A 114,401-nucleotide genomic window follows, 5' to 3' on the forward strand; every position below is an offset into this window, starting at 1 on the left:
TTGCTTCATTAGCTCAATCACACGAGGTTTAGCCGGCCCGCTGCTGGCCTTTAAATGGTTGCCTGATATACGGTCCAGCTTAAACAAGGTATTGGTGACATATTGATCATCACGAAGATCCACCACCTCCGTAATCTCTGCCACGCAGCGACGGCCATTTGGCAACCGGGTGAGCTGCACAACAATATCCACCGCCGACACAATGATGGCGCGCAACGTCGCCTCAGAAATCTTTTGGCCGGACAAGCCCACCAAGGTCTCCATACGCAAGAGCGCATCGGCAGCGCTGTTAGCATGCAGGGTCGACATGGAGCCTTCATGGCCGGTGTTCATGGCCTGCAACATGTCCATGACTTCATAGCTACGAACTTCGCCCACGATGATGCGATCCGGACGCATACGCAGCGCGTTACGAATCAAGTCACGGGCACTCACTTCGCCAAAGCCTTCGGCATTAGGCGGACGCGTTTCCAAACGCACCACATGATCGTTGCTTAACTGAAGCTCAGCCGTATCTTCAATGGTCACGATACGCTCGTGATGATTAATAAAGCTGGACAGCACATTAAGAAACGTCGTTTTACCCGTACCCGTACCGCCACTGACGAGAATATTGGCGCGCTGACCCACTGCTTTCCTAATGAACTGCAGCATTTCTTCGCTGACCGAGCGATAGGTCACCAAGTCGTTCGCACGCAACAGATCACGGCGAAACTTACGAATGGAAATGCTCGGGCCGTCTAAGGCAATGGGCGGAATAATGGCATTTACACGGCTGCCATCAGGCATGCGCGCATCCACCATCGGGCTAGATTCGTCGAGGCGGCGGCCAATGGGCGCAAGAATTCGCTGAATCACTCGCGAGACATGATTGTCATCCACAAAGCGCAAATCGCTGCGTTGAATGACCCCGTCACGCTCAAAGAAAATTCGCTGGGCGCCATTGACCATGATTTCTGTGACCGACGAATCTTTCAGCAGGGACTCTAAGGGGCCGAAACCCACCAGCTCATCCACCAGCTCTTCAGCCAAACGATCGGCTTCGTATCGCGACAAGGGTAGCGCGTTGTCATTCACGTACACCGTGAGCTTAATCTGGACATAGTCCATGATGGCTTGGCGCGTGTTTTCCAGAATATTGAAGTGATCGTCGTCAACTCGCTCAATCAAATAACGATGAAAGCGAAATTTGATCTGAGCGATATCTTGCTCAATTTTCTTTGGCGACATCCGCCCGCCGGGAATATAACCGGCCATGTCAGTTGCCCTTCAAGCTGGATTTAAGCTTGCCCAGGAAGCCACCCGAACTGCCGGCCTGTTTGGCCCGTGCCTTGGCAATGGCCGGCACATAAATCATGTCGGCCAAATCGCGATATCGCTTCGCCAACGGATCTTGAGGCGCCAACTCAAACACCAATTGGCCGATATTCATCGCCCGCAGACGTACTTCAGCTGCGGCTGGCAACTCCACATGACGCTCAATGGCAAACGAACGCGCAATGGCTTTAGCGTCCGGAGATATCTTGGGTAAGTAGTGATCGACCAACAGCAGAGCATCCGCAATGGGCACACCGAGTTGCTTCAAGTTGGACTGGAAATCCAGCCCAGCACGGCAACTGGTAATGGACTGATCCACAACAAAAATAATGTGGTTGGCATTACCAATAAGTAGCTCGGTCATATCCACCGTGGGGAGGCCACAGATGTTGACCACCACATGGGTAAAGAGACTACGGAGCGTGCCCACCAGCAGGAACATTTCGGACGTCGTGACCTCATCCATGTCCATGCCTTCTCGGGGTGCAGACAACACCCGTACGCCGGACTTATGGCGCGGAAAGGCGGTATCTACGAGTGTTTGGTCGAGACGGCGTAAATTCCTTAAGGTGTCCATAAAGCTGAACTGGCCTTCCAATCCAAAGAGCAGTTGCGCTTCGGCAAATGGCTGCCCCACATCCACTAAGAGCACCCGCGCATCCGGATTTTGGGTTTGCAGCGAAGCGGCCAAATGTAGGGCATGAAAGGCTGATTGCAACACCGGTCGTTCACTGGCCATAACAACCATCGTGCCCTGGCGCATGGGGTTTTCGATAACCTCAGGCACGCGCTCACCTAGGCGCCGAACCAAACCAGCCAACTCACTGGGGCGGGTGGCAAAGGTCACGAAGTCTTTTGCCCCGGCGCGCATGGCACCCAGTAATCGATCTTGGTCCAACACTTCCGAAACTGCGACACAGGCCAGCGTTGGACTAGCCGCTACCAAGCCCTCAATAAACTGCACATCCTCAATCCAGGCATCCCGGCGAACGGGCACAAAAATGATGGAGGCCGTGGCCATATTGATTAACTGAAGCACATCATTGAGATCACGCTGCTGCGACATAACCACATCGGCATTGCTCTCCAGCGCCGACTGCAGCCACGTAAATTGGTCTCGATCCTGAGTAACAATCACAACCGATGGCAAAGAGTTATTCATCATAAATTACCGTGAAAAGCCAATGGGTGCGCGGCGATATGGAGACTCTGAGCCTTTGAAAAATAACCGTCCAGCACTCGGGTCGTAGGTTCTTAAGCCGTCGCCAGGCAATTCCGGCAACTCCGCTTTCACCGAAATAGGCCTTACAAGGCGCGGCGTTACGATCATCAGCAACTCTCTATCTTCGCTTTCAAATCGATTAGATTTGAAAAATGCACCGAGGATAGGAATGTCTCCCAAGCCGGGAAATTTGCTGGCATTGTTATTGGTACTGCGAGACACCAAGCCACTGATAATGAAGCTCTCACCATCCGCTAACGATATGGTGGTATCGGTTCGACGGATGCGCAGAGCTGGAATGACTGAGCCTTGCAAGGTCACCGCATTGTTAAAGTCTAAGTCACTCACTTCAGGCGCTACTTTCAGCAAAATTTGCTGATTACTCAGCACCGTGGGAGTCAGACTCAGCCGCACACCAAACTCCTTGTACTCAATCGCTACCGTGCCGTTAGTTCCTTGTGGCACCGGAATAGGAACCTCCCCGCCCGCCAAGAAGTTCGCTGATTGGCCACTCATGGCCACCAAGGAGGGTCTGGACAAGGTGTAGGCGTAACCGGTTTGCTCGAGCAAATTAATTGCCGCTAAAAACCGATTAGAGCTACCGCCCCACAAGATATTGAACGCACCAGAATCAAGCAGAAAGGTCGGGAACGAAAAGGCACCGGCTGCATTTCTTACGACACTTCCAGTTGAGTTTGGCGGTGATATCACTCCTTTACCGCCACTGGCACCGATTCGTGCACCGACCTCACTTAATCGGGACCGACTCAGCTCAACAAATCGAATGTCCGCTTGCACTTGAGAAGGCAGTGTTGCCAACGCCTCGGGCGCCGCTGCTTGAGCGACTTGCTGAGCCGCACTCATGGCAATGGGCACATTAATAATGACGCGAGCAGGTTGTTTGCCACACTGCGTCCAAATCAGCAGGCTGGTCTCCCCCGCTTTTTTGGCTTGAACCAGAAGATTTCGCGAGTCGGTTAATGCCACATCTGCTGTCGCGGGGTCGCCTATGGAGAGGCGCGTGACGGCGCCGGGCAGAGTTAAGGTGTCTTGCAAGCCGGCCTTAATGCTTAACACCTTGGGGTAAACAAAATCCGGATCTTCGCAAGCTGCGGCTAACGCCACACTACTAGCCATCGAAGTAAGTAGTATGACTAGGCCTTTTGACCAAACGATACGACTCATGGTGTAACCCTCTGGGCGTCCAACCCGCGATAAATCAAAATAGTTGGCTCACTGGGCTTTGGTTTGGCTGCCGGCTTAGCTTGTGGCGCTTTAGCAGCGGCTCGCGGCGCACTCGCAACACCATCGGCTCTTAGGGCAGCAGATGTCAGCAATTGCCGTTGTGTTGGGGTGGGCACACTACTTTGTGGCTTACAGACCGGTTCGGTAACGGGTTGGGCGGCATTGGGCTTCGTGGGTCCCGGCTGGGCGACATCACTCGCTGCCACTAACTCAGCCGCAGGCCGGGTGGCCATGCGCAGGGTGCCCAAACTGCTGGCCAACATAATGCGCGTCACATCCTTTTCTGCAATTGCCAGTACCGCTGAACGCGCACGAGCACGCTCACTTTTACGACCGGCCTTCTGCTCTGGCGTCTCTACGCCGCCATCAGGATTGATAATATCGGCACCGAAGCCGAGCACGCGAAGCGACTGCATCACGACTTGCGCAGAATCTTTGGCGCCATTTTCACCGCGAAGAAACAGCAGCAAATCAACGGTATCTCCTGGTTGCACAAAGCCACCACCACCGATGATTTCATCTACAGGAATTGCCACCGCACGCTCACCCGGCTTTAACAGCCTAGCCACCTCACTACCCGGCTGCAAATCACCTAGCTCCAGAATATCGCCTGCCACTAGCTCTACCTGAACCGGCTGGCCGATGACTTCTTCTATTGTGCGATAGGTTCTGGGGGGCGCAATTTTCAGATAGTCCAGCGCGAGGTCTTCTGCTGTTAGCACTTTATAGGCTGGAACATTCTGCTTCACGACCACCACAGCGACTTTGCCGGGCACACCAATTTCAGCCACTTTTTGCGCCGCAATCGCTTTTTGCTCGGCCTGAATGGCGGCCTCTTTAGCTTCAGTGGTTGTTTTATAGCCCAGATAGCCTGCAACCGAGGCTCCCAGAATTAGCAATATCGCGAGCAATATCATGACCCGACTGTTCATGCCTTTAGCTTCCGTGTTGAAAAGTGCCGTTGCACATTTACCAAGTGACTATTGATCCTAGCAAGTAAGCCATCACATAACAGTGCCTAATCAACAAACACCTACAAGGTCTTACAAATAAACGACAAAATGCAGTTCAAGCGGGTAGCACACAAACTGAAATTACATACACTAGGGCTGTAACACTAATCCGAGTTAATTTGAGGTGGTAAAAAATGAAAATTAAAACCGCGCTACTTTCAAAGGTTCAGGGTCGTGAAAAAGGCGCAACTGTCATTGAGTACGCATTGATTGCCGCACTGATTTCTGTTGCTGCCATTGCTGCGTTTAGCTTTATTGGCACGTCAGTTAAGTCGACCATGAGTGGTATCGGTAGTGCCATGTCTTCGGCAACACCGACCTAAGCCTAGCGTTGAAAAAAGGGCCGCTTGGCCCTTTTTTTCATAAGCAACACTTGAGCTTAACCACCCGGCAAACTTTACATAAAGCCAATATTTCATTCTTTTCACTCTCACCCGATTGCATGCACTTACAAAGCCACGACAATTCCACGTCGGTAGCCCTAGCCAATACGAAGTTTTTCCGTAAACTGTAATTGTCCGGCACAGACCGACGACAACCATCTGGAGATTAAAATGCAAAAATTCCAAGCGCTCGTCGCAAAAATGCGCCGCAAAGAAAAAGGCGCCACAGTTATTGAGTACGCATTGATTGCTGCACTCATTTCTGTTGCTGCTATTGCTGCCTTTAGTTTCATCGGCACATCGGTCAAATCGACTATGAGCGGCATCGGAAGCGCAATGAAGTCGGCTACACCTACCTGATGTTTGCTTAATTGGAAATGGGCTCTCGGGCCCATTTTTAATTTTGACTGACTGTTGAGGCTACTCAATGTGAAAGCATCTCACGCCATCAAACACCGACGAGAGCATGGCGCAACCATAATTGAGTACGCCTTAATCGCCGGGCTAATTGCGCTGGTCGCCGTCATTGCTATGCCTTTTATTGGCAACAATACCTATACCGCTATTCGTGAAGTCAGCTCCAACCTCGATGAAGCCGGTGCCGACCTTCATACCCCATAGTTAACTCAGTACGCTGAGTGCCGCTTCGCGGTTATTACAGATCAACACCACATCACACCCTGCCTCTAACGCTAAGTCGTAACGCTCACGCATCGTTCCTACACCCGCCGCACCTTCCATACACAGATCATCTGAAAACACTAAGCCCGCAAAGCCTAACTGCTCACGCAACACCGTTTTTAGCCAGAACGAAGAGAAACCGGCAGGTAAGGAATCAACTTGGGGATAGACCACGTGCGCCGGCATGATGCCGTCTAACTCTTTCGCTAAGGCACGAAAAGGCTGCAGGTCATACGCATTGATTTCATCCCACGAACGATCGTCTACCGGCAAGGCAAAGTGAGAGTCTGCCGCCACCGAGCCATGTCCGGGGAAATGCTTGCCGATGGTCATCATGCCCGCCGCTTTCATGCCTTGCATAAAGGCGCGCACGAGCGCGGTGGCGGCCGCTGGCTCGGTATGAAATGCACGATCACCAATGACTCCGCTCACGCCTACATCGAGATCCAGCACGGGAGCAAAACTAAAGTCGACACCAACTGCTTTAACTTCTTTAGCCATGAGCTCTCCACAGCTTCGCGCAGCGGCTAGGGCAGACATAGGGTCAACATCATATTGATGCCCAAACGAGCGCATGGCTGGCAGGCGCGTGAATCCTTCACGAAACCGCTGCACTCGCCCACCCTCTTGATCGACCGCAATCCAAAGCTCTGGACGCACGGCGCGCATGGCCGTTGTCAGCGCCAGAATCTGTTCGGGCGTATCGACATTTCGACTAAACAAAATAACGCTGCCTACTTGAGGATGTGCCAGCAATTCCTTGTCTTCGGCCGTTAAGGTTAAGCCACCCACGTCTACCATCAACGGTCCGCGCACCATGCAAAATCTCCTAGCAAAAACATCAAATGAAGAGTGAGAAGTAAGCCGCTCATGAACATAATTGTCAAAGCCTGAATCGCGCCCTGAACGCTAAGGCAGTGTTATTATCGAGCAAGATTGCACCCCAGATGCGGTGCCAAGGAATACAAAGATCGCCATGCTTAGATCGTCGTTTTTCACCCGTGGACTTCTGCTGACTACCGTATTTTCTCTGGCTCTGCCCTTAGCGGCGGCAGAACTTGTCCCAACGGAGCAGCAAAGTAAAGTCGCCAGAACGGTGGCAAGGCAACTCTCCGTCTTGCATTACACGCGCCCCCCGCTCGACGATGCCTTATCTCTAGTGATTTGGAATCGCTATCTGAGCGACCTGGATGGTCAGCGCTTGTTTTTTCTTGCCTCAGATATCGAGGGCTTTACACGCTGGCAACTCCAGATGGACGATCACCTGAAAACAGGTGTGCTCACACCCGGGTTCACGATCTACAATCGTTTTCAAAATCGCCTGCGCGAGCGCCTTCAATTTGTTCTGAGCGAGCTAGATAACAATAAGAAACTCCTTGATTTCTCGGGCAATGAAACTTTAGTCATTGATCGCAAAAATGCGGCCTGGGTCAAATCAACGGCGGAGCTGGATCAGCTCTGGCGACTGCGCATTAAGTCAGCCGCGCTCAGTTTGAAATTGGCTGGTAAAAGCAATGAAGACATTTTGAGCACCCTCAAACGGCGCTATAAATCGCAATTAAGCGCCGTTGCTCAAACCAAAAAAGAAGATGCATTCCAAACCTATATGAATGCATTTACTGAAACCTATGATCCGCATACCGAGTACTTCTCACCGCGAAGTTCAGAGAACTTCAATATCAACATGAGCCTGCAGCTCGAAGGTATTGGCGCCGTTCTTCAAACCGATGACGAGTACACCAAGGTGGTTCGTTTAGTGCCTGGTGGGCCGGCCGATAAATCACGACAGCTCAAGCCGAACGATCGCTTAATCGCGGTGGCAGAAGGCGATAAAGAGTTTGTTGATGTGGTGGGCTGGCGCATTGATGAAGTCGTTCAACTAATTCGCGGCGCCAAGGGCACGACCGTACGATTACAGGTACTGCCTGCAGGCTCGACGGACACCGCCAATAGCAAAGAAGTCAGCTTGGTGCGAAATACGGTTGCGCTGGAAGACCAGGCAGCCACGAAAAAAATTGTTGATATCAAACGCGATGGCGTGGTTCGTCGAATCGGTGTCATTAAACTGCCGACGTTTTATGCCGACTTCCAAGGCATGCAAGCGGGCGATCCGAACTACCGTAGCACCACGCGTGATGTGCATCGCCTGTTAACCGAACTTAAGCAGGAACGCATCCAAGGCATTATTCTGGATTTACGCAATAATGGCGGCGGCTCACTCTCTGAAGTGAATGACCTCATTGGTGAGTTCATTAGCACAGGACCCACCGTGCAAGTCCGTGATGCCCGCGGCAAAGTTGAAGTCTTGGGTGATGGCAATCCCGAAGTGGCTTACTCAGGCCCACTCGTGGTGATGACCAACCGATTATCAGCCTCAGCGTCCGAAATTTTTGCCGGTGCCATTCAGGATTACGGTCGCGGCTTGGTCGTGGGCGGCACAACCTTCGGTAAAGGCACCGTGCAATCACTGCGGGAGCTGGGCTCAGGGCAACTCAAAATCACCGAGGCGAAGTTTTACCGTATCTCAGGGGCCAGCACACAAAACAAAGGCGTCGTGCCGGATATTGTCTTTCCTGAATTATCCATGGCCAGCGAAATGGGTGAGTCAGTGCTGCCTCGTGCCCTACCGTGGGACACCATTCCTCCAGCCCGCTACCAACGCCAAGGCCAGGGCAATTGGCGCATGACCAGCCTACGCAGTGCTTCCGCGCAACGGCAAGCTCGCAATCCAGATTTCCGCTATCTGCTCGATGAGCAGAAGCTAATTGCCGACCTCAATGACATTAAGACTCAGTCATTGAACGAAAAAGCGCGACGCCTAGAAAAGCAACAACTCGATTCACGACGTTTAGCTATTGAAAATCGTCGTCGGGCGGCTAAAGGCTTAAGTGCGCTTAAATCGTGGGAAGACTTTGAGGCTCAACAGGAAAAGTTAAACCCTAACTCAGACCCCAACTTTGAGCGCTCGGAAGAAGCGGCCTTAACGGTGGAGGCTGCTGAAATTTTGCTGGATACCCTGCCGCCTGTTCGCAATCTGCCGACGCTGCCCACACTAAAGACCGCTGGCTCCACAAACTCAGCGGCCAAAGCACAACCCGCTAACGTTAGCGAACGTTAAGTATGCAACCCCAGCCGACGTCAGAACGTGAGCTTCTCGATCACCTGCTGACTCGGCTGGTGGGAAGAGCCAGCAGCGCAGGCAACGCCATAACCCTGCTGCGAGATAGCCCCGAACATGAGCAGGCTACCCTTACGCTCATTAACAACGCGCAACAGCAAATTGCCCTAGAAAACTACCTAATAGCCGATGACGACTGGGGTCAGCAGTTGCTGTTGGCGCTGTGTGGTGCCGCAAAGCGCGGCGTCAAAGTAGCCGTTTTGTGCGACTGGCTGGGCAGCTGGAGCTTAAGTCGTCGCTGGCGACAAGAGCTGATTGATGCTGGGGGTGAGTGCCGCCGATTTAATGTACCCGGCCTTGGTGAACCACTGGCCTGGATCATTCGAAACCATCGCAAACTGCTGGTGGTAGACAGTCAATTCAGCCTAATCACTGGCTGGTGCCATAGCGCGCGCTGGCGAGGCCAGGTGGCAGGCAGTGCCAATGCAACCACACATCCCTGGCGAGACACTGGGGTTCTGATTAACGGTGTTATCTCTGCAGAAGCCGAAATGGCATTTGCTCAGACCTGGCAAATGGCTGGAGGCGCTGCGTGGAGTGTGGCTACAAACGCCAACCTCGCCCAACCTCGCGTCACCGACTCACGGGTAAGACTGATTGTAGGCCAGCCACAAAGCAGCCCCCTATTTCGTCTGGATCAGTTGATGATCAGTCAGGCCAAACAGCAACTGTGGCTGACTGATGCCTACCCGATAGGCACACCGGCATACTTAGATGGCCTCCGTCGTGCCGCACAAGCCGGCGTTGATGTGCGCTTACTGGTGCCGGGCAGCACGGACCTGCCCTGGCTTGGCCTGCTGGCACGCAGTGGTTATCGCGCACTATTGGAAGCCGGTGTTCGTGTTTACGAATGGAACGGAACCATGCTCCATGCTAAGACAGCCGTCATTGATGGGCACTGGTCCCGCGTAGGCTCAAGCAACCTGAATCCGGCATCCTGGCTGGGAAACTATGAGCTGGATGTGGCGATTGAATGCCCGGACTTTGGCGCACAAATGATGGCGCAATTCTTAACTGACCTCGAGTCGGCCACGGAGATTGTGCTGCGCCCCGACCAAACGGTTCGCCTCGCCCAGCCTCGCCGCAAGCAGCGACGGCAGATGCAACATCAACAAACAGCCGTTTCTACTATCCGCGTCTCCCGCGCCATGGCGATGGCTGTACGTGAATCTCGCCGACTAGGCCCTGCGGATGCAACTGCACTCATGCTGTTAGCGCTATTCGGACTTGGAATTGCCATCATAGGATTTTGGCGTCCGGCTTGGATCGCCTGGCCCTTAGCCGCCATCAGCGCATGGGTCAGCATTAACTTACTGCGAATTGCGAGAAGGCGTTACTTACACCATCGCCGTGGGGGCGAGCAAAAATCTGCAAAAAATGACGAAGTTGCTTGACCCAAACCATAGCTTCGGTATCCTGCTCGCCGGTTCGGAGGCGTGGCAGAGTGGTTGAATGCACCGGTCTTGAAAACCGGCGTGCCGAAAGGCATCGTGAGTTCGAATCTCACCGCCTCCGCCAATAAATTACAATAAATTCAAAAGCTTCCGCAGCAAATCAAACCTTTCTTACATACTTAGATCACTAAGCTCCACCGCGCTAAATAACGCTTCGTGCTATGCAAAATCTGGTTTTTACTTCGTCTGAAACAAAAATCTAAGTACCGAGTTGAGTTTCAGAACTTTTGCGTCTTTCATCGTTAGCACGAAAGATTACTGGCGAAAAAACTGGCATCCGCCACTATTGAAATGTGGCTTGAGACAGCCAAGCTCAGTTGAACAGATTCCTATCTATCCTCAACCGGAGATCATTATGGTCATATTCGCCAGTACGATAACCATAGGCATGTTGCTTCACGGCGCCTGGGCCTTGCTCACTCGCCCCTATGCAGAACCCCATCCCGCCAACTCCTAAATAGAGGCTTTCACACTCTCCATCGATCGAATTCATCCGCGAACGAACTCATAGGAGGTGGCCGTATTCTAAAATTGCCGTTTTGCACTCTCCCTATCACACGCCAAATCTGCTTAACTCCAGTGTAATTTTTAAAACGCATTGGAGTTAAGCACATGGCAACAGTCACTCTGCACGGCAACCCCGTCACGCTAGATGGCACCTTGCCCCAAACTGGGCACGCAGCACCCGCTTTTACCTTGGTGAACGGCAAACTGGAAGATGTCACCCTCGCCAGCTTTGCTGGTCAGCGCAAAGTGCTGAATATTTTCCCTAGCGTAGATACACCGACCTGCGCCACGTCTGTGCGCAAATTCAACGCCGAACTAAATTCACTGAGTAATACCGTTGTGCTGTGTATCTCAGCAGACCTACCTTTCGCGCAGGCACGTTTCTGCGGTTCCGAAGGTTTGGACAAGGTCGTTAATCTTTCAAGCTTCCGTCACCCTGAGTTCTTGAAGGACTATGGCATCGCCATCGCAACAGGCCCACTGCGTGGTTTAGCCGCTCGCGCTGTGGTGGTCTTAGACGCTAATAATCAAGTGCTGCACAGCGAGTTAGTCGCCGAAATCGGTGACGAACCCAACTATGCGGCGGCCATTGCTGCGCTCAACTAATCTCACTCAGCTTGAGTACGGTAACCTCTGAGCCATGAATTCATTGCACACGTTACCGTTTGTTCTTCGTGCCGGATCCGCGGCCCGAACACAAATCCAAAACCTAGGCTTTAACGCCAATAGTTTGGCTGCGTTGGGTGCGCCTGCGGGTGGCCCCAAGTTCATCATCCAAAGCTATTTGGATCGTTTTTTGTTTGGCGAATGGTTACCGCAACGAGTAGCGGCTCTCCCGGCCTTTGGTTCCTCGATTGGTGCATTCCGGCTATTAGCGGGAGCGCATCCCGATCCGGCGGCGGCGGCTGAGCGGCTTTATGTCGCGTATTGCCAGCAACATTACGCCAGCAAACCTACTGCACAGGAGATTACGCGTGAGGTAGGTCACATCCTGAATGCATTGCTGCAAAAAGAGCACATTCCTACAATTTTGCAGCACCCGTGGTTGCAACTGAATTTATTGACGACTCGCTGCCTGGGCTTAGCCGCCGCTAAACAACCGGCGTGGCAAGCGCTGGGGTTCGCTCTGGCTTTTGGCAGCAATTTACGCTCGCGGCAGCATCTTGCCCGACGCTTTGAGCGCTGCGTTTTTCAGAACCAAACCAAAGCGCCTGGTGTGCTCGCGAAAGATAGCTTTCGGACACATTACCATGCGCTTACACCAGAAAACCTCGCTACCGTGACGCTGGCCAGTGGCAGCATTCCTTTAGTGATGGAGACCGTGAGGGATATTCCAAACTCGCCAGAAGGTGCTCATATCGATGGCGGCATGCTGGATTACCACATGGATCTTCCGCTGCAAAATATCCAGCCCACGGCTGGCATCTTGTTTATCCCGCATTACGAACAACGCATTGTAAGCGGCTGGTTTGATAAGCACCTGAAACGAAGGCAGCCCTCGCACCATGAGCGCATGCTGGTGTTATCTCCCTCACCGGAGGTAGTGGCTAAATTGCCTGGCGGCAAGATTCCCTGCCGAAAGGATTTCACGATTTATCATGGCCGTGACCGGCAGCGTCTAGCTGCGTGGCAGGCTGCACTTACCGTCAGTGAAGACATCAGTGGAAGCTTCCAACACCTGCTCAAGCAAGGCACGATCGGGGATCATTTGCAGGCGCTTTAATCCCGCAGAAATCGACTGCGCAGGCAAGCAAGCGTCGTACAAATCGCCATCACTGTGCATAGGATTTTGGCATCCTGACCTTGCAATACACTCACCGTGCTCGCAGCAATCGCACCAGAGATTGAACCGATAGTGCCGTATAACGCGGATGCGGTACCGGCATGTGCTTTATAGGGCTCCATGGCCAGAATGGTGGCATTAGGCAAAATAAAGCCCAAACACCCCGTGTAGAGGAACATCGGCGGCAGCAGCAACCAGAGACCGCCAATATCCGTCCAACCCACCGCGAGCAACATAACGCCCGCGCCTACCTGCACAAGCAGGCTGGCCTTTAGTAACGGCAAAGGCTTAAAACGACGCACGAGGCGACCATTAAATTGCGAGGCCAGAATCAGCCAAAATGCATTGCCACCAAATATCCATCCAAATTGTGAGGGGGAGACTTGGAAGTGCTCAATAAAGACAAAGGGCGAGACCGCAATAAACGCGTACAACCCCGCCATGCTCACGCTGCTGGTAATAGCAAAGCCCCGAAAGCGATGCTGCATCAGTAAATCGCCATAGGCGCGGACGGTGGTGGAAAACACCAAAGGGCGGCGATAGGCATCGTCTAAGGTTTCTGGCAAATAGTTGTGCAGTGCCCAGAGACACAAGCTGCCATAGACCACCAGCGCGAGAAAAATAGACTGCCAGCCCCAGTATTGCAGCAACTGGCCACCCAAGATGGGGGCAACCATGGGCGCAACACCCATGACCAACATCATGGCAGCATACATTCGTGCCGCTTCCGCGCTATCGAAACTATCTCGCACAATAGCCCGCGCAATGACCACACCCGCACAGGCACCAAAGGCTTGTAAGAACCGAAGGGCAATCAGTGCTTCGACCGACGTGGCAAAGGCGCAGCCCAGTGAAGCCAAAATAAAAAGACTTAAGCTGGCATACAGGGGCGGCTTACGTCCGAAGCGATCCGCTAATGGCCCGTAGAACAACTGACCCACGGCAAACGCCGCAAAAAAAGCCGCCAAGGTCAGCTGCATCTGACTAGCATTTGTTGCTAGCGCAATTTGCATTGCCGGTAATGCCGGCAAATACATGTCGATAGACATGGGGGCAAACGCGGTCAGGCTACCGAGCAGAAACACCAATAAGGGCGTGCGTTGAGCAGCAGGCATTAATCCGAGCTCTCGAGGGCATTATCCAACAGGCCTTCGCCTAATCGCTTCGTGGGCTTCACGCCGAGCTCACGCAACATTTCCGCTTGGCGAACCAAGCTACCGCGGCCACTGCTGAGCTTTTTATGCGTGTCATCAAAAGCCTTTTGCGCTTGGTTCAGGCGCGTACCGACCAGCTCTAAACCTTCAACAAAGCCAACAAACTTGTCGTAGAGCTCGGCCCCGCGCTGGGCAATATCCTTTGCGTTTCGCGTCTGCTGTTCCTGTCGCCACAAATGCGCCACCGTGCGCACCACAAACAACAGCGTGCTTGGACTAACGAGTAATACATTGCGCTTCCAAGCATCTTGCCAAAGTTCGGCATCGTGGCTGGTCGCCAACATAAAGGCAGGCTCTACCGGAATAAACATCAGTACAAAGTCTAAAGATTTTAGGCCGTAGAGCTCTTGGTAGTTTTTATCTGATAAGCCTTTGATGTGCGTGCGCACCGAGTCCAAATGGCGCTTCACCGATGCTTCGCGCACCGTTTCATCATCACTGTTGGCATAGTCTAAGTACGCATTGAGGGACATTTTTGCGTCGATGATAAGGTGCTTACCTTCGGGCAAATGGATCACCACATCGGGTTGAGCCCGAGTACCATCCTCACGCGTATGACTTTCCTGAACCTCATATTCCTGACCTTTACGCAAGCCTGAAGCTTCAAGCACACGCTCAAGCACCAGCTCGCCCCAATTACCTTGCGACTTATTCTGGCTGGTCAAGGCACGGGTTAAATCACTGGCACGCTGATTGAGTTGTTGGTTCAAGCCCATGAGCTGCTTTACCTGCTCAGCTAACGCAGAGCGATCCTTGCTCTCGCTGACATAGGCCGTTTCCACCTTGCCCTGAAACTCCTGTAAGCGAGATTTCAATGGCTCAAGTAACTGCCCCAGAGCCGACTGGTTTTGCTCGCTAAAACGCTTGGATTTTTCTTCGAGTATTTCTTGTGCGAGCACCTGGAACTGTTGTGTGAGCTGGCCACGCGCATCTTGCAGTAGCGCGAGTTTTTCGCTGGACTGCTCGCGCTCACTCTGCAATTCACGAGTCAACGCGGCCAAGCGTTCACGCGCCTCGCCTAAAGCAGCACGCAGGGATTGCAGCTCCTCATCTTTAATCATCTGGCCGTGGCTTAACCCAGCAATGCGCTCTTCTAATCGTGCTACGTCGGCTTGGCTTTCAGCCCGAATTCGCGTTTCAGCGGTCACTACATCGGTCTCTTGTCGACGCAGTCGCGCAGCCAGCAAGACATAGGTTACTAACGCGGCAAACACAGCCGCCAATACCGGAATTAACGCACTCATCACTTCCATTTGCTCATACCCTCATTACACTGCGCGCAAGATAACACGCGACCCGAAGTTGGCAGCTCGTACAGCCGCACTTTCGGTTATCCTCAACGCTTATTGATTCCAATTTCGTCAGCCCTGCTATGCGCCTAAGCCTCTACATTACTGCTGCGCCCGAACAAGAAACCGCCTTCCGCGCCTGGCAGTTTGCCCACGCTGCTGTGCAAGCGGGTCATAGCTTAGGACGCATCTTCTTTGCCGGCGCTGGCGTACAGCATGGCCAAGCGCTGGCTGTCTCAGGGCGCGATGAAGTGTCATTGACCGAGCGTTGGCAGCTGTTGCAGAAGCAGGTACACGCCCTACCCGGTGCTACCGCACAAAATGGCGAGTTGGTGCTCTGCGTTACCGCAGCACTGCGTCACGGCATACTCGATGCCGATAACGCTCAGCGGTGGGAGAAGTCAGCGCTCAGTGTGGCGCCCGGTTTCATCATTAGCGGTTTGGGCCAGCTGGCAGAAGCCCAGCTCAGCGCCGATCGCCTCATTCACTTTCCGGCTTAAGACATGCGCCTGCTCATCATTGCCGCCAGCGACCCCTACGCCCACCAACATGCCCAAGAGCTACTGGATGCCATGCTAGTCGCCGCCACCTTTGGTGCCGAGGTCTCGCTGTTGTTTCAAGATGCCGGCATTTTGCAATTACTGCCAGATCAGTCGTCTGAGCTGCTCGGCCGCCGCAGCCTCAGCCGGCAACTCGATGCCCTGCCCTTATTTGATATCGAGCGCGTCTATGTTGACCTTAACGCCCTAGGTCAACTGGGCCTTAAAACTCTGGACTTAGCCCTGCCCGTCATGGCGCTAGATAGTCAGGAAATGGCCGCTCTGGTCGCCGTTCATGACCAGGTGATTCGCGCATGACGACCCTACACATCCTTTATGGCACCGCCTGGCCGAAAGCCCTTGAGCGTCTCTTTAGTCCTGGCGATGCAATTTTGTTAGCGGGTGCCAGTGTGGCACTGGCGGTGAATCCTCAAGGTCCGATGCAACATTTCCTGCAGCGGGTAGGCACCGGTATTCGCTGCCTCGCCTTAGATGACGCCGTGCAAGCTCGCGGATTAGGCAAGCACTGGCCAACAAGCATTACACGGATTTCCGATACGGAATGGGTCGCCTTGGTTTGTCAGCACGCTAAGAGCCTGAGTTGGTCATGACCCAAGCCTTTTGGGATAGCCGCCAATTACCGGCATCGTTTTCGCAAGCGCAGTTCGATGACGAAGGTTTTCTGCGCGACCTCACACAATGGTCGCCCGCCCTCGCGGATGCTATCGGCCTTTGTTTAAGTCTCTGCTCAGCGCAAGGCTTAAGTGATGAGCAAGAGCGCATCGTGATGGCCGCTCGCGACTTCTACCAACGCTATGAGCGCATGCCGACAACACGTGCATTCGTAAAACACTTGGGACTCAGCCTGGGTGAGCCCTATGGCCAAAGCGCTACATTAATGCTGCATTTTCCGAACTACCCCATGCGCTTAGTCGCCCTCTGTGCGGGACTGCCAAAACCGCCCAACTGCTTTTAAAGCCATCGATAAGAATTTAGCTCATGGTCATGAAAAATCTCTACAAAACCGCCGAACACCCGTTTGCGCAATACGTCCGCATTTTGGGCAAAGGCAAAACCTCCAGTCGCTCACTGACGTTGGAGGAAGCACGCGACGCCATGGCCATGATCGTGGCGGGTGATGTAGAGCTTGTGCAGCTCGGCGCTTTTCTCATGCTTTTACGGGTGAAAGAAGAAAGCCCAGAAGAACTGGCCGGCTTTGTCATGGCGGCACGCGCAGGCCTGCAAAAACAACGGGATCAGGCACTAGCTAATGCTAAGCAACCTGCGATTCAGGTCGATTTAGACTGGTCTTCCTACGCCGGCAAACGCAAGCATTACCCTTGGTTTCTGTTGGCCGTTAAAGTGCTGGCCGCCAACGGCGTTCGAATCTTTATGCACGGTGCTAGCGGCCACACCATGAACCGGCTCTATACCGAAGCGGTATTGCCCACGCTGGATTTACCCGTGTGCACTCAGTGGTCTGACGTGAACGCCGCATTGGATGCACATCAATTTGCTTACCTCAGTTTGGATGCCGTCTGCCCGCCGCTAGGAGAGATCATTCAATTACGCAATGTGCTGGGCCTGCGCTCGCCCGTTCATACGCTATCGCGCCTGCTTAACCCGGTAGATGCGCCGTATGTCATGCAGGCCATTTTTCACCCGGCCTACCGCGAGTCTCACCAGCATGCGGCGGAGCAACTGGGCTATCGCAATAGCTGCGTCATCAAGGGCGAAGGCGGTGAAATTGAACGCAACCCCGATGGCCTTTGCTTAGCCAAACAAATTGTGGACGGCGTGCTTACCGAAGAAGAATGGCCAGCCTTATTTCCCTTACGCCATAGCCCCGAAGAGGCCTTTGATCTGAATCACTTCCTCGCTGTGTGGCGTGGCGAGGCGGAGCATGAGTATGGGGAAATGGCGGTGATTGGCACCTTGGCGTTGGCGTTACGCGTATTACAACGAGCCGACAGCCAGCAGCACGCTCTGAGTCTGGCCACTGAATACTGGAAAAATAGACATTAATGCCTTGGCGCAGCTATCAGCACCCGGCTGTCCGTGACTTAGTGTGGTTGATTGCCAGCGCGCCACTCATTAGCCCTGAACACGCACAAGATCCGCACGCCTATTGGCCCAGCGCCGAGGACTACCTCGCGCTGTATGCCCGCCATGAGCCCTGGTTACGGCAACTGGATGCCGCCCCCCAGCGTCTTGAAGCCGTATTGAGCCAGGCCCGTGACTTGCGTTTGGGACGCTATGCCGAAGATTTACTGCATTTCTGGTTATCCGACTCAGACAATCACGAGTTTGAACCGGTCGCCGAGCATGTTGCGCTTCGGGAAAATGGCATCACCTTGGGTGAGTTAGATTTTTTAGTGCGCGAGCGCGCCACTGGCCAACTTTGGCACATAGAACTGGCATTGAAATTCTACTTAGGGACGTACACGAGCAGCAGCCCTGAGTTACGCTGGTTCGGCCCAAACCGAAGCGACAGCTTGGCACGCAAGCTCTCACACCTTCGCAACAAGCAACTGCCTCTGCTGAGCACAGCGCCGGGTAAAGCCTGGCTGGACGCTAAAGGGCTGAGTCATGAAAAACCGCCTCGCCCTTGGGCTTGGCTAAAAGGACGCTTGTTTCAACCGCAGGCATTAGTCGCACACCCTCACCAAGCGCAATGGTTTAGCGTCGAAGACTTTCAGTGCTACGCCGAAAACCATCCCTATCAGTGGTATCTGCTCGAAAAAAAGCATTGGTTAGCGCCACACTTGTCCACGCCATCGCAACACCCGACGTTAATGCCAGAGTCGTTGCTAACTGGCTTCCTTGGCGATGAGGCTCAGGCACTCATTGGTTACCACGGCAACGATGAAGTCGTTCGAATTTTTGTGGTTGGGGCAGCCTGGCCAGGCTGCATTTCTGCTACCGTTTAACCGGTCATTACGCTCCGTATCACCCTTATAATGCAGCCGTTTTTTATGATGACTTGGGTTCCCATGCGCTTTTTTTCACTTTCGGTGTTGATGTTGCTGGTCACGCTTTCCGGCAGCGCGCAGGCCATGCTGAGCATTGAAATCAGCAAAGCCCTCGCGCAGCTAAAGCCATTGGCGGTGCTGCCATTTGCCGATGAGGACGGTGGCGAAAATATTGCCAGCATTGTTCGAAATGACCTGACGCGCGGCGGACTACTAAAAATCGTTGCCGAAAACGATCTGCCCATGGGTCTCACCCTAGCCGGCACTATTCACCCAGACTCTTGGCAGGCTCTACCTGGCGACCTACTTCTACGCGGCAATCAGCGTCGGGAAGCCGATGGCAAACTCAGCTTTAGCTACGAGCTCTTGCGTCGCGATAGCGCTGCTCCGCTACTGGCCGAGCGCTTTACCGTCAGCAGTTCTCGGTGGCGGGATGCGGGTCACTACATTAGCGATCGAGTCTTTGAAACGCTCACCGGGGAAAAAGGCATTTTCTCCACCCGCATTGCCTACATCAATGTCTATGAACGCGATGGCAAGCGCCGCTATCGGCTCGAGCTCAGCGATATTGATGGCGCTCGACGCACACGCTTGCTGGACTCCAATGAGCCCATCATGTCCGCGACGTGGTCGCCCGACGGCAGATCCATGGCCTACGTATCTTTTGAGACAGGCCAATCGCAAATCTATATCCAAAACTTGCAAACGCGAGAGCGTAAGCGCCTAACCAATTTTGAAGGCGTCAACGGCGCCCCATCGTGGTCTCCCGATGGTAAAAACCTGCTGATGTCGCTATCACGGGACGGCAATGCCGAAATTTATGTCATGGACATCGCCACACAGGCATTGACTCGACTCACCAACAACCCCGCCATCGACACCGAGCCGCGCTGGTTACAGGACGGCCAGCAAATTATCTTCACGTCTGATCGCGGGGGACGGCCACAGCTCTATCGTCTGGATATCGCCAGCGGCGATAGCAAGCGCCTGACATTCGAGGGACGCTTTAATGCCAAGGCCGCGCCTAGCCCCGATGGACGCTTTGTGGCGATGGTTCATGACTCTGGCGATGGCCGCTACCGTCTCGCCGTGCGCGACCTCAATACCGGCACTACCGACATCCTCAGTGAGAGCAGTCTGGACGACTCACCCAGCTTTGCCCCCGACAGTCGCTTGCTGGTTTATGGCAGTCGACAAGGTGGCGGCCGCGGCCTTCGCGTGCAATCCATTGACGGTAAAACTCAGTGGCGAATCCCCACCCAGCAAGGTGAAATTAAAGGCCCTGTATGGTCACCTTTTTTGCGCTAAATCGTATTTTTTAAACGGATGGATCATATGAAAAATGTAGTGGCTCTGGCGGTTCTCAGCACCGCACTCATCAGTCTCAGTGGCTGTTCTACCCTCGATCGCTTGCTCAAAGGCAACCCATCAGCGGCTATCGAACCCGAGACGACTGGCCCTCTAGCACCCTCCGTTGTTAATAATGCGGAAGAAATTAATCGCCCGGCAGACCGCGCTTGTGCACCCGCAGCCCTAACGGCGCTGGCCGCTCGCCTGCCCGAGGCATCGCAACAAACGGCCGTTACACAAAGCGTTTTTACCTTCGCTACCGACAAGCACGATCTGAACAGTGAAATCTCTGGCGTTCTAGCCGCGCATGCACTGCTGCTGCAACAGAATCAACGTGTGCAAATGAAAATCACCGGCCATACGGATGAGCGAGGTACGGCCGACTACAACCTCGCGCTTGGCGAGCGCCGCGCCAATGCGGTTGCCACCTTCCTCGCTGCCGCAGGCGTGACACCTACGCAGCTGCAAGTGGTGAGCTACGGAGAAGAGAAGCCGGCTGCCCTTGGCTCAGATGAATCCGCTTGGGCGCAAAACCGTCGCGTAGAACTTGCTTATTCCGGTTGTGAGTAAGCAGCGCTGTTACTTAATGATCAAGCACTCGACTGCGTAAGACTTTTACCTGACCGCGCTGAACCTTGCTATCAACCCGTTGCCGACGCGCACTTCGCGTTGGCCGCGTGGGGGTTCGATGGGGCAGCACATGATTAGCTTCGGCAAGTAACTCGTGAAGGCGCTGGATCGCATCCTCGCGATTTTTTTCTAGGCTGCGAAAGCGCTGGGCTTTAATAACGATCACGCCTTCTCGGCTAATGCGCTGATCTGACCAGGCCAGAATCCGCTGCTTAATCTCATCCGCTAATGAAGACGCCGCCACGTCAAAGCGCAAGTGAATCGCGTTAGACACTTTATTGACGTTTTGCCCGCCCGCGCCCTGCGCTCGGATAGCCAGAAACTCCACTTCATCCAAGGCAAAAGCCACGGGCTGAACATTAAGCACCATGCATGATTTCCATTAACGACGACTAAAGGAACCCAAAAGGCCCCGCAAAAGCTCTCGGCCAATTTTACGGCCAACTTCGGAGCTGGCTGCGCGAGCCGCACTTTTTGCCGCGGTTTCCCATAAGCTATCCGGCTCACTGGCCGGTCGTTTTGCTGCCGCTTTCGCAGCTAAAGCAGCTGCCTTTTCCGCAGCTTGGGCAGACGCAGCAGCCGTGGCGGATTGCATTTGCGCTTGTGCTCGTTGCTGCAACATCTCATAAGCTGACTCACGATCAACCAAGGCATCATAGCGGCCTTTGAACGGCGATCGACCCAGAGTGATTTGCCGTTCTTCGGCACTGACTGTCCCCATACGAGAACGCGGCGGACGAATTTTGGCACGCTCAACGGGCGAAGGCACACCGCCCTCACCCAAGGTCGACACCAAGGCCTCGCCCACGCCCAGCTCAAGAATCGCCGTTGCCACATCCAAGCCCGGTTTGGCACGAAACGTCTCAGCAGCGGCCTTAACGGCCTTCTGATCGCGCGGGGTAAAGGCGCGCAGCGCGTGCTGCACACGATTCCCCAGCTGCCCCAAAATGGACTCCGGTACATCCAACGGATTTTGGGTAATGAAATACACCCCCACGCCCTTGGAGCGAATCAGGCGCACCACTTGCTCAACCTTATCAATGAGCGCTTTCGGGGCATCGTTGAATAACAGGTGAGCTTCATCGAAGAAAAATACCAAACGCGGTAAATCTGCATCACCCCGCTCGGGCAGGTTTTCAAAGAGCTCCGAGAGCAACCACAATAAAAAAGTCGCGTACAAGCGTGGCTGCTGATAGAGCTTGTCCGCCGCTAAAATATTAATGACGCCGCGACCTTCCAAGGTGGTTTGCATGAAGTCTTCGAGCTTCAGGGCGGGCTCACCAAAAAAGGCCTCTGCGCCTTGCTGCTCCAACGTCAGCAACGAGCGCTGTATCACCCCCAAGCTAGCTTTGCTCAAGGCTCCGTAGTCACGACCAAAGGCCTCGGTATTATCGGCAGCAAAGCTCAGCAAGGCACGCAGGTCTTTCAGGTCGAGTAAAAGCAGGCCGTTATCGTCGGCATACTTAAAAAGCAGGTTTAAAACGCCTTCTTGAGTCTCATTGAGATCAAGCATGCGGGTCAGCAGGAGCGGGCCTAAATCAGAGATGGAGGCGCGAACGGGGTGACCCTGCTCACCAAAAACATCCCAAAACACCACTGGATACGCCTGAGTTCTGAACTCACTCATTCCAGTCTTTACCGCGCGCTCTGCCAATTTCGGATTCGCGCTGTCGCCCGCTTGCGACAGACCCGCCACATCGCCTTTGATATCTGCCAAAAATACCGGGACACCAAGGTCGGCAAAGCCCTCGGCCAAAATTTGAAGCGTAATCGTTTTACCGGTACCGGTTGCACCCGCCACCAGGCCATGGCGATTAGCGTAACGCCCTTCCAACAAGCACGTGACGTCCCCTTTGCCGACTAAGACTTGATTTCCACTCATTGCAGCATCCTACTGAAAAGTTAAAACCCAGTAGGCATATAACGGGGCAAGAAAGATCTTGTCAAAGCGAAAAGCAAAGGGAAAATGTGACGGAAGGAATTGACAGAATCTTGGCCAAAAAAAACGCCCTAATCTGTTGATTAAGGCGTTTTTTAGTCATATGGCGCAGCGGACGGGACTCGAACCCGCGACCCCCGGCGTGACAGGCCGGTATTCTAACCGACTGAACTACCGCTGCGCGTCGGTACACAAAGACGAAATGGTGGGTGTTGACGGGATCGAACCGCCGACCCGCGCCTTGTAAGGGCGCTGCTCTCCCAGCTGAGCTAAACACCCATTGTCGTCGCTGTGTGGGGCGCATTATAGGGATTCTTTTCAGGCTGTCAAAAGGATTCTTAGGGCAAACGCATCAAGTGACGCTTTTATGAGCGCAACGAAGATTTTGAAGGAATTTATGCCTTTGCAAGCAGCCCTTGAGCAGCAAAATGCTTGGCTGCGGCCTCGGCAAGTGCGTAGTCAGCAAAGTGGTCTGCAAACGTATTGCCACGAGGGTCGGCCACTAAGTAGGCCTGTAGCACTAACTGTAGGGTCTGACGATTAATCTCGCCTAATTCCAAAATAGTGTAGCCAGTGTCCGCCACGGGCCACGCCTGACCAATCATGCCTGCTCCGAAATGAACACGGGCGTGTAGGCCGGCACTTGATCGAACAGGGTAACGATGTCGGTGTTGCGCATCCGAATACAGCCGTGTGAACGAGGTTCGCCCATGGGTTCACTATCGGGAGTGCCATGCACATAAATGTAGCGACGCATCGAGTCCACACAACCTTGCGCGTTCTTGCCGCGATTAACACCAGGTTCTAGGCCCGACAGCCATAAAATACGGGTCAAGATCCAGTCACGCTGGGGAAATTGAGCCGATAAGTCCGGAGTACAAATTTCTCCGGTAGGACGTCGCCCCCGAAACACGGCTGCCAACGGCGCATCAGCGCCAATTCGCGCTCGCACACAATGCCAACCACGCGGCGTTTGCTCACTGCCCGCGCACTCGCCAACACCCTTTAATGCGGTAGAGATCGGGTAGTCTGCGAGGATATTGTTACCTTCACAGAGCCAAAGGCGCTGACTCAGCACACCCACTAGCAGCCAACGAGCAGCGGGGATTTGCGCGGGTAAACCTTGGCTCGGCAACATACAGACCTCAATGCAGGGTTTTTTGATCGCCCTCAAAGCCTTCGGGATTGGCCAGATGATGTGTTGCCAATTGAACGCCAGCCCCGACCATAGCGCGTGCGATATCGGTGGTACGCGCGCCCAACATTAAACGAGCTTCCGCCGAGAAGCGCACACTGACTAGAGGCTCAGCGTCCGCCGCATCGCCACTACGTCGTAAAATCACTTCGCCATCGGCCGATTCGGTCAGTTCTAAAAATGCAAAATCAGACATGGGGTTCTCAAAAATAAAAACGTTAAAACTCAACGAGCTCGGCGCGGAAATCGCGGATGGCTTGCGTCAAGGCACGATGAATAGCGTCTAAGGTAGCCAGATCGGTCTGACTCAGCGGTGAGTCCACGGTGGTATTGACGACTGCAATCCCAATACGGGCCGGTGACTCTGCTTCTGTGGCCAAATCAGGCAATTCAATCGGCAACAGGGTCGCCCGATAGAGCTGAGTGAGCTGGGATAGCCAGCTATCAGGCAGTTCGCTCAGCTGCTGCAAAATTTCCGCCTCCGGCGACACCTGCTGACGCTGCGCCATCGCCGCAGCAAGCGCAGCCGGGGACGATACCGGCGGAATAACCTTGTAGAAGCGCGACAGCTCCTGCATGAACGCGCCTAGGCCCGCATGCAGATGCCCGATGGCGGCTTCGCGACAACTCATCGCCCGTGGCTCCGCGTCAAAAGAGTCCGTGTCGGCCAATGCCGCCTGCAACAAATTCAATTGCAGGCGAGCAAAATAGAGCTTTTGGTTCGTCCGCGCCGGAAAAATATTACGGTCTTTACTCATCGGACTTGACCTTCTTGTCCGCTTTTGGCGCCGTCACAACCCAGCGTCCGCCTTCAAAATAGGCCTGCCAACCCGTGGCCTTGCCATCTTGCTCAGACATCACATACTGCTCGCGTGTCTTGCGGCTGAAACGAAGGATATAAGGGCGACCCTCCGGATCTTGACGCGGGGCATCGAGCAAATACTGATGCTTAGGATCGAGCTGCTCGGCCACCGTATGAAGCTCGTCTACCGAGGGGGCGCGAGTCTCGCGATTCTTAGGGAATTTGCTAGCCGCTAAGAACAAGCCGCTGGCCCCGTCGCGCAGCAGGAAATGATCGTCACACTTGGCACAGGGCAGGTGTGGCATACGGATAGGATCGGCTTTCGGCGGCGCGGCTTCGCCACTGCGCAGCAGCTTGCGCGTGTTGCCACAGGTCGTGCTGGTGCAGCCGAAATACTTGCCGAAGCGGCCGGTCTTCAACTGCATGTCGCTGCCACACTTGTCGCACTCGATCAGCGGGCCGTCATAACCCTTGATGCGATAGCTGCCCTCTTCCACTTCATAACCCGCGCAGTCGGGGTTATTGCCACAAACGTGCAGCTTACGATCGGCATCGATCAGATAGCTTTCCATGGCAGTGCCGCAAAGCGGGCAACGATGCTTAGCACGCAGCGCTTTGGTTTCACTTTCATCATCATCATCGGAGACCGCTTCATCGCCGCGAATCAAATTGAGGGTGAACTTGCAGCGCTCCTTTGGCGGCAATGCGTAGCCCGAGCAGCCCAGGAAAACGCCAGTGGAGGCGGTACGAATTTGCAGCGGGCGGGTACAGAGCTGGCAAGGCAGCTCGGTTTGCACCGGCAGATTGCGACGCATACCGTCGTCATCTTGCCCTGCTTTTTCGAGCTTCTTCAGGAAGTCCTTGTAGAAGCGATCGAGCACGGCCTTCCAGTTCTCTGAACCCTCAGCCACTTTGTCGAGCTGAGCCTCTAGATCCGCCGTGAAGGCGTAATCCATGAGATTGCTGAAGTTCTCGCTGAGGCGATCGGTCACGATATCGCCCATTTTCTCCGCATAGAAGCGACGGTTCTCAACGCGGGCATAGCCGCGATCCTGAATCGTGGAGATGATGGCAGCATAGGTCGATGGCCGGCCAATGCCGCGTTTTTCTAACTCACGCACCAAGCTGGCTTCGGTATAGCGCGCTACCGGCTTGGTGAAATGCTGCTTGGGATCGAGTGCCTGCAAGGCCAAGGTTTCGCCTACGGCTACATCCGGCAGGACAATGTCTTCTTTATCTTTAGCAATCGCACTGAGCACGCGAGTGAAGCCATCAAAACGCAAAATACGGCCACGGGTACGCAGCTCGAAATCCGCCGCACTCACCGTCAGACTGGTGCTGGTGTATTCGGCCTCGGTCATCTGGCAAGCCACGAACTGACGCCAGATCAGGTCATATAAACGCTCAGCATCTTTCTCCAGCCCTTCAACCGTACCTGGTTTGGCCGACACATTAGAAGGACGGATTGCTTCATGCGCCTCTTGCGCGCCTTCCTTGCTGCTATAGGAAATGGGGTTGGCGGGCAGGTATTTCGCGCCAAACTGGTCCGTGATGTAGTCGCGAACGGCGGCCACAGCATCCTGACTCAGGTTGGTCGAGTCGGTACGCATATAGGTGATGTGACCGGCTTCATACAGACGCTGCGCCAGCGTCATGGTCTTTTTCACACTAAAGCCCAAGCGCGTGCTCGCAGCCTGCTGCAGTGTGGACGTAATGAACGGTGCTGTGGGCTTGCTGCGAGTGGGTTTGTCTTCCCGCTTAGTCACGCGATAGGCTGCTTTCTGCAACACCGTCACGGCGGCACTGGCTTGCGCTTCGTTGACCGGCTTGAAGGCATCACCACCCTGCTTGCTTACCTCAAGGCGCAAGGCACCCTGCTGTGGCGTTAGGGTATCGGCCCAAATCTCCCAATATTCTTCGGGGATGAAGGCGCGAATTTCACGCTCACGCTCAACCACTAAACGCACCGCCACCGACTGCACTCGACCGGCGGACAAGCCACGCGCAATCTTTTCCCAGAGCAGTGGCGACACCATGTAGCCAACGACACGATCGAGGAAACGACGCGCCTGCTGGGCATTCACACGATCCAGATTGAGCTCACCCGGCGCTTTAAATGCCTCGGTAATGGCCGTCTTGGTAATTTCGTTAAACACCACGCGCTTAAAGCGGCTGTCATCGCCGCCAATGACTTCGCGAAGATGCCACGCAATGGCCTCCCCTTCGCGATCCAAGTCGGTGGCGAGATAGATAGTGTCGGCTTCCTTTGCCAGCGCTTTGAGCTCACTGACGACTTTCTCTTTGCCGGGCAGGATTTCGTATTTGGCCTTCCAGCTCTTGTCCGGATCAACACCCATGCGTGCCACGAGCGCCGCGCGCTGCTTGCCCGCTTTCTGCTCGAGCTTTTGCTCAGGCGAGAGCTTACGGGTCTCAGCCGCCGCTTTTGCTCGCTCGGCGGGATCACTGGTGGAACCGCCACTGACCGGCAAATCGCGGACATGGCCAACACTGGACTTCACAATAAAGTCTTTGCCCAGATACTTGTTGATGGTCTTGGCTTTCGCCGGCGACTCGACGATGACCAGTGATCTACCCATGGTGTCGGGAATTCCTTACAACGGTGAATGATGGGACGCAGACAACGCCCATCAAAAGAGCGGCATATATACGAGGACGGCGCGATGGGGTCAAGCAAACACCGTCTTAAGTAGGCGAATGAACTGCTCTACGGTTTGAATTTGGCCATCCTCACGCCAATAAAGCACCACGCCGTCAGCACGAACATCAATACCCAACCAACCAGCAGGCGCCGGCGTTGGCCAAGGAGGCGAAGTGAGCCAGGCCGATTTGTCATCGAGGGGCTGCCAGTTGAGCAGTCCCTCATGCCAACGCCAGCGACCCAATGCCACCGGCTGAGTCGTGAGCGGATAGCGATACTGGGCAATCAGCCCCTGCCCCGGCTTTTGGCCCAGCCACTCTGGCGCTACTCGCAGGTTCACGCTTAAGCCTTGGGACTTGGCAAAGTCACGCTGCTTAATAAGCGCCCGATCACTGCTACTGGGGCGCAGCCACATAATGTTGCCAATGATGCTGGCCAGTACCAAAAAGCTCACCCAAAGAAACGTCGTCATGACACCCGCCTTTGCGATTAAGGGATCGAGTCTATCAGTTTGTATCAACCGACTATCGGAAAACTTACTGACGATAGAGTCAGCACTGGCTTTTTGGTCAGTATTCTCGTATTTTGGCCATTCACAAAGAGATCAATCGTCATGCAAGCACTCACCACGCGCCAAGCTGAAATTCTCGACTTTATTCGCGACTGCGTCGAAAGCAATGGCATGGCACCTACCCGCGCTGAAGTCGCTCTCAAGTTCGGCTTCCGCTCTAAAACGGCAGCAGCGGATCATCTGCGCGCACTGGAGCAGAAGGGCTATATCAAATTACATGCTGAACTGTCTCGGGGCATACAGCTGCTGGTTGACGAGCTGCTCGACGAAGACCTCATCCCCGTCATTGGTTCCGTGGCTGCGGGCCTGCCGCTAGAGGCCGTGGAGAATCACGATCACAGCCTGCCTGTTCCGCGCGGCCTGTTTAACAAGCGCCCAACCTATCTACTGCGCGTCCGCGGCGAATCCATGAAGGATGCTGGCATCCTCGATGGCGACCTCATTGCGGTCTACAAAACCAGCATCGCTCGCGCCGGCCAGATTGTTATCGCACGCATCGACAACGAAGTGACCGTTAAATACCTCGATTACGAGAAAAAAATGGTGAAGCTAGTCCCCGCCAACACCACCTTTGAGCCGCAGCTGATTTCGCCCGACAAGGTGGTGATTGAGGGTGTGTTTGTCGGCCTGATTCGGGACAGCTTCGCAACCTGATCAGCGCTAAGACAGACCACTTATGCCGCTGTCTGTATTAACTCGATCTTGTAGCCGTCCGGGTCTTCGACAAAGGCAATGACCGTGGTGCCATGCATCATCGGGCCCGCCGGGCGTGTGACCTTGCCACCCTTGGCGATCACGGCCTCGCAGGCAGCATAGGCATCCGGCACGGCCAGCGCGACATGGCCGTAGCCAGTGCCGAGTTCGTAGGCTGCCGTGTCCCAGTTATGGGTCAACTCCAGCTCCATGGTATCGCCCTCAAAACCCATAAAGGCCAGTGTGAAGCGACCGCCGGGGTAATCGTTGCGACGCCGCAGCTGCATGCCAAGGACATCGCGATAGAAATTGATGGAACGATCCAAGTCGCCGACGCGAAGCATGGTGTGAAGGATGCGCATTGTGTTCTCCCAATCATTCATCAGAACTACAGGCAAAAAAATACCGCGCAAGTCACACGCGGTATTTTTAGCGGAACGCTTCGGCAGTGCAGTGCAACAAAGCCACTGCACGCTGTAGCTTAGAGACGCTCGATGATCGTCGCGATGCCTTGGCCGAGGCCAATACACATCGTGGCCAGACCGATCTGCGTATCCTTCTGTTCCATCACGTTCAACAGCGTGGTGGTGATACGGGCACCCGAGCAACCCAGCGGATGGCCGAGTGCAATCGCGCCGCCATTGTGGTTGACCTTGGCTTCGGCCTGATCGAGCAGGTTCAGACCCTTGAGCACAGACAGGCCCTGAGCCGCGAAGGCTTCATTCAGCTCGACGGTTTGGATGTCGTTGATCGACAAGCCAGCACGCTTCAGCGCCTTCTCGGTGGCAGGTACCGGGCCCCAGCCCATGATCGCTGCTTCACAGCCAGCAACCGCCATCGAGCGGATCTTGGCACGCGGTTTCAGACCCAGCGCTTTGGCGCGTTCGGCGCTCATCAGCAGCATGGCGGAAGCACCGTCGGACAGCGCCGAGGACGTACCGGCCGTGACCGTGCCGCCCTTCGGGTTGAAGGCCGGGCGCAGCGCAGCGAACTGCTCCAGCGTGGCATCCTGACGAATCACTTCGTCAATCGTGCAGAGCTGTTTAAAGCCGTTGGCATCGTGACCTTCAATGCCGATGATTTCATTGGCAAAACGGCCTTCTTGCGTCGCTGCCCAAGCTTTGTGGTGCGAGATCAAACCGAACTGGTCCTGCATTTCACGGCTGATGCCGTTCATGGTGCCGAGCATTTCAGCGGTCAGGCCCATCATGTTCGATGCTTTCGCGTAGTACTTGGAGGCTGCCGGGTTGAGGTCGATGCCGTGCATCATGCCGACGTGGCCCATGTGCTCAACACCACCGATGACGAAAACATCGCCCTGGCCGGTCATGATCTGAGCTGCTGCGGTATGCAGTGCCTGCATCGAGGAGCCACAGAGACGATTCACGGTCTGGCCTGGCACCGAACGTGGCAGTTCAGCGAGCATGGCGATGTTACGCGCCACGTTCATGCCCTGCTCCAGAGTCTGGTTCACACAGCCCCAGATCACATCTTCAACTTCTTCCGGATTGGCGTTCGGGTTACGGGCAAACAGCGCCTTTACCAGCTCTGCCGAAATGGTGTCGGCACGAACGTGGCGGAACATGCCGTTCTTGGTACGGCCCATGGCGCTACGCACGCCATCGACAATCACCACATCACGCGGGTTCAAAGTAGTCATGTCAGGCTCCTAGATCAGCCGAAAAATTTCTGGTTGTTGGCGGCCATGGTCTTGATCAGAGCCGGTGCCTCGTAGGCCTTGCCCAGGTGCGCAAACTTCTCGCACAGCGCCAGGTAGTTCTGAATACCCATCTGGTCCACATAACGGCAGGCGCCGCCACGGAACGGTGGGAAACCGATGCCCATAATCAGCGCCATGTCGGCTTCAGCAGCCGAGGCAACGATCTTCTCTTCCAAGCAACGGGCAATTTCATTAACCAGTGGCAGCATCAAGCGAGCGATGATCTCGTCAGCCTCAAATTCCTTGCGCGCGGCAACCACCGGAGCAATCAACTCATAGGTGGTTGGATCAACCACTTTCTTCGGCTTGCCCTTCTTGTCTTGTTCGTAGACATAGAAACCCTTGCCGTTCTTCTGGCCGTAGCGGGTGTTGTCGAACATGATTTCAGTGGCGGACTTGTAGTCCGGCTTCATGCGGTCTGGGAAGCCTTCAGCCATAACGTGCGCAGCGTGAACGCCGGTGTCGATACCAACCACGTCGAGCAGGTAAGCCGGGCCCATGGGCCAGCCAAACTTTTCCATGACCTTGTCGATGGCCTGGAAGTCGGCACCATCACGCACCAGCAGGTCGAAGCCACCGAAGTACGGGAACAGCACGCGGTTGACCAGGAAACCTGGGCAATCGTTAACCACAATCGGGGTTTTGCCCATTTGCTGCGCCAGTTTAACGGTGGCGGCCACGGCTTCATCCGACGATTGCTCGCCACGGATGACTTCCACCAGCGGCATCATGTGTACCGGGTTGAAGAAGTGCATGCCAACGAAATTCTGTGGGCGCTTCAAGGACTTGGCGAGATGTGTGATGGAAATGGTCGAGGTGTTGGACGCGAGGATGCAATCGTCGGCAACCAGGCCTTCCACTTCCGACAGCACAGCACCCTTGACCTTGGCATTCTCGACCACGGCTTCGATGACGATGTCGACGGTCTTGAAGTCGCCATAGTTCAGCGTCGGGCGAATAGCAGAAAGCACCTTGCCCATCTTGTCTGCGGTCAGGCGGCCCTTGGCGACTTGGCCAGAGAGCAGTTTAGTGGCTTCGCCCATGCCCAAATCGAGCGCTTCGGAGCGAATGTCTTTCATGATGATCGGCGTGCCTTTGCTCGCCGACTGGTAGGCAATGCCGCCACCCATGATGCCGGCGCCGAGTACAGCGGCCTGCTTTACTTCTTTAGCCGACTTAGCCGAGTGCTTCTTGGCTGCTTTTTTCACGGCTTGGTCAGCCATGAACAACCCGATGAGCGCGTTGGCCTGCGGTGTTACGGCTGCCTTGGCGAAACCGGCGGCTTCGGCCTGCATGGCATCGTCGCGGGTCATGGTGGCATGCTTTTGCATGGTCTTCACGGCCAGTACCGGCGCGGGATAGTTGCTACCGGCTTTGCCAGCAACTACTGCCATCGATGTATTGAAGGCCATCATCTGTTCCATCATGTTGAGCTTGACCGGAGCCAGCTTTTCAGCTTTCTTGGCCTTCCAGTCCAGCTTGCCCGCAATGGCTTGTTGCAACAGGTTGATGGCGGCATCACGCACCAGCTCGGGCGCAACCACGGCGTCTACGGCACCTTCCTTCAGAGCAACATCCGGGCGCTTTTCGCTGCCACCAGCAATCCACTCAACGGCATTATCGATACCAATCACACGGCTCAGGCGAACCGTGCCGCCGAAGCCTGGGAACAGGCCCAGCTTGACTTCCGGCAGACCGACCTTGGCGGCAGTGGACATCACGCGGTAATCGCAAGACAGGCACATTTCAAAACCGCCACCGAGGGCGATGCCATTGATGGCAACCACAGACGGCACGGTCAGGTCTTCAAACGCGCTGAACACGGAAGCGGCCTTTGCAGTCCACTCCACGACACCGGCTTCGCCGTTGGCGAACAGCGAACCGAATTCGGTGATGTCGGCACCGACGATAAATACGCCTTTGCCAGACGTGACGACCACGCCCTTGATGCTGCTGTCAGCCTTGATCGCTTGCGTAGCGGCAGCAAGTTCGTTCACCGTGACGGCGTTGAACTTGTTGACAGACTCGCCAGCGAGATCGAATTTGAGTTCCGCGATGCCATTCTCCAGCGCTTGCACGCTGATGGCTGATCCCGAATAAATCATGCAGTGATCTCCGTTTTTTTCGAAAGAGTTCGAATGAATGCACACGCCGCTGCGGTCAATCGACCAAACAGCACGAAAGCGGGTTGGCCGAGTGTACGCATCTCCGGCTTTTTTGGCAGGGGTTTTACGAAGGCGGCGCGTCATTTGCGCCGCCTTTTTGTGACTAGCGAGTCAAACTATCGGGGTAACTGGCGCGTTTGCAGGTGCAGAAACTGCTACAGAAACAGCCGCTGCCGCAGGCTTTTCGTCCTCGTCATCATCGTCCTTTTCGGCGTCATGCCAGACCGCAAAGCGTTCCGCCACAGCGGCGAAGACCGAACCTTCCGGATAATTCCCTTCACCATCCATCACACCCGCTGTTTTACCCAGTAGAAGCTCAATAGCCTCCTCTACCCGGCTGATGGCGTAAATTCGGAACTGACCGGCTTTAATGGCCGCCAGCACATCTTCACGCAACATCAGGTGGCGAATGTTCTGTACCGGAATAATGACCGCTTGATCGCCCGTTAGGCCTTTCAATTGGCAGGCCGCAAAAAAGCCTTCAATCTTCTCGTTAACGCCGCCAATGGGCTGAACTTCGCCAAATTGGTTAACCGATCCGGTAATGCCGAACTGCTGTTTCACTGGCAATTTACCGATGGCCGAGAGCAGGCCGCAGAGCTCGCCCAGCGAAGCGCTGTCGCCATCCACACCGGAATAGGATTGCTCAAAGGCAATATTGGCAGCGAAACGCAGGGGATGCTCCGCACCAAAACGCGCCTTCAAGTAGCTGGTGAGAATGAGCACGCCCTTGGAGTGAATTGCGCCACCGAGCTCTACGTCGCGCTCAATATCAATGATCTCGCCATTGCCATAATGCGCGGTGACGGAGATGCGCGAGGGCAAGCCAAAGCTGGCATCGCCATAGCTCACCACCGTCAGGCCGTTAACCTGACCAATGACTTGACCCGAACAGGTAAAGAGCTGATTGCCCTTCCCGATATCCTCTAAGTACAGGCGACGGATGCGATCGTGACGACGCTCACGTCCCTGCAAGGCCTGCGCAATATGGCCGCTGGCAATAAACTCCGCCTGCTCTTGCTCTGCCCAATAATTCGACTCGCGCAATAAATCCGCGACGCCTCGTGCATGCAAAGAAAGCAAATCCTGATCATCAGCCGCACGTGCACTTTCCTCGATCAGGCGAGCGACGCCACTGCGATCCAGCGCACGCAGACCTTCACGATTGGCCACATCGCCCAGAAAGTGTGCATAGATCAGCTCATTTTCTGGGTTACGGGGCATGTCCGACTCGAAATCGGCGCGCATCTTGAACACGGTTTCCAGCTCAGGATCGAACTCTTGCAGCAGATAAAACGTTTCGCGATCGCCCAGCAAAATCAGCTTCAAATGCAGCGGAATGGCGTCGGGCTCTAGTGACACCGTGCCCGTTAAGGTCAACATTTGCTCTAGCGAAGACAGTTTCAACGATTTTGCCCGCAAGGCGCGCTTCAAGCTCTGCCACGCATAGGGATGCTCTAGCACCTGCTCGGCCTCGATTAACAAAAAGCCGCCATTGGCACGATGCAGTGCGCCCGGACGAATCAGCGTGAAATCGGTCGCCACGGTGCCCATATAGGTCACCTGCTCAACATGCCCGAGCAAGTTGTAGTGGGTCGGCAAGTCTTCGAAAATGACCGGAGCACCCTGCCTCGGATCGCGACAAATCAGGGCATTAACCTGATAGCGAACCGGCGGTAACTGCTCGCCAACCTGACCCACAGAGACGGTGGCATCTTGGTTGTCGCCGGCATTCAGTACCAGCTCAAGGTGATCGAGCAAATCACTGCGATAGGCTTTTAAGTAGCGCACCAAACTGGCGTGCGGGGCGTATTTTTCCAGCAATTTCGCCATCAGCGGATCAATCACCGCCAGCGCGACTTCCTCATTGAGTTTGTCGACCTGGTCGCGATTACGATCCTCAATTTGATCGAGCTTTCGAGCGACCTTGCGCAGACGGTTTTCCATGTCGACCATGGCCGCCTTGGCTTTTTCCTGCTGCTGCGCCGGCAACTTGTTGAAAGCCTCGACGCTAAGCACCTCACCGCCCTCAGACATGGGTGAGAAACCGTAGCCGCCAGGTGTGCGCAGCACCAGCTTGACGCCCTGCTTCTCGCCAATAACGGCCAGCTGCGACAAGGCATCCTGCTGGACGCGGCTGAGCTCTCCCTTCAGGCTCTCGCGGCGATCCTGATAGCGGTCACTCTCGAAAGCACTGAGGATGCGATCTGACAGTTTGCGCCAGAGCTTGTGCACATCTTGTTTGAACACCGCGCCAACGCCGGCCGGCAACTCAATGGCCTGCGGGTAGCGTGGGTCCATGAAATTATTGACGTAGATCCAATCGGACGGCGCGTGTCGCGCTTTTGCCACGGATTCTAAATAACGGCGTATCATGGTGCGCTTGCCTAAGCCGTTATTGCCAATGGCAAACAAATTATAGCCGTCGTGCGGCATGGCTACGGCCATCTCAACCGATTCGCGCGCGCGTTCCTGGCCCAAAAAGTCGGTCATGGGCTTGAGGCGGCGGGTATGCCGAAACGGTAAGTTTTTTAACGACGTGGCGCGGTAGAGCTGGTGATGAGCGAGAGGCTTTAACAAAGGATAAGTCTCCGGCAATAGCGTCCCTGAACTTCGGGACGCGAATGCAGAGAGTGTAGCTAAGCCGCGGGGATCGCGTAAGTGCCCGTCGCCTGTGCCACAGGATCTGGGTCATCGCCCGCATGAATTAACACATCAATCACTGCCGAGCGCTTGCCCAGACGCAAAAAGCGCGCGGTGGCGATGAGATCGGCATTGCGCGGCTTACGCAGAAAATTAATGTTTAGGTTTTGCGTTACAGCCAGACCTATGGGGCCCAGACTCGCCAAAATCAGGGCATACATGGCGGTATCAGCGAGCGTCATCATGGTCGGACCCGAAATACTGCCGCCTGCACGAAGACTGTCAGCGCTGTAGGGCAGGCGCACACGAATCTCACCTTCAATGACCGTTTCCACTCGATAACCCGAGAGCTTGTACATAGGAATGGTGCTATCAATAAAATCATTCACTGCAACCGCGGTCATTTTCATTGTTTAAGCCTAATTCAGTCGTGGTTAAACCCATCTCGCGGCAACAGTGTAGCGACTACGCACAGTCACTTATAGCCAGCATGACGATCGCTCCTTACAATGCGTGCCTTGCCAATATCAGCTCATTTGGAACCCACCATGCGCGCCAGTCGCTTTTTGCTTGCCACTCTTCGTGAAACCCCTGCCGATGCCGAAGTCATTTCGCATCAGCTCATGCTGCGCGCCGGCATGATTCGAAAGGTCGCCACCGGCCTCTACAACTGGCTGCCGCTGGGCAATCGCGTATTGAAAAAGGTCGAGCGCATTATTCGCGAAGAAATGGATCGCGCAGGGGCGCTGGAAGTGCTGATGCCAGTGACGCAACCGGCAGAGCTGTGGGAAGAGTCCGGCCGCTATGTGCAATACGGCCCAGAGCTGCTGCGCTTCAAGGATCGTCACGACCGCGCTTTTGTGCTTGGCCCCACCCACGAAGAAGTGATTACCGATTTGGCGCGTCAGGAATTGCAGAGCTACAAGCAATTGCCGGTGAATTTCTACCAAGTACAAACTAAGTTCCGCGATGAAATTCGCCCCCGTTTCGGCGTCATGCGCTCACGCGAATTCATCATGAAGGACGCCTACTCCTTCCACACCGACCAAGCCTCGCTGCAGCAGACCTACGATGTCATGTATGACACCTACTGCCGCATTTTTACCCGCCTCGGCCTCGACTTCCGCCCCGTGCAAGCCGACACCGGTTCCATTGGTGGCGATGGCTCACATGAATTCCATGTGCTGGCTTCCAGCGGTGAAGACGATATCGCCTTCTCCAATGCCTCCGACTTTGCCGCCAACATCGAAATGGCCGAAGCCCTAGCACCGAGCACGCCACGCGCTGCGGCAACGCAAGCCATGACGCAAGTCACCACACCGACGCAGACCGCCTGCGCCGATGTGGCTGCCCTGCTCGGCGTGCCGGTCACGCAGACCGTCAAGGCTATCGCCGTGGTCGCGCCGGTTCCTGTCGATGCCGCCACGCTGAAAGCCAACCCCAAGACAGAGCCGGGTCAGCGCTTCTTCCTACTGCTGCTGCGCGGCGATCACGACATGAACGAGATCAAGGCCGGCAAGCTCGCCGGTCTCAAAGATTTCCGTCTCGCCAGCGAAGCTGAAATCGTGGCCGCCCTGGGCTGCGTGCCCGGCTTTATTGGCCCGGTAAACGTGTCTGCCGATGTCACTGTGATTGCCGATCGCAGCGTCGCCGTCATGAGCGATTTCGTCTGCGGCGCGAACCAAGCCGGCTTACACCTCAGCGGCGTCAACTTTGGTCGCGATCTGCCAGAGCCCGCTCTGGTTGCGGACATCCGTAATGTCGTGGAAGGCGATGCTTCGCCCTGCGGTCAGGGCACGCTGGTCATTAAACGCGGCATCGAAGTGGGCCACATCTTCCAGCTCGGCCAGAAATACTCGCAGGCATTGAATTGCAAAGTGCTGGGCGAAGACGGCAAGCCGCTGGTGGTGACCATGGGCTGCTACGGCATTGGCGTGACTCGCGTGGTGGCATCGGCTATCGAGCAAAATCACGACGAGCGCGGCATCATCTGGCCAGACGCTATTGCGCCCTTCCAGATCGCGCTGGTGGCGATGAACTATGCCAAGTCCATCCGCATTCAAGACGAAAGTAGCAAGCTCTACGAGCAGCTCACTGCCGCCGGTTTTGAGGTCTTCTTCGACGACCGCAACGAGCGCCCCGGCGTGAAGTTCTCTGACGCCGAGCTGATTGGCATTCCGCATCGCCTGGTGGTTGGTGAGAAAGGTCTGGATGCCGGCACCTTGGAATACAAGGGACGCCGCGATGCAGAGTCCACGGATGTCGCTATCAGTGACCTGCTGAACTTCCTCGGTGAGCGGATTCAACGCTAAGCGCTTTAGTCACACCGTTAGACCTGTGGTAGATTCCAGTTACATAAAAATAACAAACTGGAATCTGCCATGTTGCTTCGTGCCTTTGCCGTCACTGCCCTCGCCGGTTGTTTAAGCGCTTGCCCCGGTGGCAGCGACAACAATCCCGGCGGCGTTCAATTGCAGCCCACTGCACGCAGCACGGATGGCGAAACGGTCATGGCCACCATGGCCTTTGTGCCAGACTCAAACCCAACCAAACTGGTTGTGTTCTGCCATGGTTATGGCCACACGGTCGAAGATGCCTGGCTGGTGCACATGCAGCGCACGGCCAGCCCGGATATTGCAGTGGTTTCCACCAACTATCGCGACAACTTTGGCTTCCCCTCGCTACGTGGCGCCGAAGACACCATCATTGCCACGCGCAATGCCCTGAAACGCTTTCCATCGGTCAAAACCGTCTACGCCCTGGGCGTTAGTCTTGGCGGCAATGTCTGCGGCAATGCCATCACCGAATCCGCCAAACAATCACCCGAGGGTAAAAGTCTGTATGACTATTGGGTGGATGTTGAAGGCTTGAGCAACCTGACCGAAAGCTGGATTGAGGGTAAGGCCGCCCTGCCCGCTGCGGCCGAAGGTATGGAGCGTGATGCAGGAGGCACACCGGCAGATAAAACTGAAGAATATGTCCGCCGCTCACCCGCCCTGAATGCCCTCACCATGAAGTCAGGCGGGCTGAAAGCCGTTGCCGTGATTCACGGTTTTAACGATGGCCTAGTGCCCTATAACCAGGGCCGTGAAATGGCCACGGCCTTGCTCGCGGCCGGTATTCCCACGCAGTTCTTCAATGTCATTTTTGATGGCCCAGACCAAACCAGTGGCACCACGCTCACCGGTGGGCTGGCTCTGCTGACCGGCGGTGATGCGCCGGATGTGAATGATGAATTGGGGCTCAACCTCACCGGCCACGGCTTTGAGGGCGACTACGGCCACCCGGTCATCCGCGCCGGCTTTGATCAGCTCCAACTCATGCTCGATGGTAAATTTCCGACCACCCCTTACGGTGAGAGCGTGATCAACCCGACACCACCGGGCTGAGTCTCAGCGGCACAGGGCGACCGAGCCGGCTCAACGCTCGTGTTGTTGCAACCAGGCAGACGGCGGCATGCCGAACCAGCGGTGAAACGCACGCCGGAATGCCGTCACATCCTGATAGCCCAGCGCTAGCGCGACCGACTCCACGGTATGCCGTGGCGACATCAAATGCGCAGCCGCCTGGCGTGACAGCTCGGCATCCAACAAGGCCTGATAATGGCTGCCCTCAGCCTTCAGATAGCGCATCAGCGTACGCGCCGACAGGCCGTGATGATCGGCCATACTGTCCAGACTCCAGAGCTGCCCCGGATGCTGCTGCAAAAGCCGCGTGATGCGCAGGCTCCAGCCGCCCTCCTCGCGTTGGCTTTGTTCAAGCTGCTCACACTGACGCAAAGCTTGTTCATAGATAGCGCGGTCGTGAAAGGGGTTGGGCTGCGCTAATAGCTGCATAGGTACCAAAATCACAGTGTCTTCGGCGGCGAAGCTGTAGGGGCTATTAAAATAACCGGCATATGCCTCGGCATGCGCCGGTGCCGGGTAGCTGAAGCGGATCACCGCCTCACGCAAACGACGACCGATCACCAGCTCGATGCCCCGCTGCACCGTCACCGCCATGGCCTCCAGGCAAAACAGCCCGACCTCATCCATGGGCAGCTGCAGCTCCAGACGAATGGCCATATCTTCGCCGCTAAAGGCGCGGCTGATCTGAACTCCGGGAATGCGCAGGGCGTGATAGCGCTCCAGTGCGGCCCAGGCATCCAGCAAGGTTTCCGATGCCGACAACAAGGCACCCAGCGGGCCATGCGCCGCAACCGGCATGCGCGATGCCATGTCCAGCGCAAAGTCGGCGCGGCCAGACAGCGCAATGGCATTCCGTAGAATGCGCACCTGCTCAGACTGGCTAATCATGTAATCAAGTACACCCAAGTCCGCGGGTGTCAGCGCCGTGCCGGCGAGCAAGCGCTCCTGCCCGGCAAGATCCAGGCGCAGGGCGCGCGCCAGCAGGCGAACATAGGTAGCGGGGTACTTCACAGGTATGGCTCCAAAAGCAACGATTCCGCAGGGCAAAACAGCATCGCACCATAGCGCAGGGCTCTGTCACTTTCTACATGCCAGATGTCGTCATTCACGCTTTCCGGTCACGACGCAGAGGCGGCAAGATGCCATCACGCCACTAATCTGTCTGGAGCCCGGTCATGACCACGAGTACCACCACGCGCATTCCCACGACATTGCTGCGCCAACAGCTGCCAAACATCACTGCCATGCTTAAGGGCGCCGTGATGTCGTATCTGCCACTGGGCAATCGCCAGCGCGGCGAATGGCTGACTCAGCAGCGACCCGCGCCTACACCGGCCTTGCTGCAGGCTTACAGCCAATGGTCACGCGCCGATGCCACGCGCTATCCGACCAGCATTCCGCCACACCTCGCCAGCAGCCAGCTCGGCCTTGGCCTGATTGCGCGACTCACGGCGCAATCGCCCTACCCCATGCTCAGCGTGCTTAACCAGGGCGTGCGCCTGCGCATCAACCAGGCCTTGCCGCAAGGTGAGGAGTTGACGCTGCGCGGCCGTCTTGTCGATGCCAGTGATGATGGCTTTCGGGCGCGCGTACACAGCCATGTCGAAATCGGTACCGCCAGCCAGCCAAACGCCCTGGAAATTGACGCCTATGCGGCCGTAGTGCTGCGCAAGCGCCCTGCCAGTGTTGACGCAGAACGCACCGAGCCTGACTTTGAAACCGTCGGGCATTGGCAGGCCGGCGCTGACGAAGGCGTTAAGTTCTTTTTGCTCACCGGCGACTTCAACCCCATCCATACGCTGCCCGTGATGGCACGTCGCTCGCGTTTTGGCGGCTGCATCATGCATGGCTATGGGGCTTTCGCTCAGGTCTTCGAGGCCATTCAAAACAGCGGCCAAACCATTGCCGACATCGAGGTTCGCTTCATTAAACCGCTGCCGCTGCCAAGCCCGGCACTGATGATCCAGGTCGCCGCCACGGCGGATGCCGAGGGTCGCCATGCCCTGCGCCTGACCGATGTCACCGGCAATCTGTATCAGGTCGGCAGCTTTCTGCCGGCGGCACGGTGAGCGCCATGAAAACGACACTGACTGCCGTGCCCGAACATCGCCTCCCGGCCATCCTCGCCGGTGCACGCACGCCCTTTCTCGATAGCGCCGGCCTCTATGCCGAGCTGATGAGCTACGAACTCGGCGCACATGCCCTGCGCGGCCTGCTCGATCGCACCGGCGTTGATCCCGAGACCATCGAACTGGTCATCATGGGCACTGTGCTGCATGAAGTGGAAACCACCAATGTTGCCCGCGAAGCCATGCTCGCGGCCGGCATGCCCAGCCGCATCCCGGCCTATACCGTGGCTATGGCCGGCATCTCGCCAAATGTTGGCGTGATGAATCTGTGCGATCAGATTGCGCTGGGCCGGCTTGATCTGGGCATCGCTGCCGGCACCGAGAATTTCTCGGATGTGCCCGTGCGACTATCACAGAATATTCGCCGCAGCCTGATGAAGCTGCGTCAGCGAAAAGATACCGGTGCTCGCCTGAAAGTGCTGGGCGGCCTGCGGCCTAGCGACCTCAGACTCGATATTCCGACCGGCAGCGACTACACCACCGGCATGACCATGGGTGTCGCCTGCGAGGCCATGGTGCGAAAATTCGGCCTCGAGCGCGCCGAGTGCGACCGCTATACCGCGCGCAGCCATGCCGGTGCGATTGCCGCCACGAAAAGCGGCCATTACGACGCCCAAATCGTGCCGGTCACGATTGATGCCCAACAGGTCGCCAGCAGCGACAACACACCTCGTGCCGATGCCAGCGAAGCCAAGCTGGCTTTGCTGCCACCGGTGTTTGACCGCCAGCACGGCATCATCACTGCTGGTAATGCCTCGCGTTTCACCGACGGTGCTGCGGCCCTGCTGCTGGGCAGCCTCGGCCATGCCCGCGCGCAAGGCTTGAAGCCGCTGGCCGTGGTGCGCGACTACCTGCTCACCGGCGTCGACAGCCTGGAAGAAGAGATGTTGCTAGGGCCGGCCATGTCCATCCCGCGCCTGCTGGCACGCAACGGACTGAACTTTGAAGACATTGATGTCTGGGAAATCCACGAGGCCTTTGCCGCGCAGGTGCTGATCAACCGCGCCTGCATGGCCGACGCCAGCTTTGTTCATGGCCGGCTCGGGCGCGATTGCCCGGTCGGCGAAATCCCTATGGAGCAACTGAATCCCTGGGGGGGTTCGCTGTCATTGGGCAATCCGTTTGCGGCCACCGGCGGGCGCCTGTTCATGACTGCCGGCCAGCGCTTACAAGCAAGCGGCAAGCGCTACGCCGTGATCTCGACCTGTGCCGGCGGCGGCCTGGGTGCTGCTATTTTGCTAGAGCACCCGGACGCGCTTTGAGCGTCCGTGATCAACCAGCCGCCAGTACACGCACCGGCACATGCTTGTGATACGGCGTGCGCGTGAGGGGATCACAATGATCGCTGCGCGTCAGCCGGTTCAGCTCGGGGCCAATCGGCGCACTGCCGCGATAGCGCATGCCGTAGCCGTGCGGCAAGGTCACGGTTCCACGGCGTACCGCATCATCATGCTCAATAACCACGGCAATGCGCCCGGTGTCGGACTCGCAAACCGCCGCCGCGCCCTCGGCAAGTGACAGCTCAGCGGCATCCTCCGGATGCATGCGCATGGCACCGTGCGGATCGATCTTGCGCCAGGCCGGATCGCGGTAAATCTGGTTGGCGTTGTAACTGCGCCGCTCGCCAGCCATCAGCACAAATGGGTATTCGCTGCCGGGTGTGGCTTCGCTCGCCAGTGCCTGCCACTCCGCCAGCATTTCCGGGATCTCCAAGCGGATGCGCCGATCGGCGTGCTTCAGCAACGACCACACCTCGCTGTACTCGTGACGGCTCAACACCACGCCTTCGCGCTGCTTCAGAATGGCCCTGAACAGCACTGGCCCGAGCAGTTTCGCGAGCCCGGTGTAACCAGCGCGGCGCATCGCGCGCTCATGCTTTTGCGCATACTGGATGGCCAGTGGCAGCAGCAAGGCCGCCGCTGCAGCATCCCCCGGCACCCCGTCAGCGACCAATGTCGGACCCAGCGTGCGATACAGAATCGATGGCGCAAACGCCATCCAGCCCCGCTTGCGAGACAGTGCCGCCGCCAGCGCCATCATGTAGCCCCAGTGCCCGCTGAACGCCGGCTCATGGCGGGCAATGCGTGACAGCACGGGAAACTGGCGGGGATTCGCGCCCATTTTCTCCAGCAGACGCGTATAAATCTCCGGCTCCGGCAGCGCCTCGCCCAGCGACGCAAACAGTGGATGCCGCAGGTGAAACGCGTTCTCCGGAAACTCCAGATTGAAGCCAGTGGCCTCCCACTTCTCGAACTGCGACGCCGCCGGCAACACATAGTGCGCCAGCCGCGCCGTCTCGGTCATGGCCACATCCACCACCACCAGCAATTCCAGCTGCGCGAAAGCGCGCTCATAGGCGGCCGTGTCGGGATAGCTCACGATCGGATTAGCACTGTCCACAAACACCGCGCGAATGCGATCCTCGCCAGGCTGCAGAATTTCGTCCGGCAAAATATTCGGCGGAAACAGGCCTGAAATCGGGAACATCTTGTGATGCCGTGTACGCGTGAACTTACCCTTGCGCTCATCGGTATCGCCCAGGATCGGCATGAGGAAGGTGTGCAGATTATTGCCGCCGCGCTTGCCGAAATTGCCGGTGATCAAGTACAGCAATTTCTCCAGATAGCCATTCAAGGTCGTGTGCAGCGTGTGCTGCAAGCCCAGATCGATGCGCACACAGGCGCTCTCTGCCGTGGCAAAACCACGCGCCACACGCTCGATGTCGGCCAGTGGCACATCACAGCGCTGGGCATACTCGGCCACCGGAATCGTCACCAGCATCTGCTCCACAGCCTCAAAGCCGTCGCAATGCTGCGCCAGGAAATCGCGATCATGCAGGTCTTCGCGCACGATGATGGCCAGCATGGCGCTCATCAGAAACGCATCCGTGCCCGGCCTCAGCTGCAAATGAATATCCGCCACCTTCGCGGTTTCCGAGCGACGCGGATCAATCACCACCATCGTCCGCGCCGGGTCCTTGCGAAGCTCGCGCAGCGTATCGCGGGCATTGGGAATGCCATGCGCCTGGAACGGATTGGTGCCGATGAACAGCACATAGTCGGCATGCTCCACATCTTCCGTGGTGTGGCAAGTCTGGCTGCCGAAGAAGCGGCCGTTGAGCCAGAAATCGCCGGTCTTTTCCTGCGCCAGCGCGCTATAGATGTAGCGACTTTTCATGGCGGCACGGAGCTGCCCGCTGTAGGCACCGGCGAGATGATTGCCCTGCCCGCCACCACCCACCGAGGCAAAGGCATGGCCGCCGTGCTGATCGCGAATCGCCAGCAAGCGCGCCGCGATGTCATCCAGCGCCACATCCCAGCTCACGCGCTGGAAGCTGCCATCGGGCTGGCGCTGCAAGGGGAACTGCAGGCGATCATCGTGCTGCTGATAATGCGTCAGCCGCGCCGCCTTCTGGCAGATATAGCCCTTGGATACCGGGTGATCGTCATCGCCGCGAATGCGTCCAAATTTGCCGTCCTCGATCTCCACGGTCAGGCCGCAATTGCGCGAACACAGAATGCAGGCGGTTTTTTCAGTTCTCATTAGGGGCCATCCGAGGTAATCTGTTAAAAATAACGATCGTTATGATAACGAACGCTATGACACGCCAAGAGCGGTGTCAAGCAATCTGAACGGAGTAAAGATGAAGAAACAGCCCGACAATCACCCCGCTACACGCCTAGCGAGCCGAGAGCGCCTGATTCAGGCCGGTGGCGCTCTTGCTAAGCAAGCAGGCTTTGCGGGTACCGGACTGGATGCACTGGCGGCGGCGGCTAACCTGACCTCGGGCGCTTTTTACACCCAGTTTCGCTCCAAAGCAGAGCTGCTAAATGCCATCGTCAGCCACGACATGACCGCCATGCTCAATACCTTTGACGGCCAGTCGCCGGAGCGCATGCGCAAGGCCCTGACTCGCTACCTCAGCCTGCAACATGCTGAAAACCCAGCTCAAGGTTGCTCGATACCCGCGCTGGGCGCCGAAATCGCACGTGCGGAATTAGCCACGCGAGAAAACTTCGAAGCGCATCTGCTGCAAGTGCATTCAGCATTTGCTGAGCTATTGGGTAACGACCAACAGGCCTGGACCATGCTGAGTCAAGCCATCGGTGCACAGGTCATCGCTCGTGCTATGGCCAGCACCGAGACGCGCGCAGCGCTACTCCATGCCGTCACACAAGAGACCCTAGCAAACATACCGCCAGCCGAGCCCAGTCAAGCCTAATTTCAGACTAATACAGACTTGTTTGACTCGTGAAAATAAGTACCATAGGCCCCCTCAGGGCGATTAGCTCAGGGGGAGAGCACTACCTTCACACGGTAGGGGTCACTGGTTCGATCCCAGTATCGCCCACCATATCCTGAGAACCTCCAAGCCGCACGGCTTGGGGGTTTTGTTGTTTATGGGGGATGGTTTTTCTTTTTGGGGTCAGCAGCTGAACGCCATCCGGACCATTTCCGGACCTTATATTGACCAACTTCAATTTCAAAAAAGTAAGGGTCAAAGCAATTACGACCCCTACTCCTTAAATCACGGAATGATCCGGACCAAAAAACAAATAAGCTACTGATTACAATGGCTTTATGTGTGGACTCGAAGAATCAAACTCTAAAATATCCTGAACATTACAGCTAAACAGCCGGCAGAGCTTATCCAGCGCCTCAACATCTAATCTTTGTACTTCATCGTTATACATCAGGGTCAACATTGTTCTCTTGATGCCAGTTTCGCGCATCACATCAGCAATGTTCATACGTCGCTCGCCCATAAGACGGCTTAGGTGGCATCGAATCATATCTAGGCTCAATAAATTCTAAACAGAATAGAATTACTTCTTGCAAACTTAAATCTTTTCATGCTAGATTTAATTTGAAGTCGAATTTTGTGAATCAAACCACAATTTTTCTACTTCAAATCATCCACTATGGGGCATGACTATGCAAGAGCCAACACTGCTGACCACTGAAGAGCTGGCAGCCAAAATCCGCTACTCACAGCGCTATATTTTGCGCCATCTTGTAGATAACAAACTGCTTGAAGGTGTGCACTACACACGTCCATTTAATGGCCGAAAACTACTTTTCTTCTGGGAAAACATCCAAGCAGAACTGAACTTACCAACCCCCATCCGAATCCCTCTTGCATCGGGAGGTATTTGCCATGGGTAACATCCGAGCACAACCTAGCGGAAAGCTTTACTTTGATTTCCGCTATTTGGGTAAGCGGTGCCGTGAAATCACAGCGCTTCCTGACACGGCGATGAATCGGAAATTGCTGACTCAAACACTCAAAAAGATCGAGGCTGAAATCCTCACGGGTCAGTTTGATTACGCAAAGTACTTTCCCACAAGCACGTTTTTAAAAACCATCAAGCTTCAGGAAGTTAGGGTAAATCGCGGCGCTTACAGTGATACGGACCCACTTTCCTAGACAGTCTCCTGCCTCATTAAATACTGCCGCTCGAACTCTGCCGGCGACAGCTTATTAGTGGGTCAATACAACATTTCATTCTCGGCCTTCCGCGTCTGTCTGCGGTGGGCCGCTTAGTTCAAACGTTAGGCGACAGACACACTGATGGCTATTTCCCAGATCCACTGCGCTGATGACCTCGCAGCATTAGCAGCCGAAGTGTAAGCCAGCCAACTTGAGCCTGAGGTAGTCTTTGACTGCCGCTGGCGAAGTGAACTTCTCGCACCGCTGCATCTTCTTATCGATGACCTGACGCGCAGCGTTGAGGATTACCTCCATTACTCACAAAGTGTGAGGCAAGGAGGTGTCTAGGGAAATGGCTCCGTATCAATGACCTAAAAATCAATAGACCCTGCGAGAGAGCGAGCCCTTTCCGTTTTCAGCAATTTTCCTGACTAACTCACCGACAGTAGTACTCGGGCAGCCGAGAGGAGCACCCTCGGCATCTCGATTTAAGTTGTGAGTCTTCGCACGCTCATACGCGATCGAAAATCGATCCTTGATTAACTTAAAATCGATAGTTGCCCCACTTTCATGATCATACGCAGGCATCTCAATCTTTAGTCTTTCCTGAACCGCGTGACGACCATCTTGGGCACCATAGTCGATCAAGTGCAGTAAAGGCCAAATTTCAAAACAAGGGTTTGAGAAAGCTATGTCAATCTTATTTTCCTTAGCGAGCGCGAGAGCATCGGGAACATTAGGATGATCATCCCGGTCAAAAACCGCCCAAACTCGGAATACGTCGAAACTATCTTTCGAGCGCCGCCGCGCGTTAAGTAAAGCTTCGCGCTCTTCAATTGCAGCTTGTACGACAGTCATAGGCACGCCAGTAATCGGCAAGAACCGCATTCTAACCATTCCTGCGCCATATTCTTTCTTACATTCTTCAAGATATCGACGCTCGGTATTTTTCCCCTCGCATGCAACTACTATCTCGACCTTAGGCGATAAAAAATCAGACCTTCTCTTAATTGAAGGGACAGGTGGCAGCTTTTTCATTTCTCGCCACCCTGTATTTCCTTCTGAAATAGATCGGCGAAATCAGTCAAGCCGCAGCCAACAAACGGGATCGCGCCAAATCTTCCCATGAGATAGCCACGCTCCAGATTGTCATTCGCCCGCACCTTTATGTCACTCAGCGCATATACATGAGTGGCGCCAATCGGATCCTTCTCCGTGAACCAGATTTGATCCCGACGAAGCAATCCACCACTGAGCAGATTCGTGTCATGTGTCGTAAATATGAGCTGCGCCCTGCTGGGGTTGGTCGTTGGTGACGAAAAAAGCCTAATTAGCTCTCGTGACACTAATGGATGCAGAGCACTATTCAACTCATCAACTACCAAAACGCCGCCATCGTGCAAGCGCGCGAATGCTGGACCCAGTAACTGCAAAAGCGCTAACGTGCCAGTACTTTCTCTCTTCAAAGGAAGCGGATAAGTCTTACCTTCTGCACCAAGGTGCAGAAGACTAACCTTGGCGCGCTCTTTCTTTTCTATCAAAGGGAAAGACTCATTCGACGGCAAGTGCTTCCTAAGAACCTGCTCAAAATCCTGCATTAAAAGAGACTCCTTTTCGCCGATCGGAGTCTTTGAAAAATCCATCCCAGAAATACCAACGTCAGCCGCTCGCAAGAACTGCACAGCAGCCGTGCGACGCGCACTATCTGACCCAAAATACGTAGAAAGCTGTTCGGGTATTTTGTTTTCCTCAATTCCGCTATATAGCCTCTGAACAACTCTTTTATAGAAGAATTCGAAAATTGGAGTCAACTGCGGGTGAGCATTCTGAGCAGCTGCTGAGAGAAATAAGCTATTTGGCCGGACAAGTTTAGATATTTGCTTATTTTCGCCCTTTAAACTTTTTCCAAACTGGAGCTCAACTGCTAGCTCATCGCTTGTCTCACGCATGAAAAGGACCGTGCGGACCTGCCGAGTAGCTTTCAAGTCAAATGAATATAGCCATTCGTTAACGATTTTCTTTCCATCTAACGTATACCCATAGTGGTACCGGACGTTATCAAGCACGATATCTGCATCGTATTGAGATGTCTTCTTTCGAGACTCTTCATCCAATTTAAACGGAACGAAAGGCGTACCGATACCTGATGCTATTCCAGTGTGAGATTCAACAATTCCATTACAGAAGAACTCAAAGCCGCTCAATAGCGTGGACTTGCCCGACGCATTAGCCCCGTAGATCCCCGCCACTGGAAGGACACGCAAGACCTTGCTATCAGCGCCGTCCGCGCCAACATGGAAGACACCATCCTCGACGTCTTTGAGCGCGGTTGCCGTCATCTTCAATTCTTGATAAGAGGCTAATGAACCATGGTTCTGGACCCCGAAACGAAGCAACATAGAAGATCCCCTAATTTGATATATTGCTACATCTTCTCATATTTTTGGGTTAGAAGGGTGCGTAGCTGACTCGCATCAAGTTTTTCGAAGCCGTAATGCCAGACATGGGGGCTCGACACTTACCCGGGGCATAGGCCCCCGTCCCTTCGCCTCATACTAGAACAGCAGCAGCCAGAGCGAAGCGCTAGGAGAGTATTAAAGTTCGCTCCGCCCTGTCCTTGAGCCGTTCTACAGCCAAGGGGGGGGTAATCCCCCCATTTTTAACGGGGGCCAGAAGTAGAACCTAGGCCAACATGGCCAACTTCTGTTTCGGGGTGATGCCACCCAAGCCCATATTCGGGCGCTCGTTGTTATATGTCCACAGCCATCGTGTGCCATGAACCTGCATTTCTGCCAAGCTGCCGAACAGATATTGGCCTAGCCATTCATAACGAACGGTCCGGTTATAACGCTCGACATAGGCATTCTGCTGCGGATTTCCTGGTTGGATATGCGCGATCTCAATGCCTCGCTCGGCCGCCCAAGCCATCAGTTTGACGCTGATCAGCCCCGACCCGTTGTCACAGAAATTCTGTCATAGCCGTACCTCGCCATTCGAAGACCTGATTCAACTTACAGATCACACGCTTTGCCTGCGACGAAAAGTCCTCATCTGTACACAGACCTTCTCGATTGAAGTCATCCAGCACATTGAAGAGACGCACGCAGCGACCACCAATCAACTGGTCATGCATGAAGTACATCGAGCAGACTTAGTTGTGTTGCTCAGGCACAGCCAAAAGTTCCGGTAAGGCGGGTACAAGATGCTTGTGCGACGTCTCCCCGTATTTGAGTAGCACGTAGCTTTGGAGTTCAATCCCACACTGGGCTTGCCTGCAAAAACACCCGTCAATGAAGAGATCATGCGCCGCATGCAGTTGCGCTTCGGTCGGGGCTATGACTACGCCTATTTCTATCCGGGCCTGCAGAAGGTCGTCCAAGCGGCCGGCCGCGTCATTCGTACCGAGACGGATACTGGTGTACTGATGCTGCTCGATGACCGCTATGCCCGGTCCGAAGCGATTCGGATGATGCCGGGCTGGTGGAAAATTTCAGGCATGGCCTGAGAAGGATTAGGCTTATTGATAAAGCCTAACCCCCTTAATTTTTTGAGACCAAGCAAGCTGCTCTGATGTCGTTGCAGGCTGCCTTTTCTCCCGATCGGCGCTTAAAAGAAAATGCTGACCGATAGCGAAAACTCATTCGGTCACGACCAAACTCGCCGTCTAGCGCAGTGAGCTTTTCATCCGCCGATGAGAAGCCAAGTTCAGTTGGCTTTTTCAGCCAGCGATCAAACCAAGCAACTGTGTAGTAACGAGCAGTCGGCATGCCCCAACCACCCTCGCAATGATCATTAACGACTTTCGCGCACCAGGATGTTGCCGGCAAACCAAGGATCAAACTCCAATCGAAGTGAGTCGAACCGCGCAGTGTTAGGTCATATACAGGCATACCGGCAGCAGACCAGGCGTCAAAACCCAGCTTGAGACGCTGTTCAGGGTCTGGAGGTGTCAAGAATGGGGAGACAATCACGCCGTAATCCGAACCCTGGCTCATGGCGGGAACACGAATCCCGAAGTTGGGCAGGCCTCGCTCAATCGCTAAACGAAATAGAGGATCAGTGACGCCAATCGTGTTTAGTATGGAGCCCACACCACCGCCTTGAAAAGCACCGCCAATCAAACCACCCTGAGGGCGCAGCAAGCCATCCCAGGCCACAATCACATCAACAGGGTTAGCGTTATCCAATTGACCCGGCCAAGGATCTGCACCGGTAGCGCCATAGCCTTGAACCACTGACACCCCAATGGCGCCCAGCGAATGCCCAGCCAGACCCAAGCGCTCCAAATCTAACGCGGCATACTCGGGATTGAAGGCCGTGGTCTCAGTACGGTAAGCAAGAGAGCATCGTTGATTATTGGGAGCTACTCGGGAGGGTGAAGACCTAAAGAAATCGATGGCATCCACCAGGCCCAACCAAAAAACGCTGGGGTTGATATTGGTGCCCGTACCACCAGCTGGGGTCAAGAAGTCAGACCGGCCTTGTCCTCGAGGATCATAGGTCATCACTTGATAGCCAGCGCGGACGAGTGCTTGAGCGGCCCACCAGTAGGCAGGTTCATGCGCCTGAACAGAGCCATTATTGATAACAATTCCTGGCAGTTTGCCTTGTGCATTTCGAGGGCGCCAGATATTGCCGGTGAGGCGAGCACAGTCGCGGTCGAAAAATACGACCGGCGTAACAACGGCTTCAGTTTGATAAAACAGTTGGCCATCTGTACCTGGTGAATCTGGAAAGCGAAAAGGGTCACTCACAGCAGGTCCCGCGTAAGTCGAGGTCACTGAGGTGAGCGGCGTGTTCCCATTCAAAGACAACAAGCTTGTCGGCTGGCTAACGAGTTGTTGGATTGGGTCATCCAGACCGTTGAGTCCAAGCAAAAGCCAGCTGGGATCATTAAGGATGCGCTCGAAATAGCTTTGCAGATTGGTGCCGGATTGCACGGCTGCGCGTTGCAAAAACGCAGGCTGGCTCAGTTGCTCTAGCGGAGCTTCCAACATTTTCGCGCTGTTCTCCAACTCACAACGAGACCACTCCGCACTGGGAAAAGGAGCTAAGTCGCAGCGGTTATCAAACTGGACAGTAGTGCCGGCAGGAGTTTGAGACTCGTTTTTAGTCGAGCTTGAGTCTCCGCAGCTTGCCAGCACCATTGCTAACGAAATGAATGAAAGTACGAAGAATGGCTTGAAAAATGAGGACATAAATTTGAGTTCAACAAAATGGAGCAAGAATGCCAGTTTAACACTGTCGCTAATGACTTAGATTATTGAGGTTAGACAGCCCTAAGTTTGAACAGGTGTGCGGCATTACCCGATACGGTAGTTTGATGTGAATTTTTCGGGAGTCCGTCATGCTAAACCACACCCTGCTTATCGCCGCCCTGCTAGCAACCGCCCTGCTCTTCGGCGGCATGCTGCTCTTCGCCGGCGGCTTTGCGGCCTTCGCCCTTAAAGCCCTGCCACCGGTGGAGGCGCGCCTGCTGATTCGCGCCGCATTTCCGCCCTTCTACGCTTTCGTCATCCTCGTCGCCACGCTCGCTGCCTTACTGACTTGGACGCTGGATGCCCCGAGCACGCTGGCCTTGGCCCTGATCGCGCTAACCACCTTCCCCACGCGTCAGATCCTGATGCCCGCCATCAACAACGCTGCCGATTCAGGACAGAACCGGCGCTTCCAGGTACTGCATATGCTATCGGTACTCATCACACTGGCACACATCGGTATCGCTGGTCTGATCATGCTCCGACTCGCCGCGCAGTGATCTCGATGTATTTGCGGCATCAAGCGACTAATACTGAGTTCAGTCATCAGAGGCGTTATGAACAAAATTAATCCCAGAAAACTGCTTCACAGCAAGTGGACTGCACAGAAGCCGCAAGCAAGAGAGAAGCATTTCATGGTCACTGAGGTCGAGTTCGATGAAGAAGGCGTTGTGACCCTATGCTTGATCGAGGCCGTTCTGACAAAGCGCTCAATGCCGATTCAATGGCAAGATCTAAAAAATATTGAGAACTGGCAACAGGGCTGGAAATAGATACATGGCCTAGAGAGCCCATTTCACTAGACACTGGCTTAACAACGTCGGTACATCCTGAGGGTTGCCAAGACGAACGGGCTAAGGGCTTGTCGATTTTGGGCAATTTCTTTTGCCGCCTAATAATTCTGACCAGCCGTCAACCCGACCGCGACCAGTCGTGGCATGCTCAAGGCATTGCTGCTGTCTCTCAGGAACTCCGTATGTCTGGCGCTATCATTAATTCCATTGCTTATGACCGTGACGGCCATCGCATCGCCAAAGTCGAACTGCCCGACACCAAGGCCTTTCTTCTGGCGCATCCGGAGTCCTTTTTGTGGATCGGTTTGCATGAGCCCGATGCCGCTATGGTCAATACGCTGCAGGAGCAATTTGGTCTGCATGAGCTGGCCGTTGAAGATGCCCTATGCGCGCATCAGCGCCCAAAAATTGAAACCTATGGCGACACGCGATTTATTGTGACGCACACTGCCGAGCGCAATGGCAGCTGCATCGTTTTTGGCGAAACCCACCTGTTTATTAGTGATCGCTTCCTCATCAGCATTCGTCATGGGCCGTCACACACCTACGCCACTATGCGTCAGCGCGTGGAGGCGAGACCCCGCCAGCTAGGCTTCGGCCCCAGCTATCCGCTCTATGCCATTCTCGATTTTATCGTGGATAACTACGCGCCCATCGTCGATGACTTTAAGCAAACCTTGCATAAGCTGGAGCAAGATATTTTCCAACCGCAGTACAAGCGCGGCACCATCAAGCGTTTGTATGAGCTGAAGCGCGAGCTCATTACCTTGCGCCTTGCCTCGGCACCACTGCAGGACATCGCACAAGAACTGAGCCATGGCCAGGATGATTTTATTCACCCCGCTATCCAGCCCTATTTCCGCGATATTGCCGATCACTGCACGCGCATCAACGAGGCCATTGATGCCCTTAATGAGCTGCTCACGGCCGCGATTCAGGTCAACTTGTCCTTGGTGACCGTGAAGCAAAACGAAGTGGTGAAGCGATTGGCAGGATGGGCCGCCCTATTAGCACTACCCACCCTGATCACCAGCATTTACGGCATGAACTTTGAGCACATGCCCGAGCTGCAATTTGAATATGCTTACCCGACGGTACTGGCTTTAACGGCACTAGCCTGCTTCAAGCTCCATAAAACCCTTAAACAAGCGGGCTGGATGTAATCTAGGCCGCTTAGATCAGTTTTTGTGCCGATACGATGATGCCGTTGTTGTCGGCATAGACGTATTCCCCGGGCGTAAAGGTCACGCCAGCGAAGGTGACGGGCAGGCCGACTTCGCCCACGCCCTTACGCACGCTCTTCAACGGGATGGCAGCAATGGCTTGAATGCCAATATCGAGCTCGGCCAGCGCATCCACATCCCGCACGCAGCCATACACAATCACACCCGCCCAGCCCTGCTTAACCGCGCTCGCCCCGATCAAGTCCCCCAATAGGGCACAGCGCAAAGAGCCGCCACCATCCACCACCAACACTCGACCTTCGCCGGGTGTGGCCAATAACTCTTTAACCCGGGAGTTATCTTCGTGGCACTTGACCGTGACAATGGCACCGCCAAAGGCATTGAGGCCTCCGTAGTTGGCAAACATCGGCTCGCAGACACGAACAGCCTCTGGAAACTCATCACATAAATCACAGGTAACAAAAGACATGGCGGCTCTCCCAAGCGAATGACTAAAAGGGTAACTTTACCCTGCGCGGGTCGAGTGCGACAATTTGTGCTTACTCAAGAGTGTGTGTCATGAAGCGTTATTTGTTTGCCAGCAGCTTATCTTTAGTTTTGCTCGCCTCCAGCGGCGCAAGCGCAGGCGAGCTTTATCGTTTTCAAGATGCCGATGGCAATGTGCTGCTCACCAACCAAGTCGATAAACAACGCAAGCCTTTGCGCCAAGACCGCCAGCAATACCGGCGACTCGTCAAAGTGACGTGGTACCCAGACACCAATGTGCACAGTTACCGCAATTGGGGCAAAACGGAAATGGCCGTTAAGGCCAGTGCCAGCAAAAATCGTAATGCGTTCGATGACAGCATTCGCTTAGCGGCCCAACAATACGATGTAGATTTTGGCCTGATTAAAGCCGTGATACATACCGAATCCGGCTTTGACCCCAAGGCGCGCTCGGGCCCCGGCGCGCAAGGCTTAATGCAACTCATGCCGGCTACCGCCAAGCGCTACCGCGTTACCGATGCCTGGGACCCCGCGCAAAATATCAATGCCGGAGCCAAGCATCTGCGTTATCTGCTGAAGCGATACGGGGACTTGTCGCTGGCACTAGCCGCGTATAACGCAGGTGAAGGCAACGTTGATAAGTACGGTGGCATTCCACCGTTTACGGAAACGCAAGACTACGTAGAGCGCGTTACCGGACGCTATACACGTCTTTATGGTGGCTCACTCGCGGCGAATTAAAGCACCACACCAATCTGATTGCCTTCATACACCAGGCTATATCGCGTTAAGCAGGGGCCTGGCGCGGGCAGACGGCATTGGCCATCCGACAAATTAAACGACCAGCCATGATTCGGGCAACGAATGGCGCCAGCGGTGATCGCTCCCTCGGTTAGCGCCGCCCCGCGATGCGGGCATTGATTGCGAATCAGATAGCGCTGACCATCCTCTTGTATGAGTAACAGCGGAATGCCATCGACGATGAACTCTCGACGATAGCCATTTTCTAAAAACATGAGTTTTTCAAGGGCATGAAACGCCATATTGCCTTTGCCTCAAACAAAATCACTTCACTTCACTTCAGTTCAGATAGCAGAAAGGCGGGTTTCCCCGCCTTTCCACGACGCATCAACCCAGCTTACTTACCGTGGTTAGCCGCTAGGAAGAACCACGTTTCCAACACGGAGTCTGGGTTCAACGAGACTGAATCAATGCCCTCTTCCATCAGCCATTTGGCCAGATCGGGGTGGTCTGATGGGCCCTGACCGCAGATACCGATGTACTTGCCGGCCTTACGGCAAGCCTGAATGGCACGCGAAAGCAGGAACTTCACCGCCGGATCACGCTCGTCGAACAGGTGGGAAACGATGCCCGAGTCACGATCCAGACCCAGCGTCAGCTGCGTGAGGTCGTTGGAGCCGATGGAGAAGCCGTCGAAGTGCTCAAGGAACTCTTCCGCCAACAAAGCGTTGGTCGGCAGCTCGCACATCATGATGATGCGCAGGCCATTCTCGCCACGCTTCAGGCCCTTCTCGGCCAGCAGCTCGATGACGCGCTTGGCTTCACCGGTGGTGCGCACGAACGGAATCATGATCTCGACGTTGGTCAGGCCCATGACATCGCGAACCTTCTTCAGCGCACGCACTTCCAGATCGAAACAATCGCGGAAATTATCCGAGACATAGCGGCTGGCGCCACGGAAACCCAACATCGGGTTCTCTTCTTCCGGCTCATAGAGCTTGCCGCCGACCAGGTTGGCGTATTCGTTCGACTTAAAGTCGGACATGCGCACAATGACTTTCTTCGGATAGAACGCCGCCGCCAGTGTGGCGATACCTTCGGTGAGTTTCTCAACGTAGAAATCCACCGGCGAGGCATAACCGGCGCAACGCTGATCGACCGATTGCTTGATGTCGCGCGGCAGCGTGTCGTAGTTCAGCAACGCCTTCGGGTGCACACCAATCATGCGGTTGATGATGAACTCCAAACGCGCCAAGCCAATGCCTTCGTTCGGCAGCGTGGCGAAATCAAAGGCGCGATCCGGGTTGCCTACGTTCATCATGATCTTGAACGGCAGCTTCGGCATGGCGTCGATGGTGTTTTTCTGAATCTCGAAGTCGAGCAGACCCTCGTAGATGAAGCCAGTATCGCCTTCGGCGCAGGATGCCGTGACTTCCATGCCATCCTTCAGCACATCGGTGGCATTGCCGCAGCCAACGATGGCCGGCACGCCCAGTTCACGCGCAATAATGGCCGCGTGACAGGTACGGCCGCCACGGTTGGTAATAATGGCGCTGGCGCGTTTCATCACCGGCTCCCAGTCGGGGTCGGTCATGTCCGAGACGAGCACATCGCCCGGCTGCACTTTTTCCATTTCCTTGATCGAACGCACCACGCGAACCACACCGGAGCCGATGCGCTGACCAATCGAGCGGCCTTCGCAGACCACTTTGCCCTTCTGCTTGAGCAGATAGCGTTCCATGGTGCCGGCGTTCTGGCGGCTCTTCACGGTTTCAGGGCGAGCCTGCACGATGTAGAGCTTGCCGTCGTCGCCATCTTTCGCCCACTCCACGTCCATCGGCGCACCGTAGTGCTTCTCGATGATCAGGGCCTGACGGGCCAACTCTTCAATTTCCGCATCGGTCAGCGAGAACTTGGCGCGCTCGAGCTTATCCACCGGCACAATTTGTGTAGAACGACCGGCAGCACCGCTATCGGCATAAATCATTTTCTGTGCTTTGGTGCCCAAGTTGCGGCGCAACACGGCTGGACGACCCGCATTCAGCGTGCCCTTATGCACATAGAATTCATCCGGGTTAACGGCGCCCTGCACCACCATTTCGCCCAGGCCATAGGACGAGGTGATGAACACGACATCGCGAAAGCCGGATTCGGTATCCAGCGTGAACAACACGCCTGACGTGCCGATTTCCGAGCGCACCATGCGCTGAATACCAGCCGACAACGCGACCAGCTTGTGCTCGAAGCCCTGATGTACGCGGTAAGCGATGGCGCGATCATTGAACAGCGACGCAAACACTTCTTTGATGGCAATCAGCACATTGTCATAGCCGCGAATGTTCAAGAAGGTTTCTTGCTGACCAGCGAACGAGGCATCGGGCAAGTCTTCTGCTGTGGCAGAGGAGCGAACGGCCAAAGGCATTTGCTCATTGCCACCGGTGAGCAGGTCAAACTCGGCGCGAACAGCCTGCTCCAGCGCCGGAATCAGTGGCGTTTCAACAACCCACTGACGAATCTTGCGACCGGCTTCCGCCAGCGCCAGCACATCTTCAACATTGAGTTCATCGAGCACATCGTGGATACGTTTGTTCAGGCCGCTTTGCTCAAGGAAGTCACGATAGGCCTGCGCCGTGGTTGCAAAGCCACCGGGAACCGATACACCGGCGTTGGCGAGGTTGCTAATCATTTCGCCAAGGGAGGCATTTTTGCCGCCGACGATTTCAACGTCGTGCTTGCCGAGCTTCTGAAAGGGGATGACGAGATTTGCCACGATGCTGCTCCCTGTATGGAGTGGGGTGGTGGATGAGGCTGACGTGGATCGCACGCCTACAAGCCTCGTTGGATTCTACTGTATAGCCAGTTGCTTTGCCTCGCTGCCAGCGATCTGCCCGACCAAGGTGGAATACCTTGCCCAGCCCATTGCAAATGCCCGTGCGCTGAAGGTATCTTGCTGTTTTCGATGAGAAATAGCGTGCGCCCCTCTGCGCAGTCTCGACCCATTCAGACACAGCACTTAATTCACGTAAAAAATTAGTATCATTTCTATTATGAATAATTGGCGCCTAGCGCCTGAAGGCCCCGCATGAAACGTTCCGTGTTCTTCATTTCCGATGGCACTGGCATCACCGCCGAAACCTTGGGGCACAGCCTGCTCTCGCAGTTCGAAGAGATCCGTTTCGAGGAAACCACCCTGCCCTACATCGACACGGTGGAAAAGGCGATCACCGCCCAGCAAGAGATCAATCGCGCGGCAGAAGCGGATGGCGTGCGCCCGATCATCATCGACACCATTGTCGACAAATCAATACGCGCGGTGATCGCTGAAGCCAACGGCTACATGATGGATGTCTTCGATACCTTCGTGGATAAACTGCAGGCCGAGTTGTGCTCACAGGCCAACAACACCGTCGGCAAATCCCACTCGATCACCAATAACCCGCACTACAACGACCGTATCGATGCCGTGAACTTCGCCCTGGATAACGATGACGGCGCTCGCACCAAGCATTACGACAAGGCGGACATTATTCTCGTCGGCGTGTCGCGCTCGGGCAAAACGCCGACCTCGCTGTACATGGCACTGCAGTTTGGCGTGCATGTGGCCAACTACCCACTGACCGAAGATGACTTTGACGACTTGCGCCTGCCGGCCTCGCTGCGCGAATACAAAAGCAAACTGTTCGGCCTAACCATTGATCCCGAACGCCTAAGCGCCATCCGTAACGAACGGCGGGCAAACTCACCCTATTCGTCGCTAAGCCAGTGCCAGAAAGAAGTACGGGCGGCCGAAGCCATCTTCAATCGCGAAGGGGTGCAATTCATCAAAACAACCCATGCCTCCATCGAAGAGATATCGACACGCATCATGGCGAGCGTGGGCATCAAACGAAAATCACTGCAACCATGAGCGGGTTATCGCCGGCCACCCACTTCTCATCGGACTTTAGATTGAATTTCATCAAGGTAAATGTCAGTTGATGTTACGGTATCAGGTAATGACACTCTTTCCCCTCCTCAACCTCGGGATGACGAGATGAGCACGCAACAACCCACGATTATTTATACCCTGACCGATGAAGCACCGCGCTTAGCCACGGCATCGCTTCTACCCATCGTGCAGGCTTTCGCCGCATCAGCGGGCATTAATGTGGTCACCAGCGACATCTCGCTGGCGACCCGCATCCTAAGCCAATTTCCGGAGAAACTGTCCGAGTCGCAACGCGTACCCGATACGCTCGACGCCTTAGGCAAGCTCACACAAACCCCGGAAGCCAACATCATTAAGCTACCTAACATCAGTGCCTCGGTGTCGCAGCTCAAAGCCGCCATCAAGGAACTGCAGGACAAGGGCTACCCTATCCCCGACTTCCCTGAAACACCGCAGACCGATGAAGAGCGTGACATTCGCGCACGCTATAACAAGTGCATCGGTAGTTCGGTGAATCCTGTACTGCGCGAAGGTAACTCGGATCGTCGCGCCCCGGCGGCTGTGAAAAACTACGCCCGTAAGCACCCGCACAGCATGGCTGAATGGAGCCAAGCTTCACGCTCTCATGTCTCGCACATGCATTCGGGTGACTTCTATCATGGCGAAAAGTCCATGACGCTGGACCGCGCCCGCCGAGTGAAAATGGAACTGATCACCCAGAGCGGCAAGACCCTGTTGCTTAAGCCAGAGGTCGCCTTGCTCGACCGCGAAGTGATCGACTCCATGTTCCTGAGTAAGAAGGCACTGGTGGCCTTTTATGAAAAGGAAATCGAGGACGCGCACAAAACCGGCGTGATGTTCTCCTTGCATGTCAAAGCCACCATGATGAAGGTTTCGCACCCCATCGTGTTCGGTCATTGCGTGCGTATCTTCTACAAGGATGCTTTCGAGAAACACGGCAAGCTCTTTGAAGAGCTGGGCGTTAACGTGAATAACGGCATGGTCGACCTGTACAACAAGATCGCGACCCTACCGCAGAGCCTTCAGGACGAGATCAAGCAGGACCTGCACGCCTGTCACGAACACCGTCCCAAGCTGGCCATGGTCGATTCGGCCAAGGGCATCACTAACTTTCACTCCCCGAACGATGTCATCGTCGATGCCTCCATGCCAGCTATGATCCGCAATGGCGGCAAGATGTACGGCGCCGATGGTCGACTCCGCGACGTGAAGGCCGTTATGCCGGAATCAACCTTCGCGCGCATTTATCAAGAAATCATTAACTTCTGTAAATGGCATGGCGCTTTCGACCCAACCACGATGGGCACTGTCCCCAACGTTGGCCTGATGGCACAACAGGCGGAAGAGTACGGCTCGCACGACAAGACTTTCGAAATATCCGAAGACGGCGTCGCCAATATCACTGACCTAGACACCGGCGAAGTGCTGCTCAGCGAACAGGTGGAAGCTGGCGATATTTGGCGCATGTGCCAGACCAAAGACGCGGCCATCCGCGACTGGGTCAAACTGGCGGTGTCGCGTGCACGCAACTCCGGCATGCCCGTGGTGTTCTGGCTGGACTCCTATCGTCCGCACGAGGCTCAACTCATCGCAAAGGTGCGAATGTATCTGCAGGAGCATGACACCGCCGGCCTAGACATTCAGATCATGAGCCAGGTGCGCGCCATGCGCTACACGCTGGAGCGTGTGGTTCGTGGCCTCGACACCATCAGCGCTACTGGCAACATTCTGCGCGACTATTTGACCGACCTGTTCCCTATTATGGAGCTGGGAACGTCCGCCAAAATGTTGTCCGTTGTACCGCTAATGGCCGGTGGCGGCATGTATGAAACCGGCGCCGGCGGCTCGGCACCTAAGCACGTGCAGCAGCTGGTGGAAGAGAACCACCTGCGCTGGGACTCCTTGGGCGAGTTCTTGGCGCTGGCCGTGAGCCTGGAGGATATGGGCATCAAGCATGACAATGCCAAAGCCAAGGTGCTCGCTCGGACGCTGGATGAGGCTACCGGCAAGCTGCTCGACAACAGCAAAGGCCCCTCACCTAAAACGGGCCAGCTCGACAACCGTGGCAGCCACTTCTATCTTGCTCTGTATTGGGCTCAGGCCTTAGCAGAACAACGTGATGACACCGTTCTCGCCGCCCGCTTCAAGCCGTTAGCCGACAAGCTAACAGCCGATGAGCAACGCATCATCGATGAGTTGGCGAGCGTGCAAGGAACGACTTCAGATATCGGCGGCTATTACCTGCCGGACCCACTCAAGATTGATGCGGTGATGCGCCCGAGCACCACCCTCAATACAGCGATCGCTTCGTTGCTCTCGTAACAAAGCGCCTGCCACAGGAAAACCGCTGCTTGAAACAAAACCGCCGGCATCATAGCCGGCGGTTTTGTTTCAAGCGGCTGATCGTGTCAGTCAGTGCATTTTTGCCGGCTCACGACGCTCTACCGCTTCGGCATCCAACTGCAAGGCATCGTTTTTCACCGACACATGCACACGGCCGCCTTTGTCGGCGAGCGCGCCGAACAGAATCATTTCAGCGAGTGGCTTCTTAAGCTGCTCCTGAATCAAACGAGCCATCGGACGAGCCCCCATAAGCTTGTCGTAACCACGTTCGGCCAGCCAAGCACGGGCGTCTACATCCACCTCAAGCTGCACATGCTTGTCATCGAGCTGAGCCTGCAACTCCACCAAGAACTTATCAACGACGTTAACAATCGTCGATGGGTGCAGCGACGCAAACTGAATCACGCTGTCGAGGCGATTTCGGAACTCCGGCGTGAAGGTCTTCTTCAATGCTTCCATGCCGTCGGTACTGTGATCTTGCAAGGTAAAGCCCATGCTAGAGCGAGACACCATTTCTGCACCGGCATTGGTGGTCATCACCAACACCACGTGGCGGAAGTCGGCTTTACGACCGTTGTTATCGGTTAGCGTGCCGTGATCCATCACCTGCAAGAGCAGGTTAAAGACTTCCGGATGTGCTTTCTCAATTTCATCGAGCAAGAGGACGCAATGCGGATTTTTCACCACCGCCTCTGTCAGCAAACCGCCCTGGTCATAGCCAACATAGCCGGGTGGCGCGCCAATTAAGCGAGACACCGTGTGACGCTCCATGTACTCGGACATGTCAAAGCGCACCAATTCAACCCCCAGCGTACGAGCCAACTGCTTGGTGACCTCGGTCTTACCCACACCGGTCGGGCCGGCAAAGAGGAAGCTGCCAATGGGCTTTTCGGGCGCTTTCAGACCGGCGCGCGAGAGTTTGATGGCGGCACTCAGCACATCAATGGCTTCGTCCTGACCAAACACCGTCATTTTCAGATCGCGTTCAAGATTACGCAGCGCTTCTTTATCATTGGACGACACCGATTTCGCCGGAATACGGGCGACCTTGGCGACCATTTCTTCAATTTCAGCCACGCCAATCACCTTCTTGCGACGGCTCACCGGCAACAGACGCTGGTAGGCGCCCGCCTCGTCAATCAGATCGATGGCCTTGTCAGGCAGGAAGCGCTCGTTGATGTAGCGATCCGCCAGCGTCGCGGCCATCTGCAAGGCCTTATCGGCATAGCGAACATGGTGATGCTCTTCGAAGCGCGACTTGAGGCCGCGCAGAATGCGATAGGTCTCATCCACGGTGGGCTCAGACACATCAATCTTGTGGAAACGACGCGACAAGGCCCCGTCTTTCTCAAACAGATTGCGGTATTCCTGATAAGTCGTAGAGCCCATGCACTTCAGCGAGCCGTTGGTGAGCGCAGGCTTGAGCATATTGGACACATCCAACACGCCGCCACCGGCGGAACCGGCGCCAATAATGGTGTGAATTTCATCAATAAACAGCACAGCGCCGGGCTGATCAGTCAGCTCGTTGATCAGCGCCTTGAAGCGCTTCTCGAAATCACCGCGATATTTAGTGCCGGCCAGCAGCGATCCAATATCCAAGGAGTACACCACAGCATCGGCAATGGCTTCCGGCACTTTCTTTTCCACGATCAGCCAGGCCAGGCCTTCGGCTATCGCAGTCTTGCCAACGCCCGGTTCGCCCACCAGCACTGGATTATTCTTGCGACGGCGGCAGAGGACTTGAATAGCCCGCTCAATTTCGTGCTCTCGACCCACTAACGGATCTAGCTTGCCTTTTTTCGCCATCTCATTGAGGTTGACGGCGTAGTTTGCCAGCGCGCTATCGGCAGCCGCTTCTGGCGCAGTTTCGTGATCGCTGCTGTCACTATCGCGGGAGTCTTCTTCCGGCTGCCCGCCGTGGGACAGGTAATTGACCACGTCCAATCGGCTAATGCTTTGCAGCTTGAGCAGATAAACCGCCTGAGATTCCTGTTCAGAGAAAATCGCGACGAGCACATTCGCGCCGTTAACTTCACGCTTACCCGAAGACTGAACATGGAAGACCGCACGTTGCAAAACGCGCTGAAAACCTAGGGTCGGCTGAGTTTCGCGGCCGCCGTCAGGCACTGGCAGCAAAGGCGTTGCTTCATCTACATACTGTTGCAGCTCCCGGCGCAGCGAAATGATTTCTGCGCCACAGGCCTTCAAGGCCTGCACTGCAGATTCATTATCCAGCAACGCCAGCATGAGATGCTCAACGGTGATGAACTCATGGCGCTTGCCGCGTGCATCACGGAAGGCCAAATTGAGGGTCAGTTCTAGTTCACGACTTAACATGCCTGCCACTCCTTGCCATTGCTTTAAAGCATGGGCTCTGCCTGACACAACAGCGGATGTTCGTGCTGCTGTGCATATTCGACGACCATGGCCGCCTTCGTTTCCGCAACATCTTTTGAATAACTACCCACGCCGGCACGGCCGTGATGGTGTACTTGTAGCATCAACTGGGTGGCTGCATCCGCGTTCAGCCCAAAGAAGCGAAGCAACACTTCAATGACAAACTCCATAGGAGTGTAATCGTCATTTAAAATCACAACTTGATAGCGGCGAGGGTGTTTAAGCTCTGGCTTAACGACTTCAACCAGGGCAACGCCCTGTCCGTGCAAGTCATTTTCATCCCCTGCCCCGTGACCGGCATCTGGCCCCGCGTAGGGCTGTGTCAGGGAGCAAGAGTGACGCGTAGAGAGCATGGAATCGTTCATGAGGGTAAGACTGGTGGTTTCTTGCTTTCGTGTCTGCATGACAAGACTTTAACAGATGTCTTTGCCCTGACGACAAGCCCCTAAAATGAAAAAAGCCTCCAACTTTTTATCGATTGGAGGCTTTTTATGTTCACTCACGCGAGGGCGGGGACTTACATATGGCTGATGATGGCATCGCCAAATTCAGAGCAACGCAGCAGGGTGGCATCGGGCATGAGACGCTCGAAATCGTAAGTCACTGTTTTCGCAGCAATCGCACGTTCAACACCTTGAATGATGAGATCAGCGGCCTCAGACCAACCCATGTGACGCAGCATCATTTCCGCCGACAAAATGATGGAACCGGGGTTAACTTTGTCCTGACCAGCATACTTCGGCGCAGTACCGTGTGTGGCTTCAAACACGGCCACCGAACCCCCTAAGTTGGCACCGGGCGCAATACCAATACCGCCCACTTCCGCCGCAAGGGCATCGGAGATGTAGTCGCCGTTAAGGTTCAAGGTGGCGATCACCGAGTAATCTGACGGCCGCATCAGAATTTGCTGCAAAAAGGCATCGGCAATCACATCTTTGATGATGATGGGGTTGCCCGTCTTAGGGTTCTTCAGGCTCATCCATGGGCCGCCGTCGATTAAGGTGGCACCGAAACGCTCTGCCGCCAGCTCGTAGCCCCACTCTTTGAAGGCACCTTCGGTGTACTTCATGATGTTGCCTTTGTGCACTAGGGTCACCGAGGGTTCATCATGATCAATGGCGTATTGAATGGCCTTGCGTACCAAACGCTGCGTGCCTTCTTTAGACACCGGCTTAATACCAATGCCGCAGTTTTCAGTGAAGCGAATCTTGGTAACACCCATTTCCTCTTTGAGGAACTTAATGACCTTAATAGCCTCTGGGCTGTTCGCCTTCCATTCAATGCCGGCGTAAATGTCTTCCGAGTTTTCACGGAAGATAATCATGTCGGTGAGCTCTGGGTGTGATACCGGGCTGGGCACACCGGGGAACCAACGCACCGGACGGATACAGACGTACAGATCCAACTCCTGGCGCAGGGCCACGTTCAGCGAGCGAATGCCGCCACCCACGGGAGTCGTCAGCGGGCCTTTAATAGACACCACGTATTCGCGCAGGGCATCAAAGGTTTCAGCGGGCATCCATACATCGGGGCCATAAACTTTAGTGGCTTTCTCGCCACAATAGACTTCCATCCACGAAATCGCGCGCTTGGTGCCGTAGGCATTAGCGACTGCGGCATCAACCACTTTTTTCATGACCGGCGTGATATCAACGCCGATACCATCGCCTTCAATGAAGGGGATGATGGGATAGTTTGGAACATTCAGCGACAGGTCGGCGTTGACGGTGATTTTGTCGCCGTCGGCCGGAACCGTGATCTTCTGGTAACCCATTCTGCAGGTACTCCGTCTCAAGTGCGGCGCGGGTAGCGCCAAGGTGCGATTGATGAAATCGTTCTTGTTTCAGACGAGTATACTCATCCGTTTTGTTGCCCCCAAGAGTTCCCATGCCCACACCAACACCCGCAAACAGGCATAATCGACCACGGCCTGAGCCAGCAGATACACAGCAACCTGCACGACTGCTGTTGCTGCACAAGCCGTTTCAGGTTTTGAGCCAGTTCAGTGCGCATGAGGGCAAACAAACGCTTGCCGATGTGCTCTATTCGGGACAACGCGGCGCGGACAAGCAATTTTCAGGCCTATACCCTGCGGGCCGATTAGATTTTGATTCGGAAGGCCTCTTAATCCTGACAAACCATGGCCCCTGGCAGGCTCGCATTGCGCATCCGCGCTTTAAATTGCCGAAAACTTACTGGGCACAGGTTGAGGGTGTGGTCACTGATGAGGCACTTTTGGCGCTACGCACTGGCGTGATGCTCAATGATGGACCCGCCGTGGCCTTGCAAGCGACCCGCTTGGATGCGCCCGTGGTCAGTGAGCGCGTACCGCCTATACGCCATCGCGCTGCTATTCCCACGAGCTGGATTGCCTTGGTGTTGGGTGAAGGGCGTAATCGCCAAGTGCGGCGCATGACCGCCGCCGTAGGTCTGCCCACACTTCGCCTGATTCGCGTCGCCATCGGCCCGTGGCAGCTAAACGATTTAGCGGTGGGCGCTTGCCGCGAGATTCCTACCGCCGATGCTCGCGCCGTTTTAGGCTAAGCCGACGCGTGAAGCCGGGAGTTACGCTCTGGGCTTAGGCAAGTGCGCGTTTGGGGCATCAACCCAATGCGCCTGTCCGTTTAACCACTCGCGTTTCCAGAACGGTGCCGAGGTTTTCAAGGCATCCATCACATACGCCGCAGCGTCAAAGGCCTCACGCCGATGCGCCGATGCCACGCTCACGCGCACAATGGTCTCGCCCGCTGGCACATAGCCAATACGATGCACAATTTCGCCGGCAACGATGTGCCATCGGCTCTCGGCATCACGCAGTAGTTGCCTTAACACGCGCTCGGACATGCCGGGGTAATGCTCAAGATCTATGGCGTCCACATCCCCCAAGGCACTTGCCCGACGCACCTGGCCGGTAAACGTCACGGTGGCACCGACGCCCGCCAGCGCTTGCCAGGCTTCAACCGCCGGGCAATAGGGTGAGAGGGTCTTGTCGGCTATCTCAACGCGCCAAGGCTCCTGAGTCATCACTCAGCCTCCGGTGACTGGCGGGAAGAACGCGACTTCATCGTGGTCGTTCAGCTCTACTTCACCGCTCACATTCAGTAGGTTTTGATTCAGCGCCACCATCACAGCGCTAGCCTCGGGCCCCACCAGCGCCGCCCAGGTATCGCCGCGCAAGGCCAAATCGGCACGCAAGGTGTTTACTGTCTGCATGTCCGGCCTGAGCTCAATCACTTCCTCGCTCAGACCCAGTTTTTCTCGAAAACGCGCGAAATATCGAACAGTAATGCGGGGAGCCATGATTCAACTTCTCATCAACGGACTAAAGAGGCATCGCGCTGCCAATGACCACTGGCACCGCCACACTTGGTTTCTAACTGAATTTGTTCCACTACCATGCCGCGATCCACGGCCTTGCACATGTCATACACCGTGAGTGCCGCCACCGAGGCTGCTGTTAGCGCCTCCATTTCCACCCCAGTGGGTCCGCTCACCTTGCAGCGCGCGCGGATTTGTAAGCCCGGCAGCGACTCATCGGCCTCCAGCGTCACACTCACGCCGGTGAGCATGAGCGGATGACAGAGCGGAATCAGCTCCCATGTGCGTTTAGCCGCCTGAATGCCGGCAATACGCGCCACGGCCAGCACATCGCCTTTGGGATGCCCCTGCGCCACAATCATCGCGAGGGTAGAGGCCTGCATGCGCACGCGCGCGCTGGCAATGGCCTCGCGAGCGGTGTCGGGCTTGTCGCCCACATCCACCATGCGTGCCGCGCCGTGTTCATCAAGGTGTGTCAGTGCCTGTTTCGCTGTCATGGTGCTGGCAATCCGTTAACATAAGCGTCCTAGTTTCCGGAATTGCCGTGCATAGCGCCAGCCCAACATGAACTTAGATTCTTCATCCGTTAAAACAGACCGCCCGCCTTCTGGCCAAAAAGTCATTGTTGGCATGTCCGGCGGTGTCGATTCCTCTGTATCCGCTTGGCTGCTGATGCAGCAAGGCTATGCCGTGGAAGGCCTGTTCATGAAAAACTGGGAAGAGGACGACGGCACAGATTACTGCACCGCACGGGAAGACCTGGCCGATGCCCAAGCGGTGTGTGATCGCCTAGGCATTACGCTGCATCAAGCCAACTTTGCGGCCGAATACTGGGACCGCGTATTCGAGCACTTCCTCGACGAATACAAGGCGGGTCGCACCCCAAACCCTGACATTCTCTGCAATAAAGAAATTAAATTTCGCGCCTTTCTCGACTACGCCTTGCAGCTCGGCGCCGATTTCATCGCTACCGGTCATTACACCCGCCGCAGTGCGGGCAATCCGGCGCAGCTCTTGCGCGGCGTGGATGCCAACAAAGATCAGAGTTATTTCTTGCATGCCGTTGCCGGTACCCAGATCGCCAGAACCCTGTTTCCTGTGGGCGAGATCGAGAAGCCGGAGGTTCGCCGCATTGCCGCGGAGCTCGGTTTAGCCACCGCCACCAAAAAAGATTCCACAGGCATTTGTTTTATTGGCGAGCGCCGCTTTAAAGACTTTCTAGCGCAGTACTTGCCGGCACAGCCTGGCGCCATCGAGACCGATAAAGGCGAGGTCATTGGCGAGCACCAAGGGCTGATGTATTACACCCTGGGGCAGCGCCAGGGCATTGGTATTGGCGGCTTGAAAGATGCCGATGAAGCCCCATGGTATGTCGTGCACAAAGACGTGGCGCGTAATGTCCTGGTGATTGGTCAGGGTCATGAACACCCACTTATGATGAGTCGCTCCCTGTTTGCACGTGAGATTGACTGGGTGGCGGGGGAGCCTCCGGCATTCCCGCTGACCTGCACCGCCAAGACGCGCTATCGCCAACCCGATCAAGCCTGCACCGTGGTGCATGATGGCGCACGTTATCGTGTTGATTTCCAAGAGACTCAGCGGGCGGTCACGCCGGGTCAATCCGTGGTGTTTTATGTAGGTGACGTCTGCTTAGGTGGCGGCGTGATTGAGGAGACTGTTCCGGCATGAGCCAATTGAATCGTGATAAAACCCTGGCCCTTGCAGCCATTTTTCAAGCGGCTGGATTAGCCAATGAACTGGCCCGCAAAGGCAGCACAGATAGCTCGGTGGAAGCCTTCCTCACGCAGACGGTGTTGGTGATGGATACCGACAACATCAGCGAGATTTACCCCAGCATCGACGGCCTTAAGCCTGGCCTGCGCTGGCTTGAAGGCTGCCTATTAGAGCAGGGTCGCGGCCTGCAGAACGCGGGCGAAATTATTCGCATTGCGTTGGGCGTGATTCAGGTGGAGGGCCAGTTTAATGAACACGAAGGCGTACAAAATACCCTCCGCACCCGCTTGGAAAATATCAATCGTCAGCGCGTCATGAACCCTGACATGAGCAGCACTGAATTGAACAACCTGTTCGGCTCCGCTTACGTAGACAGCCTCGGTCAGCTGCGCTTCCGTGTGCAAATTCGGGGCGATGCCAAGCAATTGCAGGCACCGGGCATGGCCGAACGCATCCGAGCCATTCTCTTGGCCGGTGTGCGAGCAGCCTGGCTCTGGCGTCGCCTCGGTGGACGCCGCTGGCACTTAATCTTTACCCGTGGGCAAATCCTTCGGGAAATCCGCGAAATCGCCAAATCGGTGTAAACTTCGCGCCCTCAAAACGCCCTCTTTCCCTTTGCAGCTTCGGAGCCCGTCATGGCGCAATTCACTCAATCCACCACGCTGACCGCCCTGTCACCGGTCGATGGTCGCTACGCTGGCAAGGTCGACGCCCTGCGTCCTATCTTCAGCGAATTTGGCCTGATCAGCGCCCGTGTTGAAGTTGAAGTGCGTTGGCTTCAGCGCTTGTCCGCCCTGCCCGGCGTGGCCGAAGTGCCAGCCTTCAGTGCCGAAGCGCAGCAATTTCTGAATGCCCTGGTGAGCAATTTCTCGTTGGAGGATGCCGAGTGGATCAAGAATAGCGAGCGCGTCACCAACCACGACGTGAAGGCCGTGGAATACTTCCTAAAAGATCGCGTAAAGGCCTTGCCGGAGCTGGCTGCCGTGAGCGAATTCATCCACTTCGCCTGCACCTCGGAAGACATTAACAACCTCTCGCACGCGCTCATGCTGAAAGCCGGTCGTGATGTCGTGCAGGCACAAATGCAGACCGTTACCGATGCCATCCGTGGTCTCGCGCACCGCTACGCTGACATTTCCATGCTGTCGCGCACGCACGGCCAGACCGCTTCGCCGACCACGCTGGGCAAGGAAATGGCGAATGTCGCTTTCCGTCTGCAACGCCAAATTGAACAACTCGCCGCCGTGCCGCTGCTGGGCAAAATCAACGGCGCCGTGGGCAACTACAACGCCCATCTGGTGACCTACCCGGAAGTGGATTGGCAGGCCAATGCCGAGACCTTCGTGACCTCGTTGGGGCTGACCTTCAACCCCTACACCACGCAGATCGAGCCGCACGACTACATCGCCGAATACTTTGATGCCGTGCGCCGCTTCAACACCATCCTCATCGATTTCGATCGTGACGTCTGGGGCTACATCTCGCTCGGCTACTTCAAGCAGAAGCTGAAGGAAGGCGAAGTCGGCTCCTCGACCATGCCGCACAAGGTCAACCCCATCGACTTCGAGAACTCGGAAGGTAACCTCGGCCTGGCCAACGCCATCCTCAGTCACCTCGCCGAGAAACTGCCAATCTCGCGCTGGCAGCGTGACCTCACCGACTCCACCGTGCTGCGTAACCTCGGTGTTGGCCTCGCGCACAGCGCCATTGCCTACGATGCTGCGCTGAAGGGCATAGCCAAGCTGGAAATGAACGAACAGCGCTTGGCGGACGATCTCGATGCGTCGTGGGAAGTGCTGGGCGAAGCCATCCAGACGGTCATGCGCCGCTACGGCATCGATGAACCCTATGAAAAGCTAAAGGCGCTGACGCGTGGCAAAGGCATTGATCGTGAGCGTTTGCAGACTTTTATCGACACCCTAGACATGCCAGAGTCGGCCAAAGCCGAACTGCGCGCCCTAACGCCCGCCAGCTACATCGGCAACGCCGTTGCGCAAGCGCAACGCGTCTAATTACTCGACTCTGGATTGCCCATGCTGCTCACACCCCATGCTGTTGCCGATTGCCTAGCCGACGCCCCATTACCTTGGCTGGGTGGCCTGCGCGCCAGCGAATTCCTCCGCGATTACTGGCAGAAGAAACCGCTGCTGGTGCGTAACGCCTTTCCGGATCTGGCCCATTTGCTTGAGCCCAAGGAACTGCTGGAACTGGCCGAAACGGAAGATGTGGAAAGCCGGGTCATCGTTGAAGATGGCGCTGAGCCATGGGAAATGCGCGAAGGCCCGTTTCACCCCACGGTCTGGCGCAAGCTCAGCCAACGCAAATGGACCGCGCTGGTTCAGGCTGTTGACCACTACCTGCCGCCACTTGCCGATCTCTTAGACCACTTCGCCTTCGTGCCGGAATGGCGTATCGACGATGTCATGGTGTCTTATGCCGTGCCCGGTGGCTCCGTGGGCGCGCACTTCGACCAATACGACGTGTTTTTGTTGCAGGGTCCAGGTCAGCGCCGCTGGCAGTTAGGCGAGCAATGCAACGACGATACCCCGCGTCTTGAGCATGCTCAGCTTCGCCTCATTGCCGACATGCCCGTCACCTTTGATGAAACTCTCGGCCCAGGCGACCTACTTTATGTGCCGCCTGGCTTGGGTCATTTCGGTGTGGCACAAACCGAATGCCTGACTTACTCCGTGGGCTTCCGCGCGCCGTCCTTGGGTCATATTCTGGAACAAGTCGTGGATGCGGTGCTGCTTGAGCGCGGTACCGAGCAGCTCTATAGCGACGCGGGTCGCGCCCTGCCCATGCACCCCAGCGAATTAGGCCTGAGTGATGTCGCCACGCTCGCCACGACCTTGCAAAGCTGGCTACAACAACCGCTGCTGTTCCCAACGGCACTCGCGCCCTTCCTTAGCGAAGCAAAGTACGACGACTATGAGCCAGAAGGCGAGCCCTGCACATTGGCTGACCTTCGTGCTGCGCTCAGCGACGGCATTGATTTGCTGCGCGATCCAGCCTCTCGCTGGCTCTGGGAGCCTCAGACCCAAACCTTCTGGCGTAACGGGGCGGTAGTCACGGTGCCAGATGCCGTTAAGCCGTATTTGCCGCAACTGCTGACCGGCCGCCGCCAGCTCGCCGCGTATCTGGCGCAGCTGCCCGAAGCGGTCCTGAACTGGCTTGCGGAAGACATCAGTGCGGGTTACTGGCTTCCCGTTGAAGGCGCGCCATCTGCAGGCGACGCCGTGGGCACTGGAAGCCGCTGATGCGCCTCCATGAGTTGGCTTGGACTGACTCACCCGAAGCGGCCCTAGCGGCCGTTCGCGACCTGCCTTGGCCGTTGCTGCTAGACAGCCAAGCGGCCGGTCGTTGGGACATCTTAGTGGCCGCACCCCGCGCCTACTCGTGGCAAACCCCAGCCGGCTGGCAACACACCGATTGGCCCGCCACCCACCTCGCCAGCGATGCCGATGCCTTTGCGGTTATGCAAGGGCTGCAAGACTGGGGTGGCCCCGAGCAGGCTCGCCTCGAAGCAGCGCAAGACTGGCCCTTTGTCCAAGGTGTCATGGGCTGTCTAGGCTATGCCAGCGCCAGCGAGCGCGGCCTGCCGACCCCGCGCCACGATGACTGGCCGCTCGCCATCCTCGCCTACTACGATCAGGGCTGTGTCTGGGATCATGAGCAGCGCCGCTGCTTTGCTTGGAGCCTGAATGCGCAGACCTGGCCCGATTGGTTGGCGCGCCTACAATCGGCCACCGCCGCTCCCTGCCAGCCTTTGCAGCTCACTGCGCCATTCCAGGCCCTGACTTCGCAACCTCGCTACGCCGCCGACATTGCCCGCATTCACGACTTCATTCGCGCGGGCGACTGCTATCAGGTCAATTACACGCAAGCCTATGAAGCCCGCTGTGAAGGCGAGCTCTGGGATGCCTACCCAACGCTGCGCCCGCTCGCCCTCGCCCCGTATGCGGCTTATTGGCGTTTGCCTTGGGGCGAAATACTCTGCCTTTCCCCGGAACAGTTTCTGGGCATCCACCAACAACGCATTACCACACGCCCGATCAAAGGCACGCGCCGCCGTCAAACCGATGCCACTGCCGATGCCGCAGAAGCCAGTGCGCTGCTCGCCAGCGCCAAAGACATGGCCGAAAACATCATGATCACCGACCTGCTGCGCAACGACCTGAGCAAGCACGCAGTGATCGGTAGCGTGCAAGTACCGCAGCTCTGCGCACTGGAAAGCTTTGGTCAGGTGCATCATTTGGTCACTACCATTGAGGCCACGCTGGCCGCCGATGCCAATATCGCCAGTGTCTTGCGCGATGCCTTCCCCGGTGGCTCCATTACTGGCGCGCCGAAAAAACGTGTCATGGAAATTATCGAAGACATAGAGCCAACGCCGCGCGGTCTTTACTGCGGCAGCTTGTTCTACTGGGATGCCAGCGGCCATTTCGACAGCAACATCACCATCCGCACACTGGTGTTGAAAGACGGCACGCTGCGCACTTGGGCCGGCGGCGGCATCACGCTGGACTCACAGTGGCAAAGCGAATGGGAAGAATGTGGCAACAAAATGGGTGGCATCATGCGAGCCTTAGAGCAGCGCTGAACCTCTCGCTGCCCGCATAAAAAAAGCGCCCTGAGGCGCTTTTTTCGTTTAGGCGATAACGCTTAGGGAATCTTGCGCAGCGAGGCCTTGCGAATCTCGGCCTTCAATTCTTCGTAGTTGTGCGTAACCGGGAACTGCGGGAACTCACGAATCACATTCTCTGGCGCATCAAACAAAATGCCCTGCTCGGCCTCGCTGAGCATGCCCGTGTCGTTATAGGAGTCACCAGCGGCGATGCAGCGATAGTTCAGCGAGTGGAAAGCCTTAATGGCCATTGTCTTCTGATCTGGCTGACGCAGCTTGTAATCGGTGATGGTGCCGTCGTCAGCAACTTCGAGCTTGTGGCAGAACAACGTCGGCAAATCGAGTTGCTCCATCAGCGGCTTGGCGAATTCATAGAACGTATCGGACAAGATGATGAGCTGGAAATGGTCGCGCACCCAGGCCAAAAACTCGCGAGCACCCGGCAGAGGGCCCATCTCGGCAATCACCGCCTGAATATCGGGCAAGCCCAGCTTGTGCTCACGCAGGATACGCAGGCGCTGCTGCATCAACACGTCATAGTCTGGAATGTCGCGGGTAGTCGCTTCGAGCTCTTTGATACCGGTGCGTTTGGCGAAATTGATCCAGATTTCCGGGACCAGAACACCTTCCAAATCGAGACAAACCAATTCCATGCCAAACCTCTATTTTTGCCAATAAGTAGAACGATTTCTAAGGCTGGCAAGGTTAGCGAGTCGTGACTTCGCTTGCAAACTTAAGAAACAACTCAACGCGCACTTACAACGCGTTTCCCCCATAACGTTACAGACGCTGTGATAGCTTAAATGTAAGTTCTTTTTAAATGAGTACAGCTTCAATGAACTTAATTCCCGAATGCCATTTGGAGCGTATTCATGACCCCTTACGACTCGCCGCACTGGATGCGAGCGGATTGCTGGATACCTCACCGGAAGCGTGTTTTGATCGCTTTACGCGCTTAGTCAGCGACATCTTGGGCACGCCGGTGTCCATCATTTCCCTGGTCGATAAAGACAGACAGTTTTTCAAAAGCCAAGTTGGTTTAGGCGAGCCTTGGAAAACGCTCAGTCAAACCCCGCTATCTCACTCGTTTTGCCAATATGTTGTGTCCGAGAGGCAACCGCTCATTATCAGCGATGCGCGCTGCGACCATGTGCTGAAACATAATCTAGCCACCCATGAATTGGGTGTGGTGGCCTATTTAGGCATTCCGCTCACGACCTTAGAAGGCCACACTCTAGGGGCTTTTTGCGCCATCGACTCTAAGCCCCGCCAGTGGAGTGAGCACGACATTGCCCTGCTCAATGACTTGGCAGCGATTGCCATGACAGAGATTGAGCTTCGCCTATTGGCTCAAACCTATCGTGAAAAATACAAACAGCTCAAAACCTTAGAAACACAGCGCGACAGCATGGTGAACATGCTCGTGCATGACCTCCGCAATCCGCTCACCTCGCTACTCGCTGGCATTGAACTAATGACCCTCGAATCCCAGCTCACGCCGCTGCAACAAAGTGCCTTCGACGCCACACTGCGGGGCGGCCAACACTTAATGCGCATGGTCAATGACATTTTGGATGTGAGCAAAGCCAATGCCTCCAGCATCGAGATCAAGCGTAGCGATGTCGACTTCAATCAACTGCTGCTGAACACCTTTGCGGAGGTGAAACCCTTAGCCGCTCGCCATCACATTTCGTTAAATTGCTTTCCGGCAGCAGGCTTAAATACCCTGCAAGTCGACCCAGATAAGCTGTATCGCGTGCTCTTCAACCTCATTTCGAATGCGATTCAGCACACGCCGATTGATGGAAAAATTGATATCCGTTGCGCGCTGATGAACAACGCCCAGCTTTTAAAGATTGACATATCCGATACCGGCTGCGGCATTTCACTGGAAAACCAAGCGATGATTTTTGAACGCTTCTGGACCAGCCAAAAACAAACGGAGACAGAAAAGTCCTCGGGGCTAGGCCTCACCTTCTGTAAGCTCGCCTGTGAAGCCCATGGTGGAAAAATCTCGGTATCCAGCCAACTCGGCCGCGGCAGCACCTTCACCGTGACCCTGCCCATCCTGCACTAAACCTGCATCGGCAATCGGAAACGGCTCTGCTATGCTTCGCGGACATTTCAATGACTCCTCCGCTGGAAGCCGCCATGACCGTCAGTGCCGAACAAGTTAATCAATGGGTCGATGACTTAGCGGGCAAAAGCCCACAAACGATTGTGAAATTTGCCCTCACGACCTTCCCCGGCTTGGCGCTGTCATTTAGCGGCGCGGAAGACGTGGTACTGGTCGACATGGCCGTGAAAAGCAAGCTGCCTTTCCGTGTCTTCACGCTAGACACAGGCCGCCTGCACCCAGAGACCTACCGTTTTCTAGACACGGTGCGCGCGCACTACGGCATCCGCATCGAAACCCAGTACCCGCAAGCCGAGGCCGTACAACAGCTGGTCAATGACAAGGGTCTGTTTAGCTTCTACCAAGACGATCACAAAGAGTGCTGCGGCATCCGCAAGGTCGAACCGCTGCGCCGCATGCTCGCCACCACTAACGCATGGATGACCGGCCAGCGCAAAGACCAAAGCCCCGGCACGCGCAACAGCGTGCCGCAGATTCAGCTCGACACCAGTTTCAGCGGCACCGACGGCGCGCTAGTGAAATTCAATCCGTTGGCAAACTGGTCATCGGGCGAGGTCTGGGACTATATCCGCGCGCTGGAAGTGCCCTACAACCCGCTGCACGAGAAAGGCTTCATCAGCATCGGTTGCGAACCTTGCACACGGCCGGTGCTGCCCGGCCAGCATGAGCGCGAGGGGCGCTGGTGGTGGGAGGACGCTACTAAAAAGGAATGCGGGCTGCATATGGGCAATGTGGAAGCGGTCTCGTTCGAAGTTCGGAACTGAGTTTATCCAGCTGAAATAATTAGCTCGCTGGATTGAGCCTTAGCATCAGCGTCATGTCATGAGTGGGTGACACCTGAAATCCATGGCGCAAGTAAAATGCCTTGGCGTTGTCATTTAGGGCGTGAACCAGCAGTGCGCGTACTCCCGCGTGCTCGGCAACCGCCGAAGCACGGCGTACAGCATCGCGCAGCAGTGAAGCACCAAGCTGCATGCCTTGGGCTCGGCTGTGCACAGCCAATCGCCCCAGTATCAGTACAGGGATGGGATCTGGCATGCCGCGCCTAACATGACCGGCTGCTGCTGTTTGCGATACAGCACCGGCAGCCAGAGCGTAATAGCCCATCACTTGTCTCTGCTCATCGCACACCACGAATGTTCGACTGGCACCACTCAACTGATTGGCCATCGCCCGGCGTCGAAGCCAGTCATCAAGGCTGACCTCTCCACACAGGAAACTATCCAACCCATGCGCAGGCGTCAGGGACTCCGGCGCAGTAAAGTTGATGGGCATGGCGTCACTTCTCCCAGACCGGCTTTAACGCCATCAGCTTTTCCAGACCGGGGTTTGATGCCTGGGGTGCGTCGAGCAGCTCGGTGAAGCGCTGGAAACGTTCGGCATCCAAACCAAAAAATGTCTGGTCCAGCAGCACGGACTGAGCGCGTTCGCAGGCCACTTCAAGCATGAAGTCGGAGCGGTTCTTGCCGAGCAGTCTGGCGGCCTGATCGATCAAGTCTCGCTGCTCGGGAAGTGCACGCAGGTTGATGGCGGCTGCTCTCATGGCAAGCTCCTTGTATAGCTATTGGATATACAATGAGTGTGGTCCGGTGTGTAGCTGTTGTCAATACGCTGCAAACAATGGCAGGTAGTCGGCAGGGCTAACGCTTGAGTTCAGCGGCGGGTAAAATGTCCGCTGTAACGATTTTTTAGGTTTCAACTCTCGAGCGTATGCCATGCCGAGTAATTGCCATGCGCATTGGCTAAGCATCGAGCCTCATCGACAGAATACCTAGCAACTGGCGTGATGCTGTGGTTTTCGTAGTACTCGTCTTTGGTAAATCGCATTTTTTGATCATTAGATGTTTCGATCGCGAGGGGGCCAACCTCGATCCACGCGTGCAAGATCTTACGACCTTCATCCAAACCATCTGGTGGAACGGCATGACCATGTACAACTTCAATTTCGTCTTTTAGGCCCAAGTGTTCATACAAGTGTCCAAGCGTTTCGTCTTCCGACTTGCCGCTTTCAAACTGAAGCTTTAACTTAGTCAATTCTTCCGCGCCAATTAGTGAGGATTTATAGCAATCACCGAAAGGGCGTGCGGAATATTCCATGGTTGGAGTCTCAGCCTTCATGGGTCGGAAAGACCATAGGAATCGAGAATGAAATTCTAGACTCTGACCCTGACGCTGCATTTGATTGCCCCCCGGCCCCAAGACCAAACGACATAACCGAAACTTTGATGCCTGCTTGTGTTTCAGTGCCTTCCTGGACGGTTACTGCCACATCAAAGGACACCTTTTCTACAACCCTAGACTCACTATCTGGGTTAGCAAGAGCATTAGAGGCAGTCCGGCCATAGGCTTGACTGTCACCCGAGTTCACCCTGATTTTCGCGGGATTAACGACTGCATTTGTGTCTTTCAATGCATCACCGGCCTCAAGAATTCCTTCTGCGATTTGCTGCAGCGAGGACGCCACAAAGTCTTTAAGGTCCATCATTATTCTCCTTGAAACCTAACGCCGTGCTCATTTGCGCAGCGATTAAAGTGATTTTTGTGCAAAAATGAGCGTAGCGAATGCACAAAAACCGCGTAGACCGCTGCGTCAAATGAGCACTTTGTTAGGAGTTCTTAGTCATTGGGTAAATAAGCCAAACTATTTCTGAAAGCGGTTGTTGAGTGCACCTTATGAGCGGTCAATGGTGGCGCTGAAATAATTAGATCTAATGACTTATGAATATGAGCATTTGATGTTTTCTGCTTTAGTGTATTGGCCAGAACTCTAACCCGATCGTCCGGCTTAGATTTTCCTGTCGGCAATGAAAACTCTGAATCACCAAAAAGCTTGATAAATTCCACCACTTCAATATCGCTAAAGTTATTGATGTGCTTTTGATAATAAGGTAATGCGGATTCATCAACTCCCTGCTTATACCCATGACCATTCCCGACAAAACAGATAGATAATACCTTTACCCACATAGCACGCGCAGCGCGTGGAACATTTCCATTTGGAGGCAATGAGTTGTCCAGCGATTTAGCATGGGGATATTCATTATAGAAATTATTGGTGCCGAAATGTGCACGGCTCAAATTTTCAAGTATTTCAATAATCTCCCCGGCAAGACTATCTTCGTCTTTGTATCGTAGTCCATCAACTATTTGCAAAAATTCATGGGTGGCGTCTTTTCGATATCCTTCACCATTTTTCCTAAAAACACCAAATCTCGAACCAATTTCATATTTCCTATCATCTGTTGCAACTCTCCAAATGAATGGCGCAATTCCGGCTACATTGTTCTTTGCATCGACTGTAGTTTTCTCCGTTGTATATAGGCTAAATATTGTCCAGAGAAAGTCATCGATTCTTTCAATAGGCTGCTTAACAAGATCGGCACCAATTATTGAATAGTCGGCCGCTGAAATTACAGAGTTTCTAATGTTACTTAAAAGCTGTTTGACGACAATAAGTGAATGATCTGGCTTGGCAGTGATTGCGTATTTTAAACATACGCTTAGCCAACTCAACATTTCAAAACCATCTATGTCATTGTCATTCGGATGCGCTGCACTTGCATGATTCCTCATGAAGTTTACGTTTGCAAGCCGTTGATAGTTTACATCTGACAATAAGCCAATTCGCCTACAAGCTTCAAGCAAATCATGCTCACTAACCTGATCAATATCTTCTTCTTTTGAAAGGTTTTTATATCTAGAACTTATTTTTTCGGTTATCGAATAAAAATAATTTATATCAAACGAAATAATTTATATCAAACGAAATAATTAGCCTCCTAAAGGCTCTTATAGTTTCGTCCCATAAATAGTTTAACGCGCCGTCAAATAGGCCGACCGATATTGCCACTGTGAATTTCGATAAGTAATTGGACTTAATACGATCTTCGAATGGAATAATAGCCAAAGATTCTTCAAGTGAAAAAATTACTTTTTTTCGCTCTTCAATTGGCACAACAACATTATCAATCGGAAGTCCAACGTGAGATAGGTAGCCCTCCAATTGTTTATGGAGATTATCTATCGGCTGGCTAAGCTCCGTAGACTTGGCCTCTATTGTTAATGCTTTACCATCGATCACTTTAGTACCCTCTTATTTATTCTACTTTTCGGAGTTAACACAATTCCTAACTTAGTTTATACCGCAGTGCTGCGGCGTAATTACTTTGATCTGCTGCATAAGGCAGGGAAGCGGGAGGGAAGCTCAAGGCTTTCAATGCTTTGGCAACTTGAACACAGCACTCCTTGCCGACAAATACCGCATATCTTGTGTTGTGGAGCATGGCATGACACCACGCCGCAAACAATCCTGCTGCATAACACGCACGACTAGCGAAATGCGGAAACAGTAACTACCCTTAACCACATGATTCCACAAGGATGAGGAAGATCATGCCATTAGTAACCCCGGAGAAAGACCGGCAGCGATGCCCCGCCACCACTGCTGAATCAAGCGCTACACTCTGTATCACAACAAACGGCATCCAGCCCCCTCAAAAACTCGGCAGCTCCCGACCTTTGAACAAATGATCCACCTCGGCCCGGGCATCGCCCCGATTCAACACCGACTCCACCAGCCCCCGCGTTAAATGCGGGGCAAAAGTTTCAATGAAGTCGAACATGAAGCCGCGCAAGAACGTACCGCGCCGGAACCCGATGTGCGTGGTGCTGGGCTCGAACAAATGCCCGGCATCCAGGGCCACCAGGTCGCTGCCATCTTTCTCGGCTTCAAAGGCCATGCTGGCAATAATGCCCACGCCCAAGCCCAGTCGCACATAGGTCTTAATCACGTCGGCATCGGTGGCGGTAAACACCACGTTGGCGGCCAGGCCGGCCTGGCTAAAGGCCTCGTCTAACTTAGAGCGCCCGGTAAAGCCGAACACATAGGTCACAATAGGGAATTGCGCCACAGCCTCCAGCGTGAGCTTATCCAACTGCGTGAGTGGATGATCTTTGGGCACGACCACGGAGCGGTTCCACTGGTACGCGGGCAGCATAACGAGGTCGGTAAAGTGCTCTAGGGCCTCCGTGGCGATGGCGAAATCGACCGTACCGTCGGCCGCCATTTCAGAGATTTGCTGCGGCGTGCCTTGGTGCATGTGCAGGGCCACATCCGGGAACTTGTCACGGAATTCGGCAATCACCGGCGGCAAGCGATAACGTGCCTGCGTGTGAGTAGTGGCCAGGCTCAGGCTGCCTTTGGCTTCGTCGGAGAACTCCAGCGCGACCTGCCGAATAGACTCAGTTTGGCGCAGCACTTCCCCGGCGAGTTTGAGGATGGCCTGTCCGGCGGGCGTGACGCGCGTGAGGTGCTTGCCGTTGCGGGCGAAAATTTCCACGCCCAGCTCATCTTCTAGTAAGCGAATCTGCTTGCTGATGCCGGGCTGCGAGGTGAACAGGGCATTAGCCGTTTGCGAAACATTCAGTTCATGCTGGGATACTTCCCAGATGTAACGCAGCTGCTGCAACTTCATCATCAAACTCCAGCTGATATAACTCAATGCTATAAAGCTAGCATGAAAAATTCTTAGCTAAACGGTTAAAAACCCACTATTTTCGCCGCCCATCCTGTTTTCCCTAGGCAGCCTCTGCAATGCCCCTCGCGCCACACGATTTGCTCTTTATTCTTTCCGGTGCGCTGGTCGGCTTTGTTGTGGGTGTGACCGGCGTGGGCGGTGGTTCGCTGATGACCCCGCTGCTAACCCTCATGGGCGTGCCGCTGCACACGGCGATCGGCACCGACTTGCTGTATGCCTCCATTAGCAAAACCGGTGGCGCCATCGTTCATCACCGGCATCGCAACATTGATTGGCGCATCACCCTAACTCTCGCGGCAGGCAGCTTGCCCGCAGCGCTATTGACCGTTTGGGGCCTGAAATACTGGTTCCCAGACGCCAGTGCCTACAAAAGCATTCTCACCCACGCCCTCGGCTTTATGCTGCTGGTGACGGCCCTGAGCTTGCTGCTGCGACCATGGCTGCAGCGCCGCCTGCAAGCACGCACACACACGCCGGTACGCGACTTCTTGGCTCGCCATCAAACCGCGGCGACCGTTGCTATGGGTGTGGCATTAGGCGTGCTGGTTACGTTGTCGTCGATTGGTGCGGGCGTGTTCGGCGTGATGGTCTTGGTGACGCTGTTCCCGGCCTTGGCCATGATTCGCATCATCGGCACCGATGTGACCCATGCTGTGTTGCTGACCTTGGTGGCGGGTCTGGGTCACCTCAGCATGGGCAATGTCGATTGGCATCTGCTCGGCCTACTGCTCATCGGCTCACTACCGATGATCGTAATCGGCACCAACCTCAGCTCGCGTCTGCCGGAAGACCTGATTCGCCCCATTTTGGGCATGACGCTCATGCTACTCAGCGTGAAGTTCATCTTTTTCTAAACTTTGCTTTTCGCCACTTTGCGCTATCATCGCGGGCTTGCGTGGAGACCGCTATGAACCCAGCTGACAATACTGTCGTCGACCTCAATATTCGTTCCATCGATGTCCTGATTACGCCTGAAGAGCTCAAGCGTGATTTGCCCCTCACCCCAGCCGCACGTGCTGCGGTGGTTGAGGGCCGTCAGGTCATCCGTAACATTTTAGATGGCAAAGATCACCGCCTGTTTCTGGTGATCGGCCCCTGCTCCATTCATGACGTGAAAGCTGCGCATGACTACGCCCAGCGCTTAAAGACCCTGGCGGCGCAAGTCAGCGACACCCTCTACTTGGTCATGCGTGTCTATTTCGAGAAGCCGCGCACCACGGTGGGCTGGAAAGGTCTGATCAACGACCCGCGCATGGATGACAGCTTCCGTATTGAGGAAGGTCTGCATGTGGGCCGCAAGCTGCTGATCGAGCTCAACGAACTGGGCTTGCCCTGCGCCACCGAAGCGCTGGACCCGATGTCGCCGCAGTACATGCATGACCTCATCGCCTGGTCGGCCATTGGCGCGCGCACTACCGAATCGCAGACGCATCGCGAGATGTCGTCGGGCCTGTCGTCGCCGGTCGGCTTCAAGAACGGCACCGATGGCGGTCTGAAAGTCGCTACCAATGCCCTGCTCTCGGTACAGAACCCGCACAGTTTTCTGGGTATCGATAACCAGGGCAAAGTCGCGGTCATCAACACCACCGGCAACCAGTACGGCCATGTCGTGTTGCGCGGTGGCGATGGCAAGCCGAACTACGACTCGGTGTCGGTGGCGCTGGCCGAGCGTGAGCTGGAAAAAGCGAAAGCGCCGATGAACATCATGATCGATGCCTCGCACGCCAACTCCAACAAGGACCCGGCGCTGCAGCCGCTGGTCATGGACAATGTCGCCAATCAGATCGTCGAGGGCAACAAGTCCATCATCGGCATGATGATCGAGTCGCACATCAAGTTCGGTCGTCAGGATATTCCCAAGGATCTGTCGCAGCTGGTTTACGGCCAGTCCGTGACCGATGGCTGCATCGACTGGGAAACCACCGAGAAGGCCGTGTTGTCCATGCACGCCAAGCTTAAGGATGTGTTGCCGACGCGGCGCTAAGCTATTGCAGCAAGCTGACTGAAATGCCAGCAGATAAATAGCCCCGGTCGCTCACGCGCCGGGGCTTTTTTGTGCTCGAAGCAACACCCTATCAGAATAGTGCCGAGGCAAAGAATTACATTTTCAGCAACTCATAACGAAATGCATTAAAAATAAAACACAACACCAACACAAAAAACCACTTCCATTGCTACAAGTCAGTAGCGATCACAAGGAGGTTACTCAATGCAAAATCTTTCAAAAAAAACGCTTCATATCTCAGGCATTGCTCTGGTTTGTCTTTTCGTTGCTGGACCTGGAGCATGCGTTCCCAAAGGCGAAGACTTTACGCCAGGCCTCAAAGGTATTGATTCAGATGCCAATGGTATTCGAGATGATATCGATGCGTTAATTCTGCAAAAATATGCCGATACTCCCACTATAAAAAAAGCCGCTGAGAAATACGCTCGTACAGTACAGGTATTTATGGAAGCAAACACAAAGCAAGAGGCGTATCAGGCTGCCAAAGAGTCAGGAAATATGGTTGACTGCATTGTTCATATTATTTTACCTGGTAATAACATTGAAAATTACAAGAAAAGAGGCCAGCTTATTGATGAAATAGTGGCATACACAGCAAATACACGCGAAAGATTTGAAAAATACTGGTCTTCTAGTAAAATGATTGGTGGTGCTAGCTTTCAAATAGAAAAAAAGCCAATTTGCGATTGACTAATTTATAAGCACTTAAATAGACTGAAATATCTTAACCGCTATGTGAGGCTGAAACCGGACCTAGATAAAAAATGTACTTGGAACGATCATTTTTATGATTAGTTCACGCGACAATTATCTTGATAAAGCGCCAATCCTGTCACGGTAGCACTGTTAGCTGAAAGTACTTTTCAATAATTAACTAAAAAATATATTATTAATAAAATCCAACGCCAACATAAAAATTAATACTAGTTCTAAAAATCAGTAGCGATAACAAGGAGGTGTACTCATGACAAATCTCTCGAAAAAAACACTACCTATTTCAGGCATTGCGCTAGTTTGTCTTTTCGTTGCTGGACCCGGCGTTTGCGATCCGAAAGGTGAAGATTTTACGCCAGGCCTCAAAGGTATTGATTCAGATGCCAATGGTATTCGAGATGATATCGATGCGTTAATTCTGCAAAAATATGCCGATACACCCATCATTAAAATGACCGCCGAAAATTATGCCCGTGCAGTTCAAAGCTTCATGGAAGCTCAAACAAACGAAGAGGCTTATGCAGCCGCACAAAAATCAGGACATATGATTAACTGCATAAACTTTGTTGCATTCGCTCCACTAAGCAATATTGATAACTACACACGAAGTAGCCGACTAATTAAAGACATATCTGCATATACCGCAAACACTAGCGAGCGCTTCGAGAAATATTGGTCTTCTAATGAAATGATCGGTGGTGGCAGATTTCATATCGAAACAAAGCCAATTTGCGATTGACTAATTTATAATAACGGCGGTCTCCAGAACCAAGTGCAACACCTGATATCTAATCGGGTACCTTGCGCCGATGAACAGACACTATCACCGTATTGGTCCTGAAGAACGCGCCTTCATCATAATCAGCATCTTCTGAAACCTTCTACTTGATGCGTCCAGAAAGCTTTCTAATGGCTGCAAAATTAGATGTGCAGGAGGTCACGAATAGCTCAGACCCCAACCAGAACGGAAAGCTGCGTTATGTCATCACACCCGTGAATGGTCTTTTACCCATACCAACAGCGTGGCAAGCGGTTATCGCTACCGTGCTATAAAAATAGATCGGCGTATGCCTTGCGTTGATCGAACATCCCGATAATACTGTCCGTATGAACAGCATTATCGGCAAACCCCTCATCCCCTTCATTCGTCGTCGCTTCGCGTTTTTCGATGCGCTGATTCCGGCTGGCTTTCCCTCGCCAGCCGCCGACTACGTACAAAACAGCATCGATCTCCATGAGCGTCTGATTCACAACGCCGCGGCCACATTCTTTGTGCGCGCCTCCGGAGACTCCATGCGCGATGCCGGCATTGTTGATGGCTCGGTGCTGGTGGTGGATGCCTCACGCCCGCCCGTCTCTGGCCATATTGTGGTGGCCTGCTTGGATGGGAAATACGTGGTCAAGCGCCTGCGTCACAGCCAGGGCCGCGTCGAGCTGCACTCGGAAAACAGCCTCACGCCCTACCCCGTGCTGCGCCCCAGCACCGACTTACAGATCTTCGGAGTGGTCACCAGCCATATTGTGGAACACCTAAAAAAACCGAGGACAGGCTAAGCTCATGGCGCTCTATGCTCTGGTAGATGCCAACAATTTCTACGCCAGCTGCGAGAAAATTTTCGACCCCGCACTGGCCGACACGCCCTTGGTGGTGCTATCCAATAACGACGGCTGCATTGTTGCACGCTCGGCCGAGGCCAAGGCGCTGGGCATTCCCATGGGCGCGCCCATGCATCAGTGGCAAGCCTTTTGCGATGCTCACGGTGTGATCAGCAAAAGCTCCAACTACACCCTCTATGGCGACATGAGTGCGCGCATGCTGAGCATTCTGCAGGACATGTGCCCGCAAGTTGAAAGCTACTCCATCGACGAGTCCTTTCTCGACCTCGCCGGCTATGCCGATGCCCGCGCCTATGGCCTGCGTATCCGCCAACGCTTGCAGCAAGACATCAAAATCACCTGCGGCGTGGGCATAGGCGCGACGAAAACGCTGGCCAAATTCGCCAACCATCTGGCGAAGAAGCAAGCGGAATTCGCGGGCGTCTGCCAACTCAGCGCCAGCACCTGCGCGCGCACTCAGGCACTTATGGCCGCTTACCCGGTGGCCGAGGTTTGGGGCGTGGGGCGACAACTCAGCGCACGCTTACAGGCCGACGGCGTGGAGACCGTTTTAGATTTAGCGCGCTGCGATCCGCTGGCCATTCAGCAGCGCTATGGCATCGTGCTGGCAAAAACCGTGCGCGAGCTTCGCGGTGAGCCCTGCCTCACGCTCGAGGACGTCGGCCGCCCGAAACAGCAAATCATCGCCTCACGCTCGTTTGGCACCACAATCACTGACCCCAACGCCATCAAAGCCGCCATCAGCCATCATGTCAGCCGAGCGGCCGAAAAGCTGCGCGCCCAGCAAGGGCAATGCGCACACCTGTATGTCATGTTGCGCACCAACCCATTTCGCGAACAAGATACGCAATATCGACGCAGCATTTTGGTGCCACTCGCGCAAGCCTCTGCCGATACCGGTCTACTGCTGGCCGCTGCCATGCGGGGTTTAAAACAGATTTTTGTGCCGGGTTTGCGCTACCACAAGTGCGGCGTCATGCTCGGTGAAATCAGCCCCGTGGGCCAACAGCAAACCGATTTGTTTGCCCCGGTCGATGACCCGAAACGCTTGCGTCTCATGGGCCTGATGGATCGCATTAACCGAGATCAAGGCGCTGGCACACTGCAATTTGCCAGCACACAACTCAGCAACACGTGGCAAATGCGTACCGGCAATCGCTCGCCACGCTACACCACCTGCTGGGACGAACTACCGATCGCCTATGCCTGAACGGCAGCGCAATCGTTATACTGACCCACATTGCCGACAGGGAGACTGGCTCGATGATGAACACCCGCTTACAAGCCCGCGTCACGGAGCACTTGGAAACGCTGATGGCCGAAATCCGGCCACTCCCCAGCGAGCGAACACACTTAGACTTCAGCTATCGCCTCAACGATGACGCCTTTATTGTGCAGCAGCACGCGCGCGCACTCGATGCCGAAATGCTGGTCGCACATCCGGTGTTGAAAGTCCTGCATAGTGAAGACCCGGATGGCTGGCTGCTCTACGAGCTCAACAGCGACGGCCACTGGCAAGCCTATGCCGACATGGTGTTTAGCGCAGACCTGAGCGATGTCATGGGCGTCGCCCGACGCATGGCGGGCCTGGAAGAGCAGCGCCCATCCATCTCAGTGGCGAGCTAGCCCTGTAGACTTGCAGGCGCACCCAAACTTGCTAGGGTGCGCGCCATGTCCAACACACAAAGCAACCTGCACAGCCACTCCCGCGACGCTGAACTGCTACGCACGCTTGCCCTAGCGCTGGGTCAGCCCGTGGTCATCGCCGGCATGACCTTGAGTGGCCCACGCTATCATCGTGACCACCTAACTGCGCTCAGCCTCGCCACGCTCAACGCCGACACCGTGAACCTGCAACACTGGTCCAGCACCGCCGACATCGCTCCACTGACCACACCCGATCACCCGATCAACGGCCTCTGGCAAAACCATTGGCTCATCGCTCACAGTGCACGCCTGCACTACGCCTATTTAAAAGCGACTTGGGCACGCGCCGATCAAAACCTACAGCTCCGCACGCTATGTGCTCAGCGGCTAAGACAAACGCTGAATCTTCCGGTCTGGCCACTTAAGGGGGACGCCAGTGAACGCCTCCGGCAAACGCTAGACAGCCTCCACGATGCGCTTGAGCAAGCAGGCCTCAGTGCCGTTCAAACCGCCATCAGCACGCTGAAAAAGCGCCCCAGCCTGCCGCCGTATTTAGATGAAACGCTGGTGGATGAAATGCCCACCCGCTGTGGCGTGTATTTTTTTCATGGCGACAGTGGCCTGCTCTATGTCGGCAAAGCGAAGAACATCCGCCAGCGCGTACTCAGCCATTTCAGCAACGACATCAGCGATGCCAAAGAAATGCGCATGGCGCAGCAGGTACGGCATATCACGTGGGAGATCACCGCCGGTGAACTGGGTGCTCTGCTCCGCGAGGCGCGCTATGTGAAAACCCTACAGCCTCTGCATAACCGACAATTACGTCGGCAACAGAAGCTGATCTCGCTCACGCTCGCTGCCAACCCCGATGGCCTGCTGCAACCTCACTGGCTCGATAGCGATGCCGTGAATGCCGCCCAATCGCTCTACGGTTTGTTCACCTCACCCGCCGCTGGCAGCAAATTCCTGCGGCAACTGGCCAGCAACCACGGGCTCTGCGATTACGCACTAGCCCTGGAGCGCCGACTCAAGCGCCCTTGCCCCTCACGCCAGCTGAAGCGCTGCCAAGGCCTCTGCGACGGCAGTGAAACCATCATGAGCCACAACCAACGCCTGCAAGCCGCTTTAACTGCACACGCGGTGATGACTTGGCCCTTTGATGGCGCCGTGGTTATTACCGAAACCGATGCCAGCAATGGCGACACCGATTTTCACGTCATTCAACACTGGTGCTGGCTAGGCAGCACAGCACACGCTCACGAAATTGAAGGCATTGCGCGAACACCCACGCAAGCGCTGCTCGATAAAGACAGCTACCGGCTCTTGGTGAAAGCCCTGCTCGGGCTATCGCCGTTACCGCATCGGTTACTCACGCCAAGCGCCTGCTGAAAAGAAATGGCGGAATTATGGTCATCTAAACGTCGCCGCACTTGCCCAACGCCAGACTAGGCAATACACTACGCGCCGCTTGATTAGCTCCATGTTAATCAGCATGGGTCGTTAGCTCAGTTGGTAGAGCAGTTGGCTTTTAACCAATTGGTCCTGGGTTCGAGTCCCGGACGACCCACCAATAACTTGTTGATTTTCAACAGAAAAAAGGCGCCTTATAGGCGCCTTTTTTATTTCCGGGACACTCTCGGGACACTTCTGAGTCAAATCTCATTTTCCCCGACGTCTCCCCTCATTTGAGTAGCGTCTCAGTGTGCTACCGAACAGAGAGCGACTCGCTCCAGGGATAAGGTGCTCGAAGTCCGCAACGCTAATTAAATCGCCACGCCAAGCTGCCTAAAACGGACTGAAATTCGGTCTGACTGGAACGCCCCGTATGATTAAAAATCCCGACAAGACAGTGGCCATCTATGGCGCGGGCATCGCCGGCCTCACCGTTGCACACGAGCTGGTGCGGCAGGGTTGGCAGGTGTCGGTCTACGAGGCCAATGCCGATGCCGGTGGCTTCTTTCGCAGCGCCCGAATCGCCGAGGACAACAACATGCCCTCCGAATACTCTTGGCATGGGCTAGGCCCGTGGTACCACAATGTCTTCGATCTGTTGCGGCAGATTCCATTCGATGCGGCGGGGAGCGTTTACCAGAGAGCCCTGTCGCGACCGATCGCCTTCGGCGTGGGTGCAGATGACGGGCAGACCACATTCAACGATGGCACAGGCCTGTTGCCGGGCATCGGAAAAGTGTTCCGGATGACGCGGCGCGATCAACTGCATTGGAGCTGGCTGCTACTCAAGGCCTGGACAGCGAACCGGCGCAGCACCGAGCATTTCGCCAACCTAAATGCAGCCGAGCAATGGCGGCCCTTGCTGAGCGCAAAAGCGTGGTCAACCTGGGTGGCCTGCTTTGGTCCCTGGATCGGCTCGGATTGGACTCGCGTGTCCCTGCACCACGTCGGCCTATTTTTCCGCAGGCAGTTGTTCTGCCGACCCACCCACGACCATCCTGCAGATAGCGACGGCCCAGCCTGGCAACAGGGTGCCGGCAGCGGCTGGCTGCTTCTGCGCGGCCCGAGCAGTGAGTACTGGTTCAATCATTGGTTGCGTCATCTGGAGGCCAGCGGTGTGCGCTTCCACTGGCAACAGGCCCTGCAGCGCCTGGATTATGACGGCGAGCGGATAACCGCCGCGCAGCTCGACTCAGGAGCCCAGGTCGAAGCCGCCGTGCATGTGCTAGCGACCCACCCCTTTGCGGCGGCCGAGATTCTTGCCCGCACGCCCAGCCTGGAACGGCTCGAGCAGTTGCGCCTGTTTAAACCATTGATCCGGCAAGGCCCGCATGCCCAGGTCTCTTTCCGAGTCGCCTTCGCTGAACGCGTGTACTGGCCCCGCCAACGCTGCGCCCTGGTGCTGGCCGACTCCGAATTCAACCTGACCTTGTTTGCCGAAGAGCAGGTCTGGGCGCAGGAGGTGTCGCTGGGCGATAAGGTAGCTTCGCTATGGACCGGCACCTCCTGCGTCTCCAGCGTTCCCGGCCGCCTGTTTGGGCTGCCGGTGGAGCGTTGCACCAAAGCGCAATTCATCGCCGAGGTGAAGGCGCAGTTGCTGCGCTGCGGCTCACTGGATGCCATGATTCGCGAGGCCAATGGCGGACGGTCACTGGCCTCGTTCGCGATACTGCACTTCGAGGTCTGGCACGAATGGAGGTTTTCGGCCGAAGGAATATTTTCGAGCCAACCGAAATGGGTCAATGCGACTGGCAACTTGCAGTGGCAACCGACGCAGGTCACCCCTGTGGCGAACCTGCTGCTCGCCGGTGCCCACACACGCACTGCAGCGGATGTATGGAGTATCGAGGCCGCGGTTGAAAGTGGCCGGCGTGCGGCACAGCACGTCGAACCGGAAATCACCGTGCTGCCACAATACCGACCGATCTGGCTGCGACTATTTGGCGCGGTCGACGATGTGCTCTATCGCCTGCATGCACCGCATGTGCTCGACCTGCTTTGCGCGGGATTGCTGACCGGACTCGTCCTGTTGGTGATCAACTAATTCCTGATCCTGTTTTCCGTATCAACGTCAGCACCGCGGGCACATCGAGATACGACTGCATAATTTCTCAAAAACCGACATATGACCCTGCGCCAAACAGCGTAGCCAATCCTAAAATCGCAAAGATGGCTGCAGCGATTGAGTGAACCCACTTCATCGGTATCCTCGAAGCCAATTTATCACCGGCAAAAACAGCGGGCACATCGGCGATGAGCATGCCAAGCGTCGTGCCCATGATCACAAGCACAGGAGCCGCATAGTGAGCCGCCAAGGCAACGGTAGCAATTTGCGTCTTATCGCCCATTTCAGCCAGGAAGAAAGTCATCAAAGTCGCTCCAAAAACTCCGAAGTGTTTGGCAACTTGAATCTCATCCTCGTCAATTTTGTCAGGGACCAAAATCCAGATAGCCATGCCAAGGAACGACACACCAAGAGCCCAGCGCAAAATTTCTGGCGTGACCGCATGCGTAATCCAAGCCCCCAGTGCACCGGCCAAGCCATGATTCAATAAAGTCGCTACGAAAATGCCCAAAATAATCGGCACGGGCTTCTTGAATCGCGCTGCCAACATAAAAGCCAAGAGTTGAGTCTTGTCGCCGATTTCAGCGAGAGCAACGACACCAGTGGAGACAAATAACGATTCCATGAAGAGTTCCTAGGTAAGGTCCGGTAGCGAGGTATGGCCAGTAAGGGTTTTTTTTGCTCGAACTGCCTCGCCAAAACGCAGATAGAGACTGGGCACCACAAACATGTTCAGCGCTGTGGATGACAGCAAACCAAACAGGATAACCACTGCCATGGGGGCTTGAATTTCGCTGCCGGGCTCACCCGCCGCCAAAGCCAGTGGCACTAAGGCAAGACCTGCCGCCAGAGCCGTCATCAGGATCGGTACCAATCGTTCGCTAGCACCACGCATGACTGCCGCACGCGCATCAAGCACGCCCTCTACTTCTACGAGATGTCGGATGTGCGAGATCAGCATCACACCGTTGCGAGTGGCAATGCCGAAGAGCGTGATGAAGCCGATCAGCGTGGCCACAGACAGCACACCGCCCACGACATACATCCCGACCACTCCGCCAATCAGCGCCAGCGGTAGATTCAGCATCACCACCAGCGCATCTCGTGTTGAGCGAAAGGCGAGGTAGAGCAACATGAAGATGCCTGCCAAAACTAACGTGCCCAAGGCTGTCAGCGTTTGTGTGGCTTCACGCGCACTCTCGAACTGTCCCCCGTATTCGATGTAGTAACCGGTAGGCAGCTTCACCTCACGCTCAACACGAGTACGAATGTCTTCGACCACACTAGAGAGGTCACGATCAGCGACATTGGCCATGACCACAATCTTGCGCTGAACATTCTCTCGGCTCACCAGATTGGGGCCGCGATCACGTGTGATTTCAGCAAGCGCTGATAGTGGCAGACGGGCTCCAGAGGCGGTGGTGATCAACGTCGATTGCATCGCCTCAAATGAGTCGCGCACGACGGGATCAAAGCGCACCACGAGATCAAAGGTGGCTTGTCCTTCGAGAATCTTTGACACCGCTGTGCCGGCAAATGCCGTCTCAATAGCATCGGCGACCTCACGCATGGACAGCCCATATTGAGCCATTGCATCGCGGCGGAATCTGATCGTGATGAACGGGATATCAGCTTGCTGCTCTAGTGATACATCCACTGCGCCGGGTACCGCCGCCGCAATGCCTTTGACCTTTTCACCGAGTTTGCGTAGCTCATAAAGGTCTGCGCCGAAGAGCTTTATGGCGATGTTGGCACGAGTGCCCGAGAGCATGTGATCGATACGGTGCGAGATGGGCTGACCAATCACCACGCTCATCCCAGATACCGATGCGAAGTCGGTACGCAAGGCCGCTAGCAGCGCCGCTTTGTCACGATCCTTCATGGCTAGCGTGGTCTCGATCTCAGACGCGTAGATCTCTTGGGCGTGCGGGTCCGCAGGTGCTCGGCCCGTGCGCCGTGCCGTGGCGACGACTTCGGGTTGTGCCAGCAGGATGGCTTCAACACCCTGTGCCATCCGGTTGGACTCAGCCAGCGATGTGCCTGGCAGGGTGGTGACATTCACCGTCAGGCTGCCCTCATTGAAGTCCGGCAGGAAGGTCCGACCAGCGCCAAGCAGCGCAACCAAGGCCACGACCAGCGCAATCCCGGATACGCCGGCAACCAGCTGCCAACGCTCCAGCAGACCCGAGAGGGTGCGCTCATACCACGCCTTCATCTGCGTCAACAGACGAGGCTCATGATGCGTGAGCACCGTCGGGTCATTGAGCAGGAAGCGCTCGGCCAGCACCGGCGTAACGGTAATCGCCACCAGCAGCGACGCACTGAGGGCAACGACATAGGCAAAGCCCAAGGGAGCCAATAAGCGCCCTTCTACGCCGGTCAGGAAGAAGATCGGCAAGAACACCAGCATGATGATCAGCGTGGCGAACACAATCGAACCCTGAATCTCACGCGTCGCCTCGAAGACAACTTGTCGGATGGGCAGGCGCTCGGACTCGTCTAGGCTCAGGTTTTGGCGCAGCCGTCGCATGATGTTCTCAACGACGATAATCGCATCATCCACCAACGCACCCAACGCAATGGCCAGACCACCCAATGTCATTGTATTGAGAGATGCCCCCAGGGCATGAAGGATCAGAATGGCCACCATCAAGGATAGTGGTAGTGCCACTAGTGTCACCGCTGTTGCCCGCCAAGACAGCAAAAAGGCGAACACAATCGCGATCACTAGAATCACGCCATCCCGGAGCGCCGACAGCAAATTGTCGAGTGCTCGTTCGATGAAGTCTGACTGACGAAAGATCTTGGTTTCGATCTTCATGCCAGCCGGCAGGCTGCCCTTCAGGCTGGCAAAGGTCTCATCCAGTCGATGCGTCAATTCCAGCGTATTCACCCCCGGTTGCTTTTGAATGGCGAACACGACCGACGGCTTGCCGTTATGCGCGGCCGTGCCACGGACAACGCCGACACCCATGCCGACCTCTCCCAAGTGCCGCACCAGTACGGGCTGTCCAGCAACCAATGCGACTACCGACTCACCAATATCTTCCGGCTTTTGCAGACGGCCAAGGCCTTGAATCAGGTACTCCTGACCGCCTTCCTGATAGAAGCCTGCAGGCGCGTTCTGGTTACTCTCGCGCAGCGCTTTTAACACCTGATCTACGGTAATGCCGTAAGCGGACAAGCGCTCCGGGTTGAGTGTGACCTGATATTGCTTTTCATCACCGCCAATAGTCAGTACCTCGGCAACGCCGGGTAAAGCCAGCAGACGACGCCTAACAACCCAGTCTGCCGTGGTCTTGAGATCAGCGGCGCTGGCGCGATCAGAGGTCAGGGCAACAAACATGATTTCGCCCATGACCGATGCTGCGGGTGCCATCTGCGGTGGCGGCAAGTCAGGCGGTAGTGTGGAGCGAGCCAACTGCAGCTTTTCAGCCACAATTTGGCGTGCCTCACGCACCTCGACGCCCCAGCCGAATTCAACCGTGATCACGGCCAAGCCAACGGTGGTGCTCGAGCGCACACGACGCACACCGGGCGAACCATTCAATGCGGTCTCAATCGGGAAAGTGATGAGACTTTCCACTTCCGTGGGTGACATCCCATGCGCTTCAGCCACGACGGTCACAGCAGGTGCGGTGAGGTCTGGGAAAACATCGACGGGCATGCGTGTGGTTTGCCAAGCACCCCAAACCATAAGGAGAAGTGCTATCACGAAAACCAAGAGCCGGTTATCGAGAGACCAGAGGATCAGGCGAGAAATAACGGAAGAATGCTCAGTGCGCATGGCCGTGCCCCATGGCAGCGGGGGCTGTTGCTGCCAACCTGACCTGATAGGCACCTTGGCTCACCACACGCTCACCCGCTTTCAGCCCGGAGAGGATGGCCACCTGATCACCATCACGCGGACCTGACATGACTATCCGGCGTTCGAATGACTCCCCCTCCCGCATGACGAACACCACACTTTGACCGGCATCATCCATCAGTGCGGTTGCCGGAATGGCGACACCCTGATGGCCTGCACCACTGTAGAGTCTGGCACGTACACTCATCCCAGCTCGCAAACGGCCGCCCGGATTATTAAATTCAATGATGACGGGAACGGTTCGCGTGGTGGCATCGACCAGACCGCCATAAGCAATCAATCGTGCATTGCGACCCACATCCAAAACGATGGCTTTAGGGGCGCCATCGAGTGTGAAAAAAGCACCCGTCGGGGTAGTGATCTTGCCCAGATCGCTTTCGGCAACATGAGCCTCCAGCCAAAGCGTGTCTAGGGACGCGACATGGATAACCATCTGCCCCTCCGTGGCAGCAGAGCCGACGGAGCCGTTCACGGCCACAATCGTACCGGTAATAGGCGACTTCAGTGCAATGCCGCCAGCACCGCCTTGATAGCTGCTGGCGCGTTGCTGTGCAGCTATCAGTTCGGCTTGGGCTAATTTCAATTCGATATGTGCGTCATAGACTCGCTTGGCGGGAATGGCTTCATCAGCCAACAGTGCTTCCAGACGCTTGACATCATAGCGCCCTCGCTCAACCGCAATTCGGGCGCGCTGAACATCCAGTGCGAGGCGCGCTACATCCGTTTCACCCCCGAGACGCGGGACGAGGTAGGCCAGTACCTGTCCAGCCTTGACCTTCATGCCCACTTGCGGGAAACCGCTTGAGCCGGCGCGCAGAATGCCTGCACCTGGTGCTGTGAGCAGCGCCTCGCCCGATGCGCGAGGACGAATAACGGCGGAAACAGCGACAGAGTCTCGAATCGACTGATCGACTGCCGGCACCGTCGCGAATGGAATTTTCCATTGCTGCTCTTTCGTAAAGCTGATCAGGCCGGGCTCATCTTCCTCATGCGGCATGCCACGGGCGGCGCTGGCCGGATCATTAAAGACAACGACTTCACCCAGATCATGAATGCTGGTCTGAGCATCCGTGTAAAGCGTCATCGTTAGGTGTCGTAGCCCGGCATGCTGGGGAGTCAGGACAGGGCGAAAGATACCCGGTGTTTTGCTGACGGGGACTTCAATGCTTTCCTCGGGTAAGTCTCCGCCGCTCAACGTCACCACCAGCTTGCCTTCATTGACGGCCTTGAAATCTTTGAGCCAGGTCATGTGTGCAGCAAAGGCAGATGCTTGCCCCTTGACGAGTGCGGGATATTCAACAAAAAGCTCCGTGACTGCCGTGTAGTGAGTGACGGCAATGCCGGCACCATGGCCGTGATCATCATGCGCCTGTTCAACAGGGGCCGAGCAGGCACCCAACGCCATCATCAGTGCTGCGCAAATCACTGCTTTCTTAAATACGTTCATGGTGTGGCTCCAGCCAGCGAATCCAGTTCTATGCGAGCCTTGCGAGCACGAAGCTCTAGGTCCAGGGCAGTCAGTTCGGCATCCAGCTCGCCACGATAGGCATCGAGTAGTTCGAGCACCCCGGTCTCACCCGCGCGGTAGGCACGCTCGGCGATCCTGGACAGCACTTGTGACTCAGCTAAGGATTCCTGACGAAACTCCACGGCAGCGCCCTGCAACAGGTGCAACTGCTCCCAGAGGCCGTTGATGTCCGCCTCAGCCGTCGTCAGACGCAGGCTTTTCTCTGCCTGAATGGCACGAGATTGCGCGTCTAGGCGCGCCGCGCGCGGGCTGCCACGATCAAACAACGGCAGAGGTACTGCAAATGAAAGCGCCAGGCCTTTTTCGGAGCCTGTGGTGGTTTCAACTTCCTTCTGACCCACACCCACCGTGACATCCGGTGCCCAGCCACGACCGGCTGCACGACCCTCACGGGCATAGGCATCGGACTGCGCGCCCAACAGTTTTACATCGGCACGCTCAGGAATTTGGGCGATTAGCCATGGCAAGTCCGTTGCCGGTGACGGCAGTAGCTGGCCCACCGCTTGCAGCCCGGCGCTATCACTGGCCGCGACCAGTCCGGCTAATTGATGGCTCGTCCGAATGAGACTAGCTTCGGCTTGCTGGCGTTTTGCCTTGGCCATTTGCAGCTCGCGCTCCAATCGGCGTTTGTCATAGCCCGATACTTCGCCTGACTTGGCCAGACGTGTAACTGTCGCACTGGCTTTAGCGATACGGTCTTGCCATGCCTGCATGGCCTTGCGTGTTTGCTCACCCGCGAGTGCCTCAGCAAAGACCTGACGCACTTGGGTGGTCATGCTTTGGCGGTTAACGCCCTGTTCAGCGTGGGCGGCATCGACGCGTTTCTGCGCTCCCTCGCGCAGCAGTGAGCGTTTGCCTGACACATCCAGCGTCTGTGAGATTTTCCAGGTGGTTTCGGTGGTATTGCCAGTGGCTGCACGTGTTTGATCACGATCCATGGACACCACGGGGTTGGGCCAAAGACTGGCCTCTCTCACCGCACTTTCAGCGGCCAGAAGGTGCTGGCGCTCCATATCCACAACGGCAGGACGCATCAACGCACGAGTAATGGCTTGTTGCTCGGTAAGCATTTCGGCATCGGCGGCGGACGAGCAAGCGAAAACACACACCAGCAACATTAAGTGGGGCACTAAAACACCTGTTTTGTCAGCAGGTATCTGTTGTTTGCCCGAGGGGGTGTATCCCGACATAGGGGATCTCCTTCTCGATAAAACCAAAATAGACAGGCCAGCAAAACTAACCCGGCAGGATTTGAAGTCTTAAACGAGAAGGCTTAACGGGGGACGAAAAAGTCGATCAGGAATGGCGTGAGACATGCTGTCAGGCGGTGGTGCATTCAGCACCATCCGACCCGTGGGCGCATCGAAGAGTTGAATATGTGCAAGGCTTGCCGGCATATGCCCGAGCAAGTGACCCATCATGCTATGGGCATCAAAGTGTGTATCAGGTGAAGCTAGATCAGCGCCATCACCTATGTCTTCATGATGAGCACCCTGGTCGTGATGATGATCCAACACTCCCACATGATGCCCTGTACGCCCATCATGATCATGCACGATCACCATCTGCCAGCCGAGGCTGGGAGACAGAAAGGTGGCCAACATGAGCAAGAGCGTCATGCGGCAAATCAGATGATGAGTGAGCGTCTGCATAGGTGTGAGAAACTAGCACTGGCCTTGGGGCAACACAACCGATAGCGCAGGATGAAAACACCCTTAGTTTTTCAGCGGAGGCTGTTTTCTAGCCCGCTCCACTTTCGCCCAGCGCTGCAAATACGCTTCCGCCGAACGAAATACATACTTCAGTGCTTTCTCACCATCGGGCTGCATTTGGATATCGGCCAAGTAGTCGGGAAACAAGCCGTAATGCGCCACGCCATCCACATTTAAGTCGTAGACACGCTGCCCAGAAACTTGTTTGTCAAAAACCACGCGCCCGTCATAGGACTTGAACGGATATTTCAAAGGCTTAGTAGCCACATCTTCGCGTGGGCGCGCTTGAATATGCAGGCCATTAATGTCCGAACCCATGCCTGTTGCCAGCTCGCGCGTATTGCCAAAGAGCTTAAGGTGCAAGGCCTCCAAGTCGTTCACAAAGGTAATGAAATCCGTACTCGTACTATCGGGTAACTGGGAAATGAGCCCGCCGGTTTGCAGAATACGGTCGGAGTCTTTGGTTTTGGCAGAGACCTCCCCCGTGTGCCCGGAGAACACGGGCACGCCACGCGCTTGAGCAATATCAAAGATGCGATTGCGCGCCAAAGTGCCCGTGTGATCGGTCTCGACCCAAATCCCGTAGTCAATCAAGCGATGGATAAAGTGATCCCCCAGCGGCGTCAGCCCTCGGGCATTACGTTGGCATCCCGTGACGGGCTGCACCGGCGGCGGGTTTGTGAACATCAGCAAAATCGTGTCAAAAATGCTGCGTGACTCGACTTGGGCCTCATTCGGCTGAATGTTATCGGGGCCATCACAAGGCACGGTGGCGTATGGGTGACCGGTTTCCACTAAGTTCGCCACGCTATAAAGCGCATTCATGGCCGGCTCATCGGTCAGTCGCGTACCGCCAAAGGCGTTGTCCACGAGGTGGATCGGGAAAATGGCGCGTATGCCGCGTTCATACCACGTGTTCAGATCGCGCTCGATGGATGCCTCCGTGCAGTCCGGCCGGTCCAGAAACTCACCACAATCAAAGATTTTTTCATTTTCGGTACCGAGCACTACCGCCATCTGCCCTGACTCAATCACGCGTCTGGCTTCGGCCGAGCTGGTCACAATGCGGAAAAATCCTAGTCCGGGGCCACCCGCCTGAGCATCAATATAGTCTTGCAAACTCAGTACTAATTGCCGCTGCACCTCAATGGTTTCCATTTCATTGCAGTCGGTGCCTTTCAGCGGCCAGAGCAGGCAAAGCCCCTCGTTGGCCACCAAATGATTAACCATGAGGCGCAGCCCGCCCATCCAAGCGCGCTTAAGCCACATGTAATAGGTCTGCTGGTGAGTCTGGCCGCCATAACTCGGCCAGTCCTTAAACGTTGGCCAGCCCACCACATCATGTTGCGGTGGCCCTTGATTCGGATTAACCACCACATCCACCAGCGCCAGCTCCCCCGTTGGGCCATGGTTTTCTTCACAGCGACCCAAGGCATGGGCAACACCAAACTTATGAAATGGCTTGCCGTAACCTAAGCGGCCACCGAACATTTCATGTCCGCCTAAATGCATATGTGTTTCGGCATAGCCAAAAACTGTGCCATCCGGGTTACGGCCTTTGAAGGGCTCGCCTTGGGCATTAACGGATATCTCGGGAAAATCGGTGCAACCGGTGGCCGGAATAAAACGAAATTGACTGGCACCGAATTCAGCTAAAAGCCCCTGCTCGGTGACCACATTCACTACATCTAACGCGTCGGCAGCTCCACTGATTCGCCATTCCGAGCTGTCGTCCGGCTTGGCTTGCATGGCTAAGGATCGTCCGGCGCCCTCCCGCACAGCACCACTCACCACCAAAGACTGTGCGGTGACTTGCTCCCCGACCTGATCCACGCCATCTGCTACAGGGTGCACATCCGCATTCAGGTCAATAAAATCACCCAGACCTTCCACCGTCTGACCCAGCTGCTTCAAGATATTTTCTAACTGACTGGCAGGCACTTCTGCTGCCGAGGTTTGGCTGAGAAAGCGCTCTTTAGTATCAAAAAAAACGTAATGACCCAAACGCGTGGGCTTCATAAAAAAAGGCGTGGCGTCTGCAGGCTTCATCACTAAGGAGACCGAACCGGAGGGGCTCGTCTGAAGATAGCCACCCGTACCCTGATGTCGCGCGATGAAGCACTGATTGGCTAACTGATATCGGGGTTCTGCGGTGCGCATGGAGGGTGCCGCATCGGAGTTGCGGCTATTTGGGCGCTCGCTACCACAGCCCGCTACCACGATCGCGCAGGCAATAAATAGTAGGTTTCTAGTTCTCATGAATAGATCCTGCAATACAAAGTGATGAAACTCACTTGGTATTATTTTTAAGTTATTGTTTTAATTATATATATTGAAATTATATTTCAAATTAAATCCTAAAATAAACTATTTATGTAACTAAATCCAGCCAACGCATCTACGCTACGATGCCAAGAGACGAATCTACTGGGCATTTAGGCATGTGCAGCGGCATTGAATACGAAGGACAAATGCATCTCTGGAAGGACCCCGCTGTTCATCTGCCCATTCGCTTGCGTGATGGCTCATTAAAATGGGTACGCTGGGGTGAGCGTCACGGCATCGAAAGCCCCTTTTTCCAAGGCCCCTGCGCTCGCTTAGAGTCCATCCATGAGGGCAAGTGGAGCCGATTCAGTCCAGTTGCCGTAAAAATCGTGATGGACCGCTACATGGAACGCGACTTAAGGAACAAGCCCTACTGGGTGAAAGCGCCTGAAGGCGCCGTGCTGCAAGGCCTGCTCGCGACGTGGGGCGATGCGCAGCGGGTTTATGTTGTGACCACCGACACACCAGCCGAATTTCAACATGTGCAACCGCGCTGGCCTCGTGTGCTTGAATCGGCATGATCTGCAGATGAACTAAGCGCTTATGCCGCTTCCCGTTCCGTTGAGAAGCCACTTTGCTAATAGCACCCTGTGCCGTTAGGCTACAGCGCTTAGTACCCAAGCCACTAAAATAAAAATACTGTGGAGTGCTTAACATGAACGGGTTTCAAGCGGCCGCTGTGCTGGCCATTTTTGTCATATTCGCCGCCATTGAACTTAAACGTGGCCGCTTTTGGGCCAAAGAAGCAACGCAGGAAGATAAGTGGCTGGACGCCGTGGTGATGGTTGTTTTTCCCATCATGATCGTACCCACCATCTTTTTCACCAGCTACTGGCTAGGCACTCAACACTTTCCAGAATATCGCGATGCCCTCGCGCATTGGCCGTGGTGGGCCATGGCCGTCACCCTCCTGCTCGCCGACGACCTCACGCAGTACTGGTGGCACCGTATGTCGCATAGCACATGGATGTGGCCTTTCCATCGTGCGCATCACTCGGCAGCCTATATGGGCGTGCGCGTGGTCTACCGGAATAATTTCTTCTACTACGCAGTCATGCCCGGGCTATGGCTGTCTGGCGCTCTCGTATTCTTAGGGTTTGGCTGGATTTACGTGATTTATTCTGTCATCAAAATGGCCGTGATTGTGGGCGCTCACTCGGAGGCGCGATGGGATGAAGCGCTGCACCGGCACCGTTGGTTGCACCCTCTCGCCTGGGTTTTGGAGCGCACCATCTCAACACCCGCAACACACTACGCACATCATGCCTTGAGTCAGGATGACGGCATTGGGCATTACCAAGGAAATTACGGGAACCTTCTGTTTTTTTGGGACATTCTCTTTGGTACCGCCTTGATTTCCCGGCGCTACCCACCGGCTTTTGGCCTTCCCGATGATCGTCGCTTAGGCAGTGAGCGTTGGTATATCCAGTTTTTCTACCCGATATTTCGCTCTAAGCGAGCTGAAACGGTGCTTTCTGGACGCCCGGTTAAGGCACCAGAGAATTAATTAAGACCGGCCTTGTCAGTCATCGGCTCAGTTTCGCCTGCAGCAGCAATCCATTAAAGACGATTTTCAAGGCTGCAATCACCTCGTCACGAGGCTCTCGATAATGGGATAGCAGCCAATTCATGGCCGAGCCACTGACGGCACTGATGACTGCGCGAGACACTAAATTCGCTCGCGTATCGTCGGGTATCCATCGCGGGAAATTGTGCTGCGTTAATTGCTGAAGAAAGGTCACGAAAAACTGAAGCGATGCCGCATAGCGTTGGTCAATTCGTGGGCTGACTCCTAAGACCTCCAACCAAACCACGCGTGCTGTCACCGGGTCTTCTACAAACTTAAACAGGGCATTAAGCGCTGCCGTCACCATGGCATCCCAATCGCTTTTTTCATCCACCGCGTTTATGGCGGCAAGGACGTGAAGCTGCATCTGCCCAATGCGTTCGTCATAGACCGCTTCCAGCAGGTCCTCCATGTCCACAAACGACTCGTAAAAATACCGATCCGTTAAACCCGCGGCTTTGCACAGCGAACGCATATTGGTTTTTCGGTACCCCACGGTACCGAATAAGGTCAGGCCGGCTGCAATAAAGGCAGCGCGCCGACGTGCTTGGCGTACGTCTGGGGCTTCACCGCCATAGAGGCGTGAAGGCGCAATTTCTTTTGCAGGTACGTCCATGAGTATCCAAATCAACCATTCGTCAGTTCGCACTAGCATACGAAGAAAATAATTTGACGACAACTGTATTCAGATATAAATTGACAACACGCAACATCAGATAGCAATACATCGTCGAGGATATCCAATGCAGCAACATGACATCATCATTATTGGCAGCGGTTTCGGCGGCCAATGTGCCGCCATTAACTTGCTCAAGCGCGGCATCACGGACTTCCGTATCCTCGAGCGTCGCGACTTCATGGGGGGCACCTGGTGCCAAAACAGCTACCCCGGCGCGGCCGTTGATGTGCAGTCACCGCTCTACTCCATCTCTTTTGAGCCCTACAAATGGACGCAAATGTTCGTCGAGCAGGCCGAGCTTGAGGAATACACGAACTTCGTCATCGATAAGTACAAACTGCGCGAGAGAACCGAGACAAACTGCAATGTTGAGCAGGTGATCTGGCAAGCTGATAAGCAGCGTTGGATGATTGAGACCAGCGCCAAAGGGGTATTCGAAGCGCGTATTGTGATCAATGCATCGGGCCCATTAAGCACGCCAGTCATTCCGAACATCCCCGGTCGCGATAGCTTCCAGGGTGCAACCTTCCATACCAATCACTGGGACCACGACGTCAGCCTGAAAGGTAAGCGCGTGGCCATTATTGGCAGTGGTGCCTCGGCCGCTCAGGCCATTCCGGCCATCGCGCCAGAAGTGGGTCACCTGCACGTATTCCAGCGCACACCTCACTGGGTCATGCCTCGCCCAGACCGTAAATTCTCCGGCTGGCAACGCACACTGCTCGGCATCAAGCCGCTGCACAAAGCCCTGCGCTCGCTGATTTATTGGGAACTTGAAACCCGTGTGATTGGCTTCAAATACTCTTCTTGGGGGCTGAAGCAGTTCGCCCAGAAAGTCGCACTTCGGCATATTGCGAAACAGATCAAAGACCCCGAACTTCGCGCCGCCGTCACGCCGGACTACACCATTGGTTGCAAGCGCATTATTTTGTCGAACACGCTTTACCCTGCCCTGTGCCGCGACAATGTATCGCTACACACCAAGGGATCCGGCATTGCCGAAATCACCCCAACCGGCATTCGTACTCAAGATGGCCAGGATATTGCGCTTGATGTCATTGTCTACTCCACGGGCTACGATGCCACCGACGGTGTGATCTCCTACCCTGTCACTGGGCGTACCGGCTCCACGCTTCAGCAGCAGTGGGCGGAGTTCCCACGCGCCTATTTAGGGACAACCATGCCGGGTTTTCCAAACTTCTTTGTGGTCACCGGCCCGAATACGGGCATCGGCCATACCTCGGCGATCTTCGTCATTGAAGCGCAGATGAACTACATCATGAAGAGTATTGATGCGCTCAAGCAGGCGGGCAAACAAGCCATTGAAGTGAAGCCCGAAGCCGAAGCCAACTACACTCAAATGATCCATGAAGAAATGAAGCAAACGGTATGGAAATCTGGCGGCTGCAATAGCTGGTACCAATCCAAAAGCGGTCACGTCATTGCGATGTTCCCGGGCTTCAGCTTCTCCTACCGGCAAATGGCCAATCGTTTTAAGCCCCAACATCACCTGTTTACCTGAGGAATCCGAACATGTCTTTAAAGGATAAAGTCGTCGTTATTACCGGTGCGGGATCAGGCATGGGGCGTGCTTACGCGAAAGTGTATGCTGCGGCTGGCGCACGCTTAGCACTGAATGATTTTGATGCCGCGAGCTTGGCAGAAACGGTTGCGCTGCATGGTGGAAAAGACACATTAAGTGCCGCCTTTGACGTGTCTGATCGGGAGGCTATGTTTGGCTTCGCTGAAGACGTGATGCGCGCCTTTGGTCAAGTGGATATCGTAATTAATAATGCGGGTGTTGCCGGCGGAAACAAGCCCGTTTGGGAGCTCTCCGTTGCCGACATGGAACGCACTCTGCGCATCAATTTCTATGGCGTGGTGCATGGCACACAGGCTTTTCTGCCGCACATGCTCGCCGCGGGCAGTGGTCAACTGGTGAATGTCTCTAGCATTTTTGGGCTGGTAGGCGCCCCGTTTAGTGGTGATTACTGCGCCAGCAAATTCGCTGTTCGCGGCTACACCGAGGCTCTCATGGCCGAGCTACAAGATACTGGCGTGACGGCTCATCTCGTACACCCCGGCGGCATCGCGACCAATATTGGCAAAGTAGATGGCCAGGAACTTGAGTTCTCTAAGCATTATCTGGTGACGCCGCCTGAAGCGATTGCGAGGCATGTGTTACAGGCGCTGTTGAAAGGTCGCGCCAAAATTGTTTACGGCAAAGATTCGTTCAAAACCTGGGTGGGCTCAAACCTTGTACCGACCGGCCTGATGGCTAAGCTCGTCTGGCGCGACATCAAGCCGGTATTAGACCTCGCGCCCTACAAAGGCCTGCGTAAAAAATAGAGATCAGCGTATGAAGTTTCGTTGTGACCATGCTTTCGAAGCGCCCATTGAGCGTGTCTTGGCGATGTATACCGATGCGGCCTACATCCCTGCCAAGTATGCGGTCATGGGCCTGCGGGAGGTCAGTGTAGTGCGCCGCGATCAGGATGAAGTGCATCTGGATGTCACCCACCGGTTCCTTGAGCAGGCCAGCATTACGATACCCGCAATGGCTCGCAAGCTCATCGGAGACAGTGATTGGTTTTACGTGGCGCAAACGGAGCGCTGGCACTTTGCCAGCCTGACCGGTGAGCTCATAGTAGACATTGAGCCCTTTAAACAGTTCACGAGCATTCGCTGTGATATGAAGTTACTGGCCACCGCGAGTGGCTGTGTGAACCAAATGCATTGGGATGTGACCTGCTCCGTACCGCTCCTGGGCGGCACCCTGGCAAAGTTCTTGGCTGACGATATTCAGCGAAAAACTCAGCGCGATGGCGACGTAGCGCGCCAACTTTTGGCCAGCCACTACTGACGCCGCTCACGTCATCAGAGTGCCTAGCGGCGCGCGAGAAACGCCAGTGCATCGGCAACGGTTTGCTCCGGAATTTCTTCCATGATGACGTGGCCTGCGGGCGCATAAACCCTCAGTTCATCGTTGGGCATGAGCGCCGAGAAGGCTTGTGCCACGGCCAAGTTGCGATGCGTGTCCTGATCTCCCCACATCAACAGCGTGGGCTGTTGAATGCGCTGCAAAGAAGCCGCAGCTTGCGGAATCACCTCATCGTAGGTTTTCATGATAGCGGTAAAGGCTCGGCGATTCCCCTCACGCAGCATTAAATCGTAGTAGCGATCTTTATTGGCCTGAGTCAACTTGGCAGGTCGTGCATAGACATGCTCTAAGGACTGCTCTACCAATGATTTAGGTGTGATGTACCAAGAAAACACACTCGATACCGGCCACTTCGCTAGCTTTAAACCCAAATCAAATGCCTTCGCCTCAGGCACATCGTAATCCAGTCCACCCGGCGACAGCAGCACCAATTTAGCCACACGCTCAGGCGCATGACGGGCATATTGCCACGCGTACAAGCCTCCCAAGGAATTGCCCACCAAATGTGTTTGCTTCAACCCCAGCCGGCCGTGAAACGCATCTAAAAAGGCCATCATACGCTCATGACCGTAATCGTTATCGGGGAACGGGCCGGTTAAACCGAAAGCGGGCAAGTCCAAGGCAATCACACGATAGTGCTTTGCCAGCTCCCGCTGCCAGACCGCCCAGGTGTGCAAGGACGCACCCGCGCCATGCAGCAGCAACACCGTTTCTGCCCCCTGAGGGTTGCTTTCTCGGTAATGCACGCTCAATCCCTCAATCGTGACGAAGCGTGAGTCGGGATAGCTATAGTGCTGAATCAGTTGCTCTACCGGAATGTCGTCAACAGCCCCAATGCCGAATCCGAAACCCGCCAGCAAGATGGCGCCAAGCCCCAGCCAACGAAGACGCTTTGATGTGCTCAATGACATGACCAACTCCGGTACTGAATTACTTCACATGAAAGTCTTTGGTGATGGGGGGCGTATACGACACATGCCCAAACACGCAGCGCCAACGCACACGCCAAGGCTTGTTGTGCCAGAGCTCATAGAGCACTTGCATGATTCCAGAGAGCACGAGTTTTACCGGACTGTGAGTGAGTTCAGGATTGCCCCATAGCCCCACCCTTGGCGCCGTCGGCACGAGGGGTTGATACGTTTTAAACAGGCGGTCCCAGAGCATGAGGAAACCGCCGGCAATATTCACGTTATTGGTTTTGTTTTGGTTGTAGGGCGAGCTGGCATGATGCAAGTAGTGGTAGACACCATTGCCGCCGAGATAACTACTCCAGCGAATAAAGCGACTGCGAATGCCATCTTGGTACATCTTGGTTTGGTGGCCGAAAATTTCCGGAATCCACATCACAATGTGATAAGCAAAAATTTCTGCGTAGAGCGGGCGCTCATAAAACAGCTTACTGATCGTGCCAAAAATAAATACCTTGGGTACGACCAAGACGAGAAAAGCCGGGATAGAGGCGATCACCACGGTGGTCGTCATGCCCACCAGAATGGGCGGCATGTGGTGAAAACGATGTAAAACCAACCACAGCACACGGTTGTGATGGCAGAGTCGGTGTATCCAATAATGGAAAAAGCCTTGCAGCTGATAGACCAGAATAAAGGCCACCAGCAGCGGTAACTGAACCAGCGTTGGCACTTGCTCAATTTGTTGATTAGACCAAGTCACGAGGTTCTGAACGAGTTCAAAGCCTTGCTGAAAGGTGTAACCCTGAGTCACGCCAATGGCGCCAATCAACGCCGTCGTCACCACCACAAAAATAATGTTCAGCGTATTGGCGGTAGTAAACAGAACCAAGGTCTTCAGTGGTAGCTCAGACCCAGCATGACTCACACGCCAATGCCCTAAGGCAAGAATCCAAGTGCGAAAGAGCAAATGAATAACCAATACGCCCAAGAGAATGTTGGCCAATACCGGGTATTCGCCATACCACAGACTCACCATGGCCTGAACCTGCTCCACCGTGAACTCATCACCTAGGCCAAAACCCAACCACGCGCCTGGCAACAGCAGAATAAAGGTCAGCGGAAAAATACAGGCAAAGCCAATAAGAGCAATGCGCTCGACAATCCGCCACCGCTCTGAAATATCCGGAATTTCGGCAAAAAGTGTGGCAAAAACCTTATTCATGACCGCTCCTGTGGTGCTTTAGCTCAGGCATGTTAGGCAGTAGCACATCACCTCGCATTGGCCTGTAAGCGGATGGCTAAGCGCCTCGCGACCAATGAAAATTGCCCATGAGCTACTTAAAGTCCAAGTCAATAAAACAACCTCGGAAAGAGAGTCCAACGATGCATCGCATTGCACTTTTGATTGGCATAAGTGTGCTATCTCAACAGGCCATTGCTCTTGAGGGTGAATGGAATGAGATTCGATTTAATTTTAAATCTACCGTGACCGCAGGCTTGGCCATCCGAGCAGAAGAGCGCGACTTAGATCTGGTCGCGAAATTATCTGTGCCCGGGCAGCGCGGTAATGACCTCTGTAGTAATGCCAATAACGGTTGCTCCACGGTGGAAGGCAACGCTGCCCTTATTCGCGCCCGGGGTCAATTCGGCGGAGTGAATGCGGATGACGGCAACTGGAACTACGAAAAAGGCGATATTACGGATTCGTTAGTTTTGTTTAGCCCTGAATTCAAACTCCAACGCGGCGATATCAAAATGGAGTTCTCCGGGCTGTTCTTTTATGACCCAGTAAACGCGGACTTCACCGAGTTCCATGCCGACAATACATATCAGCCGACTCACACACTTCGCGAACAAGAGGTGGTCGATGCCTATGCTCGAGGCGGCGAACTTCGCAAAGCCTTCGTGCAAGTCGATCAAGACATTCTGGGACAGTCTTTTAGCCTGAAGGTCGGACGGCAAGTCCTACCCTGGGGCGAAGCGCTAACGGTTTTATTTAATAACTTAAATCAGCTCAACCCCTTGGATGCAAATGCTGCAGCTCGTCCCGGCTTCCAAGTTAGCGATGTGTCAGTGCCTGTTAATATGGCCGTACTGAGCTTTCCTATTGGCGATAGCCTGTCGGCTGAATTTGTTGCACCGCTTGAATGGCGTCCAGTGAATGCCCCACCCCACGGCAGCTTCTCGGCGATTTCGGACATTCCTTACAACCACTTCATTACGCTGGGTGGCAACATTCATGAAGACCCTAACTTCGAGTCCAAAGTCTATTACCCAGCCAGCTTAATATCCTCCAGTAGCTACACCTCCAAACTCATGCCCTATGATTACGGTAATGCGTCCAATAAAGGCCAATACGGTGGACGACTCACCTATGTCGCGGACTGGCTCAACGATGGCACCGAAATTGGCCTGCACTATTTGCGCTACCATAGTCAGCTGCCCTACTTGAGTGGCTTTGCCGCTAAGAGCACGTGTATTCGCCCAACGACCACCAACATTGCAATGGCTCTCGTGGATTGTGGGGGGTTTAAGGGCAGTCTATTCCAGGGCGGCCAAGAGCCCTTGCCGATTAACACCTCGATATTTTTCTTGGACTATCCAGAAAATATTGATCTATTTGGTTTGAGCTTTAATACCAATGTCTTTGGTGTGGCACTGTCGGGGGAGTATGCCTATCGCCCCAATATGCCACTGCAAATTCATACCACGGATGTGGTGTATGCCTTAACTCAACCGGCGCTCCCCAAAAATGAAATTAACGGGGGGGTTGCCACACTGCCTTCACGAGACCGAGGGCTGCCTTCCTATTTAGCGGCATACCGAGGCGGCATTGAGCCCGAGCAGCTGGTGCGGGGCTATGAACGCTTCCCCGTCAGTAATGTTTCCATTTCCGGCCTGAAGTTATTCCCCAATAATCCGTTTGGTGCCGACGACATGATCAGTATCTTGGAGTTAGGCGCCACCTATGTTCACCGCATGACGGACTTTCACGTGTTGCCGCTGAATGGCCCCGGCGATAACACTCACCCCAGTGCAGGTGCTGATGGCACCGGCAATGGCAGTGGCAGCACCGCCCCGGACACAGGCCGCCTCACCCCAACCACGCAGACGTTTAACATTCCCACGGCGCTGTCTTACGGCTATCGCACGGTCAATCGCTTGATTTATCACAAACTCATTCCCGGCGCGGTCTTTGAGCCTACCCTTACGTTCTTCCATGACCTCAAGGGCATTACCCCTTCGCCGGCCACGAACTTTGTTCAAGGCCGCCGATCAGCCTCATTAACCATGCAATTACGCTTCCCCAATGAGCTTTTACTTGGCGCCGGTTATGAGGCCAAGTTTGGCGGCAGTGAAAAGGAAAATATTGAAGCCGATCGTGATCGCATCGTGCTCTACAGCACCTTCAGCTTTTAAGCTCAATGCTCCGGGTTGGTTAGGTGACGAGAGCGAAAGGCCACGGGCGTTTCGCCGTCACTCCAGCGCTTAAAGGCGCGATAAAATGTGCTGGGCTCAGAGAAGCCCGCCTGTAGCGCGATATCCGTAATGCTGGCTTGGTTTTCTTTCAGCTTCGAAATAACAAAGTTTTTACGGCAGGCTTCGCGCTCTTTCAGAAAATGCGTGCTCATTTTTTCCAAGCGATACTTCAACTCCGCTGGCGTCAAACTCAAGCGCTGACTCACTTGCTCTAGGGTAATGTCCCCTAAAGGCAGCATTTCAGTTATCACGTGCTGGGTCAGGTTCAATAAATCAACATCTTCCATTTTTCGAAGCACGGAACGCGCGTACTCCTGATGCGCGCGCAGCAAGCTTTCATCGGGAGTCGCAAAGGGAATGTTCAGCATGTCTGGGTGAAAATACACCCGATGCTCATCACACCCAAAAAGCACCTCACAGCCATACACCTTGGCACGATCACCTAAGCCTGCAGGTGCTGCACACGCAAAATGAATCTGTGAAGGGACAAACTGGTTGTTTGTCAGTTCGGCATAAAGTTCAAGCAAGCCCAAAATCAAACATTCAAAAAAATGCCGGATGCCCTGCACCTCAGCACTTGGCGAGCGAACTTGAACAAAAATGCCTCGCTCATCTTGCCCCGTACTCCACTGCAAGGCATCTGAAACTAAGCGGGAAAATTGCATATTGCCGTACAAGGCGGCACCGAAGTTGGGGTAACTGAAGTGCAGTGTGCTGAAAATATTGCCGCGACTTGAAGGCAAATATTGCCCCAGCTTGAAGCCGATGTCGGGATCGCCGGTGTAGGCCTCAAGCACAGGCCAGAAAAAACGATGCGCGTCATGACTGAAACTAAAGTCGTGCTGCCTCACCTGTTCAGACGAGAGGCCAAACTGCCGAAACAATCCCTCAGCGTCATAGCCGGCGAGACGCATGGCCTCATAGAATTTAGCCGCAAAATGACCGCGATCTATCATCGACGGATTAAACATACGCTCATAACCATCACTTATGTGTACAACTTCAAACTCAGCCTACTCGAATCCAGTGCCCATCGTTTAGTTGGGAAACAGTAACTCGCCCTGCCCCATTTTGATCACATTGCCCCCTAAGCGACATCGCAAGGCACGCCCTGGGCGCTTATCAAACTCGGCATGCAAAATACTCTTGCGGGTGGTCAGACTGCCACGATCGATGGAAAACGTATGCGTACCGTCTGTGACATCGGCTTGAGCAGCCAAGTAAGCAATGAACTCGGGCATGACACTGCCAATCGGGGGAACGGCATCGCGAGCCTGCTCAAAACTGAGTAAGCGCCCATGGAATTGGGTCTTGCCAGTAATGCTGCCCGGGGCAAAGAGAAACAACTGCGGCGTGTAGACATGACCGGCTAAGTCAGCCCAACGCTCCGAATTTAAACTCGCCGCTAAGACATGCTCAGGGCGTGTAAACGGAATGATCAACACCGGATGATCCACGCTGACAATTAACGGCTTGTATTTACTGAATGAAATATGGCGCTCTTCCGTGTTTAGCATCGCTGCCAACTGAGTCAGAGTGGGCACATAGTGATCCACACTGGGACTCAACGTTCGCGAAAACTGAATCGCGCCCGGGCCACCTTCTGAGTGATCTATGAAGCTACTAATTTCCTGCGTTTGCTGACTAAATTTTAGGGTACTGAATCGCCCCTCGGGTGTACCCATGCCTTTTTCATAGGCAATAAAAGAGGCCGCTAAAATTGTGTGCGCACCAAAAAGGCACGGCCCCTTACTATTGAACACACTGGCTGGGTTCTCTGTTGCAGCGGCATCAATGAAAACGGTTTCTGTCTGCTGAAACTCGCCCGCTAACGCCTGCTTATGCGCATCGCTAAGTGCTGCTCCCTCCGACCAAACCACAGGCACTTGCACGCCTTGAAATGGCGCGTCAGCAAAGACATCTAAGAGTGAATACGTGAGGGCCATGATGGCTTTCCTATGATGAGTTGAAACACGGCATACCTTGCAATGTATCAACCCAATAGGACACTGACTACAGCGGCTCTAGTCCTTTCAGACCAACTACCTTCATCGGATATTGCTGGCCGCGATACAGCGGATATCGATGCTCTGTGGCCTGAGGATCAAAGCTGTCATTTGGCGAGGCAATCGTCACCATACCGAAAAAGCCCTTGCTGTTAGGTACTTTCTCCGCCATGAATTTCACTTTTTCTGCCCAACCAGCCGGCATGGGCGCATCACGGTGGGGAAAGCGTAAACCCCGAATCACAATCCAATTCGGATGGCCATCTGCACTACGAAACCAAATGGCTGGTGCACCCTGAGGGTCTACTTCGGAAGCTAAAATGGGCAGGTCATACTTCTCTAAGTGCATCATCATGGCTTGAGTGGCACAGCGCTGAAGCTCCCAGTCAGAAATAACAACCAGTTCCTCCGTTACCAAGCGCTCAGGCTCAATCGGCGTATCAAAGTCCAGCGCAAACAAGCTATAGCCCTGACCCAAGGGTTTGAACTGCCCATCTTCGGAACGCGTCATTAAAAGCAGGCAAGCAATTCCATTCGCCTCTGCAGCCAACTCTTCCAATGCCTCTAAAGAGCCTGGGCTTTCAATATCTTCTTCCGCCGAGGCCACCAACATGAAGAACAACCGATTGCCGAGTCGAAACGACAAATGATCTCGGAAAGGGAAATTGAAGTCGGTGCGCAGCCAATCTAAGGTGTCGCCACCCACGTGCTGGAGATGTTGGCGTGCCGCACGAAATAACTCAATAAACTCTCGGCTGACTTCTGGGACTTTTAGTTCTTGCATATCCGCTCATTGAAATTTTAGACAAAAAAAATCGGCAATGACTGTTTAGGTCATCCACCGATATTTTCCAACGCGTTGAGGATGAACTCAACACGCTACATTACGGGCTGGTTAGAGCGCCACAACGTTGTTTGCGCAAGGACCTTTTTGGCCTTGGCCGACGTCAAACGAAACCGCTTGACCTTCGTTCAGTGTGGCATAGCCACCACCGTTCTTGATTTCGGAATGGTGTACGAACAGGTCTTTGCTGCCGTCTTCAGGCGTAATGAAACCAAAACCTTTGTCCGCATTGAACCACTTCACTGTACCTTTGCTCATGTTCTACTCTTTAATAATTGGCTGTTTGCAACACAGCCATTATAGACACTACGGGCAAATTAGCTCGTTAAATAATAAAACGGCTGAAAGCCGCCTGTAGCTTGAGTTTCAGCCCATCAACCAAGATAAAAACAGCGTTTTGCAGAATTTAATTTTAGCCAAAAGGACGATTTAATCTGCATTTATGGCTGCGCTTGCGTCACCACAATGGGTAGCTCAATGAAGAAGGTACTGCCCTTAGCAACGGTCGAGACAAAATCGACACGACCACCCATGCGCTCAATTAACGACTTGCAAATACTCAGGCCCAGCCCCGTCCCCCCTTGCTGTCGTCGATCGGAGCTATCCACTTGTGCGAAACGCTGAAAAATTTTATCCCGGAACGATTCCGGAATACCTTGGCCCCGGTCTGTGACGTTGATCTTTACCTGGTGGCCATGCGTTTCAACCACGAGGCTCACTTCACCCCCTGGGGGCGAAAACTTGATTGCATTCGACAGCAGATTCGCCATGACTTGGTGCAAGCGCAATTTATCGACCCGGACTAGCGTTCCTGGAGCTAGATCCTGAACATTCAAATTCAAAGTGACTTTATATTTTTCGGCATAACCCTGACTATGATTCATAGCTTCATGCAAAAATGGAACAAGAAAATGCTCTCTTAAATCCAAACCAACCTGGCCACTTTTTAATTTCTCTACATCTAAAATATCATTTATCAAGACATTTAGCCTATCGGCATTTTGCAACGAAATATCCATTAGCTCGTTGCATTCCTTACTCACCTCACCAACAACACCCATCTTAATTAGTTCTAGCGTTCCTTTAATAGATGTTAGCGGCGTACGTAACTCATGACTGACCGTCGCCAAAAACTCACTCTTTAAACGTTCCACTTGCTTTCTTTCTGAAATATCTCTTAACAAACAAATATATCTATGTCGATTAGCTAAATCATAGTGGCTTAGAGCTAATTCTAACTCTATGCTTTCGCCATCTAACGTTAAACCAAAACATTCAATATTTTCGCCAAAGCTCTTTTCAAGATCCTTAAACGTCAATGATTTTAAACTTGGCAAAATATCTAATACCTGTCGCAGGGCTATTTCTTTTTGCGAACCTTTGAATATTTTTTCAGCCGCTGGGTTAGCTAGTTCAATCCTGCCCTGCTCTGTGAAAATCAAAATAGCGTCAGCTGCATTCTCTAAGATTGCACTGAGTTCCATGGTTTGCCTGCGCACCTGTTGCCGAACCAGCTCTGCTCGGCCAGAAAGGATTAGTAAGAATCCGCCCAGCATGGCTGAAAGCACTAGGCCGCCTGCAAGCACTGTCCATGACTGCAGGCTTTTATGTCTCTGCAGATAAGCCTCCGTCGGAGAAATCTCAAATCTTAGCTTACGCCCACTAAATTCAAAGGTTTTATTAAAGGTAAAACTAGCTGCATAGGGCGAGTTTTTATTTAATTTCTCTTCATAAATATCCGCTGATGCAGCGTCGGTAATATCACGCAATGCCACACTATAATTTTTTCTATCAACACCACCAAATGTGTAATCAACAATCTCACTAGCATCAATAACCACAACTACAAAGCCCATCAACGTGGACTTTTCGTCGTTTGTATGTACGGCCTTTACCAGCAAAAATCCTGAACTCTTTGGGTTCTGCACCAAAGCAACCAGAGGACTAGCTTTTGAACCACGGGAATTTATTGCCGAGAGGAACGTGTATAATCTAGTTAAGTCTGAAAGCGGATTGTAACCCAGAAATCTATAATTAGAATTATAAGGTTCTATTAAGGTAATGGGCGCATAAAAATCTTGTTTAGGCGCATATATAAATCCACCCTTAGGATGGATTGCTTTTATCATAAAACCTTTATGTTTTTTTTGCTGTTCTCTTTCAAATCTCAGCCGTTGCTCATGAGGCACATAGACATTCCAGGTTAGAGCCATAATGCCTGGAAAGTCCTTAAAAATGGGGTTAACAAACTGTCTGAAATGATTGCTATCGATATCTGTTCTGGAGCTATGGTGTCGCTCAAGAAAGCTCACAATTTGCTCATATTGCAAAAAACGAAATTCTAGCTTTTGGGCGGCCAAGCGAGCTTCTTCTTTAAAGCTGAGTCGTTGCGCTGATTGCT

Annotated in this window: 110 protein-coding genes, 5 tRNA genes and 3 pseudogenes (2 of these 118 cut by a window edge); 57 read left to right on the plus strand and 61 right to left on the minus strand. The window is 54.7% G+C overall.

What is annotated here, in order from left to right; translation table 11 throughout:
• The 4 genes in view from A8710_RS08245 to cpaB are tightly spaced (at most 6 nt apart) and all read right to left on the minus strand, a layout consistent with a single transcriptional unit that may run on beyond the window.
• Positions 1-1,257 carry the 5' portion of a CpaF family protein gene (locus A8710_RS08245; RefSeq protein WP_068859565.1) on the minus strand. 18 nt of this gene lie to the left of the window's left edge, so only the first 1,257 of its 1,275 coding nucleotides appear in the window; the start codon lies at positions 1,255-1,257; the stop codon falls past the left edge of the window.
• 1 nt (position 1,258) lies between these two features.
• Positions 1,259-2,479: an AAA family ATPase gene (locus tag A8710_RS08250; protein WP_068860709.1), complete on the minus strand. Its 1,221-nt coding sequence runs from the start codon at positions 2,477-2,479 to the stop codon at positions 1,259-1,261.
• Between the two features lie 6 nt (positions 2,480-2,485).
• The gene (locus tag A8710_RS08255) at positions 2,486-3,724 is read right to left on the minus strand and encodes a type II and III secretion system protein family protein (protein WP_068859566.1); all 1,239 of its coding nucleotides are present in this window, start codon (positions 3,722-3,724) and stop codon (positions 2,486-2,488) included.
• On the minus strand, positions 3,721-4,716 hold the full coding sequence (gene cpaB / locus A8710_RS08260) for a Flp pilus assembly protein CpaB (RefSeq protein ID WP_082968747.1): 996 nt from the start codon (positions 4,714-4,716) through the stop codon (positions 3,721-3,723). The genes A8710_RS08255 and cpaB overlap by 4 nt, the downstream gene beginning before the upstream one ends.
• A 215-nt stretch (positions 4,717-4,931) precedes the next feature.
• Here cpaB and A8710_RS08265 point away from each other — a divergent pair, with 215 nt between their 5' ends.
• The 3 genes from A8710_RS08265 (at position 4,932) to A8710_RS08275 (ending at position 5,801) form a co-directional block, all read left to right on the plus strand.
• Positions 4,932-5,120 (plus strand): Flp family type IVb pilin, encoded by a 189-nt coding sequence (locus tag A8710_RS08265; protein ID WP_068859571.1) that lies wholly within the window; start codon positions 4,932-4,934, stop codon positions 5,118-5,120.
• Positions 5,121-5,351: 231 nt separating this feature from the next.
• Positions 5,352-5,540 (plus strand): Flp family type IVb pilin, encoded by a 189-nt coding sequence (locus A8710_RS08270; RefSeq protein ID WP_068859573.1) that lies wholly within the window; start codon positions 5,352-5,354, stop codon positions 5,538-5,540.
• A 69-nt stretch (positions 5,541-5,609) separates the two neighbouring features.
• Positions 5,610-5,801: a Flp family type IVb pilin gene (locus A8710_RS08275; protein ID WP_068859574.1), complete on the plus strand. Its 192-nt coding sequence runs from the start codon at positions 5,610-5,612 to the stop codon at positions 5,799-5,801.
• Here the strand turns inward: A8710_RS08275 and nagZ are convergent, their stop codons facing one another.
• On the minus strand, positions 5,802-6,680 hold the full coding sequence (gene nagZ / locus A8710_RS08280) for a beta-N-acetylhexosaminidase (protein ID WP_068859576.1): 879 nt from the start codon (positions 6,678-6,680) through the stop codon (positions 5,802-5,804). It abuts the gene before it with no gap.
• A gap of 157 nt (positions 6,681-6,837) precedes the next feature.
• On the opposite strand from nagZ, the gene A8710_RS08285 reads away from it, so the two are divergent.
• The 5 genes from A8710_RS08285 (at position 6,838) to A8710_RS08310 (ending at position 12,723) form a co-directional block, all read left to right on the plus strand.
• On the plus strand, positions 6,838-8,979 hold the full coding sequence (locus tag A8710_RS08285) for a carboxy terminal-processing peptidase (protein ID WP_082968749.1): 2,142 nt from the start codon (positions 6,838-6,840) through the stop codon (positions 8,977-8,979).
• Between the two features lie 2 nt (positions 8,980-8,981).
• Positions 8,982-10,433 (plus strand): phospholipase D-like domain-containing protein, encoded by a 1,452-nt coding sequence (locus A8710_RS08290; RefSeq protein ID WP_068859580.1) that lies wholly within the window; start codon positions 8,982-8,984, stop codon positions 10,431-10,433.
• A 36-nt stretch (positions 10,434-10,469) separates the two neighbouring features.
• Positions 10,470-10,557, plus strand: a tRNA-Ser gene (locus tag A8710_RS08295).
• Positions 10,558-11,105: 548 nt separating this feature from the next.
• Positions 11,106-11,606 carry a thiol peroxidase gene (gene tpx, locus A8710_RS08305; protein ID WP_068859584.1) on the plus strand — a complete coding sequence of 167 codons (501 nt, stop codon included), beginning with the start codon at positions 11,106-11,108 and terminating at the stop codon, positions 11,604-11,606.
• Positions 11,607-11,640: 34 nt separating this feature from the next.
• Positions 11,641-12,723, plus strand: coding sequence for a hypothetical protein (locus tag A8710_RS08310; protein WP_068859586.1), 1,083 nt, complete (start codon positions 11,641-11,643; stop codon positions 12,721-12,723).
• Here A8710_RS08310 and A8710_RS08315 read toward each other — a convergent pair.
• Positions 12,720-13,898, minus strand: coding sequence for a Bcr/CflA family multidrug efflux MFS transporter (locus tag A8710_RS08315; RefSeq protein ID WP_068859588.1), 1,179 nt, complete (start codon positions 13,896-13,898; stop codon positions 12,720-12,722). The two genes, A8710_RS08310 and A8710_RS08315, sit on opposite strands and share 4 nt — an antisense overlap.
• Positions 13,898-15,250, minus strand: coding sequence for a DNA recombination protein RmuC (gene rmuC / locus A8710_RS08320; RefSeq protein ID WP_082968750.1), 1,353 nt, complete (start codon positions 15,248-15,250; stop codon positions 13,898-13,900). Before rmuC ends, A8710_RS08315 begins: the two co-directional genes overlap by 1 nt.
• Positions 15,251-15,369: 119 nt before the next feature.
• Between rmuC and tusD the strand changes: the two genes are divergently transcribed.
• The 8 genes from tusD (at position 15,370) to pal (ending at position 20,717) form a co-directional block, all read left to right on the plus strand.
• Complete coding sequence (gene tusD / locus A8710_RS08325) at positions 15,370-15,786, plus strand: sulfurtransferase complex subunit TusD (protein ID WP_068859591.1); 417 nt, start codon at positions 15,370-15,372, stop codon at positions 15,784-15,786.
• Between the two features lie 3 nt (positions 15,787-15,789).
• Positions 15,790-16,143 (plus strand): sulfurtransferase complex subunit TusC, encoded by a 354-nt coding sequence (tusC, locus tag A8710_RS08330; protein ID WP_068859593.1) that lies wholly within the window; start codon positions 15,790-15,792, stop codon positions 16,141-16,143.
• Entirely contained in the window at positions 16,140-16,436 is a 297-nt protein-coding gene (locus A8710_RS08335; RefSeq protein ID WP_068859595.1) for a DsrH/TusB family sulfur relay protein, read from the plus strand. The genes tusC and A8710_RS08335 overlap by 4 nt, the downstream gene beginning before the upstream one ends.
• Positions 16,433-16,801, plus strand: a complete 369-nt coding sequence (locus A8710_RS08340; RefSeq protein WP_068859597.1) for a TusE/DsrC/DsvC family sulfur relay protein — start codon at positions 16,433-16,435, stop codon at positions 16,799-16,801. Before A8710_RS08335 ends, A8710_RS08340 begins: the two co-directional genes overlap by 4 nt.
• Before the next feature lie 23 nt (positions 16,802-16,824).
• The gene (locus tag A8710_RS08345; RefSeq protein WP_068859599.1) at positions 16,825-17,850 is read left to right on the plus strand and encodes a glycosyl transferase family protein; all 1,026 of its coding nucleotides are present in this window, start codon (positions 16,825-16,827) and stop codon (positions 17,848-17,850) included.
• Positions 17,850-18,755: a DUF1853 family protein gene (locus tag A8710_RS08350; protein WP_068859601.1), complete on the plus strand. Its 906-nt coding sequence runs from the start codon at positions 17,850-17,852 to the stop codon at positions 18,753-18,755. The genes A8710_RS08345 and A8710_RS08350 overlap by 1 nt, the downstream gene beginning before the upstream one ends.
• A 63-nt stretch (positions 18,756-18,818) precedes the next feature.
• Positions 18,819-20,105 (plus strand): Tol-Pal system beta propeller repeat protein TolB, encoded by a 1,287-nt coding sequence (tolB, locus tag A8710_RS08355; protein WP_198341642.1) that lies wholly within the window; start codon positions 18,819-18,821, stop codon positions 20,103-20,105.
• A 27-nt stretch (positions 20,106-20,132) separates the two neighbouring features.
• Positions 20,133-20,717 carry a peptidoglycan-associated lipoprotein Pal gene (pal, locus tag A8710_RS08360; RefSeq protein ID WP_068859602.1) on the plus strand — a complete coding sequence of 195 codons (585 nt, stop codon included), beginning with the start codon at positions 20,133-20,135 and terminating at the stop codon, positions 20,715-20,717.
• A 13-nt stretch (positions 20,718-20,730) separates the two neighbouring features.
• Here the strand turns inward: pal and arfB are convergent, their stop codons facing one another.
• From arfB to A8710_RS08410, 10 genes are all read right to left on the minus strand, one after another.
• The gene (arfB, locus tag A8710_RS08365; protein ID WP_068859604.1) at positions 20,731-21,147 is read right to left on the minus strand and encodes an alternative ribosome rescue aminoacyl-tRNA hydrolase ArfB; all 417 of its coding nucleotides are present in this window, start codon (positions 21,145-21,147) and stop codon (positions 20,731-20,733) included.
• 12 nt (positions 21,148-21,159) lie between these two features.
• Complete coding sequence (locus tag A8710_RS08370; protein WP_068859606.1) at positions 21,160-22,659, minus strand: helicase HerA-like domain-containing protein; 1,500 nt, start codon at positions 22,657-22,659, stop codon at positions 21,160-21,162.
• 161 nt (positions 22,660-22,820) lie between these two features.
• A tRNA-Asp gene (locus tag A8710_RS08375) sits at positions 22,821-22,897 on the minus strand.
• A 22-nt stretch (positions 22,898-22,919) separates the two neighbouring features.
• Positions 22,920-22,995, minus strand: a tRNA-Val gene (locus tag A8710_RS08380).
• A gap of 116 nt (positions 22,996-23,111) precedes the next feature.
• Complete coding sequence (locus A8710_RS08385) at positions 23,112-23,321, minus strand: hypothetical protein (protein ID WP_068859608.1); 210 nt, start codon at positions 23,319-23,321, stop codon at positions 23,112-23,114.
• Entirely contained in the window at positions 23,318-23,854 is a 537-nt protein-coding gene (locus A8710_RS08390; RefSeq protein ID WP_068859610.1) for a L,D-transpeptidase, read from the minus strand. The genes A8710_RS08385 and A8710_RS08390 overlap by 4 nt, the downstream gene beginning before the upstream one ends.
• A 7-nt stretch (positions 23,855-23,861) precedes the next feature.
• Positions 23,862-24,107, minus strand: a complete 246-nt coding sequence (locus A8710_RS08395; protein ID WP_068859612.1) for a hypothetical protein — start codon at positions 24,105-24,107, stop codon at positions 23,862-23,864.
• A 22-nt stretch (positions 24,108-24,129) separates the two neighbouring features.
• Positions 24,130-24,669, minus strand: a complete 540-nt coding sequence (locus A8710_RS08400) for a DUF6586 family protein (protein WP_068859614.1) — start codon at positions 24,667-24,669, stop codon at positions 24,130-24,132.
• A complete protein-coding gene (gene topA, locus A8710_RS08405) occupies positions 24,662-27,310 on the minus strand; it encodes a type I DNA topoisomerase (protein WP_068859616.1) in 2,649 nt (882 codons plus the stop codon). Before topA ends, A8710_RS08400 begins: the two co-directional genes overlap by 8 nt.
• 90 nt (positions 27,311-27,400) lie before the next feature.
• The gene (locus A8710_RS08410) at positions 27,401-27,844 is read right to left on the minus strand and encodes a hypothetical protein (protein ID WP_068859618.1); all 444 of its coding nucleotides are present in this window, start codon (positions 27,842-27,844) and stop codon (positions 27,401-27,403) included.
• A gap of 141 nt (positions 27,845-27,985) precedes the next feature.
• Here A8710_RS08410 and lexA point away from each other — a divergent pair, with 141 nt between their 5' ends.
• Positions 27,986-28,597 (plus strand): transcriptional repressor LexA, encoded by a 612-nt coding sequence (lexA, locus tag A8710_RS08415; RefSeq protein WP_068859620.1) that lies wholly within the window; start codon positions 27,986-27,988, stop codon positions 28,595-28,597.
• Between the two features lie 20 nt (positions 28,598-28,617).
• Here the strand turns inward: lexA and gloA are convergent, their stop codons facing one another.
• The 5 genes from gloA to A8710_RS08440 all read right to left on the minus strand — a co-directional run bounded on the left by gloA (position 28,618) and on the right by A8710_RS08440 (position 35,574).
• Positions 28,618-28,998: a lactoylglutathione lyase gene (gene gloA, locus A8710_RS08420; RefSeq protein WP_068859622.1), complete on the minus strand. Its 381-nt coding sequence runs from the start codon at positions 28,996-28,998 to the stop codon at positions 28,618-28,620.
• A 119-nt stretch (positions 28,999-29,117) separates the two neighbouring features.
• Positions 29,118-30,296 (minus strand): acetyl-CoA C-acyltransferase FadA, encoded by a 1,179-nt coding sequence (gene fadA / locus A8710_RS08425; protein WP_068859624.1) that lies wholly within the window; start codon positions 30,294-30,296, stop codon positions 29,118-29,120.
• Between the two features lie 14 nt (positions 30,297-30,310).
• Positions 30,311-32,461 carry a fatty acid oxidation complex subunit alpha FadB gene (gene fadB, locus A8710_RS08430; RefSeq protein ID WP_068860714.1) on the minus strand — a complete coding sequence of 717 codons (2,151 nt, stop codon included), beginning with the start codon at positions 32,459-32,461 and terminating at the stop codon, positions 30,311-30,313.
• 171 nt (positions 32,462-32,632) lie between these two features.
• Positions 32,633-35,101, minus strand: coding sequence for an ATP-binding protein (locus tag A8710_RS08435; protein ID WP_068859626.1), 2,469 nt, complete (start codon positions 35,099-35,101; stop codon positions 32,633-32,635).
• Positions 35,102-35,160: 59 nt separating this feature from the next.
• On the minus strand, positions 35,161-35,574 hold the full coding sequence (locus A8710_RS08440) for a PaaI family thioesterase (protein ID WP_068859628.1): 414 nt from the start codon (positions 35,572-35,574) through the stop codon (positions 35,161-35,163).
• A 138-nt stretch (positions 35,575-35,712) separates the two neighbouring features.
• Between A8710_RS08440 and A8710_RS08445 the strand changes: the two genes are divergently transcribed.
• Complete coding sequence (locus A8710_RS08445; RefSeq protein WP_068859630.1) at positions 35,713-37,476, plus strand: proline--tRNA ligase; 1,764 nt, start codon at positions 35,713-35,715, stop codon at positions 37,474-37,476.
• A 69-nt stretch (positions 37,477-37,545) separates the two neighbouring features.
• The gene (locus A8710_RS08450) at positions 37,546-38,553 is read left to right on the plus strand and encodes an alpha/beta hydrolase family protein (RefSeq protein ID WP_068859632.1); all 1,008 of its coding nucleotides are present in this window, start codon (positions 37,546-37,548) and stop codon (positions 38,551-38,553) included.
• 30 nt (positions 38,554-38,583) lie between these two features.
• On the opposite strand, the gene A8710_RS08455 is transcribed toward A8710_RS08450, so the two are convergent.
• Positions 38,584-39,582 (minus strand): AraC family transcriptional regulator, encoded by a 999-nt coding sequence (locus tag A8710_RS08455; protein WP_068859634.1) that lies wholly within the window; start codon positions 39,580-39,582, stop codon positions 38,584-38,586.
• A gap of 164 nt (positions 39,583-39,746) precedes the next feature.
• Between A8710_RS08455 and A8710_RS08460 the strand changes: the two genes are divergently transcribed.
• Together A8710_RS08460 and A8710_RS08465 are read left to right on the plus strand one after the other, a co-directional pair.
• Positions 39,747-40,640, plus strand: coding sequence for a MaoC family dehydratase (locus A8710_RS08460; RefSeq protein ID WP_068859636.1), 894 nt, complete (start codon positions 39,747-39,749; stop codon positions 40,638-40,640).
• A gap of 5 nt (positions 40,641-40,645) precedes the next feature.
• A complete protein-coding gene (locus A8710_RS08465) occupies positions 40,646-41,962 on the plus strand; it encodes a thiolase family protein (RefSeq protein ID WP_068860715.1) in 1,317 nt (438 codons plus the stop codon).
• A 10-nt stretch (positions 41,963-41,972) separates the two neighbouring features.
• On the opposite strand, the gene A8710_RS08470 is transcribed toward A8710_RS08465, so the two are convergent.
• Positions 41,973-44,243, minus strand: coding sequence for a molybdopterin-dependent oxidoreductase (locus tag A8710_RS08470; RefSeq protein WP_068859638.1), 2,271 nt, complete (start codon positions 44,241-44,243; stop codon positions 41,973-41,975).
• A 100-nt stretch (positions 44,244-44,343) separates the two neighbouring features.
• Between A8710_RS08470 and A8710_RS08475 the strand changes: the two genes are divergently transcribed.
• The gene (locus A8710_RS08475) at positions 44,344-44,922 is read left to right on the plus strand and encodes a TetR/AcrR family transcriptional regulator (protein WP_068859640.1); all 579 of its coding nucleotides are present in this window, start codon (positions 44,344-44,346) and stop codon (positions 44,920-44,922) included.
• Between the two features lie 57 nt (positions 44,923-44,979).
• Positions 44,980-45,054, plus strand: a tRNA-Val gene (locus A8710_RS08480).
• A 214-nt stretch (positions 45,055-45,268) separates the two neighbouring features.
• On the opposite strand, the gene A8710_RS08485 is transcribed toward A8710_RS08480, so the two are convergent.
• Complete coding sequence (locus A8710_RS08485) at positions 45,269-45,493, minus strand: helix-turn-helix domain-containing protein (RefSeq protein ID WP_068859643.1); 225 nt, start codon at positions 45,491-45,493, stop codon at positions 45,269-45,271.
• A gap of 142 nt (positions 45,494-45,635) precedes the next feature.
• Here A8710_RS08485 and A8710_RS08490 point away from each other — a divergent pair, with 142 nt between their 5' ends.
• Together A8710_RS08490 and A8710_RS08495 are read left to right on the plus strand one after the other, a co-directional pair.
• A complete protein-coding gene (locus A8710_RS08490; protein ID WP_068860717.1) occupies positions 45,636-45,866 on the plus strand; it encodes a hypothetical protein in 231 nt (76 codons plus the stop codon).
• Positions 45,859-46,128 (plus strand): Arm DNA-binding domain-containing protein, encoded by a 270-nt coding sequence (locus A8710_RS08495; protein ID WP_068859645.1) that lies wholly within the window; start codon positions 45,859-45,861, stop codon positions 46,126-46,128. The genes A8710_RS08490 and A8710_RS08495 overlap by 8 nt, the downstream gene beginning before the upstream one ends.
• A 204-nt stretch (positions 46,129-46,332) precedes the next feature.
• On the opposite strand, the pseudogene A8710_RS12425 reads toward A8710_RS08495, so the two are convergent.
• The 4 genes and pseudogenes from A8710_RS12425 to A8710_RS12430 form a co-directional block, all read right to left on the minus strand.
• Positions 46,333-46,437: pseudogene (locus A8710_RS12425) on the minus strand (DNA repair protein RadC); the annotation flags it as partial.
• Positions 46,438-46,509: 72 nt separating this feature from the next.
• Positions 46,510-47,169: an RloB family protein gene (locus tag A8710_RS08500; RefSeq protein ID WP_068859648.1), complete on the minus strand. Its 660-nt coding sequence runs from the start codon at positions 47,167-47,169 to the stop codon at positions 46,510-46,512.
• On the minus strand, positions 47,166-48,530 hold the full coding sequence (locus A8710_RS08505; RefSeq protein ID WP_068859650.1) for an AAA family ATPase: 1,365 nt from the start codon (positions 48,528-48,530) through the stop codon (positions 47,166-47,168). The genes A8710_RS08500 and A8710_RS08505 overlap by 4 nt, the downstream gene beginning before the upstream one ends.
• Before the next feature lie 283 nt (positions 48,531-48,813).
• A pseudogene (locus A8710_RS12430) lies at positions 48,814-49,339 on the minus strand (transposase); the annotation flags it as partial.
• Positions 49,340-49,381: 42 nt separating this feature from the next.
• Between A8710_RS12430 and A8710_RS08520 the strand changes: the two are divergent.
• A pseudogene (locus tag A8710_RS08520) lies at positions 49,382-49,636 on the plus strand (helicase C-terminal domain-containing protein); the annotation flags it as partial.
• 34 nt (positions 49,637-49,670) lie between these two features.
• Here the strand turns inward: A8710_RS08520 and A8710_RS08525 are convergent.
• A complete protein-coding gene (locus A8710_RS08525) occupies positions 49,671-51,128 on the minus strand; it encodes a hypothetical protein (RefSeq protein ID WP_068859657.1) in 1,458 nt (485 codons plus the stop codon).
• A gap of 350 nt (positions 51,129-51,478) precedes the next feature.
• Between A8710_RS08525 and A8710_RS08530 the strand changes: the two genes are divergently transcribed.
• The 3 genes from A8710_RS08530 to A8710_RS08540 all read left to right on the plus strand — a co-directional run bounded on the left by A8710_RS08530 (position 51,479) and on the right by A8710_RS08540 (position 53,346).
• Positions 51,479-51,889, plus strand: a complete 411-nt coding sequence (locus A8710_RS08530) for a DUF4149 domain-containing protein (RefSeq protein ID WP_068859659.1) — start codon at positions 51,479-51,481, stop codon at positions 51,887-51,889.
• A gap of 57 nt (positions 51,890-51,946) precedes the next feature.
• Entirely contained in the window at positions 51,947-52,162 is a 216-nt protein-coding gene (locus A8710_RS08535) for a TIGR02450 family Trp-rich protein (protein ID WP_068859661.1), read from the plus strand.
• Between the two features lie 203 nt (positions 52,163-52,365).
• Positions 52,366-53,346: a magnesium and cobalt transport protein CorA gene (locus A8710_RS08540; protein ID WP_068859663.1), complete on the plus strand. Its 981-nt coding sequence runs from the start codon at positions 52,366-52,368 to the stop codon at positions 53,344-53,346.
• A gap of 10 nt (positions 53,347-53,356) precedes the next feature.
• On the opposite strand, the gene rraA is transcribed toward A8710_RS08540, so the two are convergent.
• Positions 53,357-53,836, minus strand: coding sequence for a ribonuclease E activity regulator RraA (gene rraA, locus A8710_RS08545; RefSeq protein WP_068859665.1), 480 nt, complete (start codon positions 53,834-53,836; stop codon positions 53,357-53,359).
• Positions 53,837-53,925: 89 nt separating this feature from the next.
• Between rraA and A8710_RS08550 the strand changes: the two genes are divergently transcribed.
• Complete coding sequence (locus A8710_RS08550) at positions 53,926-54,594, plus strand: lytic transglycosylase domain-containing protein (RefSeq protein WP_068859667.1); 669 nt, start codon at positions 53,926-53,928, stop codon at positions 54,592-54,594.
• On the opposite strand, the gene A8710_RS08555 is transcribed toward A8710_RS08550, so the two are convergent.
• Positions 54,591-54,869 (minus strand): Rieske (2Fe-2S) protein, encoded by a 279-nt coding sequence (locus A8710_RS08555; protein WP_198341643.1) that lies wholly within the window; start codon positions 54,867-54,869, stop codon positions 54,591-54,593. The two genes, A8710_RS08550 and A8710_RS08555, sit on opposite strands and share 4 nt — an antisense overlap.
• A 122-nt stretch (positions 54,870-54,991) precedes the next feature.
• Entirely contained in the window at positions 54,992-57,364 is a 2,373-nt protein-coding gene (gene ppsA, locus A8710_RS08560) for a phosphoenolpyruvate synthase (RefSeq protein ID WP_068859671.1), read from the minus strand.
• Between the two features lie 312 nt (positions 57,365-57,676).
• Here ppsA and ppsR point away from each other — a divergent pair, with 312 nt between their 5' ends.
• Both ppsR and A8710_RS08570 read left to right on the plus strand, forming a co-directional pair.
• A complete protein-coding gene (ppsR, locus tag A8710_RS08565) occupies positions 57,677-58,501 on the plus strand; it encodes a posphoenolpyruvate synthetase regulatory kinase/phosphorylase PpsR (protein WP_068859673.1) in 825 nt (274 codons plus the stop codon).
• A gap of 126 nt (positions 58,502-58,627) precedes the next feature.
• Positions 58,628-60,865, plus strand: coding sequence for an NADP-dependent isocitrate dehydrogenase (locus tag A8710_RS08570; RefSeq protein WP_068859675.1), 2,238 nt, complete (start codon positions 58,628-58,630; stop codon positions 60,863-60,865).
• A gap of 90 nt (positions 60,866-60,955) precedes the next feature.
• On the opposite strand, the gene clpA is transcribed toward A8710_RS08570, so the two are convergent.
• From clpA to icd, 3 genes are all read right to left on the minus strand, one after another.
• Positions 60,956-63,226, minus strand: a complete 2,271-nt coding sequence (gene clpA / locus A8710_RS08575) for an ATP-dependent Clp protease ATP-binding subunit ClpA (protein WP_068859677.1) — start codon at positions 63,224-63,226, stop codon at positions 60,956-60,958.
• Positions 63,227-63,249: 23 nt separating this feature from the next.
• A complete protein-coding gene (gene clpS, locus A8710_RS08580; RefSeq protein ID WP_068859679.1) occupies positions 63,250-63,639 on the minus strand; it encodes an ATP-dependent Clp protease adapter ClpS in 390 nt (129 codons plus the stop codon).
• A 164-nt stretch (positions 63,640-63,803) separates the two neighbouring features.
• Positions 63,804-65,060: an NADP-dependent isocitrate dehydrogenase gene (gene icd, locus A8710_RS08585; RefSeq protein ID WP_068859681.1), complete on the minus strand. Its 1,257-nt coding sequence runs from the start codon at positions 65,058-65,060 to the stop codon at positions 63,804-63,806.
• A 113-nt stretch (positions 65,061-65,173) separates the two neighbouring features.
• Between icd and A8710_RS08590 the strand changes: the two genes are divergently transcribed.
• Entirely contained in the window at positions 65,174-65,830 is a 657-nt protein-coding gene (locus A8710_RS08590) for a pseudouridine synthase (RefSeq protein ID WP_082968755.1), read from the plus strand.
• Positions 65,831-65,851: 21 nt separating this feature from the next.
• Here the strand turns inward: A8710_RS08590 and A8710_RS08595 are convergent, their stop codons facing one another.
• The 3 genes from A8710_RS08595 to moaC are packed head-to-tail and all read right to left on the minus strand — an operon-like array spanning position 65,852 to position 67,101.
• Positions 65,852-66,310 (minus strand): molybdenum cofactor biosynthesis protein MoaE, encoded by a 459-nt coding sequence (locus A8710_RS08595; protein WP_082968756.1) that lies wholly within the window; start codon positions 66,308-66,310, stop codon positions 65,852-65,854.
• 3 nt (positions 66,311-66,313) lie between these two features.
• Positions 66,314-66,586: a molybdopterin converting factor subunit 1 gene (gene moaD / locus A8710_RS08600; RefSeq protein WP_068859683.1), complete on the minus strand. Its 273-nt coding sequence runs from the start codon at positions 66,584-66,586 to the stop codon at positions 66,314-66,316.
• 14 nt (positions 66,587-66,600) lie between these two features.
• On the minus strand, positions 66,601-67,101 hold the full coding sequence (gene moaC, locus A8710_RS08605; protein ID WP_068859685.1) for a cyclic pyranopterin monophosphate synthase MoaC: 501 nt from the start codon (positions 67,099-67,101) through the stop codon (positions 66,601-66,603).
• Positions 67,102-67,168: 67 nt separating this feature from the next.
• On the opposite strand from moaC, the gene mnmA reads away from it, so the two are divergent.
• From mnmA to pabB, 5 genes are read left to right on the plus strand one after another with little or no spacing between them, the layout of a single operon-like run.
• Positions 67,169-68,293, plus strand: a complete 1,125-nt coding sequence (gene mnmA, locus A8710_RS08610) for a tRNA 2-thiouridine(34) synthase MnmA (RefSeq protein ID WP_068859687.1) — start codon at positions 67,169-67,171, stop codon at positions 68,291-68,293.
• Complete coding sequence (locus tag A8710_RS08615; RefSeq protein ID WP_068859690.1) at positions 68,290-68,922, plus strand: lysogenization protein HflD; 633 nt, start codon at positions 68,290-68,292, stop codon at positions 68,920-68,922. The genes mnmA and A8710_RS08615 overlap by 4 nt, the downstream gene beginning before the upstream one ends.
• Before the next feature lie 51 nt (positions 68,923-68,973).
• The gene (gene purB, locus A8710_RS08620; RefSeq protein ID WP_068859692.1) at positions 68,974-70,350 is read left to right on the plus strand and encodes an adenylosuccinate lyase; all 1,377 of its coding nucleotides are present in this window, start codon (positions 68,974-68,976) and stop codon (positions 70,348-70,350) included.
• Between the two features lie 21 nt (positions 70,351-70,371).
• Positions 70,372-71,598, plus strand: a complete 1,227-nt coding sequence (locus A8710_RS08625; protein ID WP_068859694.1) for a JmjC domain-containing protein — start codon at positions 70,372-70,374, stop codon at positions 71,596-71,598.
• Positions 71,598-72,941 carry an aminodeoxychorismate synthase component I gene (pabB, locus tag A8710_RS08630; protein WP_068859696.1) on the plus strand — a complete coding sequence of 448 codons (1,344 nt, stop codon included), beginning with the start codon at positions 71,598-71,600 and terminating at the stop codon, positions 72,939-72,941. The genes A8710_RS08625 and pabB overlap by 1 nt, the downstream gene beginning before the upstream one ends.
• 62 nt (positions 72,942-73,003) lie before the next feature.
• On the opposite strand, the gene thrH is transcribed toward pabB, so the two are convergent.
• Entirely contained in the window at positions 73,004-73,618 is a 615-nt protein-coding gene (thrH, locus tag A8710_RS08635; protein WP_068859698.1) for a bifunctional phosphoserine phosphatase/homoserine phosphotransferase ThrH, read from the minus strand.
• Between the two features lie 182 nt (positions 73,619-73,800).
• Here thrH and A8710_RS08640 point away from each other — a divergent pair, with 182 nt between their 5' ends.
• Together A8710_RS08640 and A8710_RS08645 are read left to right on the plus strand one after the other, a co-directional pair.
• Positions 73,801-75,042: a sensor histidine kinase gene (locus A8710_RS08640; RefSeq protein WP_068859700.1), complete on the plus strand. Its 1,242-nt coding sequence runs from the start codon at positions 73,801-73,803 to the stop codon at positions 75,040-75,042.
• Positions 75,043-75,116: 74 nt separating this feature from the next.
• A complete protein-coding gene (locus A8710_RS08645) occupies positions 75,117-75,866 on the plus strand; it encodes a phosphoadenylyl-sulfate reductase (protein ID WP_068859702.1) in 750 nt (249 codons plus the stop codon).
• 19 nt (positions 75,867-75,885) lie between these two features.
• Here A8710_RS08645 and A8710_RS08650 read toward each other — a convergent pair whose 3' ends face one another.
• The 7 genes from A8710_RS08650 to cysB all read right to left on the minus strand — a co-directional run bounded on the left by A8710_RS08650 (position 75,886) and on the right by cysB (position 80,576).
• Positions 75,886-76,377, minus strand: a complete 492-nt coding sequence (locus tag A8710_RS08650; RefSeq protein ID WP_068859704.1) for a GNAT family N-acetyltransferase — start codon at positions 76,375-76,377, stop codon at positions 75,886-75,888.
• A 4-nt stretch (positions 76,378-76,381) separates the two neighbouring features.
• The gene (locus tag A8710_RS08655; RefSeq protein WP_068859707.1) at positions 76,382-76,645 is read right to left on the minus strand and encodes a type II toxin-antitoxin system TacA family antitoxin; all 264 of its coding nucleotides are present in this window, start codon (positions 76,643-76,645) and stop codon (positions 76,382-76,384) included.
• A 152-nt stretch (positions 76,646-76,797) separates the two neighbouring features.
• Positions 76,798-77,199, minus strand: coding sequence for a hypothetical protein (locus A8710_RS08660; protein WP_068859709.1), 402 nt, complete (start codon positions 77,197-77,199; stop codon positions 76,798-76,800).
• Positions 77,200-77,209: 10 nt separating this feature from the next.
• Positions 77,210-77,584 carry a hypothetical protein gene (locus A8710_RS08665; protein ID WP_068859711.1) on the minus strand — a complete coding sequence of 125 codons (375 nt, stop codon included), beginning with the start codon at positions 77,582-77,584 and terminating at the stop codon, positions 77,210-77,212.
• A gap of 134 nt (positions 77,585-77,718) precedes the next feature.
• Positions 77,719-78,675, minus strand: coding sequence for a hypothetical protein (locus A8710_RS08670; protein WP_068859712.1), 957 nt, complete (start codon positions 78,673-78,675; stop codon positions 77,719-77,721).
• A gap of 166 nt (positions 78,676-78,841) precedes the next feature.
• Positions 78,842-79,183, minus strand: coding sequence for a hypothetical protein (locus A8710_RS08675; protein ID WP_068859714.1), 342 nt, complete (start codon positions 79,181-79,183; stop codon positions 78,842-78,844).
• A 412-nt stretch (positions 79,184-79,595) separates the two neighbouring features.
• A complete protein-coding gene (gene cysB, locus A8710_RS08680) occupies positions 79,596-80,576 on the minus strand; it encodes an HTH-type transcriptional regulator CysB (protein WP_068859716.1) in 981 nt (326 codons plus the stop codon).
• 119 nt (positions 80,577-80,695) lie between these two features.
• Here cysB and A8710_RS08685 point away from each other — a divergent pair, with 119 nt between their 5' ends.
• The 11 genes from A8710_RS08685 to A8710_RS08730 all read left to right on the plus strand — a co-directional run bounded on the left by A8710_RS08685 (position 80,696) and on the right by A8710_RS08730 (position 90,118).
• Entirely contained in the window at positions 80,696-81,493 is a 798-nt protein-coding gene (locus A8710_RS08685) for a sulfite exporter TauE/SafE family protein (protein ID WP_068859718.1), read from the plus strand.
• Between the two features lie 53 nt (positions 81,494-81,546).
• Positions 81,547-82,623: a 3-deoxy-7-phosphoheptulonate synthase gene (locus A8710_RS08690; RefSeq protein WP_068859720.1), complete on the plus strand. Its 1,077-nt coding sequence runs from the start codon at positions 81,547-81,549 to the stop codon at positions 82,621-82,623.
• A gap of 225 nt (positions 82,624-82,848) precedes the next feature.
• Positions 82,849-83,334, plus strand: a complete 486-nt coding sequence (locus A8710_RS08695) for a hypothetical protein (protein WP_068859722.1) — start codon at positions 82,849-82,851, stop codon at positions 83,332-83,334.
• A gap of 274 nt (positions 83,335-83,608) precedes the next feature.
• Positions 83,609-84,097: a hypothetical protein gene (locus A8710_RS08700; RefSeq protein WP_068859724.1), complete on the plus strand. Its 489-nt coding sequence runs from the start codon at positions 83,609-83,611 to the stop codon at positions 84,095-84,097.
• A gap of 170 nt (positions 84,098-84,267) precedes the next feature.
• The gene (locus A8710_RS12260; protein WP_157686368.1) at positions 84,268-84,411 is read left to right on the plus strand and encodes a calponin homology domain-containing protein; all 144 of its coding nucleotides are present in this window, start codon (positions 84,268-84,270) and stop codon (positions 84,409-84,411) included.
• A gap of 54 nt (positions 84,412-84,465) precedes the next feature.
• Complete coding sequence (gene umuD, locus A8710_RS08705) at positions 84,466-84,912, plus strand: translesion error-prone DNA polymerase V autoproteolytic subunit (protein WP_068859726.1); 447 nt, start codon at positions 84,466-84,468, stop codon at positions 84,910-84,912.
• A 4-nt stretch (positions 84,913-84,916) separates the two neighbouring features.
• Positions 84,917-86,185 carry a Y-family DNA polymerase gene (locus A8710_RS08710; protein WP_068859728.1) on the plus strand — a complete coding sequence of 423 codons (1,269 nt, stop codon included), beginning with the start codon at positions 84,917-84,919 and terminating at the stop codon, positions 86,183-86,185.
• A gap of 53 nt (positions 86,186-86,238) precedes the next feature.
• Positions 86,239-86,601: a DUF3024 domain-containing protein gene (locus A8710_RS08715; RefSeq protein WP_068859730.1), complete on the plus strand. Its 363-nt coding sequence runs from the start codon at positions 86,239-86,241 to the stop codon at positions 86,599-86,601.
• A 45-nt stretch (positions 86,602-86,646) separates the two neighbouring features.
• Positions 86,647-88,011: a GIY-YIG nuclease family protein gene (locus A8710_RS08720; protein ID WP_068859732.1), complete on the plus strand. Its 1,365-nt coding sequence runs from the start codon at positions 86,647-86,649 to the stop codon at positions 88,009-88,011.
• A 105-nt stretch (positions 88,012-88,116) separates the two neighbouring features.
• Positions 88,117-88,192, plus strand: a tRNA-Lys gene (locus A8710_RS08725).
• A 255-nt stretch (positions 88,193-88,447) separates the two neighbouring features.
• A complete protein-coding gene (locus A8710_RS08730) occupies positions 88,448-90,118 on the plus strand; it encodes an FAD-dependent oxidoreductase (protein WP_068859734.1) in 1,671 nt (556 codons plus the stop codon).
• A gap of 67 nt (positions 90,119-90,185) precedes the next feature.
• On the opposite strand, the gene A8710_RS08735 is transcribed toward A8710_RS08730, so the two are convergent.
• The 6 genes from A8710_RS08735 to A8710_RS08760 form a co-directional block, all read right to left on the minus strand.
• Positions 90,186-90,764 carry a TMEM165/GDT1 family protein gene (locus A8710_RS08735; protein WP_068859736.1) on the minus strand — a complete coding sequence of 193 codons (579 nt, stop codon included), beginning with the start codon at positions 90,762-90,764 and terminating at the stop codon, positions 90,186-90,188.
• A 9-nt stretch (positions 90,765-90,773) separates the two neighbouring features.
• Positions 90,774-93,926, minus strand: coding sequence for an efflux RND transporter permease subunit (locus A8710_RS08740; RefSeq protein WP_068859737.1), 3,153 nt, complete (start codon positions 93,924-93,926; stop codon positions 90,774-90,776).
• Entirely contained in the window at positions 93,916-95,454 is a 1,539-nt protein-coding gene (locus A8710_RS08745) for an efflux RND transporter periplasmic adaptor subunit (protein WP_068859741.1), read from the minus strand. The genes A8710_RS08740 and A8710_RS08745 overlap by 11 nt, the downstream gene beginning before the upstream one ends.
• On the minus strand, positions 95,451-96,725 hold the full coding sequence (locus A8710_RS08750; RefSeq protein WP_068859743.1) for a TolC family protein: 1,275 nt from the start codon (positions 96,723-96,725) through the stop codon (positions 95,451-95,453). The genes A8710_RS08745 and A8710_RS08750 overlap by 4 nt, the downstream gene beginning before the upstream one ends.
• Before the next feature lie 69 nt (positions 96,726-96,794).
• Positions 96,795-97,154: a hypothetical protein gene (locus A8710_RS08755; RefSeq protein WP_068859745.1), complete on the minus strand. Its 360-nt coding sequence runs from the start codon at positions 97,152-97,154 to the stop codon at positions 96,795-96,797.
• A gap of 96 nt (positions 97,155-97,250) precedes the next feature.
• A complete protein-coding gene (locus A8710_RS08760) occupies positions 97,251-99,506 on the minus strand; it encodes a hypothetical protein (RefSeq protein ID WP_157686370.1) in 2,256 nt (751 codons plus the stop codon).
• Between the two features lie 212 nt (positions 99,507-99,718).
• Here A8710_RS08760 and A8710_RS08765 point away from each other — a divergent pair, with 212 nt between their 5' ends.
• The gene (locus tag A8710_RS08765; protein ID WP_157686372.1) at positions 99,719-100,093 is read left to right on the plus strand and encodes a hypothetical protein; all 375 of its coding nucleotides are present in this window, start codon (positions 99,719-99,721) and stop codon (positions 100,091-100,093) included.
• Between the two features lie 134 nt (positions 100,094-100,227).
• Positions 100,228-101,079 carry a sterol desaturase family protein gene (locus A8710_RS08770; protein ID WP_068859751.1) on the plus strand — a complete coding sequence of 284 codons (852 nt, stop codon included), beginning with the start codon at positions 100,228-100,230 and terminating at the stop codon, positions 101,077-101,079.
• A gap of 19 nt (positions 101,080-101,098) precedes the next feature.
• Here the strand turns inward: A8710_RS08770 and A8710_RS08775 are convergent, their stop codons facing one another.
• Positions 101,099-101,755 carry a TetR/AcrR family transcriptional regulator gene (locus A8710_RS08775; protein ID WP_068859754.1) on the minus strand — a complete coding sequence of 219 codons (657 nt, stop codon included), beginning with the start codon at positions 101,753-101,755 and terminating at the stop codon, positions 101,099-101,101.
• Positions 101,756-101,882: 127 nt separating this feature from the next.
• On the opposite strand from A8710_RS08775, the gene A8710_RS08780 reads away from it, so the two are divergent.
• Genes A8710_RS08780 through A8710_RS08790 form a run of 3 tightly spaced genes read left to right on the plus strand, consistent with a single transcriptional unit; the run spans position 101,883 to position 104,681 of the window.
• On the plus strand, positions 101,883-103,340 hold the full coding sequence (locus A8710_RS08780) for a flavin-containing monooxygenase (protein ID WP_068859757.1): 1,458 nt from the start codon (positions 101,883-101,885) through the stop codon (positions 103,338-103,340).
• An 11-nt stretch (positions 103,341-103,351) separates the two neighbouring features.
• Entirely contained in the window at positions 103,352-104,167 is an 816-nt protein-coding gene (locus tag A8710_RS08785) for an SDR family NAD(P)-dependent oxidoreductase (RefSeq protein ID WP_068859759.1), read from the plus strand.
• Between the two features lie 10 nt (positions 104,168-104,177).
• Complete coding sequence (locus A8710_RS08790; RefSeq protein WP_068859761.1) at positions 104,178-104,681, plus strand: DUF2505 domain-containing protein; 504 nt, start codon at positions 104,178-104,180, stop codon at positions 104,679-104,681.
• A gap of 23 nt (positions 104,682-104,704) precedes the next feature.
• On the opposite strand, the gene A8710_RS08795 is transcribed toward A8710_RS08790, so the two are convergent.
• Both A8710_RS08795 and A8710_RS08800 read right to left on the minus strand, forming a co-directional pair.
• Positions 104,705-105,670: an alpha/beta fold hydrolase gene (locus tag A8710_RS08795; RefSeq protein WP_068859763.1), complete on the minus strand. Its 966-nt coding sequence runs from the start codon at positions 105,668-105,670 to the stop codon at positions 104,705-104,707.
• Between the two features lie 19 nt (positions 105,671-105,689).
• Entirely contained in the window at positions 105,690-106,892 is a 1,203-nt protein-coding gene (locus A8710_RS08800; protein ID WP_068859765.1) for a sterol desaturase family protein, read from the minus strand.
• A 161-nt stretch (positions 106,893-107,053) separates the two neighbouring features.
• On the opposite strand from A8710_RS08800, the gene A8710_RS08805 reads away from it, so the two are divergent.
• On the plus strand, positions 107,054-109,090 hold the full coding sequence (locus A8710_RS08805) for a DUF1302 domain-containing protein (protein WP_068859766.1): 2,037 nt from the start codon (positions 107,054-107,056) through the stop codon (positions 109,088-109,090).
• Between the two features lie 2 nt (positions 109,091-109,092).
• Here A8710_RS08805 and A8710_RS08810 read toward each other — a convergent pair whose 3' ends face one another.
• The 5 genes from A8710_RS08810 to A8710_RS08830 form a co-directional block, all read right to left on the minus strand.
• On the minus strand, positions 109,093-110,121 hold the full coding sequence (locus tag A8710_RS08810) for an AraC family transcriptional regulator (protein ID WP_082968760.1): 1,029 nt from the start codon (positions 110,119-110,121) through the stop codon (positions 109,093-109,095).
• Positions 110,122-110,187: 66 nt separating this feature from the next.
• Positions 110,188-111,096 (minus strand): PhzF family phenazine biosynthesis protein, encoded by a 909-nt coding sequence (locus A8710_RS08815; protein WP_198341644.1) that lies wholly within the window; start codon positions 111,094-111,096, stop codon positions 110,188-110,190.
• A gap of 67 nt (positions 111,097-111,163) precedes the next feature.
• A complete protein-coding gene (locus A8710_RS08820; RefSeq protein ID WP_068859770.1) occupies positions 111,164-111,940 on the minus strand; it encodes a hypothetical protein in 777 nt (258 codons plus the stop codon).
• Positions 111,941-112,051: 111 nt separating this feature from the next.
• Positions 112,052-112,258, minus strand: coding sequence for a cold-shock protein (locus tag A8710_RS08825; RefSeq protein ID WP_068859772.1), 207 nt, complete (start codon positions 112,256-112,258; stop codon positions 112,052-112,054).
• 182 nt (positions 112,259-112,440) lie between these two features.
• Positions 112,441-114,401, minus strand: the 3' portion of a protein-coding gene (locus tag A8710_RS08830) for an ATP-binding protein (protein WP_068859774.1). Its footprint extends 667 nt past the window's final position; only the last 1,961 of its 2,628 coding nucleotides appear in the window; its start codon lies beyond the right edge, outside the window — the gene reads right to left on this strand; it ends in the stop codon at positions 112,441-112,443.

Source organism: Perlucidibaca aquatica, from assembly GCF_001676655.1.
Lineage (GTDB): Bacteria > Pseudomonadota > Gammaproteobacteria > Pseudomonadales > Moraxellaceae > Perlucidibaca > Perlucidibaca aquatica.

Bases quoted from the DNA above. Each gene is read 5' to 3' on its own strand.
- A8710_RS08250 (WP_068860709.1), bottom strand. From the start codon at position 2,479: ATGAATAACTCTTTGCCATCGGTTGTGATTGTTACTCAGGATCGAGAC.
- A8710_RS08255 (WP_068859566.1), bottom strand. From the start codon at position 3,724: ATGAGTCGTATCGTTTGGTCAAAAGGCCTAGTCATACTACTTACTTCG.
- cpaB (WP_082968747.1), bottom strand. From the start codon at position 4,716: ATGAACAGTCGGGTCATGATATTGCTCGCGATATTGCTAATTCTGGGA.
- A8710_RS08265 (WP_068859571.1), top strand. From the start codon at position 4,932: ATGAAAATTAAAACCGCGCTACTTTCAAAGGTTCAGGGTCGTGAAAAA.
- A8710_RS08270 (WP_068859573.1), top strand. From the start codon at position 5,352: ATGCAAAAATTCCAAGCGCTCGTCGCAAAAATGCGCCGCAAAGAAAAA.
- nagZ (WP_068859576.1), bottom strand. From the start codon at position 6,680: ATGGTGCGCGGACCGTTGATGGTAGACGTGGGTGGCTTAACCTTAACG.
- A8710_RS08285 (WP_082968749.1), top strand. From the start codon at position 6,838: ATGCTTAGATCGTCGTTTTTCACCCGTGGACTTCTGCTGACTACCGTA.
- A8710_RS08290 (WP_068859580.1), top strand. From the start codon at position 8,982: ATGCAACCCCAGCCGACGTCAGAACGTGAGCTTCTCGATCACCTGCTG.
- tpx (WP_068859584.1), top strand. From the start codon at position 11,106: ATGGCAACAGTCACTCTGCACGGCAACCCCGTCACGCTAGATGGCACC.
- A8710_RS08310 (WP_068859586.1), top strand. From the start codon at position 11,641: ATGAATTCATTGCACACGTTACCGTTTGTTCTTCGTGCCGGATCCGCG.
- A8710_RS08315 (WP_068859588.1), bottom strand. From the start codon at position 13,898: ATGCCTGCTGCTCAACGCACGCCCTTATTGGTGTTTCTGCTCGGTAGC.
- rmuC (WP_082968750.1), bottom strand. From the start codon at position 15,250: ATGGAAGTGATGAGTGCGTTAATTCCGGTATTGGCGGCTGTGTTTGCC.
- tusD (WP_068859591.1), top strand. From the start codon at position 15,370: ATGCGCCTAAGCCTCTACATTACTGCTGCGCCCGAACAAGAAACCGCC.
- tusC (WP_068859593.1), top strand. From the start codon at position 15,790: ATGCGCCTGCTCATCATTGCCGCCAGCGACCCCTACGCCCACCAACAT.
- A8710_RS08335 (WP_068859595.1), top strand. From the start codon at position 16,140: ATGACGACCCTACACATCCTTTATGGCACCGCCTGGCCGAAAGCCCTT.
- A8710_RS08340 (WP_068859597.1), top strand. From the start codon at position 16,433: ATGACCCAAGCCTTTTGGGATAGCCGCCAATTACCGGCATCGTTTTCG.
- A8710_RS08345 (WP_068859599.1), top strand. From the start codon at position 16,825: ATGGTCATGAAAAATCTCTACAAAACCGCCGAACACCCGTTTGCGCAA.
- A8710_RS08350 (WP_068859601.1), top strand. From the start codon at position 17,850: ATGCCTTGGCGCAGCTATCAGCACCCGGCTGTCCGTGACTTAGTGTGG.
- tolB (WP_198341642.1), top strand. From the start codon at position 18,819: ATGCGCTTTTTTTCACTTTCGGTGTTGATGTTGCTGGTCACGCTTTCC.
- pal (WP_068859602.1), top strand. From the start codon at position 20,133: ATGAAAAATGTAGTGGCTCTGGCGGTTCTCAGCACCGCACTCATCAGT.
- arfB (WP_068859604.1), bottom strand. From the start codon at position 21,147: ATGGTGCTTAATGTTCAGCCCGTGGCTTTTGCCTTGGATGAAGTGGAG.
- A8710_RS08370 (WP_068859606.1), bottom strand. From the start codon at position 22,659: ATGAGTGGAAATCAAGTCTTAGTCGGCAAAGGGGACGTCACGTGCTTG.
- A8710_RS08385 (WP_068859608.1), bottom strand. From the start codon at position 23,321: ATGATTGGTCAGGCGTGGCCCGTGGCGGACACTGGCTACACTATTTTG.
- A8710_RS08390 (WP_068859610.1), bottom strand. From the start codon at position 23,854: ATGTTGCCGAGCCAAGGTTTACCCGCGCAAATCCCCGCTGCTCGTTGG.
- A8710_RS08395 (WP_068859612.1), bottom strand. From the start codon at position 24,107: ATGTCTGATTTTGCATTTTTAGAACTGACCGAATCGGCCGATGGCGAA.
- A8710_RS08400 (WP_068859614.1), bottom strand. From the start codon at position 24,669: ATGAGTAAAGACCGTAATATTTTTCCGGCGCGGACGAACCAAAAGCTC.
- topA (WP_068859616.1), bottom strand. From the start codon at position 27,310: ATGGGTAGATCACTGGTCATCGTCGAGTCGCCGGCGAAAGCCAAGACC.
- A8710_RS08410 (WP_068859618.1), bottom strand. From the start codon at position 27,844: ATGACGACGTTTCTTTGGGTGAGCTTTTTGGTACTGGCCAGCATCATT.
- lexA (WP_068859620.1), top strand. From the start codon at position 27,986: ATGCAAGCACTCACCACGCGCCAAGCTGAAATTCTCGACTTTATTCGC.
- gloA (WP_068859622.1), bottom strand. From the start codon at position 28,998: ATGCGCATCCTTCACACCATGCTTCGCGTCGGCGACTTGGATCGTTCC.
- fadA (WP_068859624.1), bottom strand. From the start codon at position 30,296: ATGACTACTTTGAACCCGCGTGATGTGGTGATTGTCGATGGCGTGCGT.
- fadB (WP_068860714.1), bottom strand. From the start codon at position 32,461: ATGATTTATTCGGGATCAGCCATCAGCGTGCAAGCGCTGGAGAATGGC.
- A8710_RS08440 (WP_068859628.1), bottom strand. From the start codon at position 35,574: ATGAAAATGACCGCGGTTGCAGTGAATGATTTTATTGATAGCACCATT.
- A8710_RS08445 (WP_068859630.1), top strand. From the start codon at position 35,713: ATGCGCGCCAGTCGCTTTTTGCTTGCCACTCTTCGTGAAACCCCTGCC.
- A8710_RS08450 (WP_068859632.1), top strand. From the start codon at position 37,546: ATGTTGCTTCGTGCCTTTGCCGTCACTGCCCTCGCCGGTTGTTTAAGC.
- A8710_RS08460 (WP_068859636.1), top strand. From the start codon at position 39,747: ATGACCACGAGTACCACCACGCGCATTCCCACGACATTGCTGCGCCAA.
- A8710_RS08465 (WP_068860715.1), top strand. From the start codon at position 40,646: ATGAAAACGACACTGACTGCCGTGCCCGAACATCGCCTCCCGGCCATC.
- A8710_RS08470 (WP_068859638.1), bottom strand. From the start codon at position 44,243: ATGAGAACTGAAAAAACCGCCTGCATTCTGTGTTCGCGCAATTGCGGC.
- A8710_RS08475 (WP_068859640.1), top strand. From the start codon at position 44,344: ATGAAGAAACAGCCCGACAATCACCCCGCTACACGCCTAGCGAGCCGA.
- A8710_RS08485 (WP_068859643.1), bottom strand. From the start codon at position 45,493: ATGATTCGATGCCACCTAAGCCGTCTTATGGGCGAGCGACGTATGAAC.
- A8710_RS08490 (WP_068860717.1), top strand. From the start codon at position 45,636: ATGCAAGAGCCAACACTGCTGACCACTGAAGAGCTGGCAGCCAAAATC.
- A8710_RS08495 (WP_068859645.1), top strand. From the start codon at position 45,859: ATGGGTAACATCCGAGCACAACCTAGCGGAAAGCTTTACTTTGATTTC.
- A8710_RS08500 (WP_068859648.1), bottom strand. From the start codon at position 47,169: ATGAAAAAGCTGCCACCTGTCCCTTCAATTAAGAGAAGGTCTGATTTT.
- A8710_RS08505 (WP_068859650.1), bottom strand. From the start codon at position 48,530: ATGTTGCTTCGTTTCGGGGTCCAGAACCATGGTTCATTAGCCTCTTAT.
- A8710_RS08525 (WP_068859657.1), bottom strand. From the start codon at position 51,128: ATGTTGGAAGCTCCGCTAGAGCAACTGAGCCAGCCTGCGTTTTTGCAA.
- A8710_RS08530 (WP_068859659.1), top strand. From the start codon at position 51,479: ATGCTAAACCACACCCTGCTTATCGCCGCCCTGCTAGCAACCGCCCTG.
- A8710_RS08535 (WP_068859661.1), top strand. From the start codon at position 51,947: ATGAACAAAATTAATCCCAGAAAACTGCTTCACAGCAAGTGGACTGCA.
- A8710_RS08540 (WP_068859663.1), top strand. From the start codon at position 52,366: ATGTCTGGCGCTATCATTAATTCCATTGCTTATGACCGTGACGGCCAT.
- rraA (WP_068859665.1), bottom strand. From the start codon at position 53,836: ATGTCTTTTGTTACCTGTGATTTATGTGATGAGTTTCCAGAGGCTGTT.
- A8710_RS08550 (WP_068859667.1), top strand. From the start codon at position 53,926: ATGAAGCGTTATTTGTTTGCCAGCAGCTTATCTTTAGTTTTGCTCGCC.
- A8710_RS08555 (WP_198341643.1), bottom strand. From the start codon at position 54,869: ATGTTTTTAGAAAATGGCTATCGTCGAGAGTTCATCGTCGATGGCATT.
- ppsR (WP_068859673.1), top strand. From the start codon at position 57,677: ATGAAACGTTCCGTGTTCTTCATTTCCGATGGCACTGGCATCACCGCC.
- A8710_RS08570 (WP_068859675.1), top strand. From the start codon at position 58,628: ATGAGCACGCAACAACCCACGATTATTTATACCCTGACCGATGAAGCA.
- clpA (WP_068859677.1), bottom strand. From the start codon at position 63,226: ATGTTAAGTCGTGAACTAGAACTGACCCTCAATTTGGCCTTCCGTGAT.
- clpS (WP_068859679.1), bottom strand. From the start codon at position 63,639: ATGCTCTCTACGCGTCACTCTTGCTCCCTGACACAGCCCTACGCGGGG.
- icd (WP_068859681.1), bottom strand. From the start codon at position 65,060: ATGGGTTACCAGAAGATCACGGTTCCGGCCGACGGCGACAAAATCACC.
- A8710_RS08590 (WP_082968755.1), top strand. From the start codon at position 65,174: ATGCCCACACCAACACCCGCAAACAGGCATAATCGACCACGGCCTGAG.
- A8710_RS08595 (WP_082968756.1), bottom strand. From the start codon at position 66,310: ATGACTCAGGAGCCTTGGCGCGTTGAGATAGCCGACAAGACCCTCTCA.
- moaD (WP_068859683.1), bottom strand. From the start codon at position 66,586: ATGGCTCCCCGCATTACTGTTCGATATTTCGCGCGTTTTCGAGAAAAA.
- moaC (WP_068859685.1), bottom strand. From the start codon at position 67,101: ATGACAGCGAAACAGGCACTGACACACCTTGATGAACACGGCGCGGCA.
- mnmA (WP_068859687.1), top strand. From the start codon at position 67,169: ATGAACTTAGATTCTTCATCCGTTAAAACAGACCGCCCGCCTTCTGGC.
- A8710_RS08615 (WP_068859690.1), top strand. From the start codon at position 68,290: ATGAGCCAATTGAATCGTGATAAAACCCTGGCCCTTGCAGCCATTTTT.
- purB (WP_068859692.1), top strand. From the start codon at position 68,974: ATGGCGCAATTCACTCAATCCACCACGCTGACCGCCCTGTCACCGGTC.
- A8710_RS08625 (WP_068859694.1), top strand. From the start codon at position 70,372: ATGCTGCTCACACCCCATGCTGTTGCCGATTGCCTAGCCGACGCCCCA.
- pabB (WP_068859696.1), top strand. From the start codon at position 71,598: ATGCGCCTCCATGAGTTGGCTTGGACTGACTCACCCGAAGCGGCCCTA.
- thrH (WP_068859698.1), bottom strand. From the start codon at position 73,618: ATGGAATTGGTTTGTCTCGATTTGGAAGGTGTTCTGGTCCCGGAAATC.
- A8710_RS08640 (WP_068859700.1), top strand. From the start codon at position 73,801: ATGAACTTAATTCCCGAATGCCATTTGGAGCGTATTCATGACCCCTTA.
- A8710_RS08645 (WP_068859702.1), top strand. From the start codon at position 75,117: ATGACCGTCAGTGCCGAACAAGTTAATCAATGGGTCGATGACTTAGCG.
- A8710_RS08650 (WP_068859704.1), bottom strand. From the start codon at position 76,377: ATGCCCATCAACTTTACTGCGCCGGAGTCCCTGACGCCTGCGCATGGG.
- A8710_RS08655 (WP_068859707.1), bottom strand. From the start codon at position 76,645: ATGAGAGCAGCCGCCATCAACCTGCGTGCACTTCCCGAGCAGCGAGAC.
- A8710_RS08660 (WP_068859709.1), bottom strand. From the start codon at position 77,199: ATGGAATATTCCGCACGCCCTTTCGGTGATTGCTATAAATCCTCACTA.
- A8710_RS08665 (WP_068859711.1), bottom strand. From the start codon at position 77,584: ATGGACCTTAAAGACTTTGTGGCGTCCTCGCTGCAGCAAATCGCAGAA.
- A8710_RS08670 (WP_068859712.1), bottom strand. From the start codon at position 78,675: ATGAGGAATCATGCAAGTGCAGCGCATCCGAATGACAATGACATAGAT.
- cysB (WP_068859716.1), bottom strand. From the start codon at position 80,576: ATGAAGTTGCAGCAGCTGCGTTACATCTGGGAAGTATCCCAGCATGAA.
- A8710_RS08685 (WP_068859718.1), top strand. From the start codon at position 80,696: ATGCCCCTCGCGCCACACGATTTGCTCTTTATTCTTTCCGGTGCGCTG.
- A8710_RS08690 (WP_068859720.1), top strand. From the start codon at position 81,547: ATGAACCCAGCTGACAATACTGTCGTCGACCTCAATATTCGTTCCATC.
- A8710_RS08695 (WP_068859722.1), top strand. From the start codon at position 82,849: ATGCAAAATCTTTCAAAAAAAACGCTTCATATCTCAGGCATTGCTCTG.
- A8710_RS08700 (WP_068859724.1), top strand. From the start codon at position 83,609: ATGACAAATCTCTCGAAAAAAACACTACCTATTTCAGGCATTGCGCTA.
- A8710_RS12260 (WP_157686368.1), top strand. From the start codon at position 84,268: ATGGCTGCAAAATTAGATGTGCAGGAGGTCACGAATAGCTCAGACCCC.
- umuD (WP_068859726.1), top strand. From the start codon at position 84,466: ATGAACAGCATTATCGGCAAACCCCTCATCCCCTTCATTCGTCGTCGC.
- A8710_RS08710 (WP_068859728.1), top strand. From the start codon at position 84,917: ATGGCGCTCTATGCTCTGGTAGATGCCAACAATTTCTACGCCAGCTGC.
- A8710_RS08715 (WP_068859730.1), top strand. From the start codon at position 86,239: ATGATGAACACCCGCTTACAAGCCCGCGTCACGGAGCACTTGGAAACG.
- A8710_RS08720 (WP_068859732.1), top strand. From the start codon at position 86,647: ATGTCCAACACACAAAGCAACCTGCACAGCCACTCCCGCGACGCTGAA.
- A8710_RS08730 (WP_068859734.1), top strand. From the start codon at position 88,448: ATGATTAAAAATCCCGACAAGACAGTGGCCATCTATGGCGCGGGCATC.
- A8710_RS08735 (WP_068859736.1), bottom strand. From the start codon at position 90,764: ATGGAATCGTTATTTGTCTCCACTGGTGTCGTTGCTCTCGCTGAAATC.
- A8710_RS08740 (WP_068859737.1), bottom strand. From the start codon at position 93,926: ATGCGCACTGAGCATTCTTCCGTTATTTCTCGCCTGATCCTCTGGTCT.
- A8710_RS08745 (WP_068859741.1), bottom strand. From the start codon at position 95,454: ATGAACGTATTTAAGAAAGCAGTGATTTGCGCAGCACTGATGATGGCG.
- A8710_RS08750 (WP_068859743.1), bottom strand. From the start codon at position 96,725: ATGTCGGGATACACCCCCTCGGGCAAACAACAGATACCTGCTGACAAA.
- A8710_RS08755 (WP_068859745.1), bottom strand. From the start codon at position 97,154: ATGACGCTCTTGCTCATGTTGGCCACCTTTCTGTCTCCCAGCCTCGGC.
- A8710_RS08760 (WP_157686370.1), bottom strand. From the start codon at position 99,506: ATGAGAACTAGAAACCTACTATTTATTGCCTGCGCGATCGTGGTAGCG.
- A8710_RS08765 (WP_157686372.1), top strand. From the start codon at position 99,719: ATGCATCTCTGGAAGGACCCCGCTGTTCATCTGCCCATTCGCTTGCGT.
- A8710_RS08770 (WP_068859751.1), top strand. From the start codon at position 100,228: ATGAACGGGTTTCAAGCGGCCGCTGTGCTGGCCATTTTTGTCATATTC.
- A8710_RS08775 (WP_068859754.1), bottom strand. From the start codon at position 101,755: ATGGACGTACCTGCAAAAGAAATTGCGCCTTCACGCCTCTATGGCGGT.
- A8710_RS08780 (WP_068859757.1), top strand. From the start codon at position 101,883: ATGCAGCAACATGACATCATCATTATTGGCAGCGGTTTCGGCGGCCAA.
- A8710_RS08785 (WP_068859759.1), top strand. From the start codon at position 103,352: ATGTCTTTAAAGGATAAAGTCGTCGTTATTACCGGTGCGGGATCAGGC.
- A8710_RS08790 (WP_068859761.1), top strand. From the start codon at position 104,178: ATGAAGTTTCGTTGTGACCATGCTTTCGAAGCGCCCATTGAGCGTGTC.
- A8710_RS08795 (WP_068859763.1), bottom strand. From the start codon at position 105,670: ATGTCATTGAGCACATCAAAGCGTCTTCGTTGGCTGGGGCTTGGCGCC.
- A8710_RS08800 (WP_068859765.1), bottom strand. From the start codon at position 106,892: ATGAATAAGGTTTTTGCCACACTTTTTGCCGAAATTCCGGATATTTCA.
- A8710_RS08805 (WP_068859766.1), top strand. From the start codon at position 107,054: ATGCATCGCATTGCACTTTTGATTGGCATAAGTGTGCTATCTCAACAG.
- A8710_RS08810 (WP_082968760.1), bottom strand. From the start codon at position 110,121: ATGTTTAATCCGTCGATGATAGATCGCGGTCATTTTGCGGCTAAATTC.
- A8710_RS08815 (WP_198341644.1), bottom strand. From the start codon at position 111,096: ATGGCCCTCACGTATTCACTCTTAGATGTCTTTGCTGACGCGCCATTT.
- A8710_RS08820 (WP_068859770.1), bottom strand. From the start codon at position 111,940: ATGCAAGAACTAAAAGTCCCAGAAGTCAGCCGAGAGTTTATTGAGTTA.
- A8710_RS08825 (WP_068859772.1), bottom strand. From the start codon at position 112,258: ATGAGCAAAGGTACAGTGAAGTGGTTCAATGCGGACAAAGGTTTTGGT.